The sequence below is a fragment of the Actinomycetospora succinea genome (assembly GCF_004363095.1).
Lineage (GTDB): Bacteria > Actinomycetota > Actinomycetes > Mycobacteriales > Pseudonocardiaceae > Actinomycetospora > Actinomycetospora succinea.
On sequence record NZ_SNYO01000004.1, the window covers coordinates 375905 to 487351 of the forward strand.

Annotated in this window: 120 protein-coding genes and 1 pseudogene (1 of these 121 running past the window's edge); 65 read left to right on the plus strand and 56 right to left on the minus strand. The window is 74.4% G+C overall.

Annotated features, from left to right (window positions below; genetic code table 11):
• Positions 1-1450: pseudogene (locus EV188_RS16890) on the plus strand (HNH endonuclease signature motif containing protein); the annotation flags it as partial.
• A 6-nt stretch (positions 1451-1456) separates the two neighbouring features.
• On the opposite strand, the gene EV188_RS16895 reads toward EV188_RS16890, so the two are convergent.
• Entirely contained in the window at positions 1457-2371 is a 915-nt protein-coding gene (locus EV188_RS16895) for a TIGR03854 family LLM class F420-dependent oxidoreductase (protein ID WP_243741762.1), read from the minus strand.
• Positions 2368-3090 (minus strand): type 1 glutamine amidotransferase, encoded by a 723-nt coding sequence (locus EV188_RS16900; RefSeq protein ID WP_133827433.1) that lies wholly within the window; start codon positions 3088-3090, stop codon positions 2368-2370. The genes EV188_RS16895 and EV188_RS16900 overlap by 4 nt, the downstream gene beginning before the upstream one ends.
• 59 nt (positions 3091-3149) lie before the next feature.
• Between EV188_RS16900 and EV188_RS16905 the strand changes: the two genes are divergently transcribed.
• A complete protein-coding gene (locus tag EV188_RS16905) occupies positions 3150-3584 on the plus strand; it encodes an HIT family protein (RefSeq protein WP_133827434.1) in 435 nt (144 codons plus the stop codon).
• Positions 3585-3820: 236 nt separating this feature from the next.
• Positions 3821-4108: a hypothetical protein gene (locus tag EV188_RS16910; RefSeq protein ID WP_133827435.1), complete on the plus strand. Its 288-nt coding sequence runs from the start codon at positions 3821-3823 to the stop codon at positions 4106-4108.
• Here the strand turns inward: EV188_RS16910 and EV188_RS16915 are convergent.
• A complete protein-coding gene (locus tag EV188_RS16915) occupies positions 4105-5130 on the minus strand; it encodes a tryptophan--tRNA ligase (protein WP_133827436.1) in 1026 nt (341 codons plus the stop codon). The two genes, EV188_RS16910 and EV188_RS16915, sit on opposite strands and share 4 nt — an antisense overlap.
• Before the next feature lie 59 nt (positions 5131-5189).
• Here EV188_RS16915 and EV188_RS16920 point away from each other — a divergent pair, with 59 nt between their 5' ends.
• The 4 genes from EV188_RS16920 to EV188_RS16935 all read left to right on the plus strand — a co-directional run bounded on the left by EV188_RS16920 (position 5190) and on the right by EV188_RS16935 (position 13260).
• Complete coding sequence (locus EV188_RS16920) at positions 5190-7277, plus strand: S9 family peptidase (protein WP_133827437.1); 2088 nt, start codon at positions 5190-5192, stop codon at positions 7275-7277.
• Positions 7278-7561: 284 nt separating this feature from the next.
• A complete protein-coding gene (locus EV188_RS16925) occupies positions 7562-10576 on the plus strand; it encodes a heparin lyase I family protein (protein ID WP_133827438.1) in 3015 nt (1004 codons plus the stop codon).
• A 145-nt stretch (positions 10577-10721) separates the two neighbouring features.
• Positions 10722-12383: an acetolactate synthase large subunit gene (locus EV188_RS16930; RefSeq protein ID WP_133827439.1), complete on the plus strand. Its 1662-nt coding sequence runs from the start codon at positions 10722-10724 to the stop codon at positions 12381-12383.
• A 121-nt stretch (positions 12384-12504) separates the two neighbouring features.
• On the plus strand, positions 12505-13260 hold the full coding sequence (locus EV188_RS16935; RefSeq protein WP_133827440.1) for an ANTAR domain-containing protein: 756 nt from the start codon (positions 12505-12507) through the stop codon (positions 13258-13260).
• Here EV188_RS16935 and EV188_RS16940 read toward each other — a convergent pair.
• A complete protein-coding gene (locus EV188_RS16940; RefSeq protein WP_243741763.1) occupies positions 13257-14504 on the minus strand; it encodes a cytochrome P450 in 1248 nt (415 codons plus the stop codon). The genes EV188_RS16935 and EV188_RS16940 overlap by 4 nt on opposite strands.
• On the minus strand, positions 14501-15079 hold the full coding sequence (locus tag EV188_RS16945; RefSeq protein WP_243741764.1) for a PadR family transcriptional regulator: 579 nt from the start codon (positions 15077-15079) through the stop codon (positions 14501-14503). Before EV188_RS16945 ends, EV188_RS16940 begins: the two co-directional genes overlap by 4 nt.
• Positions 15080-15202: 123 nt before the next feature.
• Here EV188_RS16945 and budC point away from each other — a divergent pair, with 123 nt between their 5' ends.
• Complete coding sequence (gene budC / locus EV188_RS16950) at positions 15203-15976, plus strand: meso-2,3-butanediol dehydrogenase (protein ID WP_133827442.1); 774 nt, start codon at positions 15203-15205, stop codon at positions 15974-15976.
• Between the two features lie 10 nt (positions 15977-15986).
• On the opposite strand, the gene EV188_RS16955 is transcribed toward budC, so the two are convergent.
• The 5 genes from EV188_RS16955 to EV188_RS16975 form a co-directional block, all read right to left on the minus strand.
• Positions 15987-16394, minus strand: coding sequence for a hypothetical protein (locus tag EV188_RS16955; protein ID WP_133827443.1), 408 nt, complete (start codon positions 16392-16394; stop codon positions 15987-15989).
• A gap of 87 nt (positions 16395-16481) precedes the next feature.
• Positions 16482-16925 (minus strand): universal stress protein, encoded by a 444-nt coding sequence (locus EV188_RS16960; protein WP_133827444.1) that lies wholly within the window; start codon positions 16923-16925, stop codon positions 16482-16484.
• A 25-nt stretch (positions 16926-16950) separates the two neighbouring features.
• Positions 16951-17259, minus strand: coding sequence for a Dabb family protein (locus EV188_RS16965; RefSeq protein WP_133827445.1), 309 nt, complete (start codon positions 17257-17259; stop codon positions 16951-16953).
• On the minus strand, positions 17256-18806 hold the full coding sequence (locus tag EV188_RS16970) for an IucA/IucC family protein (RefSeq protein WP_133827446.1): 1551 nt from the start codon (positions 18804-18806) through the stop codon (positions 17256-17258). The genes EV188_RS16965 and EV188_RS16970 overlap by 4 nt, the downstream gene beginning before the upstream one ends.
• Before the next feature lie 64 nt (positions 18807-18870).
• Entirely contained in the window at positions 18871-19959 is a 1089-nt protein-coding gene (locus tag EV188_RS16975; protein ID WP_133827447.1) for a patatin-like phospholipase family protein, read from the minus strand.
• A 56-nt stretch (positions 19960-20015) separates the two neighbouring features.
• Here EV188_RS16975 and EV188_RS16980 point away from each other — a divergent pair, with 56 nt between their 5' ends.
• Positions 20016-20429: a PPOX class F420-dependent oxidoreductase gene (locus EV188_RS16980; RefSeq protein WP_208114234.1), complete on the plus strand. Its 414-nt coding sequence runs from the start codon at positions 20016-20018 to the stop codon at positions 20427-20429.
• Positions 20430-20436: 7 nt separating this feature from the next.
• Here the strand turns inward: EV188_RS16980 and EV188_RS16985 are convergent, their stop codons facing one another.
• A complete protein-coding gene (locus tag EV188_RS16985) occupies positions 20437-20820 on the minus strand; it encodes a MerR family transcriptional regulator (RefSeq protein WP_133827448.1) in 384 nt (127 codons plus the stop codon).
• 120 nt (positions 20821-20940) lie between these two features.
• Entirely contained in the window at positions 20941-21375 is a 435-nt protein-coding gene (locus EV188_RS16990; protein ID WP_133827449.1) for an Hsp20/alpha crystallin family protein, read from the minus strand.
• Positions 21376-21507: 132 nt separating this feature from the next.
• On the opposite strand from EV188_RS16990, the gene dinB reads away from it, so the two are divergent.
• On the plus strand, positions 21508-22707 hold the full coding sequence (gene dinB, locus EV188_RS16995; RefSeq protein ID WP_208114235.1) for a DNA polymerase IV: 1200 nt from the start codon (positions 21508-21510) through the stop codon (positions 22705-22707).
• Between the two features lie 38 nt (positions 22708-22745).
• Positions 22746-23189 carry a VOC family protein gene (locus EV188_RS17000; protein ID WP_133827451.1) on the plus strand — a complete coding sequence of 148 codons (444 nt, stop codon included), beginning with the start codon at positions 22746-22748 and terminating at the stop codon, positions 23187-23189.
• A 64-nt stretch (positions 23190-23253) separates the two neighbouring features.
• Here the strand turns inward: EV188_RS17000 and EV188_RS17005 are convergent, their stop codons facing one another.
• The 3 genes from EV188_RS17005 to EV188_RS17015 form a co-directional block, all read right to left on the minus strand.
• Entirely contained in the window at positions 23254-23682 is a 429-nt protein-coding gene (locus tag EV188_RS17005; RefSeq protein WP_133827452.1) for a hypothetical protein, read from the minus strand.
• A gap of 160 nt (positions 23683-23842) precedes the next feature.
• Positions 23843-25339 (minus strand): glucose-6-phosphate dehydrogenase, encoded by a 1497-nt coding sequence (gene zwf / locus EV188_RS17010; RefSeq protein ID WP_133827453.1) that lies wholly within the window; start codon positions 25337-25339, stop codon positions 23843-23845.
• A gap of 45 nt (positions 25340-25384) precedes the next feature.
• On the minus strand, positions 25385-25795 hold the full coding sequence (locus EV188_RS17015) for an SRPBCC family protein (RefSeq protein WP_133827454.1): 411 nt from the start codon (positions 25793-25795) through the stop codon (positions 25385-25387).
• Between the two features lie 69 nt (positions 25796-25864).
• Between EV188_RS17015 and EV188_RS17020 the strand changes: the two genes are divergently transcribed.
• Entirely contained in the window at positions 25865-27253 is a 1389-nt protein-coding gene (locus EV188_RS17020) for a carboxylesterase/lipase family protein (protein ID WP_133827455.1), read from the plus strand.
• Here EV188_RS17020 and EV188_RS17025 read toward each other — a convergent pair.
• Positions 27226-27696 (minus strand): VOC family protein, encoded by a 471-nt coding sequence (locus EV188_RS17025; RefSeq protein WP_133827456.1) that lies wholly within the window; start codon positions 27694-27696, stop codon positions 27226-27228. The genes EV188_RS17020 and EV188_RS17025 overlap by 28 nt on opposite strands.
• A gap of 103 nt (positions 27697-27799) precedes the next feature.
• On the opposite strand from EV188_RS17025, the gene EV188_RS17030 reads away from it, so the two are divergent.
• On the plus strand, positions 27800-28726 hold the full coding sequence (locus EV188_RS17030) for an endonuclease/exonuclease/phosphatase family protein (protein ID WP_133827457.1): 927 nt from the start codon (positions 27800-27802) through the stop codon (positions 28724-28726).
• Between the two features lie 9 nt (positions 28727-28735).
• Here EV188_RS17030 and EV188_RS17035 read toward each other — a convergent pair whose 3' ends face one another.
• The 4 genes from EV188_RS17035 to EV188_RS17050 are packed head-to-tail and all read right to left on the minus strand — an operon-like array spanning position 28736 to position 31903.
• A complete protein-coding gene (locus EV188_RS17035) occupies positions 28736-29668 on the minus strand; it encodes a DODA-type extradiol aromatic ring-opening family dioxygenase (RefSeq protein WP_133827458.1) in 933 nt (310 codons plus the stop codon).
• Positions 29665-30564 carry an alpha/beta fold hydrolase gene (locus EV188_RS17040; RefSeq protein ID WP_133827459.1) on the minus strand — a complete coding sequence of 300 codons (900 nt, stop codon included), beginning with the start codon at positions 30562-30564 and terminating at the stop codon, positions 29665-29667. Before EV188_RS17040 ends, EV188_RS17035 begins: the two co-directional genes overlap by 4 nt.
• The gene (locus EV188_RS17045; RefSeq protein ID WP_243741765.1) at positions 30561-31052 is read right to left on the minus strand and encodes a cupin domain-containing protein; all 492 of its coding nucleotides are present in this window, start codon (positions 31050-31052) and stop codon (positions 30561-30563) included. The genes EV188_RS17040 and EV188_RS17045 overlap by 4 nt, the downstream gene beginning before the upstream one ends.
• Positions 31049-31903 (minus strand): SDR family oxidoreductase, encoded by an 855-nt coding sequence (locus EV188_RS17050; RefSeq protein WP_243741766.1) that lies wholly within the window; start codon positions 31901-31903, stop codon positions 31049-31051. Before EV188_RS17050 ends, EV188_RS17045 begins: the two co-directional genes overlap by 4 nt.
• On the opposite strand from EV188_RS17050, the gene EV188_RS17055 reads away from it, so the two are divergent.
• The 7 genes from EV188_RS17055 (at position 31890) to EV188_RS17085 (ending at position 37693) form a co-directional block, all read left to right on the plus strand.
• Positions 31890-32672 carry an IclR family transcriptional regulator gene (locus tag EV188_RS17055; RefSeq protein ID WP_133827460.1) on the plus strand — a complete coding sequence of 261 codons (783 nt, stop codon included), beginning with the start codon at positions 31890-31892 and terminating at the stop codon, positions 32670-32672. The two genes, EV188_RS17050 and EV188_RS17055, sit on opposite strands and share 14 nt — an antisense overlap.
• 98 nt (positions 32673-32770) lie before the next feature.
• Positions 32771-33238: a cupin domain-containing protein gene (locus EV188_RS17060; RefSeq protein ID WP_243741767.1), complete on the plus strand. Its 468-nt coding sequence runs from the start codon at positions 32771-32773 to the stop codon at positions 33236-33238.
• Positions 33235-34728 (plus strand): flavin-containing monooxygenase, encoded by a 1494-nt coding sequence (locus tag EV188_RS17065; RefSeq protein WP_133827461.1) that lies wholly within the window; start codon positions 33235-33237, stop codon positions 34726-34728. The genes EV188_RS17060 and EV188_RS17065 overlap by 4 nt, the downstream gene beginning before the upstream one ends.
• Before the next feature lie 114 nt (positions 34729-34842).
• Positions 34843-35757 (plus strand): endonuclease domain-containing protein, encoded by a 915-nt coding sequence (locus EV188_RS17070; RefSeq protein ID WP_133827462.1) that lies wholly within the window; start codon positions 34843-34845, stop codon positions 35755-35757.
• A 188-nt stretch (positions 35758-35945) separates the two neighbouring features.
• Entirely contained in the window at positions 35946-36413 is a 468-nt protein-coding gene (locus EV188_RS17075) for a MarR family winged helix-turn-helix transcriptional regulator (protein ID WP_133827463.1), read from the plus strand.
• Between the two features lie 39 nt (positions 36414-36452).
• Positions 36453-36896 carry a DUF2243 domain-containing protein gene (locus tag EV188_RS17080; RefSeq protein ID WP_133827464.1) on the plus strand — a complete coding sequence of 148 codons (444 nt, stop codon included), beginning with the start codon at positions 36453-36455 and terminating at the stop codon, positions 36894-36896.
• 5 nt (positions 36897-36901) lie between these two features.
• Positions 36902-37693, plus strand: a complete 792-nt coding sequence (locus EV188_RS17085; RefSeq protein ID WP_243741805.1) for a cytochrome c oxidase assembly protein — start codon at positions 36902-36904, stop codon at positions 37691-37693.
• Here EV188_RS17085 and EV188_RS17090 read toward each other — a convergent pair.
• Positions 37668-39347, minus strand: a complete 1680-nt coding sequence (locus EV188_RS17090; RefSeq protein WP_133827466.1) for an alpha-keto acid decarboxylase family protein — start codon at positions 39345-39347, stop codon at positions 37668-37670. The two genes, EV188_RS17085 and EV188_RS17090, sit on opposite strands and share 26 nt — an antisense overlap.
• 16 nt (positions 39348-39363) lie before the next feature.
• Entirely contained in the window at positions 39364-40914 is a 1551-nt protein-coding gene (locus EV188_RS17095) for a class I adenylate-forming enzyme family protein (RefSeq protein ID WP_166659927.1), read from the minus strand.
• A gap of 65 nt (positions 40915-40979) precedes the next feature.
• Between EV188_RS17095 and EV188_RS17100 the strand changes: the two genes are divergently transcribed.
• From EV188_RS17100 to EV188_RS17110, 3 genes are all read left to right on the plus strand, one after another.
• Entirely contained in the window at positions 40980-41885 is a 906-nt protein-coding gene (locus EV188_RS17100; protein ID WP_133827468.1) for a pseudouridine-5'-phosphate glycosidase, read from the plus strand.
• 85 nt (positions 41886-41970) lie between these two features.
• The gene (locus tag EV188_RS17105) at positions 41971-42825 is read left to right on the plus strand and encodes a GAF and ANTAR domain-containing protein (protein WP_133827469.1); all 855 of its coding nucleotides are present in this window, start codon (positions 41971-41973) and stop codon (positions 42823-42825) included.
• A 37-nt stretch (positions 42826-42862) separates the two neighbouring features.
• Positions 42863-43675 carry an adenylate/guanylate cyclase domain-containing protein gene (locus EV188_RS17110; RefSeq protein WP_133827470.1) on the plus strand — a complete coding sequence of 271 codons (813 nt, stop codon included), beginning with the start codon at positions 42863-42865 and terminating at the stop codon, positions 43673-43675.
• 64 nt (positions 43676-43739) lie between these two features.
• Here the strand turns inward: EV188_RS17110 and EV188_RS17115 are convergent, their stop codons facing one another.
• The gene (locus EV188_RS17115) at positions 43740-44081 is read right to left on the minus strand and encodes a hypothetical protein (protein WP_133827471.1); all 342 of its coding nucleotides are present in this window, start codon (positions 44079-44081) and stop codon (positions 43740-43742) included.
• A gap of 130 nt (positions 44082-44211) precedes the next feature.
• A complete protein-coding gene (locus EV188_RS17120) occupies positions 44212-45192 on the minus strand; it encodes a helix-turn-helix transcriptional regulator (protein ID WP_133827472.1) in 981 nt (326 codons plus the stop codon).
• 263 nt (positions 45193-45455) lie between these two features.
• Between EV188_RS17120 and EV188_RS17125 the strand changes: the two genes are divergently transcribed.
• The 5 genes from EV188_RS17125 (at position 45456) to EV188_RS17145 (ending at position 49084) form a co-directional block, all read left to right on the plus strand.
• A complete protein-coding gene (locus EV188_RS17125) occupies positions 45456-45788 on the plus strand; it encodes a DMT family transporter (RefSeq protein WP_133827473.1) in 333 nt (110 codons plus the stop codon).
• Between the two features lie 13 nt (positions 45789-45801).
• Complete coding sequence (locus EV188_RS17130) at positions 45802-46353, plus strand: TetR/AcrR family transcriptional regulator (protein ID WP_208114236.1); 552 nt, start codon at positions 45802-45804, stop codon at positions 46351-46353.
• Positions 46354-46419: 66 nt separating this feature from the next.
• On the plus strand, positions 46420-46626 hold the full coding sequence (locus tag EV188_RS17135) for a hypothetical protein (protein ID WP_133827475.1): 207 nt from the start codon (positions 46420-46422) through the stop codon (positions 46624-46626).
• Between the two features lie 132 nt (positions 46627-46758).
• Positions 46759-47544, plus strand: a complete 786-nt coding sequence (locus EV188_RS17140; protein WP_133827476.1) for a CYTH domain-containing protein — start codon at positions 46759-46761, stop codon at positions 47542-47544.
• Positions 47545-47578: 34 nt separating this feature from the next.
• On the plus strand, positions 47579-49084 hold the full coding sequence (locus tag EV188_RS17145) for a CoA-acylating methylmalonate-semialdehyde dehydrogenase (protein WP_133827477.1): 1506 nt from the start codon (positions 47579-47581) through the stop codon (positions 49082-49084).
• A gap of 7 nt (positions 49085-49091) precedes the next feature.
• Here the strand turns inward: EV188_RS17145 and EV188_RS17150 are convergent, their stop codons facing one another.
• From EV188_RS17150 to EV188_RS17170, 5 genes are read right to left on the minus strand one after another with little or no spacing between them, the layout of a single operon-like run.
• The gene (locus EV188_RS17150; protein ID WP_133827478.1) at positions 49092-49433 is read right to left on the minus strand and encodes a hypothetical protein; all 342 of its coding nucleotides are present in this window, start codon (positions 49431-49433) and stop codon (positions 49092-49094) included.
• 41 nt (positions 49434-49474) lie between these two features.
• Complete coding sequence (locus tag EV188_RS17155; RefSeq protein WP_243741768.1) at positions 49475-50149, minus strand: MBL fold metallo-hydrolase; 675 nt, start codon at positions 50147-50149, stop codon at positions 49475-49477.
• A gap of 12 nt (positions 50150-50161) precedes the next feature.
• A complete protein-coding gene (locus EV188_RS17160) occupies positions 50162-50800 on the minus strand; it encodes a Dph6-related ATP pyrophosphatase (protein ID WP_243741769.1) in 639 nt (212 codons plus the stop codon).
• Complete coding sequence (locus tag EV188_RS17165) at positions 50800-52338, minus strand: class I adenylate-forming enzyme family protein (protein ID WP_133827479.1); 1539 nt, start codon at positions 52336-52338, stop codon at positions 50800-50802. Before EV188_RS17165 ends, EV188_RS17160 begins: the two co-directional genes overlap by 1 nt.
• Before the next feature lie 4 nt (positions 52339-52342).
• Positions 52343-52993 (minus strand): nitroreductase family protein, encoded by a 651-nt coding sequence (locus tag EV188_RS17170; protein WP_133827480.1) that lies wholly within the window; start codon positions 52991-52993, stop codon positions 52343-52345.
• Positions 52994-53130: 137 nt separating this feature from the next.
• On the opposite strand from EV188_RS17170, the gene EV188_RS17175 reads away from it, so the two are divergent.
• Both EV188_RS17175 and EV188_RS17180 read left to right on the plus strand, forming a co-directional pair.
• Entirely contained in the window at positions 53131-55005 is a 1875-nt protein-coding gene (locus EV188_RS17175; RefSeq protein ID WP_133827481.1) for a flavin-containing monooxygenase, read from the plus strand.
• A complete protein-coding gene (locus EV188_RS17180) occupies positions 55002-55625 on the plus strand; it encodes a TetR/AcrR family transcriptional regulator (RefSeq protein ID WP_133827482.1) in 624 nt (207 codons plus the stop codon). Before EV188_RS17175 ends, EV188_RS17180 begins: the two co-directional genes overlap by 4 nt.
• Here EV188_RS17180 and EV188_RS31710 read toward each other — a convergent pair.
• The 9 genes from EV188_RS31710 to EV188_RS17220 form a co-directional block, all read right to left on the minus strand.
• The gene (locus EV188_RS31710) at positions 55595-55762 is read right to left on the minus strand and encodes a hypothetical protein (protein WP_166659928.1); all 168 of its coding nucleotides are present in this window, start codon (positions 55760-55762) and stop codon (positions 55595-55597) included. The genes EV188_RS17180 and EV188_RS31710 overlap by 31 nt on opposite strands.
• Before the next feature lie 31 nt (positions 55763-55793).
• Complete coding sequence (locus EV188_RS17185; protein WP_133827483.1) at positions 55794-56993, minus strand: alpha/beta hydrolase family protein; 1200 nt, start codon at positions 56991-56993, stop codon at positions 55794-55796.
• A gap of 83 nt (positions 56994-57076) precedes the next feature.
• On the minus strand, positions 57077-57520 hold the full coding sequence (locus EV188_RS17190; protein WP_208114237.1) for a hypothetical protein: 444 nt from the start codon (positions 57518-57520) through the stop codon (positions 57077-57079).
• A 100-nt stretch (positions 57521-57620) separates the two neighbouring features.
• Complete coding sequence (locus EV188_RS17195) at positions 57621-58061, minus strand: DUF1707 SHOCT-like domain-containing protein (protein WP_166659929.1); 441 nt, start codon at positions 58059-58061, stop codon at positions 57621-57623.
• A 43-nt stretch (positions 58062-58104) separates the two neighbouring features.
• Positions 58105-58920, minus strand: coding sequence for an MOSC domain-containing protein (locus EV188_RS17200; protein ID WP_133827485.1), 816 nt, complete (start codon positions 58918-58920; stop codon positions 58105-58107).
• A 72-nt stretch (positions 58921-58992) separates the two neighbouring features.
• Positions 58993-59724: a hypothetical protein gene (locus EV188_RS17205; protein WP_133827486.1), complete on the minus strand. Its 732-nt coding sequence runs from the start codon at positions 59722-59724 to the stop codon at positions 58993-58995.
• Between the two features lie 156 nt (positions 59725-59880).
• Positions 59881-60399, minus strand: a complete 519-nt coding sequence (locus EV188_RS17210; protein ID WP_133827487.1) for an SRPBCC domain-containing protein — start codon at positions 60397-60399, stop codon at positions 59881-59883.
• Positions 60374-60718, minus strand: coding sequence for an ArsR/SmtB family transcription factor (locus EV188_RS17215; protein ID WP_133827488.1), 345 nt, complete (start codon positions 60716-60718; stop codon positions 60374-60376). Before EV188_RS17215 ends, EV188_RS17210 begins: the two co-directional genes overlap by 26 nt.
• 53 nt (positions 60719-60771) lie before the next feature.
• A complete protein-coding gene (locus EV188_RS17220; RefSeq protein ID WP_133827489.1) occupies positions 60772-61287 on the minus strand; it encodes an isochorismatase family protein in 516 nt (171 codons plus the stop codon).
• A gap of 62 nt (positions 61288-61349) precedes the next feature.
• On the opposite strand from EV188_RS17220, the gene EV188_RS17225 reads away from it, so the two are divergent.
• The 7 genes from EV188_RS17225 to EV188_RS17255 all read left to right on the plus strand — a co-directional run bounded on the left by EV188_RS17225 (position 61350) and on the right by EV188_RS17255 (position 68987).
• Positions 61350-62603 carry an acyl-CoA dehydrogenase family protein gene (locus EV188_RS17225; protein WP_133827490.1) on the plus strand — a complete coding sequence of 418 codons (1254 nt, stop codon included), beginning with the start codon at positions 61350-61352 and terminating at the stop codon, positions 62601-62603.
• Between the two features lie 11 nt (positions 62604-62614).
• Entirely contained in the window at positions 62615-63127 is a 513-nt protein-coding gene (locus tag EV188_RS17230) for a nucleotidyl transferase family protein (protein ID WP_243741770.1), read from the plus strand.
• A gap of 34 nt (positions 63128-63161) precedes the next feature.
• Positions 63162-64541: a BPG-independent phosphoglycerate mutase family protein gene (locus tag EV188_RS17235; protein WP_133827492.1), complete on the plus strand. Its 1380-nt coding sequence runs from the start codon at positions 63162-63164 to the stop codon at positions 64539-64541.
• A gap of 126 nt (positions 64542-64667) precedes the next feature.
• Positions 64668-66068 carry a glutamate decarboxylase gene (gene gad, locus EV188_RS17240; RefSeq protein WP_133827493.1) on the plus strand — a complete coding sequence of 467 codons (1401 nt, stop codon included), beginning with the start codon at positions 64668-64670 and terminating at the stop codon, positions 66066-66068.
• A gap of 82 nt (positions 66069-66150) precedes the next feature.
• Positions 66151-66591, plus strand: coding sequence for a CBS domain-containing protein (locus tag EV188_RS17245; protein WP_133827494.1), 441 nt, complete (start codon positions 66151-66153; stop codon positions 66589-66591).
• A gap of 39 nt (positions 66592-66630) precedes the next feature.
• The gene (locus EV188_RS17250; RefSeq protein WP_133827495.1) at positions 66631-67797 is read left to right on the plus strand and encodes an acyl-CoA dehydrogenase family protein; all 1167 of its coding nucleotides are present in this window, start codon (positions 66631-66633) and stop codon (positions 67795-67797) included.
• Positions 67797-68987 (plus strand): acetyl-CoA hydrolase/transferase family protein, encoded by a 1191-nt coding sequence (locus EV188_RS17255; protein ID WP_243741771.1) that lies wholly within the window; start codon positions 67797-67799, stop codon positions 68985-68987. The genes EV188_RS17250 and EV188_RS17255 overlap by 1 nt, the downstream gene beginning before the upstream one ends.
• Here EV188_RS17255 and EV188_RS17260 read toward each other — a convergent pair.
• The gene (locus EV188_RS17260; RefSeq protein ID WP_133827497.1) at positions 68984-69799 is read right to left on the minus strand and encodes an enoyl-CoA hydratase-related protein; all 816 of its coding nucleotides are present in this window, start codon (positions 69797-69799) and stop codon (positions 68984-68986) included. The two genes, EV188_RS17255 and EV188_RS17260, sit on opposite strands and share 4 nt — an antisense overlap.
• A 91-nt stretch (positions 69800-69890) precedes the next feature.
• Here EV188_RS17260 and EV188_RS31715 point away from each other — a divergent pair, with 91 nt between their 5' ends.
• Positions 69891-70067 (plus strand): helix-turn-helix domain-containing protein, encoded by a 177-nt coding sequence (locus EV188_RS31715; protein ID WP_243741772.1) that lies wholly within the window; start codon positions 69891-69893, stop codon positions 70065-70067.
• Here EV188_RS31715 and EV188_RS17265 read toward each other — a convergent pair.
• Positions 70024-70566 (minus strand): hypothetical protein, encoded by a 543-nt coding sequence (locus tag EV188_RS17265; protein ID WP_133827498.1) that lies wholly within the window; start codon positions 70564-70566, stop codon positions 70024-70026. The genes EV188_RS31715 and EV188_RS17265 overlap by 44 nt on opposite strands.
• Before the next feature lie 122 nt (positions 70567-70688).
• On the opposite strand from EV188_RS17265, the gene EV188_RS17270 reads away from it, so the two are divergent.
• Genes EV188_RS17270 through EV188_RS31720 form a run of 3 tightly spaced genes read left to right on the plus strand, consistent with a single transcriptional unit; the run spans position 70689 to position 72279 of the window.
• On the plus strand, positions 70689-71090 hold the full coding sequence (locus EV188_RS17270) for a hypothetical protein (RefSeq protein WP_133827499.1): 402 nt from the start codon (positions 70689-70691) through the stop codon (positions 71088-71090).
• 23 nt (positions 71091-71113) lie between these two features.
• Positions 71114-71623 carry a sigma-70 family RNA polymerase sigma factor gene (locus EV188_RS17275; protein WP_208114238.1) on the plus strand — a complete coding sequence of 170 codons (510 nt, stop codon included), beginning with the start codon at positions 71114-71116 and terminating at the stop codon, positions 71621-71623.
• On the plus strand, positions 71620-72279 hold the full coding sequence (locus EV188_RS31720) for an anti-sigma factor family protein (RefSeq protein ID WP_166659931.1): 660 nt from the start codon (positions 71620-71622) through the stop codon (positions 72277-72279). Before EV188_RS17275 ends, EV188_RS31720 begins: the two co-directional genes overlap by 4 nt.
• Here EV188_RS31720 and EV188_RS17285 read toward each other — a convergent pair whose 3' ends face one another.
• From EV188_RS17285 to EV188_RS17300, 4 genes are all read right to left on the minus strand, one after another.
• Positions 72280-74250 (minus strand): SpoIIE family protein phosphatase, encoded by a 1971-nt coding sequence (locus tag EV188_RS17285; RefSeq protein ID WP_133827500.1) that lies wholly within the window; start codon positions 74248-74250, stop codon positions 72280-72282.
• A 75-nt stretch (positions 74251-74325) separates the two neighbouring features.
• Positions 74326-75216 carry an MBL fold metallo-hydrolase gene (locus EV188_RS17290; protein ID WP_133827501.1) on the minus strand — a complete coding sequence of 297 codons (891 nt, stop codon included), beginning with the start codon at positions 75214-75216 and terminating at the stop codon, positions 74326-74328.
• Positions 75213-77432, minus strand: a complete 2220-nt coding sequence (gene helR / locus EV188_RS17295; RefSeq protein ID WP_208114239.1) for an RNA polymerase recycling motor ATPase HelR — start codon at positions 77430-77432, stop codon at positions 75213-75215. Before helR ends, EV188_RS17290 begins: the two co-directional genes overlap by 4 nt.
• 101 nt (positions 77433-77533) lie before the next feature.
• Positions 77534-79240, minus strand: coding sequence for an amidohydrolase family protein (locus EV188_RS17300; protein WP_166659932.1), 1707 nt, complete (start codon positions 79238-79240; stop codon positions 77534-77536).
• Between the two features lie 105 nt (positions 79241-79345).
• On the opposite strand from EV188_RS17300, the gene EV188_RS17305 reads away from it, so the two are divergent.
• Positions 79346-81601, plus strand: coding sequence for a S9 family peptidase (locus tag EV188_RS17305; protein ID WP_166659933.1), 2256 nt, complete (start codon positions 79346-79348; stop codon positions 81599-81601).
• Here the strand turns inward: EV188_RS17305 and EV188_RS17310 are convergent.
• Together EV188_RS17310 and EV188_RS17315 are read right to left on the minus strand one after the other, a co-directional pair.
• On the minus strand, positions 81598-82530 hold the full coding sequence (locus EV188_RS17310; protein ID WP_133827503.1) for an NAD(+)/NADH kinase: 933 nt from the start codon (positions 82528-82530) through the stop codon (positions 81598-81600). The two genes, EV188_RS17305 and EV188_RS17310, sit on opposite strands and share 4 nt — an antisense overlap.
• Positions 82531-82545: 15 nt before the next feature.
• Entirely contained in the window at positions 82546-83001 is a 456-nt protein-coding gene (locus tag EV188_RS17315; protein WP_208114240.1) for a MarR family winged helix-turn-helix transcriptional regulator, read from the minus strand.
• Positions 83002-83050: 49 nt separating this feature from the next.
• On the opposite strand from EV188_RS17315, the gene EV188_RS17320 reads away from it, so the two are divergent.
• Positions 83051-83521 (plus strand): cupin domain-containing protein, encoded by a 471-nt coding sequence (locus EV188_RS17320; protein ID WP_133827505.1) that lies wholly within the window; start codon positions 83051-83053, stop codon positions 83519-83521.
• Between the two features lie 50 nt (positions 83522-83571).
• The gene (locus tag EV188_RS17325; RefSeq protein WP_133827506.1) at positions 83572-83787 is read left to right on the plus strand and encodes a hypothetical protein; all 216 of its coding nucleotides are present in this window, start codon (positions 83572-83574) and stop codon (positions 83785-83787) included.
• Here EV188_RS17325 and EV188_RS17330 read toward each other — a convergent pair whose 3' ends face one another.
• The gene (locus tag EV188_RS17330; RefSeq protein ID WP_133827507.1) at positions 83788-84198 is read right to left on the minus strand and encodes a winged helix-turn-helix transcriptional regulator; all 411 of its coding nucleotides are present in this window, start codon (positions 84196-84198) and stop codon (positions 83788-83790) included. It lies immediately after the preceding gene.
• Positions 84199-84254: 56 nt separating this feature from the next.
• On the opposite strand from EV188_RS17330, the gene EV188_RS17335 reads away from it, so the two are divergent.
• Positions 84255-85055: an alpha/beta fold hydrolase gene (locus tag EV188_RS17335; protein WP_133827508.1), complete on the plus strand. Its 801-nt coding sequence runs from the start codon at positions 84255-84257 to the stop codon at positions 85053-85055.
• A 7-nt stretch (positions 85056-85062) separates the two neighbouring features.
• Here the strand turns inward: EV188_RS17335 and EV188_RS17340 are convergent, their stop codons facing one another.
• Positions 85063-85482 (minus strand): cupin domain-containing protein, encoded by a 420-nt coding sequence (locus EV188_RS17340; RefSeq protein ID WP_133827509.1) that lies wholly within the window; start codon positions 85480-85482, stop codon positions 85063-85065.
• A gap of 95 nt (positions 85483-85577) precedes the next feature.
• Between EV188_RS17340 and EV188_RS17345 the strand changes: the two genes are divergently transcribed.
• The 3 genes from EV188_RS17345 to EV188_RS17355 all read left to right on the plus strand — a co-directional run bounded on the left by EV188_RS17345 (position 85578) and on the right by EV188_RS17355 (position 88450).
• Positions 85578-85931 carry a cupin domain-containing protein gene (locus EV188_RS17345; protein ID WP_133827510.1) on the plus strand — a complete coding sequence of 118 codons (354 nt, stop codon included), beginning with the start codon at positions 85578-85580 and terminating at the stop codon, positions 85929-85931.
• A gap of 93 nt (positions 85932-86024) precedes the next feature.
• Positions 86025-87530, plus strand: a complete 1506-nt coding sequence (locus tag EV188_RS17350; protein ID WP_133827511.1) for a S10 family peptidase — start codon at positions 86025-86027, stop codon at positions 87528-87530.
• 17 nt (positions 87531-87547) lie between these two features.
• Positions 87548-88450 carry a DUF5996 family protein gene (locus EV188_RS17355; protein ID WP_243741773.1) on the plus strand — a complete coding sequence of 301 codons (903 nt, stop codon included), beginning with the start codon at positions 87548-87550 and terminating at the stop codon, positions 88448-88450.
• Between the two features lie 4 nt (positions 88451-88454).
• On the opposite strand, the gene EV188_RS17360 is transcribed toward EV188_RS17355, so the two are convergent.
• Entirely contained in the window at positions 88455-88937 is a 483-nt protein-coding gene (locus EV188_RS17360) for a VOC family protein (RefSeq protein WP_133827512.1), read from the minus strand.
• Positions 88938-88986: 49 nt separating this feature from the next.
• On the opposite strand from EV188_RS17360, the gene EV188_RS17365 reads away from it, so the two are divergent.
• Together EV188_RS17365 and EV188_RS17370 are read left to right on the plus strand one after the other, a co-directional pair.
• Positions 88987-89445, plus strand: coding sequence for a MarR family winged helix-turn-helix transcriptional regulator (locus EV188_RS17365; RefSeq protein WP_133827513.1), 459 nt, complete (start codon positions 88987-88989; stop codon positions 89443-89445).
• Between the two features lie 64 nt (positions 89446-89509).
• On the plus strand, positions 89510-89911 hold the full coding sequence (locus EV188_RS17370) for a YybH family protein (protein WP_133827514.1): 402 nt from the start codon (positions 89510-89512) through the stop codon (positions 89909-89911).
• Here the strand turns inward: EV188_RS17370 and EV188_RS17375 are convergent.
• Entirely contained in the window at positions 89890-90093 is a 204-nt protein-coding gene (locus EV188_RS17375; RefSeq protein ID WP_133827515.1) for a hypothetical protein, read from the minus strand. The genes EV188_RS17370 and EV188_RS17375 overlap by 22 nt on opposite strands.
• A 115-nt stretch (positions 90094-90208) precedes the next feature.
• Here EV188_RS17375 and EV188_RS17380 point away from each other — a divergent pair, with 115 nt between their 5' ends.
• Entirely contained in the window at positions 90209-91582 is a 1374-nt protein-coding gene (locus EV188_RS17380; RefSeq protein WP_133827516.1) for an HNH endonuclease signature motif containing protein, read from the plus strand.
• Between the two features lie 732 nt (positions 91583-92314).
• Here the strand turns inward: EV188_RS17380 and EV188_RS17390 are convergent.
• From EV188_RS17390 to EV188_RS17400, 3 genes are read right to left on the minus strand one after another with little or no spacing between them, the layout of a single operon-like run.
• Positions 92315-93376: an alcohol dehydrogenase catalytic domain-containing protein gene (locus EV188_RS17390; RefSeq protein WP_133827517.1), complete on the minus strand. Its 1062-nt coding sequence runs from the start codon at positions 93374-93376 to the stop codon at positions 92315-92317.
• An 11-nt stretch (positions 93377-93387) separates the two neighbouring features.
• A complete protein-coding gene (locus tag EV188_RS17395) occupies positions 93388-94446 on the minus strand; it encodes an alpha/beta fold hydrolase (RefSeq protein ID WP_133827518.1) in 1059 nt (352 codons plus the stop codon).
• Positions 94446-96128: a flavin-containing monooxygenase gene (locus EV188_RS17400; RefSeq protein WP_133827519.1), complete on the minus strand. Its 1683-nt coding sequence runs from the start codon at positions 96126-96128 to the stop codon at positions 94446-94448. Before EV188_RS17400 ends, EV188_RS17395 begins: the two co-directional genes overlap by 1 nt.
• 273 nt (positions 96129-96401) lie before the next feature.
• On the opposite strand from EV188_RS17400, the gene EV188_RS17405 reads away from it, so the two are divergent.
• Entirely contained in the window at positions 96402-97286 is an 885-nt protein-coding gene (locus tag EV188_RS17405) for a helix-turn-helix transcriptional regulator (RefSeq protein WP_133827520.1), read from the plus strand.
• Positions 97287-97295: 9 nt separating this feature from the next.
• Here EV188_RS17405 and EV188_RS17410 read toward each other — a convergent pair whose 3' ends face one another.
• Together EV188_RS17410 and EV188_RS17415 are read right to left on the minus strand one after the other, a co-directional pair.
• Entirely contained in the window at positions 97296-98288 is a 993-nt protein-coding gene (locus EV188_RS17410) for a substrate-binding domain-containing protein (RefSeq protein ID WP_133827521.1), read from the minus strand.
• A 10-nt stretch (positions 98289-98298) separates the two neighbouring features.
• Entirely contained in the window at positions 98299-99987 is a 1689-nt protein-coding gene (locus EV188_RS17415; protein WP_166659934.1) for a thiamine pyrophosphate-binding protein, read from the minus strand.
• A gap of 66 nt (positions 99988-100053) precedes the next feature.
• Here EV188_RS17415 and EV188_RS17420 point away from each other — a divergent pair, with 66 nt between their 5' ends.
• From EV188_RS17420 to EV188_RS17455, 8 genes are all read left to right on the plus strand, one after another.
• The gene (locus EV188_RS17420; protein WP_133827523.1) at positions 100054-101415 is read left to right on the plus strand and encodes an SLC13 family permease; all 1362 of its coding nucleotides are present in this window, start codon (positions 100054-100056) and stop codon (positions 101413-101415) included.
• Positions 101416-101468: 53 nt separating this feature from the next.
• Positions 101469-102254: an IclR family transcriptional regulator gene (locus EV188_RS17425; protein WP_133827524.1), complete on the plus strand. Its 786-nt coding sequence runs from the start codon at positions 101469-101471 to the stop codon at positions 102252-102254.
• Between the two features lie 89 nt (positions 102255-102343).
• On the plus strand, positions 102344-103711 hold the full coding sequence (locus EV188_RS17430) for a Rieske 2Fe-2S domain-containing protein (RefSeq protein WP_133827525.1): 1368 nt from the start codon (positions 102344-102346) through the stop codon (positions 103709-103711).
• Complete coding sequence (locus EV188_RS17435) at positions 103708-104274, plus strand: 3-phenylpropionate/cinnamic acid dioxygenase subunit beta (RefSeq protein ID WP_243741774.1); 567 nt, start codon at positions 103708-103710, stop codon at positions 104272-104274. The genes EV188_RS17430 and EV188_RS17435 overlap by 4 nt, the downstream gene beginning before the upstream one ends.
• Positions 104271-104495: a hypothetical protein gene (locus EV188_RS17440; protein WP_243741775.1), complete on the plus strand. Its 225-nt coding sequence runs from the start codon at positions 104271-104273 to the stop codon at positions 104493-104495. The genes EV188_RS17435 and EV188_RS17440 overlap by 4 nt, the downstream gene beginning before the upstream one ends.
• Positions 104488-105267: a 3-(cis-5,6-dihydroxycyclohexa-1,3-dien-1-yl)propanoate dehydrogenase gene (hcaB, locus tag EV188_RS17445; protein ID WP_133827526.1), complete on the plus strand. Its 780-nt coding sequence runs from the start codon at positions 104488-104490 to the stop codon at positions 105265-105267. The genes EV188_RS17440 and hcaB overlap by 8 nt, the downstream gene beginning before the upstream one ends.
• Positions 105264-105980 (plus strand): 3,4-dihydroxyphthalate decarboxylase, encoded by a 717-nt coding sequence (phtC, locus tag EV188_RS17450; RefSeq protein WP_133827527.1) that lies wholly within the window; start codon positions 105264-105266, stop codon positions 105978-105980. Before hcaB ends, phtC begins: the two co-directional genes overlap by 4 nt.
• A 130-nt stretch (positions 105981-106110) precedes the next feature.
• Positions 106111-106812: a MerR family transcriptional regulator gene (locus EV188_RS17455; protein ID WP_243741776.1), complete on the plus strand. Its 702-nt coding sequence runs from the start codon at positions 106111-106113 to the stop codon at positions 106810-106812.
• 3 nt (positions 106813-106815) lie between these two features.
• On the opposite strand, the gene EV188_RS17460 is transcribed toward EV188_RS17455, so the two are convergent.
• The gene (locus EV188_RS17460) at positions 106816-107553 is read right to left on the minus strand and encodes a GntR family transcriptional regulator (protein WP_208114242.1); all 738 of its coding nucleotides are present in this window, start codon (positions 107551-107553) and stop codon (positions 106816-106818) included.
• Positions 107554-107656: 103 nt separating this feature from the next.
• Between EV188_RS17460 and EV188_RS17465 the strand changes: the two genes are divergently transcribed.
• The 5 genes in view from EV188_RS17465 to EV188_RS17485 are tightly spaced (at most 12 nt apart) and all read left to right on the plus strand, a layout consistent with a single transcriptional unit that may run on beyond the window.
• Positions 107657-108889, plus strand: coding sequence for an acyl-CoA dehydrogenase family protein (locus EV188_RS17465; RefSeq protein ID WP_243741777.1), 1233 nt, complete (start codon positions 107657-107659; stop codon positions 108887-108889).
• A gap of 12 nt (positions 108890-108901) precedes the next feature.
• Positions 108902-109771 carry a fumarylacetoacetate hydrolase family protein gene (locus EV188_RS17470; protein ID WP_133827529.1) on the plus strand — a complete coding sequence of 290 codons (870 nt, stop codon included), beginning with the start codon at positions 108902-108904 and terminating at the stop codon, positions 109769-109771.
• Entirely contained in the window at positions 109768-110751 is a 984-nt protein-coding gene (locus EV188_RS17475; RefSeq protein ID WP_208114243.1) for an alpha/beta fold hydrolase, read from the plus strand. Before EV188_RS17470 ends, EV188_RS17475 begins: the two co-directional genes overlap by 4 nt.
• On the plus strand, positions 110748-111353 hold the full coding sequence (locus EV188_RS17480; protein ID WP_133827530.1) for a VOC family protein: 606 nt from the start codon (positions 110748-110750) through the stop codon (positions 111351-111353). Before EV188_RS17475 ends, EV188_RS17480 begins: the two co-directional genes overlap by 4 nt.
• Before the next feature lie 4 nt (positions 111354-111357).
• Positions 111358-111447: the 5' end (the start) of an FAD-dependent monooxygenase gene (locus tag EV188_RS17485; protein ID WP_133827531.1), read on the plus strand. The gene runs 1470 nt beyond the window's last position; 90 of the gene's 1560 nt are visible here — the first part of the coding sequence; its start codon is at positions 111358-111360; the stop codon falls past the right edge of the window.

The window sequence follows — 111447 nt, forward strand, 5'->3', positions numbered from 1 at the left end:
GGACGACGGCGGGCCGGACGACGGCGGGCCGGACGACGGCGGGCCGGACGACGGCGGGCCGGACGACGGCGGGCCGGACGACGGCGGGCCGGACGACGGCGGGCCGGACGACGGCGGGCCGGACGACGGCGGGCCGGACGACAGCGGGCCGGACGACAGCGGGCCGGACGACAGCGGGCCGAACGACAGCGGGCCGGACGACAGCGGGCCGAACGACAGCGGGCCGAACGACAGCGGACCGAACGACAGCGGACCGAACGACAGCGGACCGGACGACAGCGGGCCGAACGACAGCGGGCCGAACGACAGCAGGCCGGACGACGAGGAGCCCGACGACGAGGGTCCCGGCGACGGGTCGTGTGCCGGCGAGGTCGGGCCGTCGCTGCCGGCACCTCGGTCGCCGGCCGAGCAGGGCGCCCTCGACCTGCTCGGCCTCCCCAGCCTCCCCAGCCTCTCCGACGTGCCGCTGCCGGCGCTCGAGCCCCAGGCGAGGGACGGGCGGCTACGCCACGGCACCGTCGAGGTCCGGCTCCGGCTGTCGACCGCGCTCGGCCTGGACCAGCATCCCGGCACCGTCCCCGGCTACGGCGCGGTCTCCGCGCTCGTGGCCCGCCAACTGATCGCCGCCCGCCACCACGGCGAGTGGCGCGTCGTGCTCGTCGACCCCGGCGGGCATCTGCACCACGTCCTGCTCGCCCGCCGCCGACCCGACCGACCACCCAGCCCCCGCGGCCGACATCGGGCGCGGGGGCGGGCACCGGGCGCGACCCGGACCGGCGCGATCGTCGAACTCCAGGTTCCGACGACACTGCTCGCCGCCCTCGACCCCACCGACCACCCCGGATGGGCGCCGTTGCTGGTCGAGCTCCAGCAACGCCTCACCCAGCTCACCGCCGACGGGACCCTCGGGCGCCCACCCGACGCCGATCACGGCCCGGACCAGTGGACCCGGCGCCGCGCCGGCGCCGAGACCGAACGCTGGATCCGGGCCCGCGACCGGGCCTGTGTCGCGCCCTGGTGCCGTAGCCGCGCGCACCGCGCCGAGATCGACCACACCCGCGAGCACGCCTACGGCGGGCCCTCGCTGTCGTGGAACCTCGGGACCTGGTGCACCCATGACCACCGCGCCAAACACCTCGCCGGCTGGCGGGTGCGCCAACCCCTGCCCGGCTGGTTCGTCATCCGCACCCGCGCCGGGGTCACCCACACCACCAGCCCGCCGCAGATCCTCCGACCACTGCCCGGACCCCGACCCGCCCCCGGACCCCGACCCCTGCCCCACGACGGCCGACCCGACACCGCACCCGGCGACGACGACCCCGACGAACCCGGCTGGCGCGAGAAGTTCGCCGCCGCGTTCGCCGCCAAGTTCGGCACCCGCCGCACCGCGCCGGCCGTGACACCGGCACCGGCATCGTCTTTCGACCCGGACGACCCGCCGCCCTTCTGAGACCGATCAGCTCTCGAGCGGGACGAGGTGCTCGGCGAACTCGTCGAGGAACCCAGGCCACGACGCCGGCGCCACGGCCGGGCGCACGACGAACTTCGTGATCCCCTCGTCCACGAACCGCCGCACCCGCTCGCGGGCGTCGTCCCAGCCGTCGGCGACGAGGTCGGGGGTGTCGAGGTCGGGGCGCCGGTGGGCCGAGGACGCCCGGGCGCGCTCCTTGTCCTCGTCCGAGGTGCCGGGCGGCAGGACGAGGAGGTTGGTGCCGTAGTGGTCCTCCTCGACCTCGCGGCCGGCCTCGTCGGCCGCGGCGGCGATCGTGGCGCGGGCGGCGCCGGCCTCGGCGGGGGTGACGAACGAGGCGAGCCAGCCGTCGGCGAGCCGCCCCACCCGGCGCAGCGCCGCCGGCACCAGCCCGCCGAGCCAGAGGTCGAGCGGGCGCTGCGGCCGCGGCTCGACGACGGCGTCGTCGAGGGTGAAGAACGCGCCGTGGAAGGTCACCGACTCCTCGGTGAGCAGGCGCCGCACCACCGTCAGGGCCTCCTCGAAGACCTCCGCCCGCGGGCCCGGCACGGGGTAGGCGGTGCGCTCCGCCGCCGTGGCGGGCCGCAGCCCGAACACCGGCAGGATGCGCTTCGGGGCGAGCGCCGCCAGCGAGGCGAGCTGCGCCGCGACGACCGCCGGGTTGCGCCCGGGCAGGACGATCACGCCGCTGCCGACCTTGAGCGACGACGTTCGCCCGACGGCCCAGCCCATCGCCACCAGCGGCTCGACGGCGGGCGCGGCGATGCGGTCGGGGAACCACACCGAGTCGATCCCGCGGGCCTCGCAGCCGTCGACGAGCTCCAGGGTCGCCGCCGCCGGATCGTGTCGCGACGGGCCGGCGCCGATCCCGATGCGGACCTTCATGGGGTCTGCCGTCACCGCACCATGACATCGCGGACGAGGCCGGCGCGCTCGGCGAACGCGTCGAAGAGCACCCAGCTCGCCGCCCGGGACTCCTCGGCGCGCTCGGCGGTCTCGGCGCGCAGCGCGTCCTGGTCGACGCCGACCTCTGGCAGCCGGGCCTCCAGCGGCGTGCCCGTCCAGCGGGCGATCCACGTCTCGAGCTCGGCGGGCGTGATCTCGGGGTGGAACTGCACCCCGAGGTGCGCGCCGAGCCGGAACGCCTGGGTGCAGCGCTCGGAGGTCGCGAGCACCTCGGCCTGCGGCGGCGGCGTGAACGTGTCGAAGTGGAACTCCATCCACGGACCCGGCGAGACGATCTCGGGCGCTGCCGTGGTGATCTCGCGCCAGCCGTTCTCGTGGCGGCCGTCGGCGGCGTGGGCCACCCCGCCGAGCACCCGAGCCAGCAGCTGCCCGCCGAAGCAGAACCCGAGCAGCGGCACGCCCGCGTCGACCGCCCCGTGCAGGTAGGCGATCTCGTCGGCGAGCCACGGCACGTCGTCGTCCCACGCGCCCTGTGCCGAGCCGAGCACGGCGACGGCGTCCAGCGTCTCCGGAGCGGGCAGCCCCTCCCCGGCGACGCCCGGCACGATCTCGACCCCGTGCTCGGCCGCCCAGCCCACCAGCGTCCCGGCCTGCACGAGCGCGGTCTCGAGGGAGACGTCGTGGCCGATCACCAGCATCCTCGGTGCACCCATGTCCGTTCCAACGCACGGCCCTCGCCGATGCGTCCCGCGGGCCGTGACACGCTCCGTGCGTGCCCCCGCGCAAGACCAAGCCCTGCGCCTTCTGCGCGGTGATCGCCGGCGACGGTCCGGCCGACGTCGTGCACGACGGCCCGTCGACGATGGCCTTCCTCGACACGTCCCCGGTGTTCCACGGGCACGTGCTCCTCGTCCCGCGCACCCACGTGACGACACTGGCCGACCTGCCGGCCGACGAGCTGCCCGGGTTCTTCGCGCTCGCCCAGCGCCTCGAGCGGGCGGTCGAGACGGCGATGGAGGCGCCCGGCTCGCTCATCATGATCAACAACGTGATCAGTCAGTCGGTGCCCCACCTGCACCTGCACGTCATCCCGCGGCGACCGAAGGACGGCCTGCGCTTCTTCCTCGGACCCCGCCACCCGTACGGCTCTCCGGACGAGTCGGCTGCGGTCGCCGGGCGTATCGCCGCTGCGCTGGACGCTACCTGAGAAGGCGTTCAGTCGAGCCCCTGGATGTGCGGCGAACGGAGTATGGCTCGCGACGAACGGCGGTTGTGCGCCCGTCGGTGGTCGGTGTGGCGCGCCGAGTGGTCGAACTCGCGACGTCCGATCGAGTGAGAGCGATCCCGCCGCTCCGTCCGAGATGTCATCCTCAGGGCAACGCACGCGGTGGGCTCCCGGGCACGCTCGGTCACCGCGCCCGCTCCCCGACGACGGAGGTGCTCGTGCCGGTCCTCATGTGGGTCGCTGTGCTGGTGGTCGGCTGGTGCGTCGCGTCGGTCGTCACCGCGCTGGCGCTGGGGACCTGGCTGCGGCGCCGCGCGGAGGCCACCGACCCCGAGGGCGCGCTGCGGCCCCTCGACACCGGCCCGCTACGGCTGTGGCTCGGCGACCTGCCCGAGGTCCCGGAGACCCCGGACGAGCTGGGTCGCCGGGCCGGCTGGGACACCGTGGTCGAGGGGCTGCCGGCGCAGCGTCAGCACGCCGGCGACCGGGCGACGAGCTCCCGCTAGACCTCGACGCCCACCGCGCGCCGCACCCCGCGCAGCGTCCGCGCGGCCTGCTCGCGGGCGATCTCCCCGCCGCGGGCGAGGATCGCGTCCAGCTCGCTGCCGGGCGCGACGAGCTCCTCGTAGCGGGCGCGCAGCGGACCCAGCTGGGTCTCGAGCACGTCGGCGAGCTGGTTCTTCAGGTCGCCCCAGCCCACGCCGCCGGCCTCGAGCCGCTTGCGGGTGTCGGCCACGACGTCCGGCTCGGCGAACTGCGCGAGGATCTGGAACACCGCCGACGAGTCCGGGTCCTTCGGGGCCTCGACCGGCGTCGAGTCCGTCGGGATGCGGCGGACCAGCTTCTTGAGCTTCGGCGCGGGCAGGAAGAGCGGGATGTAGTTGTCGTACGACTTGCTCATCTTGCGGCCGTCGAGCCCCGGCAGCGTGTGGCCGGTCGTCTCGGGCGGCACGACGGCCTCGGGGATGCGCAGGCGGTAGCCCTCGCCGTAGCGGTGGTTGAAGCTGCCCGCGACGTCGGCGGCGATCTCGACGTGCTGCAGCTGGTCGCGGCCCACCGGCACGAGGTCGGACTCCATGATCAGGATGTCCGCGGCCATGAGCACCGGGTACTCGTAGAGCCCCATGTTGACGCCGGCGTCCGGGTCCTCACCGGCGGCGACGTTGCGGTCGCGGGCCGCCTTGTAGGCGTGGGCGCGGTTCATGAGGCCCTTGCCGGTGACGCAGGAGAGGATCCACGTCAGCTCGAACGTCTCGGGCACGTCGGACTGCTTGTAGAAGACGGTGCGCTCGGTGTCGAGGCCGGCGGCGATCCACGTCGCGGCGACCGAGCGGGTCCAGGCCGCGATGTCGCCGGCCGCGGGCGTGCCCGTCAGCGCGTGCTGGTCGGCGATGAAGTACCGCGACTCGAACTCCGCCGTCCGCGCGAGCTCGAGCGCGGGCCGGATCGCGCCCACGAAGTTGCCCAGGTGCGGTTCGCCGCTGGGCTTGATCCCGGTCAAGGCGATCTTGCGTCGCTCCGTCTCCACCACATGCCGAGCCTATCCGCCGCGGTCCAGCGTCTTCTCTCGTCCGGCACACTGCCGCCGTGTCGAGTTTCCCCCGCCGCCAGGCCGCCACCCGCCGGTTCACCCTCGGCGCACCGCGGCGACCGACGGTCTCGCCGGACGGCGCCCGGGTCGTCCTGCTGCGCAGCCGCGCGGGCGACGACCCGGTCACCTGCCTGTGGCTGCTCGACGTCGCGAGCGGGGAGGAGCACCTGCTCGTCGACCCCCTCACGCTCGACGTCCCCGGCGAGGAGGACCTGCCGCCCGAGGAGCGCGCCCGCCGCGAGCGGGTGCGCGAGCAGTCCGGCGGGGTCGTCGAGTACGCCCTCGACGCGGCGGCCCGGCTCGCGGTGTTCGTGCTGTCCGGGCGCGCGTTCACCGTCGATCTCGTCCCCGGTGCGCAGCCCGCGCCGCTGCCGGTGGACGGCCCGGTCGTCGACCCGCGGCCCGACCCGACCGGCGCCCGCGTCGCGTTCGTCCGCGACGGCACCCTGCACGTCCACGAGCTGTCGACGGGCACGACGCACGTGCTCGCCGGTCCGGACGACGACGACGGGCCGGGCGTGACCTGGGGGCTCGCCGAGTTCGTCGCCGCCGAGGAGATGAACCGCTACCGCGGGTACTGGTGGTCGCCCGACGGCTCGCAGCTCGCCGTCGCCCGCGTCGACGACGCCCCGGTGACGCGCTGGTGGATCGCCGACCCGGCGCACCCCGACCGCACCCCTGTCGAGACCGCCTACCCGGCCGCCGGCACCGCGAACGCCGACGTGACGCTCTGGCTGGTCGACCTCGACGGCACCCGCGTCCCCGTCGACCTCGGCGAGGGCACCGAGTACCTCACCGCCGTCGCCTGGGACACCCACGACCTGCTGGTCACCGTGTCCTCGCGAGACCAGCGCCGGGTGGACCACCGCCGTACCGACCCGGACACCGGCGGGTCCGAGGTGCTGGTCAGCGACGTCGACGACGTGTGGGTCGACCTCGTCCCCGGCGTGCCCGCCCACCTCGGCGACGGCGCGCTGGTGCGCTGCGCCGACCGCGACGACACGCGCCGGCTGCTGGTCGGCGACGAGGTCGTCACCCCGCTGGGCCTGCAGGTGCGCTCGGTGGCCGACGTCGACGGCGACACCGTGCTGTTCACCGCGTCCGAACGACCCGAGGACGTGACCCTGTGGGCCTGGTCGCGCCACGGGGGAGCCTCGCGCCTCGGCCCGCAGTACGGGGTGTGGGCGGGACGGCGCGCGGGCGGGGTGACGGTGCTCGCCGGCGGCGACCTCGACAACGACGGCGTGCGCACCTGGGTGCTCCGCGGCGACGGTCGGACTGTCGGCGTGACCTCCCACGCGGAGTCCCCGGGGCTGCAGCCCGCGGTCCGACGGGTCGCGACCGACCGGGGCGGACCGTCGGTCGCCGTGGTGCTCCCGACCGGGCACGTGCCGGGCTCGCGCCGGCTCCCGGTCCTGCTCGACCCCTACGGCGGCCCGCACGCGCAGCGGGTCCTCGGGACGCGGGCGATGTTCCTGACCTCGCAGTGGTTCGCCGACCAGGGCTTCGCGGTCGTCGTCGCCGACGGCCGCGGTACGCCGGGCAAGGGGCCGGCGTACGAGCGGGCGGTGTGGGGCGACCTGGCCGGGCCGGTGCTCGACGACCAGGTCGCGGCCCTGCACGCCGCCGCGGAGCAGGTCGGCGACCTGGACCTGGACCGCGTCGGCATCCGCGGCTGGTCGTTCGGCGGCTACCTCGCGGCGCTCGCGGTGCTGCGCCGCCCCGACGTCTTCCACGCCGCGGTGGCGGGCGCGCCGGTGACCGACTGGCGCCTCTACGACACCCACTACACCGAGCGCTACCTCGGCCACCCCGACGCGTACCCGGAGGCGTACGCGCGCTCGTCGATCACCGAGGACCCGGGTGCACAGGCACCGGCCCGGCCGCTGATGCTCGTGCACGGCCTCGCCGACGACAACGTCGTCGCCGCCCACACCCTCCGGCTCTCGTCGTCCCTGCTCGCGGCGGGCCACCCGCACACCGTCCTGCCGCTCTCGGGCGTCACGCACATGACCCCGCAGGAGGTCGTCGCCGAGAACCTCCTGCTCCTGCAGGTGGCCTTCCTGCGCGACGCCCTGGGGTAGCTCGGCGGGGCCCGGGGTGTGCCAGCGATGCGGCTTCGCTGGCACTCAAGGCCAGGATCGCCACATCCTCGATCGCGCGACACGCCGGGCGCGTTTGCGATCGGGAAGAGTTCGACGGGTTCTCGCAAACCGCACCCACGCCGCCCGGCGCTCGCCGAAGCTGGCGCGGCGAGGGCGACCCGCGCCGAGTTCCCGAGACCCGGCCGGGCCCGCCCCGCCCCGGTCACGGCCGGGCCCGGCGGTGGAGGGCGAGGGATGGGTCGGTCGGTGCGGGGCGGGGGCGTGTGAGCGCCACGGAGCGGGTGGTCGACCGGTTCGGTCGGTCGGTGCCCGCGTCGCCCGTGGTGCGCCTGCGGGTCGACCGCACGCCCGGGCGCGTGCCGTTGCACGTCGACGGTGCCGCGGTCGCGATCGGGCGCGGCGTCGACCCCCATCGCGAGGGCCTGGCCTACGCCGCGAGCCGCGCGGCGCGGCTCGGGCGGCCGGTGCGCGTCGAGATGGCGAGCCCCTGGAGCACGTGGCCGCTCGTCGTCCATCCCGACGGCGAGGTCGACGACGGCCGGGCGCCACGCGCGTCCAGCGGCTGGGAGAAGCCGGCACGGCGCCGCTCGCGACGGGCTCCGGTGCTGGCCGGCGTCGCGGAGCGGCCCCGCCGCCGCCCGATCGGGCTCCTCGCCTTCACGGCCGCGGTGGCCGCGACGCTGATGGTCGGCGCCGTGGGCACGGGCGTCGTGACGGTGGCGGCCCCGGACGACACGGCGCCCGCCGAGTGCCGCGACGTCACCCTGTTCTCCGTCAACGGCAGCGGCGCGGGCGGCGGCGAGACCCTCGGCGCGCTCACCGACCCCCTGGTCCAGCGGGTCGGGCAGCGGCTCGCGGTCGTCGCGGTGCCCGGACCCGAGGTCGGTGCCGGCGAGCAGCAGGCCGTCACCGCGCTCACCGAGCAGGTCGGCACGCAGCTCGCCGGGTGCCCCGGCAGCCGGGTCATGCTGTTCGGCTACTCCCAGGGCGCGCAGGTCGCCGGTGACGCCGCCGCCCGCATCGGCGCTGGTCAGGAGGCCGGCGTCCCCGCCGACCGCGTCCTCGCCGTGGGCCTCTTCGGCGACCCCGCCCGCGACCCGGACGTCCGCACGGTCCCCGACGGGGTCACCGGCCGCGGCGTCCTGCCGGTGCGCCAGGGCGGGTTCGGCTCGCTCGCGTCGCGCACCATCCAGGTCTGCGCCCCCGACGACCCCGTGTGCGCCACTGCGCCGGGCGCCACGCCGCCCGCGCTCGAGGAGGCCGTCGCCTCCCCGGCCCACGCGGGGTACGACCAGCTCGAGGTCGCCCCGAACACCCCGGCCACGCGCTGGGCGTCCGAGTCCCTCGGCCGTCTGATCACCTCGCTCCCGGCGGCGTCCACCGGACCCGCCGCGAACCCCGCCGGCGCGCCCGCGACCTCGTCGGCGGCGCCGGAGACGGCGGCGCCGGGCGGGTCGGGGTACGAGACCGCCGCGCCGGACGGCGGCACCACCACCGGCGGCGCTGCCCCGGGGACGACGGCGCCCGGGACTGCCGCGCCGGAGGCGTCGGTGCCGGGTGGGTCGGAGTACGAGACGACGGCGCCGGACGGCGGCACCGCCGGCGGCGCTGCCCCGGCGACGACGACGCCCGGGACCGCCGCGCCGGAGGCATCGGTGCCGGGTGGGTCGGAGTACGAGACGACCGCGCCGGACGCATCCGGGTACGAGACGGCCGCGCCGGGTGGCGCCGCACCGCGCACGACGGCTCCCGAAAGGTCCGCCCCGGGCGGGTCGGAGCTCCCGGGCAGCACTCAGCTACCCGGCTCGGGCACGGGCACCGGCCAGAACCCGCCGGGCGGCGAGTACCCCGACGAGCCCGGCGCCTCGACCGGGACCGGGAGCACCGGCTCGGAGGACGAACCCGGAGCGGCGACACCACCGGGCAGCTCCGGCACCGGCGCGCCGGCGACCACGACCGCGCCCGGCTCCGGCGGCTCGACCGGGACCGGCGGCACCGGCTCCGGGTACGGGACGCGCGCGACGACACCACCGAACGGCGACGCCGACACCGAGTCGGGGTCGCAGCCACGCTCGACGACACCACCTTCCGGTGGGTCCGGAACGGGGTCGCAGCCACGCTCGACGACGCCGCCGGAGACGGGGTCGGGGACAGGGTCGGGTTCGCAGCCACGCTCGACGACGCCGCCGGACACGGGTGCGGGTTCGCAGCCACGCTCGACGACACCGCCGGACGCGAGCTCGGGCACCGGCTCCGGCTCCCGACCCCGCTCCACGACGCCGCCGACCGGCGACTCGGACACCGGCACCACCTGCACGCCCGGTGACACCGGGAGCGCCGGCGGCTCCGGGTCGCGGACGACGACCACAGCCCCGTCCACCGGCGGCAGCACCTACGGCATAGAGAATCCCAGCAGCCCCGCCTGCGCCGACGACACCAGCACCACGGTCCCGCGCACCAGCGCCGACGAGGACACCGGCACGAGCACCGGCACCACCTCCACCGGCCGCGACACCGGCGCCCTCTGGGCGCTGACGTCCGGGCTCACCGGCTTCCAGGACTCCACCGGCGGCAACGTCGAGGGCGGCGGGCGAAACCCCGAGGAGGTCGAGAGCCCGAACGTGCCCGGGCGCCAGGTGGTCAAGCTCGAGGTGCCCGGGGGCGCCAAGCGCTCCGAGGTGCGCCCGGAGGAGGCCCAGAACATCCGCGAGGGCCAGCGCCTGTACTTCGGCTACAGCGCCTTCCTCCCCGAAGACTTCCCGGTCGACACGCGGGACTGGCAGGTCATCTGGCAGCTCCACGACGGCGGCAGCAACACCTCGCCGCCGGTGGCGCTCGAGGTCGTCGAGGGTCGCCTCTGGCTGGCCAACGTCGGCGACCGCGTCCGCGACCTCGGCCCCGTCCGGGCCGGGCAGAACCTGGCGGTGCAGATGGACATCGCGTTCGAGATCGGCGGCGGCTCGGTCAGCGTGTACCGCGACGGCCAGCAGGTCCTGCAGGACTTCCGCCCACCGCGCGGCACGATGATCGACTCGTTCGACTACCTGAAGACCGGCATCTACCGACACACCGACGGCCCCGCCGAGCCGGCGACGCTCTTCCTCAACGACCTCAAGATCGGTGACTCCCTCGAGTCGGTGTCCGACCTGGCCGGCGCCGGGCAGGTCAGCGCCACCGCCGAGAACACGGGAGCGCCGCGTGGTCTGACCGGCGGCGGCACCGACGCCTCCAACACCGGCGGCGGCATCGGGACCAGCACGCGCGTCCGGCAACGCTGACGCAGGACCTGGTCCGACGAGGAACGTGAGCCGCCCGTGATGTCCGAAACCGTCCTCCCGAGCCGTCCGGGGTGTGCCCGACCGCCCTCATGGGCATCAGACCCTGGTCACACGGCGCGCCGATCTCGAGGAGTGGGACCGACACATGAGGGCGAGCGACCTGTTCCTGCGGTGTCTCGAGGCGGAAGGCGTCCAGTACGTCTTCGGGGTCCCGGGTGAGGAGAACGCCGACCTCCTCATGTCGATGCGCGAGTCGTCGGTGCGCTTCGTCCCCACCCACCACGAGGCGGGCGCGGCGTTCATGGCCGACGTCTACGGGCGGCTCACCGGCACGCCGGGCGTGTGCCTGTCGACGCTCGGGCCGGGCGCGGCGAACCTCGTCACCGGCGTCGCCAACGCGAACATGGACAACTCCCCGGTCGTGGCGATCACCGGGCAGGGCGCGACGACGCGCCTGCACAAGGAGTCGCACCAGGCGATGAACGTGGTCAACATGTTCTCGCCGATCACGAAGTGGACGACCTCGCTGCGCGACGAGTCGACGATCCCCGAGGTCCTGCGCAAGGCGTTCAAGCTGGCCGTGGCGGAGAAGCCGGGCGCGACGCACGTCGAGCTGCCCGAGGACATCGCCAAGCACGAGGTCGAGGCCGCGCCGATCGTGCCGCCGGAGAAGGTGCGCCGCCCGGTCCCCGACGAGAAGTCCATCGAGGCGGCCCTCGACCTCATCGCCCGCGCCGAGCGCCCGGTCCTGCTCGTGGGCCAGGGCTGCGTGCGCACGCGCGTCAGCCGCCAGCTGCAGCGCTTCGTCGAGTCCACCGGCATCTACGCCGGCATGACGTTCATGGGCAAGGGCGCGCTGTCCGACCGCCACGAGCGCAGCCTCTACGCCGTGGGCCTGGGCTCGCGCGACTACGTCACCGAGGTCTTCGAGGCCGCCGACCTCGTCATCGCCGTCGGCTACGACATGGTCGAGTGGCCGCCCGCGCGCTGGAACATCGGCCGCACCAAGCGCCTGCTGCACATCGACTTCGACCCGGCCGAGGTCGACGACGCCTACCGGCCCACCGTCGAGATCGTCGGCGACGTCGCGGCCGCCCTCTGGGCGATCAACGAGGGCCTCACCGAGGAGCACCACTACGAGGACGTCCACCTGCACCACCGGGTGCGCGAGTCGCTCACCGAGGAGATCACCGAGGCGGGCGCGTCGGCGGAGTCCGAGACCGGCGACTTCCCGATGAAGCCGCAGCGCATCCTCGCCGAGCTGCGCGCCGAGATGGACGACGAGGACATCCTCATCAGCGACGTCGGGGCCCACAAGATGTGGGTCGCGCGCCACTACCCGACGTACTCGCCGAACTCCTGCATCATCTCCAACGGCTTCTGCTCGATGGGGATCGCCGTCCCCGGCGGCGTCTCCGCCGCGCTGGTGGAGCCCGAGCGCCGCGTCGTGGCGCTCTCCGGCGACGGCGGCTTCATGATGAACATGGCCGAGCTCGCCACCGCCACGCGCCTGGGCGTCGCCCCGGTGAACGTGGTCTGGGAGGACAACGACTACGGCCTCATCTCCTGGAAGCAGGAGGTCGAGTTCGGGCACCACTTCGGCACCGAGTTCACGACGCCCGACCTGGTCGCGGTGTCCCAGGGCCTCGGCTGCCACGCCCGGCGCATCGAGTCGGCCGACGAGTTCCGCCCCGCCCTCAAGGAGGCGTTCGACCGGCGCGACAAGCCCTCGGTCATCGTGGTGCCCGTCGACTACCGCGAGAACGTCAAGCTGACGAAGCGTCTGGGGCAGCTGATCGCCCGATGAGCGCAGCGGGGTGTGACGCACCCCGCGATCCCCTGCTCGACGCGGCCCTGCACGTAACGCACCTCGGCGGGTCACGGATAATCCCTCGCGGGTCCTGTCCCTGACGCGAAGGTGCACCACGATGACCGTCGGCAGCACGTCGGAGAGCGGCGAGATCGACGGCGGGGTCGCCGACGCCTTCGTCGCCCTCGCCGATGCGCTGTTCAGCGTGCCCCAGGAGCGCGGGGTGGTGGGGGTCGTCGAGCGCGTCATCGAGGCCGCCCGCGCGATCGTGCCGGGTGCCGACGTCGTCTCCGTCGTGCTGCGCAACCCCGACGGCCGCCTCGACACGGTGGCCGCGAGCCACCCCGTCGCGCAGAAGGCCGACGCCCTGCAGGACGAGGTGGGCGACGGCCCGAGCCACACCGCCATGCACCGCACCGGCGTCGGGGCGGCCATGGACCGCCTCACCGGCCCGGACACGACGTGGCCGACGTTCGGCGCCCGCGCCGCCGCGGACCTCGAGCTCGGCGCGGTGCTCGCCACCGGCATGTTCCCGGGCGGCGAGCCGCCCCGCTTCGGCGCCCTGAACTTCTACTCGTGGTCGTCCGACGGGCTCGACGCCGTCGACCGCGACCTCGCGCTCGTCCTCGCCGCCCACGCCGCGACGGCGATCAACGCGGTCCAGGCGACCACGGCGTCCGAGCTGCGTGAGTCGCAGCTGCTCGACGCGCTGCGGAGCCGCGACGTCATCGGCCAGGCCAAGGGTGTGCTCATGGAGCGCCGTGGCCTGACCGCCGACGAGGCGTTCGACGTCCTGCGGCGGACCTCGCAGGACCTCAACGTCAAGCTCCGCGACGTGGCCGTGACGCTGGTGACCCGCCGCGAGGAGCTCTAGCCGGACACCCGCACCGGGAGCGTGTCCAGCCCGCCGGTGAGGCGCTCGGTGTGCAGGGTCAGCGAGGCGGGGTCGACCGCGAGCGCCAGGTCCGGCAGCCGCGTGAACAGCGTCGTCAGGCCGATCCGCAGCTCGGTGCGGGCGAGGCTCGCCCCGATGCAGAAGTGCGGCCCGTGGCCGAAGGACAGGTGCGGGTTCGGGGTGCGGTCGGGGTCGAACGCGCCGGCCGCGTCGAAGGCGCCCTCGTCGCGGTTGGCCGCGCTGGTGACGATGACGACGCCGTCGCCGCGGGCGATGGTGACCTCCTCGGCGCCCTCCCCGACGACGACGTCCTCGTGCGCGTACCGCAGCAGGCCCATCCCGCCGGGCTCGGCGAGGCGCAGGACCTCCTCGACGACCGCGTCGACCGAGCCCGCCGGGTCGGCGACGAGCCGGTCGCGCACCTCCGGGTTGACCAGGAGCAGCACGACGCCCAGCGAGAGCCGGTTGACCGTCGTCTCGTGGCCGGCGAACAGCAGGCCGACCGTCAGCTCCGCGAGCCGCGCGTCGGTGAGGCGCGGGTCGTGCTCCTGGGCGGCGACGAGGTCGGAGATGACGTCCTCGCCGGGCTCGGCGCGCTTGGCCTCGGCGAGACCGGCGGTGTAGCGCTCGAACTCCTCGCGCGCGACGGCCGGGTCGTCGCCGGTCAGCGTGGCCATGCGCTCGGAGAGGTCCTTGAAGTAGACGCGGTCCTCCACCGGCACCCCGAGCAGCTCGCAGATCACGAAGATCGGCAGCGGCACGGAGAACCCGGCGTGCAGGTCGACGACACCGTGCTCGTCGGGGGAGAGGCCGTCGACCAGGCCCTCGGCGAGCTCGGCGACCCGGTCGTGCAGGCGGCGCATCCGCTTCGCCGAGAAGGCGGGCGTGAGCAGGCGCCGCATGCTCGAGTGGTCGGCGTCCTCGTGCTCGTGGTCGCCGCTCGGCCCGGCCATCACGCCGGCGTCCGAGACCCGCGCGGCCTCCTCCGGCTTCGGGTGGGAGCGGCCGAGGCGGCGGTCGGCGAAGAGCGCCTTGGCCTCCTCGTAGCGCGTCACCAGCCACACCACGTCACCGGCGGGGGTCCGCACGCGGGTGATCGGCCCGGCCGCGCGCAGGCGGTCGTAGAGCGGGGAGATCGCCAGCACGCCCTCGCGCGGGAACGGCAGCTGCGGCAGGTCCGGGGCGTCGTCGTGCGCGGTCGAGCTCGTGATGGTGGTGGTCACGTCGTCTCCTCGCTCGGGCCTTCGGTGGTGGGGCTGTCGATGGGGCTGTCGGTGGGGTCGTCGGTGCGCGCGGCGAGCCGGTCGAGCCAGCCCTGCTCCTCGCGGATGCGCCGCAGGACCTCGTCGAGGACGAGGGCGGCCCAGGGGTCGTGGGGTGCCTCGGGAGTGCTGGGCGCGGCCGCCTCGGCCAGCCCCGCGAGCCGCGTGCGCCGCTCCGCGAGCACCCGGCCGCGGGCCGCGAGGACGCCGCGGCGCTCGTCGGGCGAGAGCCGCCCGAAACCGGCGAGGCGGGCCAGGAACTCGGCCTCGTCGCCCGCGAGCTCCTCGGGGAGGTCGGCCAGCTGGTCGTGGAGCAGCTCGCGGCCGACGTCGGTGAGCGTGTAGACGTGCCGTGGCGGGCGGCCCTCCTGCGGCTCGAGCGTGCGGGTGACCGCGCCGGCCTCCCCGAAGCGCCGCAGCGCCGGGTAGAGCGAGTTGTTGTGCAGCTTGATGCCCGTGGCCGCCTCGACGCGCCGCCGCAGCTCGTAGCCGTGCGACGGCTGCCGGGCGAGCTGGCTCAGCAGAAGCACGTCCACCCACACATAGGTCAGCGTGACCTAGGTACACGTGTCTCGCCACCCGAGGTGACCTTCTCGACACCACGGGTGACGACGAGGCGCGTGGGTAGCCGGACGTGTCCAGACATCTGAGGAGGTCACGTGGCCGAGGGTCGCTCGCAGGGCAAGGTCGTGATCGTCACCGGCGGCGGGTCGGGCATCGGCGCCGCCACCGCCCACCGGTTCGGCGCCGAGGGCGCCACCGTCGTGATCACGGGACGCACGCAGGAGAAGCTCGACAAGGTCGTCGCCGACGCGCCCGCGGGCGCCACGCTGATCGCCCGCGTCGCCGACACGTCGGACGAGCAGGCGGTGTCACAGCTGGTCACCGAGGTGGTCGACGAGCACGGCCGGCTCGACACGCTGGTCAACAACGCCGCGGTCGCCGAGCCGGGCACCGTCGAGGACCTCGACGCCGACGCGTGGCGCCGCGTCATGGCGACCGACGTCGACGGCGTCTTCTTCGCCTCGCGAGCGGCCATGCCCGCCCTGCGCGAGGCCGGCGGCAGCATCGTCAACGTCGGTTCGGTCTCCGGGCTCGGCGGCGACTGGTCGATGGCGGCCTACAACGCCGCGAAGGGCGCGGTCACCAACCTGACCAACGCCATGGCGCTCGACCACGGCGGCGAGGGTGTGCGCGTCAACGCCGTGCACCCGAGCCTCACCGTCACCGAGATGTCGGAGGGCCCGCGCTCGGACGACGACACCATGGCCTCGTTCCGCCAGCGCATCCCGATGGGGCGGCCGGCCGAGCCCGCCGAGGTCGCCGACGTCATCGCGTTCCTCGCGAGCCACGACGCGCGCTTCGTCAACGGCGCGCACATCCCCGTCGACGGGGGTCTCGGCGCCTCGAACGGTCAGCCGAACATGAGCTGACCAGGGGCGATCAGGCGTCGAGCAGGGTGCGCCAGACGCGTCCGGCGCCGCGGCCCTGGAGCACCGTGTGCACGGTGACCCCGGAGCTGCGCTCGACGCCCGGCTCGGAGCGCGAGGCGTCGAGCAGGCGCGTCGCCGGGAACGCGGCCCCCTTCGGGCGGGTCAGCGTGACCCGGTGGCGGCGCCCGCCGACGGTGATCCGCAGCCCGCTCGCCCCGTGGTACCAGGGGAAGGCCAGGCGCTCGACCGCCCCGAGCGGCGCGTCGAACACGACGCCCGCGCTGGTCGTCAGCCGCAGCCGCCCCGCGTAGAGGCTGAGCACGCCGGGCTCGTTGGTGAGACCCCGCAGCAGCCAGGCCGGCGTCGCGTAGGACGGCGCGAGATGGGTGGGGCTGGCGGGCGTCAAGCGGGTGGTCACGGCGACCTCGGGGGCAGGGCAGGGCTGGTGACCCGATTCACTGTAGGTGAAGCGGCAACCCCTCCGCTGGTACGGATGGGTGATTCGTCACGGAACGACCGTCACCGGCCACTTCCCGGCGCGCACGAGTCGGCCCGCCAGCGATCCGACGATGCGGTGACCGGCGCTGGTCGAGGCGCCGACCACGACGAGGTCGACCCGGCGCTCGTCGGCCAGGCGCACGATCTCGGTGTAGGGGTCGCCCGCGACCCGCACGAGCTCGCCGGTCAGCGCGAGGTCCTCCAGGTACCGCTTGGCCTCGCCCTGCACCTCGGCGGCGAGCTGCTGGGCGGTGTCGCTGAGCACCGCGAGCGCGCCGGGGGCCATCGCCGCGAGCGAGGACGTCGTCGCGACCGTCGCCACCAGCAGGTGGGCGTGCTGGCGGCGTGCGACCCCCGCGGCCCACGCGCCCGCGCGCAGCGACGTGATCGACCCGTCGACCCCGACCAGGATGGTGCCGGGGCCGTCGGTCCCGAGCTCGAAGCCCGTCATGACCCCGATCGTGCGCCTGCGGCGATCAGCCCGCGAACTGCACGGCCGTGCGCTGCCCCACACGGTGCGCGATCTGCTCGTCGATGATCCGCCGGTGCTCGGGGTCGTCGCGGTACACGGCGTAGGCGTCGACGTCGTCGAACACGGCGACGACCGCGAAGTCGGCGTTGTTGCCCGTCAGCCCCGCGTCGCGCCCGCACGACCACGACCGCAGACCCGGCAGGTCGGCGTCGGCGATCCAGCGGCGCAGGCTCTCGGCGATCCCGTCGACGACGGCGGGGTCGTCCGCCGCGTCGCCGGTCCAGGTGAACGTGACGACGTGGGTGAAGGTCATGGGGCCATCCTGATCGGGTTGGGCAGGTCGACGTAGACCGGGTCCTCCCCGCGGCTGGCCGCCCAGCTGCGCAGGTGCGCCTTGGCGGGCAGCGTCGGGCTGGTCAGCAGGTCCCCGGCCCAGGGACCGCCGAGCCCCGCCAGGACGTCCGCGACCGTCGCCCACAACGCCTCCTCGCCGACGGTGTGGCGCCCGAGGACGGCGACGAGCAGGGCGACGTGGTTGACCACGACGTGGTAGCGCAGGCGCTGCCACGCCTCCGCGGGGGAGTAGACCAGCGGCGAGTCCTGGGCGAGGCCCTCGGGGACGCGGTCGCGGCGGACGTGGGCGCCCTCGAGGTCGCGCACCCAGCAGGCCACCGGCCAGCCGTCGGCGTCGGTGGCCACCAGCGTGTTCTGCGGATGGGCCTCGAACCCCAGGCCCGCGGTCTCGTACACCTGCAGCATCGGCACCAGCGACACCGCGAGCCAGCGGCGCAGCCACGCGTGGACGTCGCCGGCGGACCGCACCTCGGCCACCAGCGGCGGCTCCTCGCCATGCGGCCCGTCCTCGAGCAGGGCCGCCAGCACGCGGGGCCCGCCGGGCGGGAACGGCGAGCGGGAGATGACGGTCAGGTCGGCGGCCAGGCGCTCGCCCCCGACCGCCGGGTCGAGCGTCACGAACCCGCGGTCCGCGATCACCCCGAAGCCCGGCGGCAGTGTGCCGATCCCGGCCACGACGGTGGCCGCGTCGATCGCCCGGCGGGCGTGCTCGACCGGCGTCGTGCGCACGAAGTGGGTGAGACGGGCGCGCAGCGGGAGCTTCCCCATCGCGCCGGTGACGGTGTCGACGACCGTGCGCACCGACGACGTCGGCCACACCGGGTCGCCGAGCGGGCCGAGCCACCGGATGCCGCCCTCGGCCTCGAGCAGCGCGAGCGTGGGGTCGCGGGCGAGCACCCCGGCCTGGAACGGGTGCACGGGCAGCGCGGTCCAGCCCTCGGGCAGGCGCGCGGCGACCGCGGGCGGCGGCTCCGGCGGCGCCCCGCCGGCGAGGACCAGGTCGGGCCGCACCGCGAGGTGGTGCAGGACGAAGCTCGCGCCCAGCTCGGGCATCCAGGCGGCGAGGTCGGCGTCGTCGATGCCCTCGGCGCTCTTCGGGGTGGGGTGGAACGGGTGCCCGAGGAGCAGCGACTGCTCGGCGTCGCGGGTCGGGTCGCCGGTGCCGCGCGGCGGCGCGTCCAGGTAGCGGGTCGTGCGGTCGACGCTGTTGGCGACCAGCGCGGCGAGGTGTCCCGGCGGCTCGCCCCCGGAGACGGTCTCGAGCACCGCGGCGACGACCTCGTCGTGCGTCGCGGGCCGCCCGTCGAGGGTGACCTCGCCGGTCAGACGGTGGTGCCCCGTCGGCGACCAGGACGCGACGCCCACGGCGAGCTCACCGGCCGGGAGCGTCAGCACCAGGGTGTCGCCGACGCGGACCGCGGGCGGGTGGAGCTCGCGCAGCAGCGACGCCACGAGCCGTTCCCGCGCCGCGCTCTCGGCGCGGGCCCGTGCGCCGGGGGTGCTCATCGGGGGCCAGTCTGCCTGGTGCACCTCGTCGAGGGCGGCGTCGGCGGCGTCACCGAGCAGCTGCTCACCCTGCCCCGCTGACGGCGTCGCTCGAGTCGCGCCGGAAGCGGCGCTTGTACCGGCGCCAGTCGAAGTGCTCGAGGAACTCGGCGGCCTGCGCGTAGCCGCTGTCGTAGAGCGCGCGGGCGCGCTCCGGGCTGATCCCGAAGTCGAGCAGGCCCACGGCGCCGGCGTCGACGTGGATGGTGCGCGCGGCGACCCACGGCTGGTTCATGACGGCCTGGTCCCGGCCCAGCAGCATCGTGGTGATCAGCTGCTCGAGCAGCCGCAGCGGCGCCGGCTGCGGGATGTCGAACCACCGCGAGTGGAACAGCGCGACGCGGTCGCCGATGCCGGGCTTGGGCGCGGTCGTGATCGTGACCCCGAACGTCGGCCAGCCGGGCTCGCGGCCGTCGGTGCGGTCGAGCGAGTCGATGGGGAAGTTGGACAGCAGCCCGCCGTCGACGAGCGTGGAGGTCAGGCCCGTGCGCGGGTTGGTCAGCGTGGTCGGCTTGAACAGGAACGGGATGGCCATCGACGCGCGGACGGCGTCGGCCACCGGCTGCGTGTCGGGGTCGAGCCCGTACACCGCGCGATAGTCCCAGGGCAGGCGCACGAGCTGGCCGAGCGTGAGGTCCGAGCACGTCACGACCAGCCGGTAGCGCTGGTCGCGCGGCAGGGAGTCGTCGTCGATGCGCAGGTCGCCGAAGGTGTGGACGCCGAGCGCGGCGAGCTCCTCGGCGACCCAGGTGTGCAGCCATTCGCCCTGGTAGAGGCCCTGCCCGCCGAGGAACGCGAGCGCCGGACCGGCCAGCGGCAGGCGCCCGATCCCGCTGCGGTCGGCGACCTCGCGGAAGTTCAGCCGCGCCGTGATGTCCCCGAGCTGCTCGCCGGCGGCGCCCGCGGCGGCCATCGCCCCGACGAGCGCGCCCGCCGAGGTGCCCGAGATGCGGTGCGGCGTCCAGCCCCGGTCGGTCATCGCCGCGACGGCGCCGGCGAGCCCGATGCCCTTGACCCCGCCGCCCTCCAGGACGAGGTCGGCCGGCCGGGTGCGCGGGCGGCGGCCGGGGGTGGTCCGGCCGGAGGCGGCGGTGGCCGTGGTCGTGGTGGCCATGGACGTCATGTTCCCCCCGACGCGCAGCGTCACCGTCACCGTGGTGGGGTGAACGCGTGAGCGCGCCCACGGCCGTGACCGCCCTCGGCGACGCGGACTTCCTGTCCCTGACGACCTACCGCCGCACCGGCGAGCCGGTGCCGACCGCGGTGTGGGCGGCCCGCGACGGCGACTCGCTCGTCGTCATCACGTCCGCGACCAGCGGGAAGGTCAAGCGCATCCGCCGCGACCCGCGCGTCCTCCTGCGTCCGTGCGACCAGCGCGGCACGGTGGCGCCCGACGCGCCGAGCGCGCAGGGCCGCGCGGAGGTCGTCGCGGACCGGGCGGCGCAGGAGGGGCCGCGGCGGGCACTCGCGGCCAAGTACGGGTGGAAGTTCCGGGCGATCGACCTCATGGCGCTCGCCGGCCGCGTCGCGGCGCTGCTCGGACGCGCGCCCGGCGAGCGGATCATCCTGCGGCTGCGGGACTGAGCCGGCGTCAGTCGTCGGCGCGCAGGCGGTCCAGGTCGTCGTGCGCCTGCGCGAGGTCGGCGCGGGCCTCGTCGCGTTCGGAGCGGGCCTCGTCGCGCTCGGCGCGGGCGGTGCGCAGGTCGCGCTGGGCGTCGGCGAGGTCTCCGCGCAGGGTGAGGATCGACGCCGCGCCGGCGATGGTGTTGCCCTCGTCGGAGAGCTCGCGGACGCGCGCGGCGAAGTCGACCTGGCGGCGTGAGTAGCGCCGCTGCCCACCCTCGGAGCGGTGGGGGTGCAGCAGGTCGGCGGCGTCGAGGCTGCGCAGGAAGGCGGGCGCGACGCCGATGAGCTCCGCCGCCTGACCGATGGTCAGCGACGGGTAGTCGTGGTCGTCGAGGCGTTCGACGCCCATGGGTCCTCCTCTCGTGGGTCGGGAAGCTCGTGGTCGGGAAGCACGCGTGAGCACCCGCCGGGGCCGGCCCGGCGGGTGCTCACGTCTCGGTGATGGTCGTGGGGTCGTGCGTGACGGGGGTCAGGACGTCGGCGCCTCCTCGATGCTGGTCGTGCTGGACGCGTGCTCGATCTCGACGCGCCGGGGCTTCGCCTTCTCTGCCACCGGGATCGTCAGGGTCAGCACGCCGTCGGTGTACGACGCGTGCAGGTGATCGGTGTCGAGATCGCGTCCGAGCATGAGCTGGCGGCTGTAGCGACCGCGCGGACGCTCGGCCACCAGGTAGTCGCCGTCGCCGCTGGGTGCGGTGCGCGCCGCGGTGACGGTCAGGGCGTTGCCCTCCACGGACACGTCGATCGAGCCGGGGTCGACGCCGGGGAGGTCGAACGAGGCGACGAAGTGCTCGCCCGCTCGGTACACGTCCATCGGCATGCCGCTCACCGCCTGGTGGCGAGAGGTGCCGGTGAGACGCTCGAGAGCACGGAACGTGTCGAAGGGGTCGTAGTTCAGCAGCACGATCGGTCAGCTCCTTCCGTTCGGCGCACTGCGTTCTTGCTGGCTCCGGTGCACATAGTTATAGCTAGAGCTACAGGTTCCTGCAAGGGGTGGCTCGAGGAATTCCCGGACGTCGGCCAGGCATGCGAACGTGTGTTCGTGTCCGGCGAGCCGACGATCCTGCACGCGGATCTCGACGCCTTCTACGCCTCGGTCGAGCAGCGCGACGACCCGGCGCTGCGCGGGCGACCCGTGATCGTCGGCGGCGGCGTGGTGCTCGCCTGCAGCTACGAGGCCAAGGCCCGCGGGGTGCGCACGGCGATGGGCGGGCGGATGGCCCGCGCCCTGTGCCCGGACGCGATCGTCGTGTCCCCGCGCATGGAGGCCTACAGCGGCGCCAGCCGCGCGGTCTTCTCGGTGTTCGGCTCGGTGACCCCGCTGGTCGAGCCGATCTCGATCGACGAGGCGTTCCTCGACGTCGGGGGCCTGCGGCGCATCGCCGGCCCGCCCGCGGAGATCGCGGCGCGGCTGCGGCGCGAGGTCGCCGACGACGTCGGGCTGCCGATCACCGTCGGGGTGGCGGGCACCAAGTTCCTGGCCAAGGTCGCGAGCCGCGTCGCCAAGCCGGACGGGCTGCTCGTCGTCGAGCCCGGCGGTGAGCTGGAGTTCCTGCACCCGCTGCCGGTCGAGGTGCTGTGGGGCGTCGGCGAGGTGACCTCCCGCAAGCTGCACGCGCAGGGCATCCGGACGGTCGGCGACCTCGCGGCGATGGGCGCGCCCGGCCTCGAGTCGCTGCTCGGGAAGGCCGCCGGGCGCCACCTCGACGCCCTGGCCCACGGGCGCGATCCCCGCCGCGTGCAGGTCGGGCGCCGCCGGCGCTCGATCGGCGCCCAGCGCGCGGTGGGCAACCGGCCGATCCCGCCCGAGCGCGTCGACGCGGTGCTCATGGGCCTGGTCGACCGCGTCGCCCGCCGGATGCGCCGGGCCGGGCGCACCGGGCGGACGGTGACGCTGCGGCTGCGCTTCGGCGACTTCAGCCGGGCCACCCGCTCGCACACGCTCGCCCGGGCGACCGCCGAGACCGACGCGATCATGGCGGCGATCCGGATGCTGGCCGAGGCGGCCGCGCCGCTGATGTACGAGCGCGGGCTGACGATGCTCGGCGTCAACGTCGGCAACCTCGACGACGCGGGCGGCAGCCAGCTCGAGCTGCCGTTCGCCGGCGAGACCCACCCGATCCAGCTCGACACCGCCGTCGACGAGGTCCGCGAGCGCTACGGCCTCTCCGCGGTCACCCGCGCGACGCTGCTGGGGCGCGACCAGGGGCTGGAGATGCCGATGTTGCCGGATTGAGGACCGTTGCTGTCCGCGTCACCGCGCATTCTGGGCGCATGGACGTCCTCTCCGGTACCGACCTCCCGCCCGGCTACGGCTCGGTGAACCCCTTCGTCGCCGTCCGCGGGGCGGAGGGCTTCCTGCGGTTCGTCACCGACGTCCTCGGCGGCCGAGAGACCCGCGCGGGCCACACCGTCGACGCCGACGGCCTGCTCATCCACGCCGAGATCCGCGTCGGGTCGTCGACGATCATGCTGTGCGACGCCAAGCCGCACTGGGCGCCGACGCCGGCCCTGCTCCAGGTCTACGTCGGCGACGTGGAGGCGGTGGTGGCGCGGGCCCGGGCCGCCGGTGCCGAGGTCGTCACGGAGCCGACGCCGTTCCACGGCGGCCAGCGACTCGCGCGCCTGCGCGACCCGTGGGGCGGCCTGTGGTGGCTGTTCGAGTACGGGCCCGCGAGCACGGCCCCGTCGGAGGCGCCCGATGCGTTTCCGTCCTAGCGCCCCGACCCCGACACCCCGCCGAGCTATGTGCACCGCACGATCGACGAGGCCATGACCGCGCCTATTCGTGGATGACCAGGGCGCGAGAATAGGGGAACTGACTCTGCGGGGTGTTCGGTCCGAGTTCCCAGGTGCCGCTGAGCGCCGTGAGCGAGACGACCTCGCGACCGGTGCCGAGTCGTTGGTTGACGGAATTGAGATTGGTCGAGGCGGTGTCCGCGAACCACACCACGCTGGCTTCCTGGGTCTTGTGGTGGTTCCCGTCGTCCAGGGCGAGAACGGCGCGCGAGTACGGGAAGAGGCTGCCCGGGGTGTTGTCCCCGAGCTCGCCCGTCCCGCTCATCGCCGACACCTTCGCCACCGACCATCCGCTGCTCAGGAGGGTGTTGAGGGTGCCGAGGTTCGTGTCGGCGTCCTCGGCGAAATAGAGTACGAACACCTGCTGGGACAACGGGAGCTCCTCGACGTCGTGTTCATCGATCGGATGCATCGGACGCTACTGACGCGAATCGCGCCGAGACAGCGGCATCCGGATGAACGCCGTCGATCACTATTCGGAGCGCCGTTCTCACTGTCCGGCGTCGTCGCTGGTCGGGAGTGAAAGCGCCGAGAAAGCGCCGGGTCCCGACGCGTTCTCGAAAGCCGGTCGGCTACTTCTTCTCCCGCCAGGCCCGCTCGAACGGCAGGCGCCAGGCGTTGGGCGCGATGAGCTGGTGGATCGCGTTCGGGCCCCAGGATCCGACCGGGTAGGGCTTGACCGGCGGCGGGTCGGCCAGCAGCGGGATCGAGCGCTCCCACAGCGACTCGATGCCCTCCGAGGTGGTGAAGAGCGTGTGGTCGCCGCGCATCGCGTCGAGGATCAGGCGCTCGTAGGCCTCGAGGACGTCGGACGCCTCGCCGGTCTCCTGGGTGGAGAACTGCATCGAGAGCTTCTGCAGGCGCATGCCCGGGCCGGGGCGCTTGCCGTAGAACGACAGCGAGACGCGCGACGAGTCGGCGAGGTCGAACGTCAGGTGGTCCGGGCCCTGGGTGCCGACGCCGGAGCCCTGCGGGAACATCGTGCGGGGCGCCTCCTTGAAGGCGATCGAGATGATCCGCTGGCCCTCCGCGAGGCGCTTGCCGGTCCGCAGGTAGAACGGGACGCCCGCCCAGCGCCAGTTGTCGAGCCCGACGCGCAGCGCGATGAACGTCTCGGTGTCCGAATCGCCGGCGACGTCCGGGTGGTCGCGGTAGCCGCCGAACTGTCCCCGCACGACGTCGCCGGGGTGGATCGGCAGCATCGAGCGGAAGACCTTGTTCTTCTCCTCGCTGATCGACCGGGGCTCGAGCGCCGTCGGCGGTTCCATGGCCACGAACGCCATCACCTGCATGAGGTGGGTGACGACCATGTCCTTGTAGGCGCCCGTCGCCTCGTAGAAGGAGGCGCGCGTGTCCAGCCCCAGCTCCTCGGGGATGTCGATCTGGATGTGGTCGATGAAGTTCCGGTTCCAGATCGGCTCGAAGAGGCCGTTCGCGAAGCGGAACGCGAGGATGTTCTGCGCCGCCTCCTTGCCCAGGAAGTGGTCGATGCGGAAGACCTGCGACTCGTCGAAGACCTGGTGGACGAAGTCGTTCAGCTTCACCGCGCTCTCGAAGTCGTGGCCGAACGGCTTCTCCATGATCACCCGGGCGCCCCGGGTGAGGTCGGCGTCCCGCAGCATCTCCACCACCGCCTGCGCGGCCTTCGGCGGCACGGAGAGGTAGTGCAGCAGCCGGGTGCCGTCGCCGAGCTGCGACTGCGCCTCCTTCACCGCCGAGGTCAGGCCCTCGGGGCCGGCGCCCTGCGGCACGTAGGACAGGCGGGCGGCGAAGTCCTGCCAGTCGTCCTCGGCGAGGCGGTGCATCCCGTAGTTCTGGACCGCGTCGTGGGCGATCTCGCGGAAGGCCTCGGTGTCGAGGTCCTCCATCGCGGTGCCGACGATCCGGATCTGCGGGGCGAGCTCCGACTCGGCGAGGTAGGCGAGCCCCGGGAGGAGCTTGCGCTTCGCGAGGTCGCCCGTGCACCCGAAAAGCACGATGACGTGCGGGGCGATCGGGTCGAGGTCGCGCCGGAAGGGGCGCGATCCAGGTCCGGGATAGGCGACGGACTCCACCTCGCGCTCGGTCATGTGAAGGGACCGTAGTCCCCGGAAGTGACGCGCGTGGGTCGGCGATCAGGCGTTCTCGAGGATGCGCCGCAGCGTCTCGAGGTCCTTCGCGACGGCGGCGGCGTCGCCGGCGAAGTCGTCGTCGCTCATGCCGGCGCGGCGCCGCACGTGGAACACCACCTCCGCCCCGTCGCCGAGCGGGACGACGCGCAGCGGGTTGGGGACCTCGGTCCCGTCGGGCATGAGCACCACGTGGTCGAGCACGCCGAACTCGTTGTCCGGCGCGAAGGTCACCTCGGAGCGCCCGAACGGCGCGTCGACGATCCAGACCCCGGGACGGTCGGGGGCGGGCTCGACCTGTGCACTCGCCAGGCCGGCCGCCCAGTCGACGAGGTGGCGGGGATCGGACGCGTACGCGTAGACGTCCTTCCACGGCCGCGCGATCACGGTGCTCAGCAGGCGGGTCTCGGAGGGCATGCCGACGATCCTGACGTGCCGCGCCGAGACGGTCGTGGACGCATCGGACAGCGTTATCGTCACCGGTCCATGGAGCTCCGGACCTCCGCCGGCACCGCGCGCGGCGTCGACCGCGACGGCCTCGGGGTGTTCCTCGGTCTGCCCTACGCGCACGCGCCGGCGGGGGAGCGGCGGTTCGCCCCGCCCGACCCGGTGTCGCGCTGGGAGGGCGTCCGCGACGCGACACGGTTCGGCCCGGCGGTCCCGCAGGGGCCGCCCGCGCCCGGCGCGCCGTCGCCGTGGCGCCCCGAGGACGGGCTCGGCGAGCTGACCCTCAACGTGTTCACCCCGGACCCCGGCGGCGCGGGGCTGCCGGTGATCGTGTGGCTGCACGGCGGCGCCTGGGTGCGCGGGTCGCCCCGCATGCCGCTGCACGACGGGGGCGCGCTCGCCGCGGCGGGCGCGGTCGTCGTCACCGTCGGGTTCCGGATCGGCGCCGAGGGCTTCCTCGCCCTCCCCGGCGCGCCCGACGACCGCGGCCTGCGCGACCAGGTCGCCGCGCTGACCTGGGTGCACGAGCACATCGCCTCGTTCGGCGGCGACCCCGGACGCGTCACCGTCGCCGGGCAGTCCGGCGGCGCGGCGTCGGTCGCGGTGCTGCTGGCGTCGCCGGCCACCGAGGGCCTGCTGCACCGGGCGATCGCCCAGAGCGTCCACGGCGGCTTCCGCTCGCCCGCCGAGGCGGCCGGGGTGACGGCGCGGCTCGCGGCGGCGCTGGGGGTCGCGCCGACGCTCGAGGGGTTCGGCGCGCTGCCGCCGGAGACGATCGTCGAAGCGGTCGGGCGGGACGACGGGCCCACGCCGCTCGGGCCGGTGATCGACGGCGACGTCGTCGTCGGGCAGCCGTGGGAGGGGATCGCGGCGCGCCCGCGGCCCGACGTGCCGCTGCTCGCGACGTGGACGGCGGAGGAGGCGCGGGCGTATCCCTTGCCGCCGGCCGGCACCGACCCCGCCGACGTCGCGGCGGCGTTCGGGCTCGACCGCGCGGCGGGGGCGGCGTACACGGCGCCGGCCGGGGACGACGCCGTCGTGACGCTGATGTCGGACGCGCTGCACCGGCTGCCGACGCGGTGGACGGCGCGGGCGCACGCGGGCGCGACCTGGACCGCCGAGCTCGCCTGGCGCAGCCCGCTCCTCGGTGCTTGCCACGGGCTCGACGTCCCGCTGCTCCTCGGCACGCTCGACACCCGTCCCGCGGCGCGGATGCTCGGCGCGCCGCCGCCCCCGGAGGCGGCGGTGGTGGGCGCCGCGATGCGCCGCGCGTGGGTCGACTTCGCCGCGACCGGCGACCCCGGCTGGCCGCGCTACGACGCCGGCGGCACGACGCGGCGCCTCGACGCCGCCCCGTCCGACGTCGACGACCCGCTCGCGGTGTCGGACGCGATCTGGGCTCAGGCCGGCGAGCGCGGCGTGTCGTAGGTGCCGACGAACGCGCCGTCGCGCATCTCCATGCCGGTGAAGCCGGTCGTCGGACCCGTGTAGTGGTAGAAGCGCAGCACGGTGCCGTCGGGGTCGGGGACGTCGAGGTACGACCCGTCGGGCGTGCCCCGGATCCCCGAGTGACCCACGCCGAGCTCGTCGCACCGGGCGACGAGCTGCTCGAGGGCGGCGAACGACCGTGGGCGCAGGGCCACGACGTCGAAGCCGCGCAGGTCGGGCCCGCTGATGGTCGCCCGGCGGTCGCGCAGGGCGAGGGTGAAGCCGGCCTCGTCGTCGATCAGTCCCGCCCCGCAGAGCTCGCCGTCCTCGACGAACTCCATCCACAGACGCAGGCCGAGCACCGCGCAGTACCAGGGCACGCTGCGCGAGAGATCGGTGACGGGCAGCTTGACCTGCAGGATGCCGTCGACCTGGGCGGACATCGGCGCCTCCTCCGCGTCACCCCGAGGGATGCGACCAGCCTGGTCAGGGGGTGCCGGCGGGTCAATCGGCGGGAGCATGATCGAGGGGGAGCGGGGAGGCGACGTGGCGCGATGGCTGGGGTTCGCGGCGGGGGCGACGGCGGCGGCCGCGCTGCTCGTCCCCGAGATCAGGGGCCGTGAGCGCCGGGCGCCGTGGCCGATCGTGCTCGCCGCCCGGCCGGCGCTCGCGGGCGCGGTGGGTGCCGTGGCCGCGGGGGCCGCGACGGCCCGACCGCTCCGGCCGCTCGCCCTCGGCGCCGCCACCGTCGCCGCGGCCGTGCTCGCCGACCCCCGCCGCCGGTCCCGCGGCACCACCGGCCCGACCCGTCTCACCGTGCTGGTCGCGAACGTGTGGCAGGGCCGCGCCGACGCCGCCGCGCTCGCCGCGATCCTGCGCGCCGAGCGCCCCGACCTCGTCGTGCTCCCCGAGGCCGGCGAGCGGTTCCTGGCGCGGCTCAAGGAGGACGTCACCGATCTCGAGTACCGCGCCTGGTCCGCGCCCCCGCCCCACCCGCACCACCGCGTGCCCGACGACCCCGACGGGCCGTGGACCTCGGTGCTCGCCGCTCCCCGCCTCGGCGACGTCCACGTCGCACCCGCCCGTGCCGGCGGGCTCTACGGCTGGCTCGAGGTCTCCGGCGGCGGGCTCGACGGGGTGCGGGTGCTCGCGGCACACCCGGTGGCCCCGACCCCCGGCCTGGTCCAGCGCTGGTCCGACGAGATCGACGCGCTCGCGGCCTGGCGCGCCGCGGCCGGCGCGCCGACGGTGATCGCGGGCGACCTCAACAGCACCACCGAGCACCGCGCGCTCGCCCCGCTCGGCGACGCGCGGGCACCCGGCCGACCGCCGACCTGGCCGTCGCACTGGCACCGCCGCATCGGCTTCCGGATCGACCACGTGCTGGCCGGCGGCGGGATCGCCGTGCGCTCCACGCGCGTGATCGACCTGCCCGGCAGCGACCACCGCGCGGTGCTCGCGCACCTCGGCTGAGCCACAGCGTCAGGTCACGGGGAAGGTCGCCCCGCTCCCCATCCCCGTGATCCACTCCGGCACCGGCTCGTAGCTCGTCCACCGCAGCGGCGCGGCCACGGCGGCGAGGCCGATGAGCCACGTCCGGATCTCGTGCCCCCCGGTGCCCGCCTCCTTCTCGAGGCCCTCGTGGCCGAGCTCGGTGATCGCGTCGAGGTCGCCGGCGCGCAGGCGCTCGAGGAACCAGCGGTCCCAGGCGTCGTTGACCCGCGCCTCCGGGTCGCCGCCCATCGCCCGCACCTTCGGCTCGCGGGCGGCGGCGAACGCCTGCGCGTCCTGGCGCCCGTGGATGAGCGAGTCGCGCTTCGCGCCGACCACCGACGGGTCGCGCGGGTCGTTCGACGGCAGCCAGTGCGACAGCCCGCCGCTGGCCACGAGCAGGACCCGCCCGGGCGGACCCGCGGCCAGCGCGGCGCCGAGCGCCCGGCCCAGCGCGACGCACCGGGCCAGCGTGGGCAGCGGCGGCGCCGCGGTGTTCACGACCAGCGGGACCAGCGGGAGCGTCGTCCCGCCGGTGACCATCTCGTAGCCCTGCACGATGCCGTGGTCGACGGTCAGCGAGTACGACAGCGCGAGGTCGAAGCCGGCGTGGGTGAGCCCCTCGTGCACCGACCAGGCCAGCTCGCCGGCGACCGGCAGCGGCCCGGACGTGCTGCCGAAGTCGCCGAAGCCGACGGCCTCCTCGACACCGAGGACGAACGGCGGCATGACGTCGTAGAAGTTGCCGTGGAAGTGGTCGGGACCCACGACGACGACGGCGTCGGGCGCCAGGCGCGCCACCGCGTCGCGCACGCGGGCGGCGTCGGCGAGGAAGGGCGCGCCCGGCGCGTCCGGCCCGGCCGGCGGCAGCAGGGTGGCGAAGGGGGAGTGCGACATCCCCACGAAGCCGACGATCTCGCTCACGCGCGCACCGCCGTGACGGGCGTGTGCACCGTCAACAGGAACGTCTCGTGCTGCTCGACGAACTCGCCCGGCTTCTCCCACTGCGGCCAGTGCCCGGCGGCGGTGATCACGTGCAGGCGCGCGTCGGGGAGCCAGTCCAGCAGCATCTGCGCCTCGTCGAGCCCTCCGGTCGGGTCGTGGTCGGTCCAGAGCAGCAGCGTCGGCGCGGCGATCCGCCCGACCCAGGACGGGGCCCAGCTGAAGCGCGCGCGGGTCACCGGGTCCTGCAGGACGAGGATGTTGTCGACCGCGCGCCGGAAGCCCGGGCGGGTGTAGACGGCGCGGCGCAGGTCCACCAGCTCGTCGGTGACCATGTCCTTGTCGTGGAAGAGCCACGCGACGCGGGCGCGCACCGTCGCGTCGGACGGGTCCTCGACCGCGGCCGTCGTGCTCGCGACCAGCCGCGACATGACCTCGGGCTTGTTCGCGATGTTGCCCGGGGTGTTGAGGACGATCCGCTCCACGCGCTCGGGGTGGTGCGCGGCCGTCCACGCGACGACCCAGCCGCCGAGCGACTCGCCCGACAGGTGCGCCGATGCGATGCCGAGCGCGTCCATCAGCCCGAGCAGGTGGTCGGAGAGGACGTCGACGGTGAACGGCACGTCGGGCAGGTCGCTCCAGCCGTGGCCGACCATGTCGTAGGCGGTGACCCGGAAGTTCCGCGCGAGCCCGGCGATGTCCCGGGCGTAGGCCTCGAGGTGCCCGCCGGTCCCGTGCAGGAGGACGAGGTCGGGGCCCGAGCCGGCCCGGAGGACCCGGGTGCGGACGCCGCCCCCATCTCCGAGCGACACTGTGACGTGGCGCAGCTCGTGGTCGACGTCGGCGAGCTCGCCCCAGATGCTGATGTGGTCGCTCATGACTCGTCCCCCTTGAACATGGCTCGCGCCTCGGCGACGGTGACCAGCCCCGCGCTCTGGCGCCGGTTGACGCCCAGCGCGCCGAGCAGTCGCGAGTTCTCGATCGTCAGGAACTCGACCGGGTGCTCGGTCGAGGCGTTGTAGTGGCGGTGCCAGGTCCACGGCGGCGTGTAGACGAAGCTGCCCGTCGCCCACTCGACGGTCTCGTCCTCGATCTCGCTGTAGCCCTCGCCGCTGATGACGAAGTGGACCGTCTCGTGGTGGTGGCGCTGCATGTCCGAGCTCTGCGACGCCGGGATCGTCTGGCGGAAGAGCTCGAACGTCGCGGTCGGGAGGTTCCCGACGACCGAGAGCGAGGTCGGGTTGTGCACCTCGCCCGCGGGCAGCGGCTGCAGCTCCTCGGCGTGCACGACCAGCGGGCGCGCGCCGCTCGGCGGCACCTCGGGGTTGAGTCCGGCCAGGAAGGCCGCCATGTCGAATCCGCTCACCAGGTGGTCTCCGTCCGTCCGCCGTCCACGGTCAGCACCGTGCCGGTCACGTAGCCCGCGCCGGGCGAGGCGAGGAAGGCGATCGCCGCGGCGATCTCGTCGGGGTCGCCGGCCCGGCCCGCCGGCACGACCGCGAGGTCGTCGGCGTCCGCCTGGTCGGCACTGCCCCCCGTCGCCTCGGCGCGGTGCGCGAGGATGCGCGCCCGCCGCTCGGTCGCGATCGGGCCGGGCGCCACGCAGTTGACGGTGACCCCGTCGGCGGCGACCTCGCCCGCGAGCAGCTTCGCCGCCGCCGTCATCGCCGAGCGCAGCACCGTCGAGAGGGCCAGCTCGGGCATCGGCTGGCGGACCGCGGTCGAGGTGACGACCACGACCCGCCCGAAGCCCCGCTCCCGCATGCCGGCGACGACGGTGCGGGCCACGGACATCGGGCCGACGAGCAGGAGGTCGGCGCCGTCGCGCCAGTCGTCGGCGTCCAGGTCGAGGACGCGGGCGGGACGCGGCCCGCCGGTGTTGAGCACCAGCACGGCGACGTCGCCGAAGCGGTCCTCGACGTCGGCGACCAGGTCGTCGGCGCCGTCCGGGTCGCCGAGGTCGGCGACCACGTGGTGCACCGCCCGCCCGGACGACGCCGTCAGGTCCGCCGCCGCCGCGCGCAGGGTCTCCTCGGTGCGCCCGGCCAGGACGACGTCCCACCCGTCGTGGGCGAGCCGCTCGGCGGTCGCGCGCCCGATCCCGCTCGCGCCGCCGCCGACCAGCGCCGTGGTTGCCTTGATGACGCCCTCCCTGGATGCTCCCGACGAGACGCGAGCGTTGCGGCCCGGGGAGGAGACGGCGATGGCCAGTCCCACTGATTGGGACCGCAGGGTGCACGGCAGCACGGAGGTCGCCGGCGGCCTGGACCGGGCGGCGGCGATCCTCGACGCCTTCGACGCGACCCACCGCGAGCTGACGCTGGCCTCGCTCGTGCACCGCTGCGGGCTCCCGCGCTCGACGACCCACCGCACCGCCGACCGGATGCTGCGCCTGGGCTGGCTGGACAAGCCCGGCGAGCGCTACCGCATCGGCCAGCGGCTCTTCGAGCTCTCCGGCCTGGTCCCGATCCGCCACGAGCTGCGCGAGGCCGTGCTGCCGTTCCTCCACGACCTGCACGCCGCCGTGAAGGTCGCCGTGCAGCTCGGCGTGCTGCACGGCACCGAGGTCCTCGTGGTCGAGAAGATCACCGGGCACCGCCCGATGCCGATGCTCTCGCAGGTGGGCGGCACGATCCCCGCGTACTGCTCGGCGCTGGGCCGGGCGATCATGGCCTGGTCGCCGCCCGAGGCGGTCGAGGCCGCGCTCGCGGGGCACCTCCCGGCGCGGACGCCGCGCACGCTGACGGACCCCGACGCCGTGCGCCGCGAGCTCGCCGCGATCCCCGACCGCGGCTGGGCCGTGGAGCGCGAGGAGGGCAACATCGGCGTCTCCTGCGTCGCCGCGCCGATCTTCGGTCCGCTGGGCGAGGTCGTCGCCGCGCTGTCGGTGACGGGCCCGTCGGCGGCGGTCCGCTCGGAGCGCGCGGGGCCGCCGGTGCAGCTCGCGGCCGCCGCGGCGTCACGGGCGTACTCGGCACGGCGCTGACCGGCGATCCCACTCACCGGGACGGGATGTTGGGCCGTCGGCGGTGGATCCGGACTCTGTGACCCCAGGCACACCACTCGGTTCCACTGGAGGCGCAGATGTCACTGGGCGGCGGTTACATGCTCCCGTCCCGGGAGGGTCGGCAGATCCCGGCGATCGGGATCGGCATCACGGCGAAGGCCACCGGCGAGAACACTCGGGACGCCTACTCGCTGTTCGAGTACGCGGTCCCCGGCGGGGTCAACGGGCCGCCGCCGCACGTGCACACCCGCGAGGACGAGTCGTTCATCTGCCTCGCCGGGAAGCTCGACGTGATGCTGGGCGGGGAGGACGTCACGCTCGGCGCGGGCGACTACCTGCTGCTGCCCCGCGACGTCGTGCACACCTTCCGCAACCCGTACGACGACGAGGCGCGCGTGATCTCCGTGGTGTCGCCGGCGGGGCTCGAGGCCTACTACCAGGCGCTCGCCGACCTGCCGCCGGGCAAGAAGGACCTCTCGGTGATGCAGGCGATCATGGCCGACTTCGGCATCGAGCTGCGCCTGCCCGCGGGGAGTCCCTCGTGAGGATCGGCATCGTCGGCGCCGGCGTCGCCGGGCTCGTCACCGCGAAGGTCCTCACCGAGGTCGGCCACGACGTCGTCGTCTACGACCGCACGCCCGACGTCGGCGGCGTCTGGAGCGCGACCCGGCGCTACCCGGGCCTGTGCACGCAGAGCCCGCGCGACACCTACGCGTTCTCCGACTTCCCGATGCCCCGCGACCTGCCCGAATGGCCGTCCGGCGAGCAGGTGCAGGCCTATCTCGAGGCCTACGCCGCGCACACGGGCGTCGACCGCCTGCTGCGCCTGGAGACCGAGGTGACCTCGGCGGTGCCGGGTGACACCGGATGGGTGCTGGAGACCTCGGCGGGGACCGACACCGTCGACCACCTCGTCGTCGCCAACGGCGTGTTCTGCGAGCCGTCGGTGCCGACCTTCCCGGGCGTCGAGGAGTTCACCGCCGCCGGCGGCCAGGTCGTCCCGGCCACCGCGCTGCACAACGCCGAGCAGGTCCGTGACCGGCACGTCGTCGTCCTGGGCTACGGCAAGACCGCGTGCGACGTGGCGGTCGCGGTGGGGCCGACCGCCGCGTCGACGACGGTCGTGGCGCGCCAGCTCGTGTGGAAGGTGCCGCGCTTCGTCGGCGGGTTCCTCAACTTCAAGCACCTGCTGCTCACCCGCCTCGGCGAGTCGCTGTTCCGCTACCGCTACCTGCGCGGGATCGAGAAGTTCCTGCACGGGCCGGCGAACGGGCTCCGCAGCCGGATCCTCGACTCGCTGGGCCCGGTGTCGGCGCGCCAGTTCGGGCTGAAGGACCTCGACCTCGTGCCGCGCGGCTGCTTCGAGGACATCGTCCGCGGCGCCATCGGCCTGACCACCGACGGCTTCTACGAGGCCGTGCGCGCTGGGGAGATCGCGGTGCGCCGCGACCGGACGATCGTGCGGCTCCTCGAGAAGGACGGCGCCCCGCACCTCGAGCTCGACGACGGCACGGTGCTGCGCGCCGACACGCTCGTCTGCGCCACCGGGTTCCGCCAGGGCGTGCCGTTCCTGCCCGACGACGTCGTCGCGCGCCTGCACGACGAGCGCGGCAACTTCCTGCTCTACCGCCAGATCCTGCCGACCGACGTCGCGGACGTGACCTTCGCGGGCTACAACTCCTCGTTCTTCAGTCCGCTCAACGCCGAGATGGCGGCGGCCTGGGTCGCCGCGCACCTCGCCGGGCGGGTCGACCTGCCCTCGCCGGCGGCGATGCGCCTCGCCGTCGACGAGCAGATCGCCTTCATGGACGGCGCGACCGACGGCCACCACGCGCACGGCACCAAGATCATCCCGTTCTCGCTGCACAACGTCGACGAGGTGCTCGGCGACCTCGACCTCGACATCTCCCGCGGCGCCCGGGTCAAGCAGTACCTCAACCCCGTCGACCCGTCGGCCTACGCGGGCGTGGCGCCGCGGCTGAAGGAGCGGCTGGCGGCTCCGGAACCGGCGCAGGAGTCGCTGGCCCAGGCCTGAAGATCGCCGTCTCGGTGACGATCGCCGTCAGATCCGACAGCGATCGTCACCGAATCAGCGATCTTGCGGGAAGACGCGTGGATCCGGGGGGCGCCCGGCTGCGTCGAACCGGGCATGAGCACCCCGTCGTCCGACGCCGCGATCCGGCGTCTCGTCCGCGCCCAGCACGGCGTGGTGAGCCTGGAGCAGGCGCGCACGGCCGGCCTGAGCGACGAGACCGTCCGTCGCCGGGTCGGGACACGCGCGTGGCTGCCGGCCGGGCCGCGCGTGTTCCTGGTGGCCGAACACGAGGAGACGCCCGCGTCGCGCACGGTCGCGGCGATGCTGTCGGTCGGCGAGGGCGCGGTGCTCGTGGGTCTGTCGGCGGCGTGGTGGTGGGACCTGTACGAGCGTCCGCCGGCGCTGATCGACATCGCGGTAGGGCGTCAGGTGCGGCCGCGTGACGGTGTGCGGCTGCGGCGCCGCGACATCCCGCCCGCCGACCGGACGCGGTGTCGCCGGCTGGCGGTGACGTGCCGCCCGGCAACGGTCCTGGACGCCGGGGTGGCCCTGGGGCTGCAGGGTGGCGCGCGGCTGATGGACAACGCCCTGCTCCGCCGTCGCGTCACGTTGCCGGCCCTGCGCGAGGCGCATCACCGCGGTCTGGGACGGCAGGGCGCGACGCTGGCCGGGAAGCTCCTGGTCCTGGCCGGCGACGGTGCCCGATCGGAGGCCGAGCGGCGCGCGCACCGGTTGATGCGCCGTGCCGGGATCGGGGGCTGGAGCGCGAACACCGAGATCGTCCTGCCGGGGTTCGGCCGCGCGCTGGGCGACGTGGTGTTCGCCGAGGAGAAGGTCGTGCTCGAGATCGACGGGTGGGCCTACCACCGGGGCCTGCGCGCCTTCCTGCTCGACGGGCCCCGACAGTCGGCGCTGGCGGCCGCCGGCTGGGTCGTGGTGCGGACCCACTGGCACGAGCTGACCGGTGACCCGGACACCTTCCTCGCGACCCTGCGCCGGACGCTGGCCGCGAGATCGCGGTCTCGGTGACGTTCCCTGTCAGATCCGACGGCGATCGTCACCGAGACGGCGATCATGGAGCAGCGCCCGGGACCAGGTGAGCTCCCGGGACTCGACGGCGAGCGCGGCGGCCACGACGGGTCCTCCTCGAGGAGAACGATGACGCCTTGTCACGGTCTTCCTGGCGACACCGTTCGTCGAGCACTAGCGTTCCCGTCGTGACGCCGAGCGATCCGCCCGTGGGCAGCGCGTTCCTGCTCACCCAGCTGGGCACCCACGCCGCGCAGGCCTTCGCGCGGCGGATCGGCGAGCTCGACCTGACCCCGCCGCAGACCGGTCTCCTGCGGGCGATCGCGGGCGCGCCCGGCAGCAGCCAGCAGGCGCTCGCGGAGCTGCTGGGCACGCCCGCCACCCGGCTCGTCGCGCTCGTCGACGGGCTCGAGCAGCGGGGACTCGTCGAGCGCCGCCGCAACCCGAACGACCGGCGCCTGCACGCCGTGCACCTCACCGACGCGGGCACGGCGCTCATGGCCGACATCGGGCGGGTCGCCCGCGCGCACGACGACGCCGTCCTCGCCGCCCTCGACCCCGACGAGCGGACGCGGCTGCGCGAGCTGCTCGGGAAGGTCGCCGCCGACCAGGGCCTCACGCCCGGCGTGCACCCGGGCTACAAGACCCTGCGCTGAACCGGTGTGCGGCCCGGGCGGCGCCGGGCACCACGCCTCATGTCACCCACCGGGCGCTCCGTCCTCGCCGGCGTCCTCATCGGGGTGGGCGTGGCGGCCTTCCTCGACGAGACCGTGTTCCACCAGCTGCTGCACTGGCACCACTTCTACGACGGCTCGACGCTCGAGGCCGGCCTGGTCTCCGACGGCATCTTCCACGCGGGCGGCTGGATCGCGATCGTCGTCGGGCTGTTCCTGTTCGCCGACCTGCAGCGCCGGCGTCTCACCGTCCCGAAGCGCGTGTGGGCCGGCGGCCTGCTCGGGTGGGGCGTCTTCCAGGTCTACGACGGGCTCTTCCAGCACAAGGTGCTCGGCCTGCACCAGATCCGCTACGAGGTCGACCTCCTGCCCTACGACCTCGCCTGGAACATCAGCGGCGCGCTCGGCATCGTCCTCGGCGTCGTCCTGCTGACCGGCCGGGCGCGCCGGGTGGAGGCGGCGTGACCGGCATGCACCACGGCGGCGGGGGCACCGGCGCGTGGCCCGCCCTCGCGGTGCTCGTGATCGCGCTGCCCTACCTCGCGGCCGGCCGGCGGCTGCACCGGCGCGGCGACCGCTGGCCCGCGGCGCGCTGGGCCGCCGCCGCGGGCGGAGTGGGCGCGCTGGCCACGGCCCTGGCGCTGCCCACCGCCCCGTTCGCCGTGCACGTCGCCGGCCACCTGCTGCTGGCGATGCTCGGGCCGCTGCTCCTCGCGCTCGCCGCGCCGGTGACCCTCGCGCTGCGCGCCCTGCCCCCGACCGGCCGCCGGCGCCTGCTGCGTGTCCTGCACAGCCGGCCCGCACGCGTGATCGTCACCCCGCCCGTGGTGCTCGCCGCAGAGCTCGGCGGGATGGCGGCCTTCTACCTCACCGACCTCTTCACGCTCGCGCACGCGCACCCGCTCGTCATGGCCCTGGTCGACCTCCACATGGTGCTCGCGGGCCTGCTGCTCGCCGTGGTCCTCGTCGGCGCCGACCCGCTCCCGCGGCGGCCCCGCCTCGTCGTCTCCCTGCTCACGCTGCTGGTCGCGGCGGCGGGCCACGACGTGCTCGCCAAGCTGATGTACGCCCTCGTCCTGCCGGCGCACGGCGGCACCCCGGACGAGATCCGGCTCGGCGCGCAGGTCATGTACTACGGCGGCAGCGCGGTGGAGATCGCGATCGCCGTCGTGCTCATGGCCGGCTGGTACGCCCGCGGCGGGCGGGAGCTGCGGCGCGCGGCCGCCCGGCGGACCGCTAGTGCGACCCCAGCACGCGGGTGAGCGCGGCGAGCAGGTCCGGGACGTCGTCGCGCGGGACCACGGCCTGCACGAGGGTCACCCGCTCGGGGTTCGCGGTGGCGCCCGCGAAGGCCTCGCGCAGCTCGCCGACGGTCGTGGCGCGCGTGGCCACCAGGTGGTCGCCGCCGCCGAGGGCGCGGGCGAGCGCCGGCCAGTCCCACGGCGTGATGTCGTTGTACGACTCCGCGGGCCCGTGGATCGCGCGCTCCACGGTGTAGCCGTCGTTGTCGACGACGACGATCACCGCGGGGATGCGCTCGCGCAGCACGGTGGCGAGCTCGGTCGCCGTCATCTGCGCGGCGCCGTCGCCGATGAGCAGCACGCCGCGGTGCCCGGGGTGCGCGGTGCAGGTCCCCAGCAGCGCCGGCATCGTGTAGCCGATCGACGCCCACAGCGGCTGGCCGACGAACGTGACGCCGGCGGGCAGCCGGTGCGGCGCCATCCCGTAGAAGCTCGTGCCCTGGTCGGCGAGCACGATGTCGCCGCTGCGCAGGAAGCCGCTGACCTCCGCCCACAGGGTGTCCTGGCTCAGGGCGTCGCCGTCCGGTGCGGCGCCCGCGGCCGGGGTGGGCTCCGCGATCGGCTCCGAGGGCGCGGGGCCGCTGCGGCGGGCGGCGACCTCGGCGACCAGCGGTTCGAGCGCCGCCAGCGCCGTCGGCAGCTCGACCGGGGAGAACGTGGCCGCGCCGACCGCGGCGGACCGCGGGCCGAGGTCGATGGTGCGGCTGCGCGTGATCTGCTGGGTGAACATGCCGCTGTTGAGGTCGGTGAACACGACCCCCGCGACGACGAGCACCGCGGCGTCCTCGACCGCCGCGCGCGTCACCGGCGGGCTCGTGGCGCCGGTGTAGGTGCCGGCGAAGCGGGGCGCGCTCTCGTCGACCAGGCTCTTCGCCCACGGCGTCACCGCGTGCGGCAGCGGCCCGGCGGCGAGCAGGCGGGCCAGCGTCTCGCCCGCCCCGAGCCGGTGGACGGTCAGGCCGGCGAGCAGCGTGACGTCGTCGGGCGTCGAGGCGGTCTCGAACAGGCGCCGCGCGGCGTCGACGAAGCCCGCGAGCGCCTCCGGGTCGGTGGTGTCGACGGTCGCCGGGAGCGCCGCCCGAGTCCGCTCGGCGGGGCCGGCGGCGACGTCGGCGGGGATGACGAGGTAGCCGGGCAGGCGCCGGTCGCGGACTTCCCGCAGCACCCGGTCGATCTCGTCGACGGCGTTCTCGTGGGTCAGCGACGCCCGCGCGCACGTGATGTCGGCGTGCATCGCGGTGAAGTGGCCGAAGCGCCCGTCGCCGAGGGTGTGGTGCACCGGACGGTGCTGCGCCTGCGCGGTCAGGGCCGGCGCGCCGACGATGTGCACCACCGGCACGTGCTCGGCGAACGCCCCGGCGATCGCGTTGATCGCGGACAGCTCGCCCACCCCGAACGTCGTGCACAGCGCCGCGATCCCGCGCAGGCGCCCGTAGCCGTCGGCGGCGTAGCCGGCGTTGAGCTCGTTGGTGCACCCGGTCCAGCGCACCGTCGGGTGGTGCGTGACGTGGTCGAGCATCGCGAGGCTGTAGTCGCCGGGGACCCCGAAGACGCGGTCCACCCCCAGCTCCGCCAGCCGGTCGACGAGGTGGTCGGCGACGGTGTATCCGCTCACGCGGGGGAGACTCCCATCAGCTCGGGGCGTGGGCCAGGATCGCGGCCCGGTCGGGCTTGCCCTGCTCGGTGAGCGGGACGTCGTCGACCGGCACGACCACGAGGCTCGCGGCCACGGCCTCGCCGTGCTCGCCGGCGACCGCGTCGCGGCAGGTCTGCGGGTCGATCCCGGCGCCGTCCCACGCCTGCACCGCCACGACGCGCCGGTCGCCGTCGACCACGCACACCGCGTACCGCACGGCGTCGGTCCGCATCAGCGTGTCCTCGACGCCGGTCGGCGTCACGAGCCGCCCGTCGACGACCGCGCAGTCGGCGGCGCGCCCGAGGATGTGCAGGTACCCCTCGGCGTCGAGGCGGCCGAGGTCGCCGGTGCGGTACCAGCCGTCGACGAAGTGCTCGGCCTGCTCGCCGGGCCGGTTGCGGTAGCCGTGGGCCATGGCGGGCGAGCGCACCTCGATGGTGCCGAACTCCGGGTCGAGCGCGCCGTCGGTCCCGGATGCCGCGGAGCGGCGGAACCGCACCTCCACGCCGGGCAGGACGCGCCCGGCGCTGGTGGCGCGTCCGGGGTCGTCGGGGTCGTACTCGGCGGGCCGCAGCGCGCTGACGATCCCCATCTCGCTGGCGCCGTAGGTGTGCGCGACGACGGGGCCCAGCCGCGCGCGGGCGCGACGGCGCAGCGTGGGCGGCGCCGACGCCCCGATGTGCGTGAGGGTCCGCAGCGTCGAGAGGTCGCGGCGGGCGAGGTCGGGGTGGTCCATGAGCGCGACCAGCTGGGGCTCGACGAGGAACAGGTCGGTGATGCCCTCGGCCTCGATCTGCTCGAGCAGCGCCGCGGGCTCGGAGTCGTCGCGCAGCACCACCGTGCCGCCGCCGATGATCGTCTGGGCGACGAGGATCTGCGTCAGGTACGCCTCCGCGCCGGAGGCGAGCTGGCGGCGCTCCGGGCGGTGCGGGGTCGCGACCGCCGCGGCCCAGGCGGCGACGTCGCGCACGCTGCTCTTCGGGATGCCGGTGGTCCCGCCCGACGACAGCACGGTGCCGAGGTCCGACAGGTGCGACCGTGACGCGAACGGCTCGGACGACTGCGCGGCGGCGAGCTCGTCGAGACGGCGCGGGACGCCCTCGACCGGGCCGACCGCGACGACCGGGGCCGCCGTCGCCGGCAACCAGTGCGCGGTCTGCGGGAACACGACGACCAGCGCCGGGTCGATCTGCTCGAGCTGGCGGGCCCGCCGGTCCGCCCCCGGCGGCGCCGACAGGTACACCGCGCCGGCGTCGATCAGGTGCGTCGCGTAGCGGACCGCGAGCGCGTCGGGGCGGTTCGGCCCGTACTGGGCGACGATGTCGCCGGGCCCGATGTCGAGGCTCGCCAGCGCCCGGGCGTAGCGGTGGACGAGCGCCAGCAGCTCGCCCCCGGTGGTCTCGCCGTCGGGGTGGCGCAGGACGACGCGGTCACCGGCGTCGCGCAGGGCGCCGACGATCTGCTCGACCGAGGGGTGGACGCCGGGGGCGGTGGGAGAGGCGGTGGGAGAGGCTGTCGTCCGGATCGTCCCCGCCGTGTTCGTCACGTTCCGTACCGTTCCGGGCGGGGTCCTCATGATCCAGCGGCCGAACGGGTGAGGGGGAGTCGCCGATGTCGGTGGTCGTGTCGGACGAGGTGCGCGCCGCGGTCGACGCCGGGCGGCCCGTCGTCGCCCTCGAGACGACGATCGTGACCCACGGCCTGCCGCGGCCCCGGAACCTCGAGGTCGCGCGCGAGGCCGAGGCGCTGCTGCGGGAGGCGGGCGTGGTGCCCGCGACCGTCGGCGTCGTCGCCGGGCGGCCCGTGGTCGGGCTGGGAGACGACCAGATCGCGCACCTCGCCGAGGGCGACGGCGTCGAGAAGCTCAGCGTCCGCGACCTGCCGGTGGCCGTGGCCCGCGGTGTCGACGGGGGCACGACGGTCGCCGCGACGGCGCTGCTCGCCCACCGCGCGGGCGTGCCGGTGTTCGCGACGGGCGGGCTCGGCGGCGTGCACCGCGGGGCGGCGACGACCTTCGACGAGTCCGCCGACCTGGTCGCGCTCGCCGCGGTGCCGATCCTCGTGGTGTCGGCCGGGGTCAAGTCGATCCTCGACGTCCCGGCGACCCTCGAACGGCTCGAGACCCTCAACGTCACCGTGCTCGGCTACCGGACCGACGCGTTCCCGGGCTTCTACACCCACGACGCCGAGGTGCCCGTGCCGGCGCGGGTCGAGGATCCGGGGGAGGCGGCGGCGGTCGTGCGCGCCCGCGACGCGCTCGGCCTGACCGGGGCGGTGCTGCTCGCCAACCCGGTGGCGGCCGAGGCGCAGCTCGACGTCGAGGAGCACCGGGCGGTGCTGGACGCGGCGCTGGCGGAGGCCGCCGCGCGCGGGATCGCCGGCCACGACACCACGCCGTTCCTGCTCGACCACGTCCACCGCGCCACCGAGGGGCGCAGCCTCGACGTCAACGTGGCGGTCTACCGCGGGAACGTGGCGCTCGCGGGCCGCGTCGCGACCGCGCTGCGGGTGGTGTAGGCGACGGGGGACTCGGGTACGCGCCGGGCGCCCGTTGCGGGCACGATGAGGACGACGGCAGCCGATCGGGGCGAGGGGAGATGCTGTGACCAGCCAGAGCAGTGAGGTCGACTGGGACGCCGAGCGGTCGGCGTTCGTGGCCGAGGACGCCACCCTGCGCGCCCAGGGCCACGACGACTACCCCCGCAACGGGACGGTGCCGTCCGGCGGCCCGAGCATCGGGCTGCTCTCCCACGCGGTCGGCGACCTCACGCGCGAGCTGCTCGCGACCCCCGGGACGGTGGCGATGGACGCGCTCCTGGGGCGGGTCGTCGACCTCAGCGCCCGGGTCGTCGCCGGCGCCGACGTGGTCAGCGTGACCCTGCGCCGCGGCGGCAGCGACGGCTACTCGACGCCGGCGTACTCCGACGAGCTCGCGGTCCGGCTGGACGCGCTGCAGTACGAGTACGAGGAGGGGCCCTGCGTCCGCGCGCTCGAGGCCGGCGGGCTCGGCGTCACGGGCAGCGAGGACCTCGCTCACGACGCCGCCTTCCCCCGCTTCGGTCCGGCCGCCGCGGAGATCGGGGCGAACAGCGTGTTCGCGGTCGGGCTCTTCCCGGTCGGCGAGAAGCGGCCGCTGCGGGGCGCGCTGAACTTCTACCGCCGCCGCACCGGGGGCTTCGGGCAGGCCGAGCGGGAGGCCGCGCTGCTGCTCGCCGCGAACGTGTCGACGGCGCTGGCGTACGTGACGGTGACCGAGAGCGCCGAGCTGCACGACATCCAGTTCCAGACCGCGCTCGACTCCCGGGACGTGATCGGGCAGGCCAAGGGCATCCTCATGGAGCGCCGTGGCCTCGACGCCGCGGCGGCGTTTGACGTGCTGCGCCGGGCGTCCCAGGACCTCAACGTCAAGCTGCGCGACGTCGCGGCCACGCTCGCGGAGCGCCGCGCCGACCTCTGAGCGGCGCCCCGATCGGCGCGTGGGTGAGGATCACCGCATGGCCGACGAGGACGAAGCCGGGAGTCGTGTCCAGCGGACCCGCGAGGCGCTGGGCCGGGCGGGACGGCGGATGCGCGAGCTCGACCGCTCCGACGGGCTGCGCACGGCCGTGCAGCGCGTGCGCCGCGCCCTGCCCGGCGACGCGCACTTCGGCGACCCGCTCTCGCTCGGCGGCGCCCGGCACGCGGAGTTCGCGGGACGCGCGGTCGTCGGGCTCACCGGTGACCGGCCGGGCGTGACGCGCGAGGTCGGGCTCGGCGGGCTGCAGCTGTGGCAGGCGGTGCTCGAGCGCTTCGGCGGCGGGGTCGGGGAGCGCGAGGTCGTGCTGGTCTTCACCGACCTCGTCGAGTTCTCGCGCTGGGCGCTGGAGGCCGGCGACGACGAGGTGCAGCGCGTGCTGCGCGCGGTGAGCGAGGCGTGGGAGAAGCCGGTGACCGACCGGGCGGGCGCGGTGGTCAAGCGCCTCGGCGACGGGATGATGGCCGCGCTCGCCGACCCGGCCGCCGCCGTGGAGGCCGTCTTCGAGGCCCGGGACCGGCTCGCCGGGGTGCAGGTCGCCGGCTGGACCCCGCGGATGCGGGCGGGCCTGCACCTCGGGCGCCCGCGCCGGGTGGGCGGGGACTACCTCGGCGTCGCCGTCAACACCGCTGCCCGCCTCGGCGACCGGGCGGGGACGGGCGAGGTGCTCGTCAGCGGCGACCTGCTGTCGCGTCTCGACGAGTCGACGCTGACGGTGCGCCGCAAGCGCTGGCACACCAAGCTCAAGGGCACCCCGGACGACCTGCAGATCTTCGCGATCGACCGGCCCTGAACACGCCGATGTGAGCGGTTTCTGCCCCTATAGGGGCGGAAACCGCTCACGTGGGCCGGAGGGATCAGGCGAAGCCGTCGGGGTCGGTGCGGACGGTCTCGTAGGTGCCGTCGGCGTCGGTGTCGATGGCGGCGCTGTCGAAGTCGCCGTCGTTGTCGGTGTCGACCAGGATCGTCTCGCCGTAGCCGTCGGCGTTGGTGTCCACGACGCCGGTCTCGAAGGTGCCGTTGTGGTCGGTGTCGGCGACGACGGTGTCGACGCGGCCGTCGCCGTCCTCGTCGGTGGAGGTGGACTCGAGGTGGCCGTGCTCGTCGAGCTGGTAGGTGCCGACCACGCTGCCGTCGGCCTCGTAGATGTTGCCGTCGGCGGCGAAGTGGCGGTCTCCGGCGGTGGTGTCGGCGCTCATGATCGGTGCTCGCTCTCTGTCAGTGCTCGGTGCCCTCGTGGTGGGCGTTCGGCACTGTGACGGTGCGAGCGGGCGGGGATGTTCCTGCCGGAGCAGGGAATTCTTTCCGCGAGGCGGCGACTACGCAGCGTCAGTGGCGCAGCGTCGCGCTCGGCGAGCGGCCGTAGGCCTCGCGGTAGATCACCGAGAACCGGCCCGGGTGGCCGAAGCCCCAGCGCGCGGCGATGGCCTCGACGCGGTCGCCGCGCGTGGGGTCACCGGCGAGCAGGTCGCGGTGGGCGCTCTCGAGGCGCACGCGGCGCAGGTACTCGAGCGGCGTGATGTCCCGGTGGCGCCGGAACGCCAGCTGCAGCGACCGGGCCCCGATGCGGGCCGCGTCGGCGATCTCGGTCAGCCCGATGTCGTCGCCGGCGTGCGAGTCCATGAACTCCACCGCGCGGCGCACCGTCGCCGGCTCGGCGTGCCCCGCGGAGCCCGTGGCCGGGTCGATGAGCACCTCGAGGGCGGTGTTCGGGAACGTCGAGATCAGCGTCGTCGCGAGGTGGCGCATCGTGTTCGCCCGGACCAGCGGCGCGCCCATGAGGGCGTCGGCGCTCAGCACGTCGTCGTGCACGTGGGTGCACAGCCGGGACCAGTGGTCGGCGAGGGCGAGCGACACCGGCGCCGCGGAGGTGAACGTGACGGCCTCGGGCTCCAGCCCCGACAGCTCCGCCCCGATCCGGCTGACCTCGTCGTGGTCGAGCACCGCGGTCTGCACGGTGACGTCCTGCCAGCCCGTGTCGTAGTCCGACCAGGTCGGCGTGAGCTTGAGCGTCCCGCCGACGAAGCCCGAGCCGTCGTCGACGTGGTGGGGCCCGCCCGCGAGGTTCTGCACGACCACCAGCGCCGACGGCGGGGCGCAGCGGGCCCGGACCGGCCCGGAGTGACGCAGCCGGCCGATGCCGAACAGGTCGGTCGTCGCGACCTCGGTCCAGAACGTGAACCCGGCGGCGTCGGTCTTCTCCGGCCGGAAGTCGGTGTAGGTGTCCCGGAGGTACTGGTTGGCGGCCTCGGGGTCGGTGCTCGCCCACTGGTACCGCGTGACCGGTTCCGGTCGGCTCCCGCCCGCCATCCTCACGCTCCCTATCCGATCGTGCGCGATCGATTATGTCCGACCGATCTCGTTCGGGCGACAGATCCGTGACCGTCGTCTTCCCACGTCGGCGCGGCGTCAGACGAGGACGTGACGAACGTCGGATACGGGGCGGATCCGCGTGAGATCCGCATGAGGTCCGCGTCAGCTCCGGGCGGTGACGTCGGCGACGCCGGTGGCCACCGGGGGAGCCTCGCACGTAGAATCCTGGGCAGACGACCTAATTGTTGGGAGGGACGGCCGTGGCGTACCTGCTCCTCGCTCTGGCGATCGCGACGGAGGTCGTCGCGACGATCTCGCTGAAGCTGTCCGAGGGCTTCACGCGGCTCGTGCCCTCGATCGTCGTGGTCGTCGGCTACCTCGCGGCGTTCGCGCTGCTCTCCCAGGCGCTGGCCCGCGGCCTCGGCGTCAGCGTCGCCTACGGCATCTGGGCGGCCGCCGGCGTCGCGCTCGTCGCCGTGGCCGGAGCGGTCTTCCTCGGCGAGTCGCTGACCTGGGTCCAGGCCGGCGGCATCGCGCTGGTCATCGGCGGGGTGCTCGCCCTCGAGCTCGGCGCCCACCACCCGGCGGCGTAGCACGATGAGGGCCGTGGTCGACGAGACCGACGGACGGCGACGCAAGGGCGAGGAGCGCCGCCGGCTGCTGCGCGAGGCGACGATGCGCGTCATCGGCCGGGGCGGGGTGGCCGCGGTGACCCAGCGCGCCGTCGCCGCCGAGGCCGGGATGACGCCGAGCCTCGTCAGCTACCACTTCCCGACCGTCGACGGGCTCCTCTCGGCCACCCTCGCCGCGGTCAACGACGACTGGGTCGCGGCGCTCGAGCGGTGCGCGGAGCACGACGACCCGCTGCCCGCGCTCGCGGCCCTCGTCGCGGACGGCGCCGTCGACCCGAACCGGACCGTCGACGCCGAGTACGAGCTCTTCCTGCAGGCGGGCCGGCGTCCCGCCCTGCGCGGCGAGTGGGTCCGCTGGACCCGCGCGCTCGACGCCGTGCTCGTCCCCGTCGTGCCCGACCCGCACCTCCGCGCGGCCGCCGCGGCCGCCGTCGACGGGCTGTTCCTGCGCTGCTGGTGCGACCCCGCCGAGTGGTCCGCCGCCGACGTCGAGGAGGTCCTGCGGGCGCTGGTGCCGGGCCGGTAGATCCCGCTACGGTCAGTGTTCACCGGTGGCCCGTCCGGGCGACCCCCGAACACCGCGGATGCGACGATGAAGAAGCTCGCCGAGCTCCTGGTCTGTTTCCTGCACCCCGTGGCCGTGGTGCTCGTGTGGCTCAACCTCGTGGTGCGCCCGGAGCTCAGCGGTACGGCGAAGATCGTGTGGGCGGTGCTCGCCCTGGTGCCGATCGTGCCGTTCGTCTACGTGCTCACCGGCGGCGAGCTGTGGGAGAGCTCGAAGAAGTCGGCGATCCGGTAGCCACCCCCGGGGTCGCCCGATGGTGTGGCGGGTGTGGGCAGGATCTCCTACGGTCGTGGCGACCGCGGTCGAGAAGCCCGCCGCGACGCCCCTCGACCGCCGACGACGACCTGGTTCGTGGCAGGAGCGCGCATGCTCGAGTGGTCCGACGTGTCGTCGGGCACCGACCTCGCGGCCGCCCTCGGGTTCCCACCCCCGGAGGACGTCGCCTGGGCCCGGGTGGTCGACGGCGACGCCGAGAGCGTCGAGCTGAAGGTCCTGCTCACACCCCGGCCCGGGTCGACGGTGCACCTGGTCGGCCGCCACGGACGCGTCCGGACACGCCGGCTGCACCTGCTCGACACGCCCGACCTCGGGCTCGCGCACCGCGGCGTCCACGTGCGTCTGCGCGACCGGGGACGCGGCCGCTGGGACCTCACGGTCCGCGTGCGCGGCGAGGACCCGGTGCCCGGCGGCGCGCCGCCCGCCGCCTCGCGCATCGAGCTCGACATGCTGCCCGGCCTCGTCCACCGCAGCACCGAGATCCGCGCGGCCCTCGACGTCGAGCGCGCCCTGGACGTCCGCGATGAGCGCGTCCCCGTGCAGAAGGTCCTCACCGACGACCAGGAGGCGCTCCTGCAGGGCGCCGCGGGCGACCTCGGGAGCGAGGAGCTCGGGGTGTTCGGGCCGCTGGTCATCGAGCGGGCCTCGGTGCCGCGCTCGCTCTGCGGGATCGCCCACGCCCGGCACGAGCGCTTCCGCTTCCCCGGCGGCCGTGTGCTGGAGGAGTTCTCCGCGCGCTGCGCGCCCGCCGACGCCTGCCGCACCGCCGAGGACGTGGCGGTCTTCCTCGCCACGCACGGGCTGGTGCCCGCCCCGCCGCACCGGTCGAAGACCACGATGTGGACCGAGCAGCTGCGCCGGGCCCCTCGGCGGTAGGCCGATCCGCGGCAGGGCGCCTAGCCTCGGAGGCGTGAGCACCGTTCTCCAGCACTGGGCCGGCGGCGCGGTCCTCGAGTCCACCGGCGAGCGCGCCGGCGACGTCACCGACCCCGCGACCGGCGAGGTGACCCGGCGGGTCGCGATGGCCACCGAGGCGGACGTCGAGGCCGTCGTCGGGGCGGCCCGCGAGGCGTTCACGGGCTGGCGTGACACGTCGCTGGCGCGGCGTACGCAGATCCTGTTCGCGTTCCGCGAGCTGCTCAATGCCCGCGCCGGCGAGCTCGCGGCGATCATCACCGCCGAGCACGGCAAGGTGCTCTCCGACGCCGCCGGCGAGGTGGCCCGCGGCCAGGAGGTCGTGGAGTTCGCCTGCGGGATCTCGCACCTGCTCAAGGGCTCGGCCACCGAGAACGCCTCGACCGGGATCGACGTGCACTCGATCCGCCAGCCCCTCGGCGTCGTCGGGATCATCAGCCCGTTCAACTTCCCTGCCATGGTGCCGATGTGGTTCTTCCCGATCGCGATCGCCGCGGGCAACACCGTCGTGCTCAAGCCGAGCGAGAAGGTCCCGTCGGCGGCGCAGTGGATGGCCGAGCTGTGGCGCGAGGCGGGGCTCCCGGACGGGGTCTTCAACGTGCTGCACGGCGACGGGACGGCCGTGGACGGGCTGCTGACCCACCCCGACGTCAAGAGCGTCAGCTTCGTCGGGTCGACGCCGATCGCGCGCCACGTCTACGAGACCGGCACCGCCCACGGCAAGCGCGTCCAGGCCCTCGGCGGGGCGAAGAACCACGCCGTCGTGCTGCCCGACGCCGACCTGGACATGGCCGCCGACCAGGCGGTCAACGCCGGGTTCGGGTCGGCGGGCGAGCGCTGCATGGCGATCTCCGCGGTGGTGGCCGTGGGGTCGGCCGGCGACCCGCTGGTGAAGAGGATCGCCGACCGGGCCCGGGGCCTGGTCACCGGCGACGGCCGGCGCGGCGCGGACATGGGCCCGCTCGTCACGCGCGCGGCGCAGGAGCGGGTGTCGTCCTACGTCGACGCCGGCGAGGCGGCCGGGGCGACGCTGGTGGTCGACGGGCGCGAGGTGTCGCCCGACGCCGAGGGCGCGGGGTTCTTCGTCGGCCCGACGCTGTTCGACCACGTCACCACCGACATGTCGATCTACACCGACGAGATCTTCGGGCCGGTGCTGTCGGTGGTCCGCGTCGACACCTACGACGAGGCCGTCGCGCTGATCAACGCCAACCCGTACGGCAACGGCACCGCCATCTTCACCCACGACGGCGGCGCCGCGCGCCGCTTCCAGCGCGAGGTGGAGGTCGGCATGATCGGGATCAACGTGCCGGTCCCGGTGCCGACGGCGTACTACAGCTTCGGCGGCTGGGGGAGCTCGCTGTTCGGGGACACCCACGCCCACGGCACCGAGGGCGTGCACTTCTTCACCCGCGGCAAGGTCGTCACGAGCCGCTGGATCGACCCCGCCCTTCGTGGTGGGCCCGGCGAGCTCGACCTCGGGTTCCCCCGCAACGTCTGAGGACGGCTCACCGCGCCGGGTGCCACCGCCGGATCGCCTCGTAGACGAGCGCGCCGCCCGCGGCGACGGGGAGGTCGACGACGCCGAGGACGAGCAGGGCCGCGCCGCCGAGGTAGACCGGCGTGCGGTGGGGGAGCACGCGGCGCACCACCCCGGCGGCGTCCGACGCGACCTCGACGACGGAGTCGGTGACCCCGCGCGACGGGGCAGGTGCGGCGGGGCGCGCGACGCGCTCCGGCGGACCGGCCGGGGGCACGCTGCCGTTGTCGTTGATCGGCGCGTCCGGGGCCGTCAGCGCGGTCGCCACCGGGTCCTCGGGGGGCTTCTTGTCCTTCTGGTCCTCGGCCATCGATCGACGCTACGCCGCTCGGGACGGGGTGGGCAGCGGTCTCACGCCTCGACCGCCCGGGCCCACCGGTCCGGCGCCGCGACCGGCCGGCCGTGCAGGGCGACGACGAGTGCCGGGCGCAGGGCGGCCAGACGGCGGCGCGACGCAGCGGCCTGCTCCGGGTCGTCGTGCAGGCCCCGGGGCAGGGGCAGCCACCGCGGCGAGCGCGGGTCGCCGGACACGTTCACCGGGCCGTCGCCGACCACCAGCACGCGGTCCTCGGCGCGCCACAGCGCCAGGGTGCCGGGGCTGTGGCCGGGCACGGCGAGCACCGCGAAGCCGGCGACGCGGTCGCCCTCGACGAGCCGGCGGTCCACCGGGCGCCGCTCGCGGGCCAGCGGGGCGAGCACGGCCCGGCCGAGCGCGCCGGAGTGCGTGTCGAGCCGTCCCTCCTCGAACCGGCCCGCGTCGGCCTCGCCCATCGCCAGCGGTGCGCCGGTCTGCCGGCACAGCCAGGCCGAGGAGCCGACGTGGTCGCCGTGCGCGTGGGTCACGGCGTGCTCGGCGACGTGCCGGCCCCGCAGCATCACCGCGAGCCGCCGCGCCGACCAGGGGAACCCCGCGTCGACGACGACGTCGCCGTCGGGCCCCTCGATCAGCACGGTGTTCAGGAGGGCGGCGGGCGCGAGGGCGCCGAGGTGCACGCCGTCGGCGACCTCACGGAGCTGCGGAGCCACGTCGGGAGCCTGTCAGGTCCCGAACGTCGCCACCACGAATCCGTCCCGCTCGGCCGTGCCCGTGACCGGCGCGTCCACCGGGTGCCGGAACCCGGGCCCGTCGGTGACCACCGTGTGGAACTCGCCGTTCTCCCCGCACGGGTCGACGCCCGCGGGGAGGTCGTCCACGAGGTCGTGCCACGCGCGGCCGACCCACGCCGCGGGCACGCGCGCCGGGTCGACGCAGACGACCGTCGCGCGCACACCGCCGTCGATCATCGCCCGGGCCAGCGGCCCGGTCGCCCGCTCCCAGAGCGGGAAGCGCGCGGCGAGCCCGGTGCCGGCGAGGGCCTGCTCGCGGTAGGCGCGGATGTCGGCGAGGAAGAGGTCGCCGTAGAGGATCTCGGTCGCCCCCAACCGGACCCACGACGCGCGCGTCCGCTCCTCGTAGACGTCGTTCGGGCACGGGGAGGGCAGCTCGACGGTCTCGAGGGGCAGGCCGAGCGCCGCGGCCTGGGCGCGCACGAGGGCGAGCGGGACGTGGCTCGCGACGACCAGGCCGTCGGCGCCGACCGTCGTGTGCAGGCCGGCGACCTCGGTGTCCTCCCGCGCCACGGCGAGCGCGTACGCCGAGTCCTTGCCGCCCGACCAGCTCATCCAGGCGGCGGGCATCAGGCCGGCGCCGCGTCCCGCAGCCGCCGCTTGAGGACCTTGCCCTGCGGGTCGACCGGCAGCTCGTCGACGAGGTGCACCGCCTTCGGCACCTTGAAGGTCGCGAGCACGGCCTTGCAGTGCGCCACCAGCTCGTCGCCGGTCAGCTCGTGGCCGGGGCGGACCACGACGAACACCGTGACGGCCTCGGACCAATAGGGGTCGGGCATGCCGACGACCGCCGCGCGCTCGACCGCCGGGTGGCCGTGGACGACGCGCTCGACCTCCTGCGAGGACACGTTCATCCCGCCCGACTTGATCATGTCCTTGACGCGGTCGTGGAAGAACAGGTTGCCCTCGGCGTCGATGCGGACCATGTCACCGGTGCGCACCCACCCGCCGCGGAACGCCTGCTCGGTGCGCTCCGGGTCGTCGAGGTAGCCGAGCATCGCCGACGGCGAGCGGCAGATCAGCTCGCCGACCTCGGCGTCCCGGTCGTCGGCGTCCACCACGCGGATCTCGAGGTGGGTGACCGGCTTGCCGATCCACGTCGGGTCGCCGCCGGGGACGTCGTCGAGCGTGCGGAAGAACCCGACGGTGCCGAGCTGCGAGAGCTCCGACTGGCCCCAGTAGGTGCCCCACAGCACGTCCGGCGCGGCCGCGGACCAGGCGTCGATGACGTGCGGCGGGATCTGCCCGCCGTAGGTCATGCACCGGCGGACCTGCCCGACCGTCGCCGTCCCGAACGCCTCCTGGGCGGCGAGGGCGATGTAGAAGGTGGGGGTCTGGGCGATGACCGTGACCCGCTCGCGCCCGATGACCTGCACGGCGGTGGCCGGGTCGGCCGTCGCCGGCAGGACGAGGGTGGCGCCCATCAGCGTCAGGCTGGTCATCGACCCGAGCCCGGCGATGGTGTGGAACGGCATGACGAACAGCCAGGTGTCCGCCGGCCCGGTCTGCAGGCCCCAGCCCCAGGCGGGGGCGGTGGAGGCGAGGTAGTTGCGGTGCGGGATGAGCACGCCCTTGGGGGCGGCCTCCGTGCCCGAGGTGTAGACGATGAGGGCGACGTCGTTCTCGTCGAGGTCGACGTCCGGCTCGTCGGCGGGCTGCTCGGCCAGCAGCCCGTCGAGCTCGGGGCCGTACTCGAGGCGTGCCACACCGTCGGGCAGCACGGCGGCGAAGGCGCCGTCGACGAGCACGAGCCCGGCGCGGCTGTGCCCGAGCTGGTGGGCGACCTCCGCCTCGCGGTAGAGCGGGTTGATCCCCGTGAACGCGGCCCCGATCTTCAGGGCGCCGTAGTAGGCGGCGACGACGTCCACGCTGTTGCGCGCCATCGACGCGATCCGTCCGCCGCGCCCGATGCCGCGGGCGGTGAAGAGCTGCGCGTACCGGTTGGCGCGCTCGTCGAGCGCCCCGTACGTCGTCTCCGTGCGCGTGCCGTCGGCCGTGTAGGCGATGAACGCGACCTTGTCCGGCTGGGTGCGGGCGTGGCGGCGCAGCTGGTCGCCGATGGTGGCGCGGCCGAGCAGCGTGCGGTGGTGCGGGGCGAGGTCGGGCACGGTGTCAGACCCCGGCCCCGGCGAAGTAGGGCGCGCCGTAGGTCTCGGCGGAGACGATCTCCTCGACCGCGGACCGGGTGAGCTTGCGCGGGAAGCCCTTGGCCGGGTAGCCGATCGCGACGTGCGCCGCGGTGATGACGCCGTCGGGGAGCTCGAGCAGCTCGCGGACCTGCGGCTCGTGGTGGCACAGCAGGGTCGTGACGGCGGAGCCGACGCCCTGGTCGCGCAGCGCGAGGCAGAAGTTCTGGACCGTGGGGTAGATCGACGCCCCGCCGACGACGGAGAACCGGTCGAGCTCGAGGTCCGTCGGGTGCAGCCCGTCGATCTCGGCGCACACGACGACGATGGCCGGCGCCTGCGCCAGGTGCTCGGCGAAGTGGTCGGCGTCCTGGACGGTCTTCGGCAGCGCGCCGACGTTGACCGAGCCGTCGCCGATCGCGCCGAGGTAGGACTTCCACAGCGGCAGGTAGAGGTCGGCGAGGGCCTGCTTGCGGTCCGCGTCGCGCACCACGACCCAGCGCACCGGCTGGCGGTTCCCGCCCTGCGGCCCGAAGCGCGCCGCGTCGAACGCCCGGTAGAGCACGTCGTCGGGGACCGCGTCGCCCGTGAAGTACCGGCAGGTCCCCACGGTGCGCATCGCGTCGGTCAGCTCCATCGCCGCCACCTGCCTATCCGCAGTTAGGTTCGTTGAGCAGAATCGTGCTGTGGGCCACTCAGGCTGTCAAGGATCGCGGCCATGGACGGCGACGGCCGCGGATCGCTAACCTAACCGCCGACAGGGAAGGAGCACGGATGACTGCCGACCCCACCCTCGCCCGCGCGCTCGATCACGCCAACCTGCCCTCGCTGCTGCCGGTGCTCGTCCAGCTCACCGGCGACCGCCGCTGGTTCGAGGAGCCCTACCGGCCCACGCGCAGCCGCGGCATGGAGAACAACGACGGCGGCGGCTTCCCCGACGAGGTCGCCGACGAGATCCGGGCCGCCGTGCTCGACGCCGTCCTCGCCCACGAGGCGGGCGCCCCGGTCGCGATCCCCGCGCCCACCGGCGAGCTGCTGACCGAGCTGCTGACCCTGGCCAACGGCGAGCCCACGCCGCCGGAGTACGCCGACATGCTCGCCGAGGACCTCGGCTTCGTCCCCGAGCCCGCGCCGACCGTGCCCGCCGGCGCCGACATCGACGTCGTGGTCATCGGGGCCGGCGTCTCCGGCGTGCTCGCCGCGATCAAGCTGCGCGAGGCAGGCGTCGAGCACGTCGTCCTGGAGAAGAACACCGAGGTCGGCGGCGGCTGGTGGGAGAACACCTACCCGGGCGCCGGCGTCGACACCCCGAGCCACCTGTACTCGTACTCGTTCGCCCCCCGCGACTGGAGCACCCACTTCGGCAAGCGCGACGAGGTCGAGCAGTACCTGCGCGAGGTCGCCGACGCCCACGACGTGCGCCGCGCGATCCGGTTCGGCACCGAGGTCGTCGGCGCCGCGTACGACGAGGCCACCGCCACCTGGCGCGTGCGCACCGCCGACGGCGAGGTCGTCACCGCGCGCGTGCTCATCAGCGCGACCGGGGCGCTGAACCGCCCGAAGCTCCCCGCGATCCCGGGCCTCGAGACGTTCACCGGGCGCCTCTTCCACACCGCCGAGTGGCCCGACGACCTCGACCTCACCGGGCGGCACGTCGCCGTCGTCGGCGCCGGGGCCAGCGCCATGCAGGTCGTGCCCGCGATCGCCGGCACGCCGGACAAGGTCACCGTCTACCAGCGCTCGCCGCAGTGGGTGGCCCCCAACGACGTCTACTTCACGCCCATCGAGGACGCCGTGCACCACCTCATGGGGCGGGTGCCGTTCTACCGCGCCTGGTACCGGGCGCGGCTGGCGTGGAACTTCAACGACCGCGTCCACCCCACGCTGCAGGTCGACCCCGAGTGGGAGCACCCCGAGCGCTCGGTCAACGCGGTCAACGACGCGCACCGCCGCGTGTTCACCCGCTACCTGGAGGCCGAGCTCGACGGCCGCCCCGACCTGGTCGCCAAGGCGCTGCCCGACTACCCGCCCTTCGGCAAGCGGATGCTGCTCGACAACGGCTGGTACCGGGCGCTGCGCCGCGACGACGTCGAGCTGGTGACCGAGGGCGTCGCCGAGGTCACGCCCACCGGGCTGCGCGGCGACGGCGGCACCGAGACCGCCGCCGACGTGGTCGTCATGGCCACGGGGTTCCACACCCACCGCTACCTGTGGCCGATCGACATCCGGGGACGCGACGGCGTCGGGCTCGCCGACGTATGGGGGCCCGAGGACGCGCGCGCCCACCTCGGGATCACCGTGCCGGGCTTCCCGAACCTGTTCATCACCTGCGGGCCCGGCACCGTGCTCGGCCACGGCGGCAGCTACATCACGATCGCCGAGTGCCAGGTGCGCTACATCGTCGACCTGCTCGCGACGATGGCCCGCGAGGACCTGCGCGCGGTGGAGGTGCGCCCGGAGGTGGAGCGCGAGTACACCCGCCGCCACGACGACGCGCACGCGCGGATGCTCTGGACCCACCCGGGCATGACCAACTGGTACCGCAACGCCGCCGGCCGCGTCGTGTCGACGATGCCCTGGCGGATCGTCGACTACTGGCGCATGACCCACGAGGCGGACCTCGCCGAGTACGCGGTCGAGAAGCGATGACCACCGCCCGCAAACCCACCGGCGAACGGCGGACCGAGATCGTCACCGCCGCGGCCCGGATCTTCGCCGACCACGGGTACGCGGCCGTCGGCATGCGCGACATCGCCGACGCCATCGGTATCCGCGGCGCCAGCCTCTACCACCACTTCTCCGCCAAGGAGGAGATCCTCTACGCGATCTGCCTGACGGTCACCCAGGAGCCCGTCGAGCAGAACCTGCCGCTGCTCGACGCCGCGGGCACGCCGACCGACCGGCTGACCGCGCTGGTCGGCGCCCACATCCGCCACCTGCTGCACCGGCGCGTCGAGTACGTCGTCGGCCGGCACGAGCGGCCCGCCCTCACACCCGAGCACCGCGCCGACATCGAGGGCTACCTGCACTACTACAACCGCCGCGTGCGCGACGTCCTCGTCGCCGGCATGCGCAGCGGCGAGTTCCGCACGCTCGACCCGGGCCTCGCCGCGCTCGGCATCCTCGACATGCTCAACGGCGTCAGCGGCTGGATCCGGGGCAGCGCCGATGCCGACGCGGACGACGTCGTCGCCAGTCACACCGCGCTGCTGCTCGGCGGCCTGCGGAGCCGGGAGGCTCAGGTCGGGGAGGCCTCCTCCTCGTCGTAGGGCTCCGGGTGCTCGTTCCTCCGGGCCACGGCCTCGCCGACGACGCCGGCGGCCTCCTCGACCCTGTCGTCGTCCGTGCCCCCGTCCCTGCCCTCGTCCTCGAGCCGGCCGTGCTGGGGCGTCTGCGGTCCTGTCATGGGGCCGGGCTACCCGCGGCCCCCCGCGACGTCACGCGGGCAGGTGCGCGGCGAGGAAGTCGGTCATCACGGCGCCGACGAGCCCGCGGGCCATCGGCTCGCAATGCCGGTTCGCGCCCTGCTCCGCGGTGAACCGGACGATCTCCTTCGTGCCGGGCAGCGCGTCGTGGAGCTCGCGGGACTGCCCGCCGAAGAAGTCCTCGTCGTCCGGGTCCGTGATCAGCAGCGGCGTGGTGATCCTGTCGGTCAGGCCCTCGAGGGTGAAGCGCTGCGCGGCCGCGAAGACATCGTACGGCGTGTCGCCGCCGTACGGCTTGGCGCGGAACGCGAACGTGCGCGCCCGCACCGGGTCGGCCGGGCCCGAGGCGATCGCCGTGTTGAAGCCGTCCCTGTCGCCGGCGCGGAGCAGGTCGAGGAGCTGCGCCGGGATGGTCCGGTTCCAGCTGCGGGCGACGTCGACGACCCCGCCGTCGACGACGGCCGCGGCGAACCGGTGCTCGAAGGCCAGCGCGCGCGGCAGCCAGTAGCCGCCCTGGCTGATGCCGTAGCCGACCAGGGCGCGCGCATCGACGTCGGGGCGGGCCACCAGGGTGTCGACGACGGGGGTCAGCACGGCCTCCCAGTCGTGCCGGAACGGGATGTCGCGCTCGAACAGCAGCGACTGCTGACCCGGGCCGTCGAACACGACGGCGTTCCACCCGCGGTCGAGCGCGGGACGGATCGCGGTGGCCCACAGCCCGGAGAGCGCGCCGTCGCTGCCGTTGGTGACCACGAGGGTCGCACGCGCGGCGCCGCTCGCGTCGGGACGGAACAGGTAGCCGGGCATCGCCACGCCCTCGGAGGCGAGGTCGATCGGCAGGTGGCGCCCGTCCGAGCACGCGACGAAGGCGTCCCAGGCGGCGCGGTGCGCGCGGAACGCCGGCAGCAGGAGCGAGGTGTCCTCCATGCCGTCGACGAACGCGAACGACTCGTCGTGGAAGGCCGACGACGCCAGGTAGAGGTGCGCCGCGGTGCCGAGGCGCCCGGCCGCGCGGGCCGCGTCGGCGGCGCGGGAGAGCTCGTCGGCGCGGCCGTGCCAGGCGTCGTACCAGGACGTGGCGTCGCCGTCGGTCGTGTCGGCGATGGCCTCGAGGACCATGCCGACGTCGCCGACGCCCATGCCCGCGTGCCCGAGGGCGGTGCGGGCGGAGAAGTCGAAGGCGTGGTCGGTGAAGAGCGGCTTCATGGGCATGGCTCGACCGTGCCGCCGCCGGCCGGTCCGGGACATCCGCCATTCCGCCCCCGTGCGGGGCGCGGTCCGGCGATCACCCAGGGTCAGCGCCGGCGCAGCACCATCGCGGTCGTGATCAGCAGGACGATCGTGCCGACGGTCTCGACGACGAGCGTGGTCGGCGCCAGCTCGTAGTCGAGGCTCGACTCGATCCCGAACAGGCCCACCGTCAGCGCGAGGACCAGCGCGGCGAGCGTGCCGGCGAGGAACAGCAGGCCGAGCACCGTCGAGATCACGAGCAGCTGGCCGCGCGTGATGACCACGGCGATCGCGAGGACCAGCCCGCCGAGGGCGTTGAGGATGAAGAGGTTCCCGAGGAGCCCGCCGGTGCCGCCCCACATCGCCAGGTAGAGGTGGATGCCGCCCATCGCCAGCAGCGCGACGGCGCTGAGCACCTGCCAGAGCATGGTCGAGCGGCGCTCGCCGCGCGCGATCCGGACCGTGGGCGTCTCACCCTGACCGAGGGGTCCGCCCGCCGCGTGTGCCATGCCCGCCACCCCGTCCCTGCCCGACCGTGTTGGAGGGCGATCGTCCTCCGACGGGACCCCCGGGTCGAGAGGGCGACGACACCGGCGACCCGCTACGGCGTCACTTCTCGTCCCGGCCGTCACTCGCGTCACGGCGGGAGCTCGCGAAGAGCGCGCCGCCGAGGGGGATGAGCAGGAAGAAGACCCAGGCGTTCGGGATCGGGACGGTGAAGAACAGGACGAGCGCGATGATCGGTAGCGCCCCGCTGATCACCGGCCCGTAGCGGGCGAGGACCCCGGGCTCGCGGCGGGCCGGGGTGGCGGCCGCCGGGGTGGCGGTGGCGGGGAGCGGCGCCTCGCCGGGCAGCGGCGGGTGGGGCGGGGGGAGGTCGGCGAAGAGCGGCCGGAGGTCCTCGACCGTGCGCGCCTCGGCGGCGCGGGCGCTGCGCTCGCCGTACTCCTCGGGGTCGAGCCGCCCGGCCTCGAGGTGCTGGTCGAGGGCCGCCATCGCCGCGTCACGGTCGGCGGTGCCGATGCGGGGCGAGGGAAGCGGCTCGCTCATGGTCGTCAGCATGCCACCCGGGGCCCGGGGCGGTCGGCCCTCGTCAGTGCACGGTGACCGTGGCGCCGACCCGGAGCTCGCCACCCTGCGTGACCTGCGCGTACGCGCCGGCACAGGGCAGGACCCCGAAGCCGGTGACCTCGACGCGGTTGGCGCGCATCGGCTCGCGGACCGCGTGCGGGGAGCGCGGCAGCGTGCCGTGCTCGAGCGTCGGCACCGAGCACCGCGGCGTCGGGAGCGACACCTCGAGGGTCACGGTCGTCCCGTCGGGCCCGGTGAGGTGCAGCTCGCGCCCGAGCCAGGTGTTCTCGACGTAGGGCGGGGTGCCCTCGGGCGTCGCGATGACGAGGTTCGGCCGGTAGCGCACGTACTCGACGCCGATCTCGTCCAGCGTCGCGGTGGTGATCAGGTGGACCGGGGAGTGGTCGACGAACGACGTCCCCGTCGTGCCCTGCGCGATCTCCAGGGTCGGTGTCTCGACCTCCGCCTCGACGCCCTGGTCCAGCACGTGCTCCGGGTCGGGCCGCTCGACCGCCGCGGCGTCCGGCCGGTCCGCGGCCACCCGCACGCGGCGGCCGAGCTCGTCGGCCAGCGTGTCGGTCACCCACGGGTCGAGGGCGTCGCGCGTCCAGCCCGCCGGCGAGGTGATCCGGACGCGGCCGTCCTCCGCCACCGCGGAGTAGCGCAGCAGGTCACGCCAGCGGCGCGGGTGCTTGGCCGTCGCCACGTTGCCGGTGTCCTCGTCGATCAGCGCGAGGGCGCGGTCGCCCTCGAGCCCGCCGTGGTCCACCCGCGAGCCCTCCAGGGGCTCGCCGAGCATGGACTTCACCGGGTACCGCCACAGCGCCGTGATCTGCATTCGCCGTCCCTGGTCGCTCTCCCACCCCCCGTACCCCGCGACCGTATCCGGCCGCGGGGGTCACCGGTGGCGTCAGCCGCGCTGCGAGATGCCCGTCATGCACCAGCTGCCGTCGGTCACGCCGAGCACGATGTCGGCGGGCAGGGTCTGCGTCTGGCCCTGGGCGCTCAGGGTCAGGTTGACGGGCGCGCGGGCCTGGGTGTCGAGCTCGAGGGTCGGCGGGCCCGCCGGCTGGGCCTGCTGGATCAGGCCGAGCGCGTCCGGCGGGAACGGGTTGGTCGGCGTGCCCTGCTGGTTGCGGCAGGACACGGCGTCGAGCTGTCCCGCGTCCTTCGCGGCGAGGGCGGACGTCGCCTGCTCGGCCACGCCGTCCGGGGAGCCGGGGTTGATCGCCCACCCCGGGAACAGGAACGCCGTCACGGCGAGCGCGACCACCGCGACGACGGCCACGGTGGTGGCGGCGATGAGCGCCCACGGGCGGGCCGGCTCGTCGTCGTCCTCGTCGTCCTCGTCGAGGAAGTCGTCGTCCTCGTCGACGTCGAGGGTGTCGTCGGTGCCGGTGGCCGCGGTGGGCTCGACGTCGACATCGGTGTCGTCCGCGGTCTCGTCGTCGGCCTCGGTCGCCGTGTCCTCGACCTTGTCCTCGACCTTGTCCTCGACCTTGTCCTCGGCCGGGGCCTCGGTGTCGGTCTCGGTCTCGGTCGGCGTCCCGGTCGCGGTGTCCGTGGCGTCGGTGTCGTCCGTACCGTCGAGCGCGTCGGCGCGCTCGTCGGTCAGGGTCTCGCTCCGGCCGGAGTCGGCCATCGTCAGTCCTCTCGCGGTGCTCCGACGGGCTACGACGGGCGCCGGGTGGGGTGCCGTGTCAACCCCGCACCGTGCCTCATCCCGGCCGGGGCGCCCGCACCCGGGGGCACGGGCTCCGGCGATCAGCCCCTGCTCGTCCCCGATGTCCGCCTCGCGTCAGACCGCCTCCGCCGCCGCCGTGAGGCGCCCGAGGATCTCCTCCCAGCCGCGCACGAACGCGCCGCCCAGGTAGCCGCCGGGGCGCGCGCAGTCCTCGCCGAGCTGGGCGTCGGACAGGGCCTCCCAGCCGCGGTGCTCCACGGCGACGCGGGTCAGCGCCGGGCCGAGGACGGTGAACGTCAGCTCCACCTCGGTCGGCACGGGCGTCATGTTCCAGGTCATCACCAGGCGCTCGGGCGGCTCCCAGGCGAGCAGGTGCCCCCAGTCGCACTCGGTGCCGTCGTCCCACTGCTCGTAGACGCGGCCCTGCACACGGGGTTCGACGTGCACCGAGCGCACCCGGTCCTTGCCGGCGGAGTAGGGCTGCAGCGGCCACCACTGCCCGATCGTCGCGACGAAGACCTCGAACGTGTGCTCGCGGCTGCTGCGCACCATCGTCGACTGCCGGATGGGCGGGCGGCGCAGTGTGGTGACCTCTGCGCCGGTGACCTCAGCCCGCGGCGTGGTGCTCGTCATCGGCGATCCCCCTGTCGTGCTCCACCAGCCGGCGGGCCGTGTCCAGCGACGACGCCCACATGTCCTCGAGGAACTCCCGCAGCCCGTCGAGCCCCTCGGGGCGGGCGCGGTAGAGCCGCCGCGTGCCCTCGCGGCGCTCGGTGAGCAGCCCGGCGTCCTTGAGCACCGTGAGGTGCTGGCTGACCGCGGGCCGCGTGACCTCGAACGCCGCGGCGATCTCGCCGGCGGAGAGCTCGTCGTGGGCCACCAGGCGCAGGATCGAGCGGCGCCGGGGCTCGACGAGCGCGCGCAGTGTCACGGTCTCCGGGTCGTCGTCCACGCGCGCCTCCTTCCGTCAGCAACGACGAACGTTAGCGCACGTGGACGGTCGTGTCACTTGACGAGCGTCAGCACCTCGCGGAACGCCGCGTTGTCGCTCGAGCCCAGCCACTCGAACACGACCATCTCGGTGGTGACGACGTCGACGCCGTGCGCGCGCATCCGCTCGAGGGCGCGGTCGCGGTTGGCCTCGCGGCGGCTGCCCACCGCGTCGGCGACCACCGCGACGTCCCGGCCCTGCGCCCGCAGCGCGAGCACGGTCTGCAGCACGCACACGTGGGCCTCGCACCCGACGGCGACGATCGTCCCCGGACCGGGGTCGATCCCCGCGGCGAAGCTCGTCTTCGCGATCGCGGGCTCCGGCAGCAGGGCCGCGGTCGCCGGCACGGTCGGGCCCAGGCCCGCCGGGTTCTGCTCGGTCGCGGTTACCCCGATCCCGAGACGCGTCGCCGCCCGCACGAGGCGCCCGGCGTTCTCGACCACCTCGTCGGCGCCCGCGATCACGGGCATCAGGCGTTCCTGCAGGTCGACGACGAGCAGCGTCGAGTCCGCCGCGGAGATCAGGGGCACGGGACGACCGTAGGCGCTGCCCGCGGTTGACGGGACCGTCCCGGCGCCGTAGGGCATGGCACGTGACCACAGCGTCCTCCTCAGAACCCGGCCGTACCGACCGCGTCACCGACTACACCGAGCGCTTCGCCGCCTTCCTCGACGCGGAGGTCGCGCCGCTGGAGGACGAGCTCGCCGCGCAGGACGTCGGGACGGCGTTCAACCCCCGCCTCGACGACGCCGGCCGCATGCACGCCGCGGTGTGGGAGGCGCGCCGGGAGGTGCAGCGGCGCTCCGCGGCCGCCGGGCTCTACAACCCGCACATCGCCGCCTCGGTCGGTGGCGGCGGGTTCTCGCGCACCGAGATGCAGCACGTCGAGGAGTTCGTCTACCGGCGCTCCGGGCTCGGGCTGGGGCTCGCCGCGCTCGGCTGGACCGAGGGCGCGAACCCGGCGATCGAGCACTGCTCGGACACCGCGCGCAAGGAGTGGCTCGAGCCGCTGATGGCCGGCGAGATCACCGCGGCGTTCGCCAACACCGAGATCCACGTCGGCACCGACGTGCTCGCCATGGAGACCACGGCCCGCCGCGACGGCGGCGACTGGATCCTCGACGGCACCAAGGCCTGGATCACCAACGCGCACTTCGCCGACGTCGTCCAGGTCGTCGCCGTCACCGAGCCCGGTGCGGGCACCCGGTCGCTGTCGATGTTCCTCGTCGACGCGACCAGCCCCGGGTTCACCCGCGGCCGCGACATCCCGACGATGCTGAACGACGGGCTCACCGGCGAGCTGCACCTCGACGGCGTGCGGGTGCCGCCCGAGAACGTGGTGGGGGAGGTCGGCGACGGCTTCGCGCTGGCGATGGCGTGGATCAACTGGCGGCGTCTGTGCCGCGGCGGGATGTGCGCGGGCTGGGGCACCTGGCTGCTCGAGCGGGCGCTGGACCGGGCGCAGCACCGGACCTCGGGCGGCGCGCCGATCGCCGAACTGCAGGCGGTGCAGCACATGCTCGCCGACATGGACGCCGACGTGTACGCGGCGCGCGCGGCGTCCCTGCAGGCCCAGGCGGAGCTCGAGGCGCTGCCCGGCGGCCCCTTCGGCATGCCGCTGCACCCGGACGCGCCGCGGCTCATGAGCCTGGTCAAGGTGATCAACGACGAGGCGTTCTTCCGCGTCGCCGACCGCGCGGTGCAGGTCCACGGCGGCACCGGCCTGCGTCTCGGCTCCCCCGAGGAGAAGCTGTTCCGCCTCGCCCGCAACCTGCGGATCCCCGCCGGCACGGTGGAGATCCAGCGCAACGCGATCGCGCGCGGGCTCCTGCGCGGCCGGCGATGACGCTCGCGGCGGTGACCGGGCGCTTCCAGCCGGTGCACGACCAGCACCTCGAGCTGTTCGCGCTCGCCCTCGCCGCGCACGACCACCTCGTCGTCGCGGTCACCAACCCCGACACGGGCGCCCGCCACGTCGCGTCCACCTCGACCCACCGCCACACCGACGAGGCCAACCCGTTCACCTACTTCGAGCGGACCCGGCTGCTCACGGCCGCGCTCGCCGGCGCCGGGATGGCCGACCGCGCCACCGTCGTCCCCTTCGACCTCACCCGCCCCGCGCTCTGGCCGGAGTACGTGCCGCGCCACGCCGTGCAGTACGTGCGGACGTTCTCGGCGTGGGAGACCGACAAGGCCGGTCGGCTCGCCGACGGCGGCTACGAGGTGGTGGTCGTCGACGGTGATCCCGCGACCAAGCTCGACGCGGCGGCGATCCGGGCGGCGTTCCGCGACGACAGCTGGCCCTCGCTCGTCCCGCCCGCCACGGTCCCGGTGCTGCGCGACCTGCTGGGTGATCGGGTCTCCCGGTGAGGCCAGGGAGACGGAGCGAAGCGGAGCTCGACCCATGAGGCAGCCCGGGTACGGCGAGAACCAGCCGCGGCTCGACGACGACCGGCTGCCCGTGGTGCTCGTCGTCCTCGACGGCCTGGGTGACCGGCCGGTGCCCGAGCTCGGCGACCGCACGCCCGCCGAGGCCGCGCGCACGCCGGTGCTCGACGCCCTCGCCGCGCGCGGGTCGTCGGGCTGGCACCTCCCGTTCGGCTGGGGCCGCGCGCCGTCCTCGGAGCTCGCGCACTGGGCGATGTTCGGGTACGCCGACGTACCGTTCCCCGGGCGCGCGGTGCTCGAGGCGCTGGGCGCGGGGATCGAGGTGCCCGCCGACACCGCCGTCACGCACGCGGCGCTGCGCACGTCGTCGGTGGGTCCCGACGGCCGCGTGTGGATCACGGGCCGCGCCGCGGGGTGGGACGGCGACGACGCGTCCGCGCTGCTCGAGGCCCTCGTGCCGGTGGCGGAGGCGCACGGCGCGCGGATCGAGGTGCTCGGCGGGCGGGGCGAGGCGCTGCTCGTGCTCAGCGGCCACGACACCGGCGCCGTCACCGATTCCGACCCGTTCTTCGAGGACCGCCACCCCTGGCTGCGCGTGCTGGCCTGCGAGGACGCGGCCGCACCGACCGCCGAGGCCCTGACCGCCCTACTGCTCGAGGCGCGCGCGGTCCTCGTCGAGCACCCCGTCAACGCCGCCCGCCGCGACCGCGACCGGCCGCCGCTGGACGTGCTGACGACGAAGTGGTCGGGGGCGCGGGGCGCGGTGCCGCGCTTCGCCGACCACGTCGGCATCCCGGGAGCGGCCGTCACGAGCACCCGGCTCTACCGCGGGCTCGGCGCCCTGCTCGGGATGCGGACCCGCCACCTGCCGCCCTACCTGAACCCCCGCCAGGACCTCGGCACCGAGCTCGAGGACCGCCTCACCGCCGCCCAGGAGCTCCTCGACGAGGGCGCCGCCTTCGTCCACGTGCACACCAAGGCCACCGACGACGCCGGGCACACCAAGGAGCCGCGCGCGAAGCTCGAGGTGCTCGAGGCCGCCGACCCCGGCCTGGCCGGGCTGCACGAGCTCGCCCACCGCGCGATCGTCGCGGTCACCGGCGACCACGCGACGCCCTCGACCGGCGGCGTCCTGCACACCGGCGACCCGACACCGCTGGTCGTCGCGGGCCCGACGGTGCGCACGGACGCGGTCGAGGCGTTCGGCGAGGGCCCGGCGGCGGCCGGCTGGTACGGCGCGCTGCAGGCCCGCGAGCTGCTGCCGCTGCTGCTCGGGCACGCCAACCGCGCGGCGTTCCTGGGCCACCGCGCGACCCCGCACCCCACCGCGGCGCTGCCCGACGCCCCGGAGGCGATGGTGCTCCCGCCGACGCTGCGGGCACGCCGCACGAGCTGAAGCGGAGATCAGGGGCGACGCCACGCACGTCGCGGGCGGTCCGAGGTGCGTCACGACGCTCCTGATCTCCGGACGCGCGGCCGCGACACGCGTGCCGCAGGCCGGCGATGCACCACGATCGGCTCCATGCCGCCCGAGCACAGCCGCACCCCCTTCGCGGGCAGCGGCCTCGACGCCGCCGTCGTCCCCACGTTCACCGCCGAGCCGGGCGTGATGCCGGACCACCGGCTGCCCGAGCACGAGCTCGCGCCGGACGTCGCGCACCAGCTCGTGCGCGACGAGCTGATGCTCGACGGCAACGCGCGGCTCAACCTCGCCACGTTCGTCACGACGTGGATGGAGCCCCACGCGGCGACGCTGCTGGCCGAGTGCGCCGACAAGAACATGATCGACAAGGACGAGTACCCGCGCACCGCCGAGCTCGAGCAGCGGTGCGTGCGGATGCTCGCCGACCTCTGGCACGCGCCGCACCCGCGGACGGCGCCGGGCGCGTCGACGGCGGGGTCGAGCGAGGCGTGCATGCTCGCCGGGCTCGCGCTCAAGCGCCGCTGGGCCGCGCGGGGGAGGACGGGCCGCCCCAACATCGTCATGGGCGGCAACGTGCAGATCTGCTGGGAGAAGTTCGCGAACTACTTCGAGGTCGAGGCCCGCCTCGTACCGATGAGCGGCGAGCGCTTCCACCTCGACGCCGAGCACGCCCTGGCGCAGGTCGACGAGGACACGATCGGCGTCGTGGCCGTGCTCGGCTCGACCTTCGACGGCAGCTACGAGCCGGTCGCCGACATCTGCGCCGCCCTCGACGACCTCGCCGCCCGCGGCGGACCGGACGTGCCCGTGCACGTCGACGGTGCCTCCGGCGCCATGGTCGCCCCGTTCCTCGACCCGGACCTGGTGTGGGACTTCCGCCTGCCGCGGGTCGCCTCGATCAACACGAGCGGCCACAAGTACGGCCTCGTCTACCCGGGGCTGGGCTGGGTGGCCTGGCGCGACGCCGCCGCGCTGCCCGAGGAGCTGGTCTACCGCGTGAACTACCTCGGTTCCGAGATGGCCACGTTCACGCTCAACTTCTCCCGCCCGGGCGCGCCGGTCGCCGCGCAGTACTACCAGTTCCTGCGCCTGGGCCGGGACGGCTACACGCGCGTGCAGCGGCACTGCCGCGAGGTCGCGACGAAACTGGCCCTCGGCCTCGAGCGCCTGGGCCCGTTCCGCCTGCTCACCCGCGGCGACGAGCTGCCCGTGTTCGCGGCGACGCTGCAGCCCGACGTCACGGCGTATTCGGTCTTCGACGTCTCCGCCGGCCTGCGCGAGCACGGCTGGCAGGTCCCGGCCTACACGTTCCCGGCCGACCGCACCGACCTCGCGGTGCTGCGGTTCGTGGTGCGCAACGGCATGACGCACAGCCTCGCCGACCTCCTGCTCGACGACGTCCGCCGCGTGCTCGACCGGCTCGGGCGTCAGGACCGGCCCCAGCGCGACGCCGCCCACGACTCGTCGTTCAGCCACACCGGCGCGCCGGCGCGCCCCTGAATCCGGTCGGTCTCGGACAAGCCGACGAGCCCCACGGGATGAGACAGTCGGGGGAGACCGCGACCGGAGGGGAGGTCTCTCGATGACCGTCCCGTCCGTCACGCCCTGTCGCGGCAGCACGTACGCGCCGGGCACGACCGTCGCCGACGCGATGCTGCGCCGGCCGAAGGTGTGCGAGCCGTCGACCACCGTCGGGCAGGCGCGCGCGATGTTCGCCGACGACCACGTCCACGCCGTGCTCGTCGTCGCCGACGACGTGCTGCTCGCCGTCGTCGAGCGTGCGGACCTCGAGGGCGCGCCGGACCACGCGCCGGCGGGGGAGCGGGGGCGGCTGCTCGGCCGCGTCGTGGGCCCGGACGCCGACCTGCACGAGACCTGGCACGCGATGACCGGCCGGCGCCTCGCCGTGGTCGACACCCAGGGCCGGCTGCTCGGACTGCTCTGCCTCAAGCGCCACGGCCGCGGGTTCTGCTCGCTGGAGGACGTCGCGGCGCGCGAGCGGGAACGGCGCCTGGCCGGCTGAGGCGTGTCGGCCGGGGCCGCGCCCCGTAGCTTGACGCCCGTGGACTTCCGCGAACCCGAGGACCACCGGCTCGTCCGCGAGGCCGTCCGCGACCTCTGCGCGCGCTTCGACGACGACTACTGGGCGGAGTGCGAGCGCACCCACACGTTTCCGTGGGCGTTCTACGACGCCATGGCCGCGGGGGGCTGGGTCGGCATCGCGATCCCCGAGCAGTACGGGGGCGGCGGGCAGGGCATCGCGGTCGCCGCGATCGTGCTCGAGGAGGTCGCCGCGTCGGGCGCGTGCATGAACGGCGCGAGCGCGATCCACATGTCGATCTTCGGGATGCATCCCGTCGTGCTGCACGGCAGCGAGGAGATGCGCGAGCGCTACCTGCCGCGCGTCGCGATCGGCGACCTGCACGTCGCGTTCGGCGTCACCGAGCCCGACGCGGGCCTCGACACCACCGCGATCACGACGCGCGCGGTGCGCGACGGAGACGGCTTCCGCGTCTACGGCCGCAAGGTGTGGACGTCGAAGGCGCTCGAGTCGGAGAAGGTGCTCCTGCTGGTGCGCACGACGGCGCTCGGCGAGGTCGCGAAGCGCACCGACGGCCTGAGCCTGCTGCTCGCCGACCTCCGCGACCCGGCGGTGACGATCACCCCGATCCCCAAGATGGGGCGCAACGCCGTCGCGTCGTGCGAGGTGGCCTACGACGGGCTCGCCGTGTCGGGCGACGACCTCGTCGGCGAGGAGGGCCGCGGGTTCCGCTACCTGCTCGACGGCCTCAACGCCGAGCGCGTGCTCATCGCCGCCGAGGCGCTGGGCACCGGGCGGGCGGCGCTGCGCCGCGCGGTCGCCTACGCGAAGGAGCGCCGCGTCTTCGGGCGCAGCATCGGCGCCAACCAGGCCGTCGCCCACCCGCTGGCCGAGGCGCACGCGCGGCTGCACGCCGCGTCGCTCGTCGTCGCGGAGGCCGCGTGGACCGTCGATCGCGGCGACCCGGCGGGCGAGGCGGCGAACAGCGCCAAGTTCGTCGCCGCCGAGGCCGGGTTCTTCGCCGCCGACACCGCGGTGCAGACGCACGGCGGCTTCGGCTACGCCGAGGAGTTCCACGTGGAGCGCTACTTCCGCGAGGCCCGCCTGCAGCGCCTCGCCCCGCTGCCCCAGGCGATGGCGCTGAACTACCTGGCGCAGTCGGTGCTCGGGCTCGAGCGTTCCTATTGATGGACCTCGGCCGGTACCTGGATCCCGGCGACGGCGTCTGGTGGGGCCAGGCCGGCGCGGAGGCGACGCCGCTGGTGGACGCGCTGCTGGAGACGCTGCCGGATGGGGGTGTGCCGGTGCGCGCGTTCTGCGGGCTGACGGTCAACCCGCGCCTGCGCACGCCGCCCGCCGGGCTCGCGCTCCGCTCGTACGGCGCGCTGGGCGAGCTGCGCGCGTCGCCGGGACTCGACGTCGTCCCGGCGCACTACTCCGCCCTGCCACGCCTGTTCGCCGAGGGCCTGCTGCCCACCGACGTCGGCCTGGTGCAGGTGTCCCCGCCCGCCCCCGACGGCACGTGCTCGCTCGGGATCGGCGCCGACTACGCCGCCGACGCCGTGCCCCACACCCGCGTGCTGCTCGGCGAGGTCAACCACCGGATGCCGCGCACCGCGGGTACGCCCGGCATCCCGCTCGAGCGGTTCGCGGCGACGGTGGAGACCGACCGGCCGCTCGCCCCGGTGCCCGACCGCGCGCCGGACGCCGTCGACGCGGCCATCGCCGGGCACGTCGCGGGCCTCGTCGAGGACGGCGACACCGTGCAGATCGGCGTCGGCGCCCTGCCCACCGCGATCCTCGCCGGCCTCGCCGGGCACTCCGACCTCGGCTTCCACGCCGGCATGCTCACCACGGGCGTGCTCCGCCTCGTCGCGCAGGGCGTCATCACCGGCGCGCGCAAGGAGATCGACCCCGGACTGCTGGTCACCGGCACCGCGATCGGCGGCGAGGAGCTCTACGCGCGAGTCCCGGACCTGCCCGTGCTCTTCCGCCCCGCGAGCTACACCCACGACCCCGGCGTCCTCGCGCGGCTGCGCCGCCTCGTCGCGATCAACTCGGCGCTCGAGGTCGACCTCACCGGACAGGTCGGCGCGGAGTCGGTCGGCGGGCGCCGTCTCGGCGCCATCGGGGGACAGGCCGACTTCTCCGGCGCCGCCGCCCGCACCGGCGCGCGCTCGATCATCGCCGTCCGCGCGGTCGTCGGCGGGCGCTCGACGATCGTGGCGTCCCTGTCGGGCCCGGTGACCACCGCGCGAGGCGACGTCGACGCCGTCGTCACCGAGCACGGCGTCGCCCACCTGCGCGGATGCCCCGAGAGCGAGCGCGCGCGCCGGCTGCGGGCGATCGCCGCGCCGGAGCACCGCGAGGATCTCTAGCGCCCGGGGAACACCGGCGCGCGCTTCGCGAGGAACGCCGACACGCCCTCGACGCGGTCCTCGCTGTCGATCACTTGGGCGACCGCGGCGTCGGTGTCGGCCCACCCCTGCGCGTCGGCGTCGCGCAGCGCGGCGTCGAGGGCGGCGAGGGTGGCCCGCACGGCCACGGGGGATCGGGCGGCGACCCGCTCGGCGAGCTCGAGGGCGCGCTCCTGCGCCTCGCCGGGCTCGACGAGGTCGGTGACGAGCCCCAGCTCGTACGCCCGCTCGGCGGAGATCGGGTCGCCGGTGAGCAGCATCCGGCGCGCCACGGTGGGGGGCAGGGCGCGCGGCCCCCGGAAGAGCGCCCCGCAGTTCGCGACCAGCCCGAGCCCCACCTCCGGGAGCCCGAACCGCGCGGTGCGCGACGCGACGACGACGTCGCACGCGAGCACGATCTCGAACCCGCCGCCGAACGCGATCCCCTCGACGGCGGCGACCAGCGGCGTCGTGCGCTGCCGGGCGACCACCCCGTAGTTGCCGCCCCGCGGCGTCGGCGCGCCGGGACCCACCGCGATGTCGGTGCCCGCGCAGAAGACGTCCGGTCCACCGGTGAGCACGCCGCAGCGCAGCTCGGGGTCGTCGTCGAGGGAGTCCAGCGCGCGGTCGAGGGCGGTCGTCATCGGCAGGTCGATGGCGTTGCGCTTGTCGGCGCGTGTCATGGACACCGCGAGGACGTGCCCCCGGCGCTCGGTCCGGACGCGGGCGGCGATCTCGTCCTCGGTGGGCGCCGGCGGGTCCGGCCACAGACGAACGGGTTGCTGGGCGGTCATGTCTCAATCCTGGACGGTTCACGAAACCGACGTCCGCCCGTGCCTAGTGTTCGGCGCGAACCGACGGAGGGAGTTGCCAGTGTCGACAGCGGTGGCGAACGATCGGGCGGCGCTCGCGCGCTACGTCGTCGAGCGGTACGCGGCGGGCGCGAGCCTCATGCGTCTGGCCGAGGACACCGGCCGCAGCTTCGGCCACGTCCGTCGTCTGCTGCTCGACGCGGGCGTCACCCTGCGGCCCCGCGGCGGGAGCCGTCCCCGGACGACCTGAGCACCACCAGCGAGCGCAGCACGATCACGACCGCGCCGACGAGCACCGCGGCCATCGGCAGCTCGAGCAGCACCGCCGACAGCGCGCTGACCACCACGTCGGAGCGCTGCGCGGTCGTCGTGTCGAACCACGCGTCGCACACCAGCAGGGTCGCCGTGACCAGCGCGGGGAACACCAGGGCCGGGCGGGCGCGCCACGCCATCCAGGCGGTGGCGGCCAGCCCGACCACGAGCGCGACGTCGAACCCGACCCACGCGAGCGTCCAGTGCCGCGCCTCGTAGCGGTGGGGCAGCGTCGCGGCGAGGATCCCGATCCACGGTACGAGCACCAGCGACCCGACCGCCGCGACGAGCAGGAAGCGGCGACGTCGTCGCCCGGCCGGGAGCACCGGCGGCGAGATGCCGGTCGCGACGAGGCGCCGGACGAGGTCCTCGCGCTCCTCGGGCGACAGGCGTGCGAGCTCGTCGTCGGTCCAGCGCGGCACCGTGCCCCCGTCCATCGCGGCAGTCTGCCGCGTGGTGGGTCACCGCGGCCATGGCCGAGGGAGTCGGCCGAGAAGGACTGAACCGATCGATTCCCCGGTCCGTGTCAGGGGGTGACGCCGACCGGGAGGACGCCACCATGACCTCGTATGCCGCCCACGCCACAACCCCGACCGCCACCACCGGCCCGCGGCGCGCGGTGCAGGTTACCGGGGTGCTCGCGGTGCTCGTCCTGCTCTGGCAGTTCGTGACCGCCGGGATGCTGCTGCCGCGCGGCGGCCCGCTCGACCTGCACGCCGCCGGGGCGATCGCGCTGCACGTCGCGTCCGGTCTGCTCGCGATCGCCGCGGTCTTCTACGCCCGCGCCGCGCGGGGCCCGTGGTGGCCGGCGGTCGTCGCGGCGGTCGTGTTCGTGCTGGGCTTCGTGCAGGCGTACGCCGGCGAGGTCGGCAACCTGGCCCTGCACGTGCCGTGCGCCGTCGTCCTCACGATCGGCACGGTGTGGGTGGCAGCCTGGTCGTTCACCGTCGGTCGTTCCTGACGGCTCGGCGCGGGGGAGGCGGGGTGACGTCGGACGCGGACCTCATCCGCCTGCTGCACGAGCGCCACGGCGCCTTGCTCTGGGCCGTCGCGATGCGGACGACGGCCGACCCGGGGCGGGCGCAGGACGCCGTGCAGGAGACGCTGGTGCGCGCGTGGCGGCATGTCGACGCGCTCGACGAGAGCCGCGGCGACCCGCGCCCCTGGCTGTTGCGGACCCTGCGCAACGTGCTGATCGACGAGTGGCGGGCGCGCTCGGTGCGCCCGGAGGTGCTCGTCGACGACGTCGGCGAGCCCGACCTCGCCGTCGCCGACCACGCCGACGCCGCCGCCCAGGCCTGGGTCGTCGACGCCGCGCTCGCGCGCCTGTCCCCGGAGCACCGCGCGGTCCTGGCGGAGTGCTACTACCGGGGTCGGTCGGTGCGCGAGGCCGCGGCGGTGCTGGGGGTGCCGCCGGGCACGGTCAAGTCGCGCACCCACTACGCGCTGCGGGCGCTGCGCCTGGTGCTGGAGGAGATGGGGATCGGGGTATGAGCTGCCCGCACCGCTTCGACGTCGGCGTCTACGTCCTCGGCGCGCTCGAGCCGGCCGAGCGCGAGGCCTTCGAGGCCCACCTGGCCGGTTGCGACGCCTGCGCGCGCTCCCTCAACGAGGTCGCGGGCCTGCCCGGGCTGCTGGCACGGGCGCCGGAGCCGTCGCTCGAGACGGCGGAACCCTCGGCGCCACCGCCGGACCTGCTCGACGGCGGTCTGCGCCGCGTCCGCCGGCGCCGCTGGGCCGGACGCGCGGTCGCGGCGGTCGCCGTGGTGCTGGCGCTGCTCGGCGGGCTCGGGATCGCGGCGTGGTCGGGGGCGTCCGCGCCCTCGACGTCACGCGAGCTGGCCCTGCCGCCGGTCGCCGACTCCGAGTCCTCGGGCCTCGCCGGCCTCACCGCCCGGCCGTGGGGCACCCAGATCGCGCTGACCTGCCGTTACGTGGGCGAGCCGCACCCCGCGCCGCCGCCCGACACCCCGCGTACCACCTACGTCCTCGTCGTCCGCTCGCCCGACGGCGGCGAGCAGGAGATCGCGCGCTGGAGCCCCCCGCCGGGCCAGGACGTCACGGTCACCGCGGCCACCGACCTCCCGCCGGACCGCGTGCGCGGGCTGGAGGTGCGCACGGCGACCGGCCAGGCGGTCATGCGCTCCTGATCACGGCGACGGCAGGACCGCGCCGTCGAGCAGGTCGTCGAGGCCCGTGAGCGCGAGTACGCGGCCCGAGACGCTCGCGCCCGCCGCGTGCAGGCGCAGGCCGGGGAGGTCGCGGCGCAGCTCGTGCACGGTCTGCACTGCGGCGCTGGAGAACACCGAGACGCCGTGGAGGTCGACGGTCAGCTCCCGCGCCCCGCCGCGGGCGACCTCGAGCACGCGGTGGCGGAAGCGCTCGACCGTGCCGGTGTCGAGCGGGCCGCTCACCGCGAGCACGTCGGGCCCGCGCTGCTCGGTCGCCAGGTCCTCGGCGACGCCGTGACCGGGCCCGGTCACGGCGTCGTCGTACGAGCCGACGAGGACGTCGCGGCGCACCGGCGCCGCCAGCGTCACCGTGGTGCCGGCGGGCCCGGTGACGACGTCGACCCGGTCGACCAGGCCGCGCATCATCATCAGCCCCCGGCCGCGCGGGCCCGGGTCGTCGGCGGCGGGGCGCCAGGTCCCGGAGTCGGCGACGGTGACGGTCACGCGGCCGTCGTCGTCGAGCGCCGCGGCGACACGGGCGCCGACGCCGTCCGCGGGCGGCTCGGGGTGAGCGTGCTCGAGCGCGTTGGTCGCGGCCTCGCCGGCCGCGTGCGTCAGCGCCAGCGCGTCGTCCTCCCCGACCCCGGTCGCGTCGAGCCACGCGTCGAGCGCTCGGCGCAGCGTGCGCAGACCGCGCGGGTCGGCCGGGATCTCGAGCGCGAAGGGTTCCGGGGGCTCGGCGGTGCGCTTGACGGCGAGCAGGGTCGCGTCGTCGGCGTGGCCGCCGCCCGTCCAGCCCATGCGCTCCACGGTGAGCGCGGCGATCCGGTCGACCTGCGCGGTCGGGACCGTCGCGTCGTCCTCGACGTGCTCGTGGCCGGCGGCGACGGCGGTGCGCGCGAGTGCCTCGAGGCCCTCGTCGAGCGGGTGCCCGGGCCGTTCGACGAGGCCGTCGGTGTAGAGCACGAGCACGTCGCCGGGGTCGAGCCGGTCGACGGTCGGCGTGGGGGTGGCGGGCGCCCCGGTGCCCAGGGGCGGGCCGGCGGCGACGTCGATCCACCGCGCCGTGCCGTCGGCGGTGACCACGAACGGCGGCGGGTGCGCGGCGGCCGCCACCTCCAGCTCCCCGGTGCGCGGGTCGAGGACGGCGACGCACACGGTCGCGGCGCGGGTCGCCCGCTCGCGCGCGGCGAAGCGGTCGAGCTCGGCGAGGGTCCCCGCGACGCCCCGGTCGGCCTCGAGCGCGTTCCCGCCGATCGCCCGCAGCCGCCCCATCGCCGCGGACGCGGACGCGCCGTGGCCGACGACGTCGCCGACCGCGACCGCCACCCGGCCGTCGGCGAGCGGCACCGCGTCGAACCAGTCGCCGCCGGCGGCCAGCTCCTGCCCGGCCACGACGTAGCGCGCGGCGAGACGCGCTCGTGGCAGCACCGGCAGCCCGGTCGGCAGCATCGAGCGCTGCAGCGTGAGCACGACGTCCTGCGCGGCCTGCCGGCGCCGTTCCGACTCGGCGGCCGAGGTCTCGGCCTCGCGCCGGCGCAGCACGTCCTCGGTGACCCGGCCAATGTGCACCGTCATGCCGCGCATCGAGCCGTCGGCGTGGTGGGTGGGGACGAAGGTGTAGGAGTACCAGTCCTCCTCGAGGCGGCCGTCGCCGTCGCGGTCGACGAGGATGCGCCGCTCGTCGCCGATCACCGGCTCGCCGCGGGTCCAGACCTCGTCGAGCGTCTCGAACACCTGCTGGCCCTCGAGCTCCGGCGCGACCTCCCGGATGGGACGCCCGACGATGCCGGGCCGGAAGCCCATGCTCGCCCGGGCGGCGCGGTTGGCGGCGACGACGCGGTGCTCGGGGCCCTCGAACGCCCAGAGCACCGCGGGGATGTCCTCGAAGGCGGCGACGACGTCCGTGGGGATTCCCGCCGGCGCCTCGTCGGCAGCGTCTGCGGCCATGGCCCCAGCGTGTCCCGGGCGGACGGATCCCACACGTGCGGAGCGGCGGGCGGGCCGATGAGGACCGTGGCCGGGTTACCGGAACAGCGCGTAGCCCGACGCGTAGCCCAGGTCGACGAGCGCCGTGCCCGGCGCCGCGCGGTCGATCGCGGCGCGGACCGGCGCCGTGTCGATCGCCCGCGAGAAGCCGGGCAGCCAGTCGTCGTGGTGGCACGGCACGACCGTCCGCGCGCCGAGCGCCGCGGTCTGCTCGGTGACGAAGTCCGCGGTGGTGCCCTGCACGGGCTCGCCGTCGCGGTTGCCGCGTCCCGCGACGGCGAGGATGGCGACGTCCGGCGCCTGCTGACCGAGCACCCCGCTCCAGCTGCCGATGCTGTCCTGGAACAGCAGGCTGCCCTCCGAGGTCTCGACGACGAACACGAGCGCGCCGCCGTCACCGCGTTCGCCCTGGTCGGCGGCCTTCATGTGGGCGCGCACGTCCTCGCCCATCGCGCCGAACCCCGCCCACAGCGCCCGCATCCGCTCGGTCCGGTCCTGCAGCGTCAGCCCCGTCTCGCCGAGGCAGACCTCGTCGGCGGGCGGCATCGGCTGCGACGACCACACGCACGAGTGCAGGCTCGGCAGCACCCGCACCGACGTGCTCGCGTCCAGGGCGACCCGCTCGCCGCCGGCGACCGCGAGCAGCTGCTCCTCGGGCACGCCGGCGGCGGCGAGGACGCGCACCGACTCGTAGGAGCCGACGACCGTCGCGCCCGTGCGGACCGCGATCCGCTCGGCGCCCCACAGGTGGTCGAAGTGGCTGTGCCCGACGAGGATCCAGTCGGCGGCGGTGACGTCGTCGACGCCGACCCCGCTCTGCTCGGCGTCCGGGACGCGGTCCAGGTACGCGTCGAGCCACACCGTGAGGCCTTCCGCGGTGCGCAGGCGGAACGTCGCGCAGCCGTACCAGTCGAGGGTGGCGGTCACGAGCCCACTCTGGCAGCGGGCGCCACCTCCGTCAGCCCGGTCAGCACCGCCGGCAGCGGCTCGCGGTGCAGGACGCCCAGGCGCTGGGTGGCGCGGGTGAGAGCGACGTAGAGGTCGGCGGCGCCCTGCGGCCCCTCGGCGAGGATCCGCTCGGGCTCGACGACCAGCACCGCGTCGAACTCGAGGCCCTTGGTCTCCGACGGGGGCACGACGCCCGGGACCCCGGCCGGCCCGATCACCACGCTCGTCCCCTCCCGCGGCGCCTCGGCGAGCACGAACTCCTCGATCGCCGCGGGCAGCTCGTCGGCCGTGACCTCCCGCGACCACGGCGCCACGCCGCTCGCGCGCACCGACTCCGGCGGCTCGACGTCCGGCGCGAACTCCGCGAGCAGCGCCGCCGCGACGGCCATGATCTCCGCGGGCGTGCGGTAGTTGACCGTCAGCGACCGGTACACCCACCGGTCGGCGACGTAGCGGTCGAGCATCGCGCCCCACGACGTCGCGCCGGCGGGCGAGCGGCGCTGGGCGAGGTCGCCGACGACCGTGAACGCGCGGGCCGGGCAGCGGCGCATGAGCACCCGCCAGTCCATCGCCGAGAGCTCCTGGGCCTCGTCGACCACGACGTGCCGGTAGGTCCAGTCCCGGTCCGCGGCGGCCCGCTCGGCGAGCTCCCGGGTGTCCTCCTCGACGAAGCGGTCGGCGAGGACCCCGGCGTGCGTGAGGTCCTCGACCGTGAACCCGAGGTCCTCGTCCAGCTCCTCGCGGTCCAGCGTCAGGATCTCCATGACCCCGGCCGCGTACTCCGCCTGGGCTGCCTGCTCGGCGACCTCGGCGCGGTCCTCGGCGCGCGCGGCCGCCGGGTCGCGGCCGAGCATGTCGACGAGCTCGTCGAGCAGCGGCACGTCCGACACCGTCCAGGCGGTGCCGTCGGCCCGCCACCACGCGGGGTCCGCGCCCGCCGCGCGCAGCCGCTCCGGGGACTCGTACAGCGGCGCGAGCAGGTCCTCGGGCGTCAGGACCGGCCAGAGCAGCTCGAGCGCGGCGGCGAACCCCTCGAGCTCGGCGAGCTCGTCGACGAGCTCGGTGCGCATCTGCTCCCACGCCGCCGTGTCGTCGCGGGTCAGCCAGCCCTTCCCGATCCGGCCGATCGCGCGCTCGGTGAGCACGTAGACGACGATCTCCCGGAACGTCGCCCGGGCTTCGTTGTGCGGCAGGCCGGTCGCCCGCGCCTCGTCGCGGGCCCACTCGGCGGTCGCGGCGTCGATCCGCACGGTGAGGTCCTGGAGCTCGATCGCGACGGGCTCCTCGGGCAGGCGCTGGCGGTCGGCGATCGCCGCGGCGAGCACGTCGAGCACCGCGAGCGATCCCTTGGACCGCGCCGCCTGCGGGCCGTCCTCGACGGTGACGTGCCGGCCCGGGACGAGGTCGCCGGGCGTCATGAACACGACGTCCGACTCGCCCAGCGACGGCAGCACCTGGCCGATGTGGTCGAGGAACGCCGGGTTCGGGCCGACCACCAGCACGCCGTGGCGCTCGATGCGCTCGCGCTGGGTGTAGAGCAGGTACGCGACGCGGTGCAGTGCGACCACGGTCTTCCCGGTGCCCGGGCCGCCCTCGATGACGGTCACGCCCGGGTGCTCGAGGCGGATGATCTCGTCCTGCTCGGCCTGGATCGTGGCGACGATGTCGCGCATGCCCTCGCCGCGCGGCGCGTTCACCGCGGCCAGGAGAGCGGCGTCCGCGTCGTTGCCGTCGTCGTGGCCGCCGTCCTTCCCCGGACGCCCCAGCACCTCGTCGGTGAAATCGACGATCCGGCGCCCCCGGGTGTGGAACTGGCGGCGCCGGCGCATGTTCTCCGGATTCGCGCCGGTCGCGGTGTAGAACGGTCGCGCGGCCGGCGCGCGCCAATCCATCAGCAACGGCTCGAAGTCGTTCTCCTCGTCGAGGATCCCGATCCGGCCGATGTAGGAACGGTCGCCGTCCAGGTCGTCGAGCCGGCCGAAGCACAGCCCGTTGTCGGCGACGTCCAGCCTCCTGACCTGCGCCGCGGTGGCCCGGACCCGCACGTCCCGGTCCATCGGCGACTCGCCGTCGCCCCGCAGCGCCCTGCGGTGGTCCCGACGCGCCTGCGCCCGCGCGGCGTCGAGACGGTCGTACAGCCCGGCCACGTGGCGCCGTTCGTCCCGCAATTCCTCGTCGTGCTCGTGCTCCGACACAGGCCTCCTCGCGATGTCGACCGGGGAAGTGTGCGGAACGACCCGGGTCTTGCGGCAAGTCCCCCGGCCCGCTATACGTTGGATACGGCGGAAGTGGCGCGTCAGGCGTCCAGGCCGAACATCGTGCGCGCGGTGCGGTGCGCGACGGCCTCCCGGTCCTCCGGGCCGAGCTCGCCGAGGAAGCTCTCGATCTCCGCCGCCGTGGGCTGCTGGAACGGGTAGTCGGTGGAGAACACCAGCCGGTCGGCGGTCGTCACCGACAGCGCGTGGCGCAGCAGCGCCGGGGTGAACATGCCCGAGCTGGTGACGACGACGTTGCTCCGGACGTAGTCCGAGATCGACCGCTCGAGGCCGCGGACCCGCGCGAGGCCGTCGGCGCGGTCGAGCCAGAACAGCAGCAGCTCGCCCCAGTGACCGAGCACGATCTGCAGGTCGGGGTGCCGGTCGAACGTCCCGCGCAGGATCAGCCGCAGCGCCGCGGTGGCGGCCTCCACGTGCCAGCCCCAGCCGAACGTCGCGAGCCCGAGGTCGGTGACCGGGTCGAAGCCGCGGTAGACGGCGTCGCGCACGCCGTCGGCCGGGATCTGGGGGTGGATGAAGATCGGCAGGTTCCGCGCAGAGGCCACGGTGAACACGTGGTCGAAGACGGGGTCGTCGAGCAGGAGGTCGCGGGCGCGGCCGTGCACCATCGCGCCGACGTGCCCGAGGCCGGCGGCGCGCTCCAGCTCCGCGGCGGCCGCGTCCGGCGCCGTGAGGGGCAGCGTCGCCATGGCCCGCAGCCGCGTCGGGTGCCGGTCGACGGCCTCGGCGACGGCGTCGTTCGCGTCGCGGGCGAGCGGGACGGCGTCGCCCGCGGGCAGCGCCTGGGTGCCCGGCGGGGCGTGGGACACGATCGCGAGGTCGATGCCCTGCGCGTCCATCGCCCGCAGGCGCAGCTCACCGAGGTCAGCCAGGCGCTCGAGGGTGTCGCCGCGGTCGTTGAGGGCGAGGCTCTCGTCGGCCTCACCCGGCGGGAGGGCCTCGAGCGCAGCGATGACGCCCGGCGAGGTCCAGTGCTCTTCGACGGCGATCAGCGGCACGGCGAGCAGTGTTCCCGCCGGCGCGCGGCGGGGTCCATCGCCGGGGCGAGCGGGATGGCGCGACGGCCCGGGGCCCGGCGAGGCGCAGGAACGACACGCGGGCCACCGGCCTCCGCGCGCCGGGCCGCGAGCGACCACAGGGTGCCCATCCGCAGCCCCGGGAGCCGGGCCTCGACGTGGCCGGCGACGGCCCGGAACGCGTCGCGGTGCCGGTGCTGCTCGCGGACCCCGAACGTCGTCGCGATGCCGCCGTCGGCCGCGAGCAGGGCGAGCACGGGCGTCCTCGGTGCGCAGGTCCCGGCCGCCGAGCACGGCGCCGCGCACCCGATCCCGCAGCGCCGCCGCCGGCGCCGGGTCGGCGAGGTAGGCGCGGCGGACGGGGAACAGGTTCCACGTCCGTGAGCGGGAGGTGCGCAGCGTCTCGGCCGCCGCGAGCGCGTCGAGCACCGCGTCCTCGGCCCCGTCGTGGTCCTCGTCCACCACGTCGAACCAGGCCCGCGGCCGGTGGGGCGGGACGGCGCGCAGGACGGTGGCGAGGAAGGGGTCGGCGGGCGTGGCGCCGGCGGCCCGCTCGACCCGCCCGTCGACCGGGCGGAGGTGACCGCGCAGGGCCAGCTCGGCGACGGCCGCCGCGCGCAGGAGCGGTCCGCGGACCAGGGCGCTCGTGACGTCGAGCCGGTCGCGGGCGGGGTCGTGGGAGAGCAGGAGCAGCTGCTGGGGCAGGTCCACGGGAAGGAGCCGACACCGTGCCGCGGCGGCAGGGTCAAGCGTGCTCCGGATCACTTCGCCGCGGGTCTTGAGTGTGCCGCGACGGCCGGGTGTTCCGTCGATCCCATGACCGCGCCGATGGAGCTGACCGACGCCGACTACGCCCGCGCCGAGGCGATGCTGGGCCCGTACCGCGCGCGCCGCGTGCCCGGCGCCGCCGTGACCCCGCAGTGGTTCGCGGACGGCACGCGCTTCTGGTACCGGATCGGCTCGCGCTTCCTCGTCGTCGACCCCGGAGAGGGCACGCGCCGCGACGCGTTCGACCACGACCGGCTCGCCGCCGCGCTGTCGGTGGCGGCCGGGACGGCCGTGGCCGCCGACGACCTCCCGTTCACCGCGATCGACCCCGAGGTCCCCGGGTCCGAGCCGGACGTCGTCCGGTTCTCTGCGCTCGACGCGACCTGGGAGTGGTCGGACCGCGCCGGGACCTGTGTCCGCGTCGACGAGCCCCAGCCCGGGATCTCCGAGGTCCCCTCGCCGGACCGGGCGTGGATCGCGTTCCGCCGCGACGGCGACATCTGGGTCCGCTCGCGCGACGGCGAGCAGGAGTTCGCGCTGACCGACGACGCCGCGCCGCACCACGGCTACGGCTTCCTCCCGGAGCCGCTGAACTCCGGGATGATGATGCGCGCGCTCGGCGTGGACCCGCTGATCGTGCACTGGTCGCCGGACTCCACCCGGCTGCTCGTGCCGAAGATCGATCAGCGCGACCTGCCCGAGCAGGTGCTCGTCGAGTCCGCGCCCGCCGGCGGCGGCCGCCCGGTGGCGCACCACATCCGCTACCCGATGCCCGGCGACGAGGCCCAGTCGACGCTGACCTGGGTCGTGCTGGACGTGGCCGCCCGCAGCGTCGTCACCCAGCAGGACGACCCCGAGCCCCTCCTGCACCCCGGCGCCCTCATGACCGCCTGGTGGTTCGGCGAGAAGGGCGACGCAGTCCACCTGGTGCACCGCTCGCGCGACGTCCGCACCCTCGAGCTGCGTCGCCTCGACCCGTCCACCGGCGAGATCACGACGCTGATCAGCGAGACGGGGGAGACCCGCGTCGACCCGACCCCGGAGCTCGGCGAGACGCCGATGGTGCACGTCCTCGAGACCGGCGAGGTGCTCTGGTGGTCGCAGCGCGACGGCTGGGGCCACCTCTACCTGTACTCGCCGGACGGGGTCGCCGAGCAGGTCACGCGCGGCCAGTGGCTGGTCCGCCGGGTCCTCTGGGTCGACGAGGAGCGCCGGCAGGTCTGGTTCCTCGCGAACGGGCTCGTCGACGACGACCCGTACGTGCGCCAGATCTGCCGGGTCGGCCTCGACGGCAGCGGGTTCACGCGCCTCACCGACGACGCGCTCGACCACGACGCGGTCAGCCCGCCCGAGGGCGGCTACCTCGTCGACCGCGCCTCCGACGTCGCCACGCCGCCGCAGTCGGTGGTGCGCGGTGGCGACGGCCAGGTCGTCGTGGAGCTCGAGGCGCCCGACACGGGCGCGCTGGAGGCGCTGGGGTGGGCGCCGCCCGAGCGCTTCCGCACCACGGCCGCCGACGGGCGGACGCCGATCTACGGGCTGCTCTGGAAGCCGCACGGGTTCGACCCCGCCCGCCGCTACCCGGTGATCGACTGCATCTACCCCGGCCCGCAGATCCACCGCTCCTCGCCGGCGTTCGACACCGTCATCCCCGGCGAGGCCGAGGCGTTCGCCGCGCTCGGTTTCGCCGTCGTCACCGTCGACGGCCGCGGGACGCCGGGGCGCAGCAAGGCCTTCCACGACGCGTCGTGGGGCGCGCTCGACGACGCCGGGGCGCTGGTCGACCACGTCGCGGCGATCCGGGAGCTGGGCCTGCGCCACCCGTGGCTCGACACCGAGCGGGTCGGGATCACCGGGCACTCCGGGGGCGGGTTCGCCACCGGGCGGGCGATGGTCGCGCACCCGGAGACCTACAAGGTCGGAGTCGCGTCGGCCGGCAACCACGACATCGGCTGGTACGTCCCGATGTGGATCGAGTGGTACCACGGCACGGTCGACGACGAGGCCCGCAGAGCTCTGTCGACGCCGGCGCTGGCGGCGAACCTGCAGGGCAAGCTGCTCCTCATCCAGGGCGAGCTCGACGACAACGTGCTCCCGTTCCACGCGCTGCGCCTGGTCGACGCGCTGATCGAGGCGGACAAGGACGTCGACCTGCTGATCATCCCCGGCGTCGAGCACGCGCTGCTGGGGCGGCGGCACTACGCGACGCGCCGGACCTGGGACTACTTCGTGCGCCACCTGCACGGCAGCGAGCCGCCGTCGCACCGGCTCGCGCCGTTCCCGCCGCCGAGCCTGGGCGGCTAGAACACCTTGCGCCCGCGCAGGTGCGCCAGGTCCTCGCGGACGTCGGAGGGCAGCAGCTCGGCGAGCTGCTCGCGGCGCAGCGGGAGGTCGAGCAGGCTGAGCTTGATGCGGCTGCGCTGGGCGTGGCGGTCCGGGTCGATGCGCACGACCTGGGCCGCCTCCGGGCGCAGCCGCGCCGTCGCGACCGCCCCCGGCGGGAACGGGGTCGTCGCGACGCCGTCGACCCGCACCAGCGCCTGGTCCTGCGCGCGGGCCTGGCGCAGCCGGACGGTGTCGCCCGCCGGCAGGACGATCGAGTGGCTGACGCCGGACATCGGCGCCACCGGGGTGAGCGCCAGGACGTCGGCCGCGGGGGAGATCACCGGCCCGCCGGCGGCGTAGTTGTAGGCGGTCGAGCCGGTCGGGGTCGCGAGCACCAGGGCGTCGCAGCGGTAGTAGCCGAACTGCGTGCCCTCGACCTCGAGGTCCAGCTCGACCGAGCCGCCGGGCACGTCGGCGCCGACCACCACGTCGTTGAACGCCGTCACCGTGCCGGCGTCGTGCTCGAACTCGATGGCGGCGTGGGGCTCGACGACGAAGCGGTGCTCGGCGAGCCGGTCCAGGGCGCCCTCGAGGTCGGGCGGGCTGACCTCCACGAGGAAGCCGACGTTGCCGTGGTTGACGCCGAGCACCGGCACCGGGCGCCCGATCGTCAAGCGCATCGCGCCGAGCATCGTGCCGTCGCCCCCCAGGCTCACGACGGCGTCGACGCGGGCCAGGAAGTCGGGTTCGGCGAGCACCGTGACGCCGGCGGGCACCCGCGCGGCCTCGGCCTCGCGGGCGACGACCTCGACGCCGTGCCCCGCGGCCCAGTCGCGCAGCGTCGTGAGCGAGGCGTCGACGTCCTTCGTGGGGTGGACGACGACACCGACACACGCGACCTCTCCCATGCCGTCGATCGTGCCCTACTCCTGGGGCGGGACCGTCGCGCCGAGCCTGCCGATCGCCGCGAGGTCCGCCCGGAGCGCGCGTGATCGCTCGGGCCCGACCAGGGCGACGATCTCCGCCTCGATCTCGGGCACGAGCCGCTGGGCGATGCCGACCACCTCGCGGCCGGCGGGCGTGAGCAGCACGCGCTTGGCGCGCCGGTCGTCGGGGTCCGGTTCGCGGGTGACGTAGCCGTGGACCTCGAGGTGGCGCACCAGCTCGGCCATGCCCTGCTTGGTCATCTGGGCGCGCTCGGCGAGCGTGCTCACGGTGGTGCCGGTGTCGTCGAGGAACTCGAACACCGCGCTGTGCGCCGGCCGCACCGCCCCGTGCCCCTCCTCGGCGAGCCGGACGAGGACCCGGTTGTTGAGGACCGTGAACCCGTCGCGCATGAGCACGGCGAGGTTGACGGGGCGGTCGCGCCCGTCGGTCACGGGACGCGGTGGCCTTGACATTCGACAAGCCTCCTGTCTAACTCGGTACATGGACAAGCTACCTGTCGACATTGCCACCTGCGAGTGCCTGCGTCTGGGCACCGACGAAATCGTCGTCCTCATGGGCGCCGAGCAGAGCGGCGGCGCGCTGCTCGCCGTGCAGCTCCGGATGCCGCCGGGAGGTGGACCGCCCGTGATGCACCGGCACGCGCCGAGCGAGATCTACTCGGTGATCTCGGGGGAACTCGTGTTCTACGTGGGCGACGATCCGGTCGAGCGCGTCGTGGCCGGGCCCGGGGACGTCGTCCCGCTCGCCGGGTGGACGCCCCACACCATCCGCAACGAGTCCGACGTCGACGCCGTCGCATTCGGCGTCCACGCCCCGGCCGGGCCGATGGAGGCCTTCACCCGCGAGGCGCACGCGCTCGCCGCCGGGGGCGAGCCGCGGATGGAGGACGTCCTCGCGATCGCCGTGAAGCACGGCATCGAGATGCTCGGTCCGGTGCCCACGACGGTGTGAGGGGTCGGGCGGGTTCACCTGCCGTTCGCCCGGGTGCGCCATCGTCAGGTATGACCGACGAGCCCTTCCACGTCCCCGGCCACGTGCACCCCGACGAGATCGCCGCCGCCGACCCGGGCCTGGGCGCGCCCGGCGAGGCTCCCGGCTTCGGGGAGCACCACGAGCCCGACGTCTTCCCGGACGCCGACCCCGAGGGCGACACCCTCGACGACGAGCTGCGCGGGCGCCCGGCGCCGCCGTTCCGCACGCCGCACCCCGAGCACTGATCACGCGCCGGCGGCCGCCCGGTGGTCCCGGATCGCCGGCATGTGCTCCTCGGCCCACTCCCGCAGTGCGGCGAGCGGTTCCTCGAGGGAGAGGCCGAGCTCGGTGAGCCGGTAGTGCACGCGCGGCGGCACCGTGTCCTCCACGCGGCGTGCGGCGAGGCCGTCGAGGACGAGGCTCTGCAGCGTCGCGGACAGCATCTTCTGGGACACCCCCGGCGTCCGCCGGCGCAGCTCGGTGAAGCGCAGCTCGCCGTCGCGGGCGAGCACCTTGACGACCATCGACGTCCACTTCGTGCCGAGGCGGTCGAGCAGCAGGCGGGTCGGGCAGTCGGGGGAGAAGAGGTCACCGCGCGCCCCGGTGGTCACCCCCACGTCACCACCGGCGCTGCGGGTGCCGTCTTCCGTCTCCATGGTCGGAGAGCTTAGGTGAGCTGGTCACCGATGGATACCGGCGTGGAGGTGCAGGGATGGCGACGGTCGCGGTCAACGGCGTCGAGCTCGCGGTCCGGACGGCGGGCAGCGGGCCGACCCTCGTCCTCGTGCACGGGTTCCCGCACACGGGCGCGATCTGGTCCGACGTCGCCGCGGCGATGAGCGTCGACCACCGCGTCGTCGTGCCCGACCTGCGCGGCTTCGGCGCCAGCACCCGCACCGCCGACGGGCTCGACGCCGACACCGTGTCCCGCGACCTGGAGGAGCTGATCGGGGCCGGCCCCGCGACCCTCGTCGCGATCGATGCCGGCGTGCCGCCGGCGTTCCTGCTCGGGCTGCGCCGCCCGGACCTCCTGACCCGACTGGTCCTCGTCGAGGCGACGCTGGGGTCCCTGCCGGGCGCCGAGGAGTTCGTCGCCGGCGGGGCACCGTGGTGGTTCGGCTTCCACCGCGTGCCGGGGCTGGCCGAGCGGGTGCTGCGCGGGAACGAGGCCGAGTACGTCGGCTGGTTCTACGACCAGGGCACCCGTGGTCGCGGGGTCCGGCCCGAGCTGCGTGCGGAGCTCGGGGAGGCGTTCGCGCAGCGCGGCGCGCTCGCCTGCGCCCTCGCGTACTACCGCGCGCTGCCGACCTCGGACCGGCAGATCCACGACGCCGTCGCCCGCGGACGCCTCACCGTCCCGACCACCGCCGTCGGCGCCGCGCCGGTCGGCCGGGCGCTCGAGAAGCAGCTCAGCGGTGTCGCCGACGACCTGACCGGCCACGTCATCGAGGAATGCGGGCACATCGTTCCCGTCGACCGTCCCGACGAGCTGGTCAGGCTGCTGCGGGAGTGACCTCGGTTCAGGGGTGGGCCGCCGCCTCCGCCGCCCGGCCCGAGCCGTACGGGCTCCAGTCGAACCCCGCGCCCGGCGCGCCCCAGACGACGACGAACTCGGCGGGCTCGGTGCCGTCGTTGCGCACGCCGTGGTCGACGCCCGCCGGCGCCAGCAGCGCGTCGCCGGCCACCATCTCGATGCGCTCCTCGCCGAGGGTCATCGTCGCCCGGCCCGTGACGAGCAGGTAGAGCTCGTCGAGAGGGTGGTCGTGCCCGTGGACGTGGTTGCCCTCGGTCGCGCCGGGCGGGAACACCCAGCGGTGCACGGCGACCGGCAGCCGCGTCTGCTCGCGGAAGTACCACTGCATCCGCACGGGCGCCTCGCCCTCGTGCAGGAGGTACGGGAAGGCGCCCTCGTCGGCGCGCTCGATGCTCGTCTCGCTCATCGCCCCAGCGTGCGACGTACGTAGTTGCCGCCTCTACCCCACGACGTCGGGATCGCCCTGCACTGTCGGGAACCGTACGAGGAAGGGGCCCGGAGATGCAGGCGATCGATCACTCGGCACTGCCGGTCGCGCTGGAGGGCGAGGGGGTGGAGGTGCGCGCCGCGGAGACCGGGGAACTGACGGCCGGCTGGTTCACGTTCGCCGCCGGGACCGACCTTCGCCCGGCCCTCGCGGGCCTCCCCGACGATCTCTGTCAGTGCCCGCACTGGGGCTACATGATCAAGGGCCACCTGCGGATGCACACCCCCGACGGCCCGCGCGACTACACCGCCGGCCAGGCGTTCTACTGGTCGCCCGGCCACGCCCCCGAGGCCGTCACGGACTGCGAGTACGTCGACTTCTCGCCGTCGGCCGAGCTGGCGAAGGTGGTCGCGCACATCCAGGGCTGACCGTGGGGCCCGCGTCCGTGGGTCCTTGACCGTGCCGCGACGGCATGCCCTTCGATGTCGGGAGTTGCCACCGACCCGACAGAGGAGTGACGCATGAGCGGCGGCGAGGCCACCGAGAAGCCGGCCCCCACCAGCGGCGGAGCGACCCACGAGCCGCCGGAGGGCGCCTCGACGACCGTCACCTGGAACGGCGTCGAGTACGCGGCGACCGCGCGGTGGCTGGTGCTGCGCAAGGAGGAGAAGCCCACCGCGGAGATCTTCTCCGTCGCCTACGTCGGGGGCTCCGACCGCGATCGTCCGGTCACCTTCGTCTTCAACGGCGGCCCGGGGGCGTCGTCGGCGTACCTGCACGTCGGCGCCGTCGGTCCGCAGCGCATCGACGTCCCGGGCGACGGGACGATGCCGGCCCCGCCGCCGCGGCTGGTCGAGAACGAGGACTCGTGGCTGGCGTTCACCGACCTCGTGTTCGTCGACCCCGTGGGCACCGGGTTCAGCCGGATGATCGAGAAGGAGGGCACCGAGGGCGAGGCGTCGAAGGACGCCGACCCGAACGCCTACTTCGGCACCGACCGGGACCTCGCCGCCATGTCCGAGTTCATCGGGCGGTGGCTGTCCGAGAACGGGCGCTGGAGCTCGCCGGTGTTCCTCGCCGGCGAGAGCTACGGCGGCTACCGCGTCGGGCGCCTGACCCGCGTGCTGCAGGAGAGCTCGGGGATCGGGATCGCCGGGTCGATCCTCATCTCGCCGGCCCTCGAGTTCGCCGGGCTCGCCGTCGGCGCACTCGGCGGTGGCGACTACGACGTCGTGCCGTGGGTCGACGTGCTGCCGACCATGGTGCTCGCCGCCCACCACCACGGGCGCTCGCGGGCGTTCGCGCCCGGGACCCCGCTGGCCGAGGTCCGCCGCGCCGCGGAGGAGTTCGCGACCGGGGACTACGCGGTGTTCCTCACCCGCGGCGCGTCGATGGACGTCGAGGAGCGCGAGCGCGTGATGGTGCGCCTCGCGGACCTGCTCGGCCTCGCTCTGTCCTTCGTCACCCGCATGGCCGGCCGGGTGCGCGTCGCCCCGTTCACCCGCGAGCTCCTCCGCGACGAGGGCAAGGTGATCGGCCGCTACGACGCGACCGTGACGACCACCGACCCGTTCCCGGACCGCGACGTGTTCACCGGCGGCGACCCGACCCTGACCGGCATCGGCCCGGTGTTCACCGCCGGCGTGAACCGCATCCTGCGCTCGGAGATCGGCGTCGACACCGACCGCGAGTACAAGCTGCTCAACACCGACGTGGTCATGAACTGGAAGAACGACGCCGCGAGCATCTACCTGCAGCCGATCCCGGGCGCGACCGACGACTTCCGCTACGGGATGGCGCTGAACCCGCACACCCGCGCGTTCATCACCCACGGCCGCCACGACCTGCAGACGCCGTACTTCGCGACCGACCGCCTCTGCAACCTCATGCGCCTCGACCCCGGCACCGCCGAGCGCCTCACCGTGCACCACTTCGAGGGCGGCCACATGTTCTACGCCTGGACCGAGAGCCGCCGGGAGTTCACCGCCGCGATCGCCCGGTTCGTCACGGAGGCGATCTCGCGGTGACGGGTACTTTCGATCCGGTGACCACCGACGGATCCTGGCCCTCGCTGCGCGTCGCCGACTGGGAGGACACGCGCGACACGCTCCACATGTGGACGCAGGTGATCGGCAAGATCCGCCTCGCCGCCGCACCCATGGTCAACCACTGGTGGCAGGTGCCGCTCTACGTCTCGCCGCGCGGCCTGACGACGTCGTCGGTGCCGTGGGGCCGGCGCGTGTTCGACGCCGAGTTCGACTTCGTCGAGCACCGCCTGCGCCTGCGCGTGAGCAGCGGCGAGGAGCGCACCGTCGCGCTGGAGCCGAAGCCGGTGTCCGCGTTCTGGGAGGAGACCCGGCGGGCCCTCGACGACCTCGGCCTCGACATCCCGATCTCCACGCGACCGGTCGAGGTCGTGCGGGCGATCCCGTTCGAGTCCGACTCCGAGCACGCGAGCTACGACGCCGACGCCGTGCACCGTTTCTGGGGCCAGCTCGTGGCCACCGACCGCGTGCTCTCGACGTTCCGGTCGCGCTTCGTCGGCAAGGTCAGCCCCGTCCACTTCTTCTGGGGCAGCTTCGACATGGCCGTCACGCGCTTCTCGGGCCGGACGGCCCCGGAGCATCCCGGCGGCGCCCCGAACTGCGGGGACTGGGTGATGGTCGAGGGCTACTCGCACGAGCTGTCCAGCGCCGGGTTCTGGCCGGGTGGCGGCGAGGAGGGCGCGTTCTACGCGTACGCCTACCCGGAGCCGACGGGGTTCAAGGAGCACCCCGTCCGCCCCTCGAACGCGTACTACTACGAGGCCGGCGGCCAGTTCCTGCTGCCCTACGAGGCCGTGCGCACCAGCGCCGACCCGGAGGGCACGCTGCTCGACTTCCTCCAGGACACCTACGAGGCGGCCGCCGACCGCGGCTCCTGGGACCGGGCGGCGCTGGAGCGGTAGGCGCTCAGAGCACCTGGTGGCCGTACATCTCGCCGAGCGGGTCGGCGATGAGCTCGATGCGCGCACCGTCGGGGTCGCGGAAGTAGACCGAGACCCCGCTGTGCACCTCGTGCTCGACGCCGGCCGCGTCCAGGCGCTCGACGAGCTCCTGCCAGCGGGCGGGCTCGACGCTGATCGCCAGGTGGTGCAGCCCGCCCAGGACCTCGGCGTACGGGCCGACGTCGAGGCCGGGGAAGTCGAAGAAGGCGATGAGGTTGCCGTTGCCGATGTCGAAGAAGAAGTGCGACGAACCCTCGTAGTCGCGGTTCTCGATCAGCTCGGTCAGCGGGAAGCCGAGCACCCCCTGGTAGAAGCGCACGGTCGTCTCGACGTCGCTCGACACGAGCGCCGTGTGGTGCAGCCCGCGGGCGGTCGACGCCGGGCGCTCGCCGAGGGGCTTCAGGTAGGTGTCGCGGATGCGGTCACGGGTCGCGGAGGTCGTTGACATGTCACCTATCTTACTCGCACTTCGGTGACGCGTCAACTATGCTGGTGCCGTGGCTGAACCCCGGTGGCTCGACGAGCGCCAGCAGCGTGCGTGGCGCGGTCATCTCGCCCTGCAGGCGCGGCTGCACGCGCAGCTCAACCGCCGGCTCCAGGCCGACTCGGGGCTGTCCCTGGCCGACTTCGACGTGCTCGTCGCGCTGAGCGAGAGCGACGGACCGATGCGTGTGCAGGAGCTCGCCGACCACCTCCAGTGGGAGAAGAGTCGGCTGTCCCACCAGCTCTCGCGGATGGAGCGCCGCGCTCTCCTCGAGCGCCAGGACTGCCCCGACGACGCCCGTGGGGCCTTCGTGGTGCTCAGCGCGGCGGGGCGTAGGGCCATCGAGGCGGCCGCGCCGGCGCACGTCGAGGCGGTGCAGTCGCTGGTGTTCGACGGTCTCGACGACGCGCAGGTCGAGACCTGGGCGGAGATCGCCGACGCGGTGCTGGCGCGCGTGGACGCCCGCGGCTGAGCCTTCCGCCGGTCCGTGCCGGGGTCGACACTCGGTGGCCCGCCCCGGACGAAGGTGGTCCGCCATGACCGATCGCGACGTGGTCCTCGCCGAGATCCTCGACCGGCACCTCGTCGCGATGGACGCCTTCCACTCCGGCGACCCCGACCCGTCGCGCGCCCTGTGGTCGGACGACGAACCGGTGACGCTCTTCGCGCCGGGGCGGCCGATGGCGATCGGGCGGGGCGAGGTCGTCCGGACCTTCGAGCGCGCGGCGGCGAGGCTCTCCGACGGTCGGGACGGGCGGTTCGAGGTGCACCACGTCGAGGTGGCCGGTGACCTCGGCGTGCTCGCCGGCGTGGAGCACTCGGTGTTCTCGGTGGAGGGCGGTCCGCCGCAGGCGCAGTCGTTGCGCGTCACGCTCGTCTACCGCCGCGAGGACGGCGCGTGGCGGCTGGCGCACCGTCACGCCGGCGTCGAGCCGTAGGGGTCGATCGCGGAGCCGAAGGTCTGTGCTCCCGCGACCCGGACGTCGGCGAGGCGGTGCGGCCGCCAGGCCTCCGGAGTGAGGGCGTGGTGCACCTCGCCGGGCGGGACGAGCGCCAGCTCGCCGTGCACGATCCGCACCCCGAACTGCGGGTAGCGGTCGGCGATCGTGGCGGCGTCCACCTCGCGATTTCGGTGGTCGCGAGGTCCTCGGCGTCCAGAATCTCGCGGCAATTCTCCGAGGCGGTCCCCGCGAACTGGCCCGGCGTTGTCGGGGGTGCGCTCTAGTATCGAACACATGAGCGAACGGGTGCTCGGGTCGGTGGAGCGGGACGCGATCGAGCGCGCCCGCCTCGGCGAGATCGCCCGCCGCCGGGCGGACTACCAGCGTCTCGAGCAGGTCGCCGCGTTGGAGGAGCTGCAGGTCGCGGAGGTGACCGGGGACCGTTCGACTGGGCGGTTGCTCGAGGAGCTGTGGCGGATCGGTGCGGTCGAGGCGAAGCGGCTGGTGGCCGAGGCCGCGGACCTGTGCCCGCGTCGCTCGCTGATCGGGGAGGCGCTGCCGGCGCGGTTGCCGGCCACCGCCGCGGCGGCGAAGGGCGGGCAGCTCGGCCCGGCGCACATCGCGATCATCCGCACGACCATGCGCCGCCTCGACCGCGTCGAGGGCCTGCCGCTCGAGGAATGGATCGAGGCCGAGCGCCGCCTGGCCGACGACGCGACCCGGCTCGGACCCAAGGGGTTGCAGGCCGTCGCCGACCGGTTGTTGGCCCATCTCGACCCGGACGGTGAGGAGCCGCCCGAAGAGAACGCGGGCTGCGACGACGAGTTGTTGTTCACCCGCCGCAGGAACGGGGTGCTGCACTTCCGCGGCCGGATGTCGGACCCGGTCGACGCCGAGGCGTTCCAAACCGTCATCGACGACCTCGCCGCCCCGTGCGGTCCCGACGACACCCGCGAGCTCGCCCTGCGCCGCATCGAGGGCCTCAAGGACCTCGTCGGTGCGGCACGCCGCCCCGGCGGTGTCGCCGCCGACACCGACCGACCCGCCGACACCGACCGACCCGCCGACGAGCACGGCGCGGCGGACGAGTCCGACGAGGCGGACGGGTCGGAGGCGCTGATCCCTGCTCCGCGTCAGTCCGAGCCCACCTCGACGGGCCGGCGGGTCGAGCGCCCGGGGCGGGCGTTGCTGACCATCACCATCGATCACCGCTGGCTGCGTGGGGCGCTCACCGAGAGGGGCGGCTACGGGGTGCTGGAGTCCGGGGTGCGGGTGCATCCGGGCACGGTGCGCCGGTGGGCGTGCGACGCCGAGATCGTGCCGGTGGTGCTCGGGTCGAAGTCCGAGCCCCTGGACGTCGGTCGGTTGCAGCGCACCGCGCCGGACGCGATCCGCCGGGCGCTCAATCTGCGCGACGGGGGCTGCGCGTTCCCCGGCTGCACCCGCCCACCGCGGCGCTGCCAGGCCCACCACGTGCAGGAATGGCTCGACCACGGCGACACGGCCCTCGAGAACATGTGCCTGCTGTGCCGATATCACCACCAGGTGATCCACCACGGGCACTGGACCATCCAGATGATCAATGGGCTGCCCTGGTTCACCCCACCGTGGATCATCGACCCCGAACGACAACCCCGACCCGGCGGACGACCACGGGTCCCGACCTGACCGCAGAACGCTTCGACAATCGAAGCGTTCTCCTCGCAGAGCTCGCCAGCGCGGCAGGACGTCGGCGGCGATGTCGCCGACGACGTGCTGCGACCCGGCGACCGGGCCCTGCTCGCGCGGCGACGGTGCGACGACGTCGGTGAAGCCGAGATCCGGCCCGGCCCGGCCGAAGTCCCCGAAGCAATCCGCGGAGGCGATGCTCGAGGTCGGCGCGCCGTCGGTCCGCAGGAACCGGCGGAACTCCGCTCGCGTGCCGGCAGAAGCGAGCACCTCCGACATCCGCGCGCTCGCGTCACGGACCGCCGCCCACCACGCCTCCACGGTGTCGGCGGCCGCGCCCGTCGTGACCCACCCGTCGCCCACGGTGTCGGCGAGGCGCATAGCCCGCGGACCGTTCGCGGCGACGAGGTACGGCGTCCGGCCGTTGGCCACAGCCCCGGACGGTGCGCGCGTCGACCGCCGAAGTACGTCCGCTCGACCGTCATGTGGTCCTTGCGCAACAGGCGGTCGAGCAGCGTCGTGGACTCCTCGAACCGCCCGGCCCGGCTCGCGGGCGCCGCGGCGCCCAGCACCGCCGTGGTCGACGAGCGAGCGCCAGCCGAGGTGGTCAAACGTCCATCCGTGATCGAACCCGAGCTCCTCCAGCGCGGCCCAGCGCCGCCGGGTCTCGGCGACGGGGTGCTCCGGCAGGATCGTCAGCCCGATAGGGGGACGATCCTGCCGGCGACCCGCTCAGAAGGTGATCAGCGGCTTCACGATCCCGTCGCGCTTCTCGCTCATCATCGCGAAGCCCTCCTCGACCTGGTCGATGCCCATCCGGTGCGTGGTCATCGGGGTGGGGTCGACCTTGCCGTTGGCCAGCAGCCGCATGAGCCGTTCCATGCGCAGCCGGCCGCCGGGGCAGAGGTCGGTGACGATCTTCTTGCTCGCCATGCCGAGGCCCCAGGCGTCGAGCGGCATCGTCACCGTCGGGCCCGACTCCCCGTGGTAGCCGACGTTGGACAGCGTCCCGCCGGGCCGGGTGGCGTAGAGCGCGCCCTCGAAGGTCACCTGGTTGCCCAGCGCCTCCACCGTGGAGTCCGCGCCGCCGTCGGTGAGCTCGACGATCTGCTCGGCGACGTTGCCGGACGCCGGGTCGATGACGACGTCCGCCCCGAAGCGCCGCGAGAGCTCCTGCCGGCCCGGGATGCCCTCGACGGCGATGACGAGCCCGGCGCCGCGGAGCTTCGCGCCGATCGTGGCCGAGAGGCCGACCGCGCCCTGGGCGAAGATCGCGACCGTGCCGCCGATCGGGATGTTCGCGTTCTCCGAGCCGATGATGCCGGTCGAGAGCATGTCGCAGGCGTAGACCGCGACCTCGTCGGCGAGCCCCTCCGGGATCGGGGCGAGGTTGTAGTCGGCGTCGTTGACGTGGAAGTACTCGGCCATGTTGCCGTCCTTCTGGACGGTGAACCGGTAGCCGCCGAGCGGACCGCCGCACTGCGAGCTGTAGCCCGCCTGGCAGTTGTCGCAGGTCCCGTCGGGGGTGACGGCGTTGACCGCGACGCGGTCGCCGACCTTCATCGACGTGACGCCCTCGCCGACCTCGTGCACGACGCCGACGCTCTCGTGCCCGAGGAGCCTGCCCTCGGGCACCGGCAGCAGGCCGGCGACGGTGTGGACGTCGGACGTGCAGATCAGCGAGGCGGTGGTCTTCACGATCGCGTCGCCGGGGCCGGCGTGCGGGATCTCCCGCTCGACGAGCCCGACCTTGCCGGCCCCCAGGAACGCCAGGGCCTTCATGGTGTCGCTCATGGTCGTTCCTCTCAGACGGGGGTCTCCAGGAGCTCCCGGAGGTGGCTGTCGATCTGGGGCATGAACTCGGGGTTCACGGCGAAGAGCCCGAGGTGACCGAGGACGTCGTCGACGACCCGCAGCTCCGAGCCCTTGACCAGCGACTGCTCGGCGACGCAGTCGCGCACCGGGAAGAACATGTCCTCGCTGATCGGCATGACGAACGTCATCGCGGTGATCCGCCCGAGCGCCGCGGCGAGGTCGCCGCCGGTGTGCCGGGCGACGTCGCCTCGCTGCCACTTCCACGCCATCGCGAGCAGGTCGTTCGGGTCCATGGCCGTGAAGTAGGGCTGCAGGAACCCGGCGAGGAACGCGTCCATGTCCTCGAAGCCCAGCGCGGTGTAGACGCGCTGCTTCCAGAACTCCGTCGAGAACCCCATCACGCCCCACATCCGGGCGTGGCGCTCGAGTCCCGCGGCCACCTCGGCGTTCGACGCGTACTCGCCCCCGGCGAACCCGGGGTCCGAGGTGATGGCGTCGGTCAGCGTGCGCGTGAACAGGAAGTCGTGGTCGGTGTTCTGCGCCGTGCCGGCGATCGGCGCGGCCCGCTTCACCTTGTCCGGGAACCGCACCGCCCACTCGTAGGTCTGCTGGGCGCCCATCGACCCGCCGACGACCAGCTCGAGGGCCTTGATCCCGAAGTGCTCGCGCAGCAGCCGCTCCTGGGCGACCACGTCGTCGCCGATGCGCACCTTCGGGAACGCCGACATCGCGATGCCCTCGTTGGCGCCGGACGCGTTGTGCGGTGAGGTCGACAGCCCGTTGCCGATCTGGTCGATCACGACGATGAAGTACCGGGACGGGTCGAGCGCACGGCCCTCGCCGATGTACTGCTCGCGGAAGATCTGGTGCGTGCCCGAGTACCAGGTGGTCACGAGGATCGCCGGGTCGCCCGGCGTCCCGAACGTCGCCACGGCGAGGTGGCAGTCGGGGATCGTGCCGCCGTCCTCGAGGTCGAGCCGGCCGATGCCGACCACCTCGTACTCGCCGTGGAACTCGGGGGAGTAGTAGGGATTCGTGATCGGACCCATCAAGCCACCGCCCAGGTGTAGACGTGTTCGCCGGCAGGAACGGCCTCACCGTCGACGGCGAAGCCCTCCCACCCGTTCTCGGCGATCTGGTCGCACTTCGCCCTATACGGACCGACGAAGTCGAGGTTCGGCAGGAACTGCCGCGGTTTGCCGGGGATGTTGGCGCCCATGTACCAGGTGTCCGCGGTCGGGAAGAGCGTCGCGTTCGCGATCTCCTGGTTGTAGGCGCACCACCCGTCCTCGGCGTCCTTCGTCGGTTCGATCCGCGCGGCCCCTCGGGCGCGCAGGTCGTCGATGATCCGGCCGATGTAGTCGACGTGCTGCTCGATCGAGACCGGCATGTTCGAGAGCACCGACGGGCTCTGCGGGCCGGTGACGGTGAACAGGTTCGGGAAGCCGTGGCTCATCAGGCCGAGGTAGGTCCGCGGGCCCTCCGCCCACTTCTCGCGCAGCAGCTGCCCGTGACGCCCGCGGAAGTCGATGCGGTTGAGCGGGCCGGTCATGGCGTCGAAGCCGGTCGCGAACACGAGGGTGTCGAACGCGTGCTCGGTGCCGTCGGCGAGGCGCAGCCCGGTCTCGGTGATCGCCGAGATGGGGTTGGACTTCACGTCGACGAGGTGGACGTGGGGCTCGTTGAAGGTCTCGAAGTACCCGGAGTCCAGCGGGTTGCGCTTGCAGCCGAAGGGATAGCCCTTCGGGACGAGCAGTTCCGCGGTCTCGGGGTCGTCGACCTTCTCGCGGATTTTGCGGTCGAGGAACTTCCGGACCAGGTCGTTGGCCTCGGTGGAGAAGAACATGTCGGCGTAGCCGCCGAGCCAGATGTGGAAGCCGCCACGGTTCCAGAAGTCCTCGAGCAGCGCCTCGCGCTCGTCGTCGGAGACCTCGGCGGCGCCCTTGTCCTGGAGGTAGAGCTCGAAGCCGAAGTTCGAGTTCTGGATCCGCTCGCGGATCCCCGCCCAGTCCTTCAGCCGCTCCGCCTTGACCGCCGGGTCCACCGGTCCGTTGTTGGCCGGGACGATGTAGTTCGCGGTCCGCTGGAACACCGTCAGCTCGGCGGCCTGCGCCGCGATCAGCGGGGTCGCCTGCACCGCGCTGGCGCCGGAGCCGATCATCCCGACCCGCTGGCCGCGGAAGTCCACGCCCTCGTGGGGCCAGTGCCCGGTGTGGAAGGTCGGGCCACGGAACGTGTCGGCGCCCTCGAACGGCGGGGTGTTCGACGCCGAGAGCGCGCCCACCGCCGAGATCACGTAGGTGGCGACGACCGTCTCACCGCCGTCGGTGGTCACCGTCCAGTGCGCCCGCTCGTCGTCCCAGGTCGCCGACACCACCCGCGTGCCGAACGTGATGTCCTTGGCCAGGTCGAAGCGGTCGGCCACGTGCTCGAGATAGCTGCGGATCTCGTGGGACTCCGGGTAGCGCTCGCTCCACTCCCACTCCTCCCAGAGGCCGCGGTCGAACGTGTAGCCGTAGATGTACGAGTCGGAGTCCGAGCGCGCGCCGGGGTAGCGGTTCCAGTACCAGGTGCCGCCGACGCCGTGGCCGGTCTCGAACACCCGGGCGTGCAGCCCCATCTCGTCGCGCAGCTTGTGCAGCATGTAGAGCCCCGAGAAGCCGGCCCCGATGATCACGGCGTCGACGGTGTCGACGCCGGTCCCGGGTGGGCTCTCCGCTGTGGTGGACATCGTGTGCGCTCCTCGTCCCGCGGGGGTGTCGGGAGCACGGTGGGGCCGGGGGAGGGGCCCGGGCTTGGACGATCGGCCCCGGCCGTGGGACGGGCTTGCGGCCTCGATCGCGGAGGACCGGCGTCGTCGCAGCTCAGCGGGGCTGTGCACCCACCGGGAGGGACGTTGGACGTCCGTGTCGGTGCGTTGGACGGGCTTGCTGCACGTCTGGCCAAGTGAGGCAGGTCACGCCTACCGTGGTCGCACAGGCACGAACGGTGAGGGGGTCGACCCATGGGCGAGGAGCTCATCGTTCCCGACCAGCTCCCGGTCTGGGTGCCGGGCGACCTCACGGTCAGCAGCCCGGACGACAGCTGGCGCGGCGTCTCGGTGCGGGGGTACCGCTACGAGGACTCGGACGTCGAGGTCCCGGCGATGCGCGACTTCATGATCGTCGCCTACCGGCGCGGCGTCACCGACATGCGCCGCAGGATCGACAGCACCTGGCACCGCGAGCAGCTGCGCCCCGGGGACGTGTCGCTGCTGACGCGCGCCGCGGAGTCGCACTGGACCTGGGACGCGCCGATCGAGGTCGTGCACGTCTACCTCACCCACGAGCAGCTCGCCGCCACGTGCCGCGCGATGTACGACCGCGAGGTCGAGGACGTCGAGCTGCACGACACGATCAAGGCCGACGATCCCGCCATCCACCGGACCGCGATGATGATCGCCCAGGAGGCGGCGCAGGGCGGGGTCGGCAGCGAGCTGCTGGTCGACTCGCTGACCACCCAGCTGTCGGTGACGATCCTGCGCAGGCACGCGAACATCCTCTTCCGCAGCCCCGACACCCCCGAGTGCCTGACCTTCCGCCAGGAGCACCTCGTCCGCGACTACATCCAGACCCACCTCCACGAGCGCCTCACGCTCGACGATCTCGCGTCCTCGGTGGGCCTGTCGAAGTTCCACTTCGCGCGCCAGTTCCGCGGCTCGACCGGGACCACGCCGCACGAGTTCGTCCTGCGCCGCCGCCTCGACCGCGCGCGCCTGATGCTGCAGCGCACGAACACCCCGCTGCCCGAGGTCGCCCAGACCTGCGGCTTCGCCGACCAGAGCCACATGAACCGGGTCGTCAAGAAGCGCCTCGGGTCGACGCCGGGGACGATCCGCAACCAGCGTTAGACGACACCGCTAGACCACGTGCTCCTCGCGCGTCGAGGCCGGGAACAGCTCGTCGGGCGACAGGGGCCGTGACGTCAGGCCCTGCTCGTGGGCGTAGCGCAGGAACGTGGTCAGCACGTGCCGGTTGGCCTCGAGGCCGTAGGGCCAGAAGTCGTGCCCGAGCAGGCCGCGCACGCGCGCGACGTCGTCGTAGAGCCAGGGCATCATCGTCGGGTTCGCCGCGACCTCGTCGAGCCGCTCCTCGGTGACGGCCTTGGCGCGGGTGAACGCGTCCGTCAGCGAGCGCGCGAGCCACGGCAGGCGCGCGTGGACGTCGGCACGCAGCACGACGACGTGCATGACCGGGAAGATCCCGGTCGCCGCGGCGTAGCGCTCCTCGGCGGCGCGGGGGTCGGCGAAGAGGCGGGCGACGGCCGGGTTCCCCTCGCGCAGCGGGCGCGGGGTGCGCGGCGCGTAGAGCGCGTCGATCTCCCCGGTGACGAGCATGTCCGCGAGCGTGCGGTCGGCCGGGATCGGCGCGACCTCGATGCCCGGCGGGAGGGCGAGCGCCTGCTTCTCGACGCGGCCGGGAGCGTGCATCCCGCCCGTGCGGTACCGGACCGAGGCGACCGGCACCTCGTGGTGGTCGGCGAGGATCCCGCGGATCCAGACGCACGCCGTCAGCTGGTACTCGGGCACGCCGACGACGCGTCCGGCCAGGTCGGCGGGCTCGCGGATGCCGGCGCCGGTGTGGACGTAGATCCCGTGGTGGCGGAAGGCGCGGGACGGGAAGACGGGGATCGCGACGAACGGGCACTCACCCGCGGCAAGCTTCGTCACGTACGACGCCAGCGACATCTCCGCCGCGTCGAACTCGCCGTGGCGCAGCATCCGGAAGAACGTCTCCTCGACCGGGAGGCGCAGGTAGGTGAGGTCGACGCCGTCGACGGTGACCGTGCCGTCCTCGAGCGCGCGGGTGCGGTCGTAGTCCCAGCAGGCGAGCGTGATCGGGACGCGGCTCATCGCCCGCCCCTCATCGCGCTGCCGGCGGGACGAGGCCGGGCGGCAGCCCGTACATCGGGTCCTGGATGACGTCGACGACCGCGGGCAGGTCCTGGGCGAGCGCGGCGCCGAGGGCCGGGGCGAGCTCCTCGTCGCGCTCGACGCGCACCCCGAACCCGCCGAGCGACCGCGCGAACGCGGCGAGGTCGGCGTTGCCGTAGAACACCCCGAGGTAGCGCTCCCCGTGCGCGAGCCGCTGGCGGTCGCGGGTGTTGCCGTAGGCGTTGTTGTTCATGACGACGTTGATCACCGGCAGGCCCTCGCGCACGCAGGTCTCGAGGTCCTGGGCGACCATCCAGAAGCTGCCGTCGCCGCTGACGCACACCGCGCGGCGCGCGGGGTCGGCGAGCGTCAGGCCCATCGCGGCCGGCAGGCCCCAGGCCATCGCGCCGCCGGCGGAGCCGTGGAACCGCCCGGGCTCGGGGAGCCGCAGGTAGCGGTGGGTCCAGGGTCCGAAGCTCGGCGCGTCCTGGACGAGACGGACGTCGTCGCGCGTCGTCAACGGCTGCAGGGCTGCCACCGCGGCGCGGCTGCTCACCCCGCCGCGCGGGTCGTCGGCGTCGAGCACCGGCGAGTCCGGGGACGACGCCTGCTCGTACTCGACCCGCAGGCGTTTCCGCCGGTCGAGGCGCCCGGACGGCGGGGGCGGGAGCGCGGCCGTCAGGGCCCGGGCGGTGGTCGCGGCGTCGGCGACGAGCCCGACCTCGGGCACGTAGACGCGGCCCAGCTCGACGGGGTCGACGTCGACGTGGACGAGCCGGACGTCGTCGGCGAGCAGCGTCCAGCGCCGGGTGCTGAACTCGGAGAACCGGCAGCCGAGCGCCACGACGACGTCGGCCTCGGACGCGGCCTGCCAGGTGACGTCGTGGACGCCGTAGCCGAGCGACCCGAGGAAGCCGGGGTGGTCGTGGGACACGGCGCCCTGCCGCAGCCAGGTGGTGACGATCGGCGCGCCGACCCGGTCGGCGAGCGCGGTCATGGCCCCCGGCGCGCCCGCGGCCCCGCCGCCGACGACGACGACGGGTCGCTCGGCGTCCGCGATCACGGCGGCCGCCGCCGCGACGCCGTCCGGGTCGGGCGCGGGCGGGTGCGCGCGCCACCGGCGGGCGGGCGCGACGCCCTCGACCGTGTCCTGCAGGACGTCGAGGGGGAGCGAGACCACCACCGGCCCGGGCCGCCCGGTGACCGCCGTGCGGACCGCGCGCTGGAGCAGCTCGGGGATCCGGTCGGCGCGCCGGACCTCGACCGCCCACTTGCTCATCGGCCGGAAGGTGGCGACGACGTCGGCCTCCTCGAACGCCCGGCGCTCGACGATCCGGTCCGCGACCTGGCCGACGAGCAGCAGCATCGGCACCGACTCGTCGTAGGCGTTCTGCACGGCGATCGCCGCGTTCGCCGCGCCGGGCCCGCGGGACACGAGGCAGGCGCCCAGCCCGCCGCCGCGCGAGAGCCCGTCGGCGAGGAAGCCCGCGACCTGCTCGTGGCGCGTGGCCAGGTAGCGGACGGTGTCGTGGCGGGCGATCGCGTCGATCACCTCCATCACCGTCGTGCCGGGGACGCCGGCCACGACGTCGACGCCCTCGGCGGCGAGACAGGCGACGACGAGGTCGGCGCCCGAGCACCGGGTGGTCGGAGCGCTGCGCCCTGTGACGGTTGACACGGCGCGAGCCTGCCAGACACTCTTCTTCACCGCAGAGAGTCCTTCTGCTGAACGGGAGTGATCACCGTGTCCGTCCACGTCATCGGGATCCTCGGACTCGTCCTGGTCTTCGTGATCGGCACGCTGCGGCCGGTCAACATCGGCGTCCTCGCCCTCATCGCCACGTTCCTCGTCGGGACGCTGGTGGCGCACGAGGGCGTCGACGACCTGCTGTCCGGCTTCCCGCCCGACCTGTTCGTGCTGCTGGTCGGCGTGACCTACCTGTTCGGGCTGGTCACGGTGAACGGGACGCTCGGCTGGCTGCTCGACCGCGCCTGCGGGCTGCTGGGCGACCGGCCCGCGCTCGTGCCCTGGCTGATCTTCCTGTTCGCGGCGATCCCGACGATGGCCGGCGCGCTGGGACCCGCCGGCGTGGCCATGCTCGCCCCGCTGTGCATGGGCCTGGGCGAGCGCTACGGCATCGACCGCCGGCTCTCCGCGCTCATGGTCATCCACGGCTCCTCGGCCGGGAACTTCTCGCCGCTCAACGGGCTCGCGGTGATCGTCAACCGGGCCGCCGGGGCGGCCGGGCTCGACGTCGCCCCGGCCCAGCTGTTCTTCGGCAACCTCGTCACCAACCTGGTGCTCGGCGCCGTCGCGTACGCGCTGTTCGGCGGCGTGCGCCTGTGGCGCGAACGCCGCACGGTGGTGCCGGAGGGCTCCGTGGAGGACACCGTCGCCGCGGCGGGATCGGGGCCCGGTGCCGCGCCGGCGCCGCCGCGTCCGGACGGGTCGGTCGCCACGGCGACGGCCGGCTCCACCGCCACGGGCACCACCACGGAGGACCGCACCGCCCTGCGGGTCGACCAGTGGATCTCGCTGGCCGTGGTCGTCGCCGTCGCGGTCGGCGCGCTGGTGTTCGGCGCGGAGATCGGGTTCCTCGCGCTGCTCGGTGCCGCGCTGCTGCACCTCGCCTTTCCGGAGCGGGTGAAGGGCGCCGACAAGCGCATCGTGTGGAGCGTCGTGCTCCTGATCTGCGGCGTCGTGACCTACATGGAGGCCCTCGAGCGCTACGGCACCATCGACGCGGTCGGGCGCGGCATCTCGGGGCTCGGCGTGCCGCTGCTCATCGCGTTCCTGCTCTGCCTGGTCGGCGCGGCCACCTCGGCGTTCGCGTCCAGCGCCGGCCTGCTCGGCGTGCTCATCCCGCTCGCGGCGCCGTTCCTGCTCAGCGGGCAGATCGGGGCGGCCGGCGTGATCGTCGCGCTCGCGATCTCGGCGACCGTCGTCGACTCGACGCCCTTCAGCTCGGTCGGCGCGCTGACGCTCGCGAACGCGCCGGAGGAGGGCAGGCCACAGGTGTTCCGGACGCTCCTGGCGTGGGGGCTGACGCTCATCGTGGTGGCGCCGGTGGTGTGCTGGGTGGCGTTCATCCTGCCCGCGGCCTGACACCACCCGGCCGGATCGTCTTCTGCACAGCAGACAGTCCGTAGGCTCGCCGCATGGACCGCGCCGCGCCGGCACCCGAGTTCGGGTCGACGCCGCAGTACCCGATCGACTCGGTGGACAACGCCCTCAAGGTGCTGCTGCTGATGGGGAACCAGCCCCGGTTGCGGCTGACCGACGTCAGCCAGTACCTCGGGGTCGCCACCTCGACCGCCCATCGGCTGCTCGCGATGCTGCAGTACCGCGGGTTCGTGCGGCAGGACGCGGCCACGCGCAGCTACGTGCCCGGCCCGTCGCTCGACGACGTCGCGCTCGGCATCCTGCGCCGCCTCGACGTGCGCACCCAGGCGCGCCCGGTCCTCGAGAAGCTCAACGCCACCCTCGAGGAGACCGTGCACCTCGGGCGCCTCGAGGGCGACCACGTGCACTTCATCGACTCGCTGGAGAGCAGCCGGGCGCTGCGGGTCGGCGGGCGTCTGGGCCGGTCGGTGCCGGCGCACTGCACGTCGAACGGCAAGGCGATGCTGGCGACGCTCACCGACGACGAGGTGCGCGCGCTCTACCCGTCCGAGGAGCTCGAGCGCATGACTGAGCACTCCATCGGCACGCGCACCGAGCTGCTCGAGCACCTCGAGGCGATCCGCCGCGCCGGCTACGCCACCAGCCAGGAGGAGAGCGAGGACGGGGTCGGCTCGATCGCCGTCGCGCTCGCCGCCGCCCGGACCCCGCGGCACGCCGTGAACGCCTCGGGGCCGGTCAGCCGCCTCGGCGAGCCGCGCTGGTCGGCGATGCTCGAGGCCGTCCGCGACGCGGCCCGGGAGATCGACGCGCTGCTGGTCTGAGCCCGGCCCGTGCCTTGACGCGTCCACCTCCGGTCCCTCAACCTCTACTCAGAGGAGAGGCTATCTGCTGAGCAGAAACGGAGCTCCGGATGCGGGACCAGGCGAGCGTCCTCGAGGACGTCCGGCAGGGGATGATCCCCGCGCACATCTACAACGACGACGAGATCTTCGCTCTCGAGAAGGAGCGGGTCTTCGGGCGCGCCTGGATGTTCCTGGCGCACGAGTCGGAGATCCCGCACGCGGGCGACTACGTCGTGCGCCGCGTCGTCGACGACTCGTTCATCGTCAGCAGGGACGAGTCCGGCGCGGTGCGCGCGATGTTCAACATGTGCCTGCACCGCGGCATGCAGGTGTGCCGGGCCGAGATGGGCAACGCGTCGCACTTCCGCTGCCCGTACCACGGCTGGTCGTACAAGAACGACGGCCGCCTCGTCGGGCTGCCGTTCCACGGCGAGGCCTACGGCGGCGAGGAGGGGTTCCGCAAGAAGGGCCAGACCCTGCTGCCCGCCCCGTCGCTCGACACGTACAACGGGCTGATCTTCGTCAGCCTCGACCCGGCGGCGCCGCCGTTGCGGGAGTACCTCGGCGACTTCGCGTTCTACCTGGACTTCTACACCCAGCAGAGCGCCGAGGGCATCGAGCTCGTCGGCCCGCAGCGCTGGCGGGTGAAGGCGAACTGGAAGATCGGCGCGGAGAACTTCGCCGGCGACAGCTACCACACGCCGCACACGCACTCGAGCGTCGTGGAGATCGGGCTGTTCCGGGAGCCGAAGGCGTCGAAGCGCAAGGAGGGCGCGCTCTACTGGGCGGGTCGTGGCGGCGGGACCACGTACAAGCTGCCGCCCGGCACCCTCGACGAGCGCCTGCGCTACGTCGGCTACCCCGACGAGATGATCGCCCGGATGCGCGCGACGTGGAGCGACGCGCACCTGGCGATGGTCGGCGACGACGGCTTCATGGTCTCGGCGGCGTCGGCGTTCCCGAACCTGTCGCTGGTGCACAACTGGCCCAAGGTCGAGGACACGGAGTCCGACGACGTCACGCCGTTCATCTCGCTGCGCCAGTGGCAGCCGGTGTCGGCCGACGAGACCGAGGTGCTCTCCTGGTTCGCGGTCGACCGCAACGCCCCGCAGCGCTTCAAGGAGCTCTCGTACAAGGCGTACCTGATGTGCTTCGGGTCGACCGGGATGTTCGAGCAGGACGACGTCGAGAACTGGGTGTCGATCACGTCGACGGCCGCGGGCTCGATGGCGCGGCGCCTGCGCCTCAACAGCCGGATGGGCCTGCTCGCCGACGACAAGCCCGTGTCGCCGCCGCTCGCGCACTTCTCCGGGCCGGGCGTCGCGTACGTCGGGTTCGGCGAGTACAACCAGCGCGCCATGCTGCGGCACTGGGCCGACGCGCTCGAGGCGCCCCCTCCGGAGGAGGGCACCGTGGACCTCGGGGGGACGTCGTGACCGCCCCGGCTTCCCGGACGATCGCCCGCTGCCTCCCGTTCGGCGACCCCCGCCACCTCGAGGCGCACCAGTTCCTCGTCGACGAGGCCGCCCTGCTCGACACCCAGGACTACGACACCTGGATGTCCCTGCTCACCGCCGACATCCGCTACGTCATGCCGGTGCGGGTCTCGACGGCGCGCGGCGCGGGGTTCGACACCGCGCCGGGCATGGCGCACTTCGACGAGGACCACTACTCGCTCTCGCGGCGCGTGGCCCGCTTCGCCACCGAGCACGCGTGGACCGAGGACCCGCCCTCGCGCCTGCGCCACCACGTGTCGAACGTGCGGACGTTCCCGCTCGACCACACCGACGACGAGGTGGTCGTCGAGTCCGCGGTGCTGCTCTTCCGCAGCCGCGGCGACGTGCGCGAGCCCTCGCTGATCTCGGCCGGCCGCGAGGACGTGCTGCGCCGCGACCCCACGCGCGGCGCGCCGTCGGCGGGGCACTGGATGCTCGCCCGCCGCACGGTGTCCGTCGACGAGTCCGTGCTGCGGACCCAGAACCTGGCGATCTTCCTGTGAGCGCCGACGACATCGTCCTGGGCAACGAGTTCGCCGAGGTCCGCGTGCGCAAGGTGGAGACGCGCAACGGGGCGCGGCTGCTCATCGAGTCGCCGCGGTCGGGACAGTGGGTGTCGCTGTGCCCGCTGGAGCTCGAGGCGCTGACCTGGCAGTCCGACGACGTGTTCTCGGCGATGATCGGCCACCCGTACGGGCCCTTGTTCACCGACGACGATGACTGACTGGCTCGCCGGGCGCCGCGCGCTGGTGGTCGGCGCGGGGTCGGGCATCGGGCGCGCCGTGGTCGACGCGTTCCATGCCGAGGGCGCCCGGGTCGCGGCGCTGGAGAAGGACGCCGCCAAGGCGGAGGCGCTGCGGGGCACCGGTGTCCCCGTCGTCACCGGCGACGCCACGACCCGCGCCGACAACGAGCGCGCCGTCGCCGCGACCGTCGCCGCGTTCGGTGGGCTGGACCTCTTCGTCAGCTGCGTCGGGATCTTCGACTTCTACCGGGGCCTCGCCGAGATCGAGCCGGACGTCCTCGACGCGGCGTTCGACGAAGTCTTCGCGGTCAACGTCAAGAGCCACCTGCACGGGGTCCGCGCGGCGCTCGACCAGCTGCGCACCCACCGCGGCGCCGTCGTGCTGACGGCCTCGACGTCGTCGTTCTACCCGGGCCGCGGCGGCGTGCTCTACGTCGGCTCGAAGTTCGCGGTCCGCGGGCTGGTCACCGCGCTCGCGCACGAGCTCGCGCCCGAGGTGCGGGTCAACGCCGTCGCGCCGGGCGGCACGGTGCACACCGACCTGCGCGGCGCCGCCAGCCTCGGCCAGGCCGACCGGCGCCTCGCCGACACCCCGGACCGCGCCGCCGAGCTCGCCGCCCGCGTGCCGCTCGGGGTGGCGCTGACCGCCGAGGACCACGCCTGGAGCTACGTCGCGCTCGCCTCGGAGCGCTCGCGGGGGATCACCGGCGACGTCGTGCACCCCGACGGGGGGATCGGGGTGAAGGGGTGAGCAGCCTCGACGACCGGCGCGCGCTGATCGCCACCGCCTGCCGCGTGCTGGCCCACCGCGGGCTCGCGCCGGGCGTGCTCGGGCACGTCAGCCTGCGCATCGACGAGGAGCACTGCCTCGTGCGCTGCCGCGGCCCGCGGGAGCGCGGGCTGGCGTTCACCGAGCCCGCCGACGTGCGGCTGGTGACCCTCGACGGGGAGATCGTCGACGGCGCGGACGGGTACGCCGTGCCGAACGAGCTGCCGCTGCACACCGAGGTGCTGCGCGCCCGGCCCGACGTCGCCGCCGTCGTCCACGCCCACCCGCCCGACACCGTCGCCGCCGACCTCGCCGGGCTCGCCGTGCGCCCGATCGTCGGCGCCTTCGACATCCCCGGCGCGCACCTGGCCGCCGGCGGGGTCCCGGTGTACCCGCGCGCGGTGCTCGTGCGGAACCGGGCGCTCGCGGGCGAGATGGTCGCCGCGCTCGGCGACCGGCCCGTCGTGATCCTGCGCGGCCACGGCCTCACGGCCACCGGGGCCTCGGTCGCCGAGGCCGTGCTGCGCGCCCGCAGCGTCGACACCCTCGCGGCGATGACGCTCGCCGTCGCCCGCGCCGGCGGCATCCCGCGCGACCTGCCGCCCGAGGACCTCGCCGAGCTGCCCGACCTCGGCGGCGGCTTCACCCACGACACCGCCTGGCGCCACGAGGTCGCGAGCCTGCCGTCCCCGTGACGTGGCCGGGCGATGATCGGCGTCTCGGTGACGAACCCCCGCAGATCCGCGGGGGTTCGTCACCGAGACCGCGATCAGTGCTGCGCAGCGCTTGACCTGGGAGCCGACTTCCGGGTCTAGCGTCGCGGGCGTGGACGGGTTGACGGTGTCGCAGCTGGCCGGGCGGACCGGTGTGCCGGCCTCGACGGTGCGCTTCTACGAGCAGGAGGGTCTGCTGCCCGCGCGGCGCTCATTGGCGGGTTACCGCCTCTACGACGACGTCGCGGTCGAGCGGCTCGCGTTCATCGGCACCGCGAAGGGCCTGGGACTGCCGCTGCCGGAGATCCGCGACCTGCTCGAGCCGTGGCAGCACGCGCAGTGCGCCGACGTGCAGGAGGAGCTGATCCCCCGTCTCGCAGGGCGACTCGCCGAGACCCGGGAGCGGATGGGCTCGCTGGCGGCCCTGCAGGAGCGGCTGACCCGCGCCCGCGCGCAGCTCGACGCGCTCGACGGTGACGGGCCGTGCGACCCGTCGTGCGCGCTGCTGGGTCTGCCGGAGGAGGACGCGGCCATCGCCTGCACCCTCGATGCCGCCGACCGCGACACCCGTCTCGCGCAGTGGCGCGACCTCCTGGCGAGCATCACCGCGCGGGCCGCCGTCCCCGGCGGGGTGCGACTCACCTTCGGCCCCGAGGTGCGCCCGGGCCCGCTCGCCGAGCTGGCCGCCGCGGAGGTCGACTGCTGCCGGTTCTTCGCGCTCACCCTGCACCTCGGCCCGCCCCTGGTCCTCGAGGCGACGGCGCCGGAGGACGCCCTGGGTCTGGTGCACGAGCTGTTCGGCGCGCCGGCGTAGACCTCAGGCGCCGGTCCCGCTCCACCGCTGCCGGCGCACGGCATCGAGGGTGCGCATCTCGTGCAGCATCGTCGCGAGGTTGTCCTCGAGGTGCTCGCGCACCGCGTCGCCCACGCGCCGCGGGTCGCGCGAGCGGGCGGCGTCGACGATCGCGTCGTGGGCGTGCGCCCGGTGCTCCGCGAACGACTCGGGAGCCTCGACGGGGTCGAAGACGAGGCGGGTGTAGCGCTCGGAGGCGTCCCAGAGCGGGGCGAGCATCCGCCGGTCCCAGTCGCTCGCGGCCGGCTCGATCATCGCGGCGTGGAAGCTGCGGTGCGGTGCCCAGAACGCCTCCTGGAGCACCTCGCCGAACGTCTCGCGCACCAGGGCGTCGAGGCCGGCGATCTCGTCGTCGGTGCGGTCCTTCGCCGAGAGCGCGGCCAGTTCGGGCTCGACGGTGATGCGCAGCCGGTAGATCGCGCGCAGGTCGTCGGGGTCGAGCGGGGTGACCATCGCGCTGCGCGACGGGCTCAGCGTGATCAGACCCTGGGCCTCGAGCTGCCGGAGCGCCTCGCGCACCGGCACGTGGCTCACCCCGAGCTGCTCCGTCAGTGCCGGGACCGTGAACGGGCGCCCCGGCGGGAGCTCCCCGGACAGGATCGAGCGGCGGATCTCGTGCAGCACGAGGTCCACCGCCGACGCCTTGCGGGACGCGACCGAGCGCACGCCACCGTCCACCGCCACCCCCTCCAGGTCCGGCACGCGACGCATCGTAGCGTGCGTTGACATCTTATAACTTAGCGCTCTAGCGTCCAGTCGTGGGCCAGGTCACGTCGAGGTGGCCGGCGATGCGGAGGTGCAGCCCATGACCAGTTCGGCGATGTCCGACTACTCGCTCGACCGCCCCGGCACGTCCGACGCCGCCCGCGCCCTGCGGGCCGACCTCGTCGGACGGGCCCGCGAGATCGTCCCGGTGCTCGCGCGCCACGCCGCCCGCACCGAGGAGGACCGCCGGGTCGCGGACGAGAACATCGCGCTGATCGACGAGGCCGGCCTCTTCTCGATCATGAAGCCGCGGCGCCTCGGCGGCCTCGAGACCGACATGCGCACCAAGCTCGAGGTGTCCCGCGAGCTCGCCCGGGGCTGTGGGTCGACGTCCTGGGTCACGACCCTGATGAACGTCTGCTCGTTCTTCGCCGGCCTCTTCCCCGACCAGGCCCAGCGCGACGTCTGGGAGAGCACGCCCGAGGCGCGCATCGCCGGCGTGCTCGCCCCGTCGGCGGAGGCGACGAAGGTCGACGGCGGCTACCGGGTGACCGGGAAGTGGGGCTGGGCGTCGGGCTGCCTGCACTCCCGGTGGGCCGTGGTCGGCTTCCCGGTGCCCGACGAGCGCGGCGAGGTCGTCGACCAGGGGCTCGCGCTGGTGCCCATGAGCGACCTGACGATCGAGGACACCTGGTTCGTCGCCGGCATGCGCGGCACCGGGTCGAACACGCTGGTCGCGCGCGACGTCCTGATCCCCTCCCACCGGGTGCTGTCGATCCCCGCCGCGATCGGCGGGCGCTACGGCACCGAGCACGACGACGAGGCGCTCTACCGCTCGGCGTTCGTCCCGGTCGCCGCGCTCGTGCTCGCCGGCCCGCAGCTGGGCCTCGCCCAGGCCGCGGTGGACCTCGTCATCGAGAAGGCGCCGAAGCGCTCGGTCTCCTACACGTTCTACGACGTCCAGACCGACGCGCCGACCTTCCAGCTCGCCGTGGCGAAGGCCGCCTCGCTGGTCGACGCCGCGCACCTGTTCGCCTACCGCGCCGCCGCCGACATCGACCAGGCGGCCGCCGACGGCGTCTACCCCGACTACGCCGCCCGGGCCCGCGTCCGGATGGACACCGGCGCCGCGATCGAGAACGCGCGCGAGGCCATCCGCACGCTGGTCTCGGCCCACGGCGCCGGCTCGTTCGCCGAGACGAGCCCCCTGCAGCGGATCTGGCGCGACTCCGAGGTCGCCTCGCGCCACGCGGTCATCAGCCCGGCGATCTCCACCGAGGTGTACGGGCGGGCCCTGCTGGGCCTGACCGACGGCGTCACCGCTCTCGTCTGAGGAAGGACACACGTGCGCATCGCCAATCACGCGGGACGGCTCGCCCTGGTCGAGCCCGACCCGGAGTCGGCCGGCGGGCTCCGCGGCCTGGACGTGGAGCGCGCCAGCGACGGCCGCTTCGCCGCCGACCCGCAGGCCGTCTACGACCGGTGGGACGAGTTCCGCGACTGGGCCGCGTCGGCGGACCTCGCCGCGGCCGTCCCGCTGGGCGCGGGTGCCCTCGGCCCCGTCGCTGCCCGGCCGCCGCAGGTCTTCGCGGTGGGCCTGAACTACCGCGACCACGCCGCCGAGTCGGGCATGGAGCTGCCGACGACGCCGCTGGTGTTCACCAAGTACGCGTCGAGCTTCGCGGGCCCGGCGGGCGACATCCGGCTCTCGCCCGGGAACGTCGACTGGGAGGTCGAGCTCGTCGCCGTGATCGGCACCGGGGGTCACCGGATCCCGGCGGCGCAGGGGTGGGACCACGTCGCCGGCCTGACCGTCGGCCAGGACCTCTCCGACCGCGTCACCCAGTTCGCCGCCCCGCCCCCGCAGTTCGGGATGGGCAAGTCCTACCCCGGCTTCTCGCCGATGGGCCCGGCCCTCGTCAGCGTCGACGAGCTCCGGGCGGCGGGCCTCGACCCCGACGACCTCGAACTGGGCTGCCTCGTCAACGGCGAGAGCGTCCAGAAGGGCCGCACCGGGGCGATGATCTTCTCGGTGCCGGACCTGGTCGCCGAGCTCTCGGCGATCGTGACGCTGCTGCCCGGCGACGTGGTCTTCACCGGGACCCCGGCCGGCATCGGCGCGGGCCGCACCCCGCCGCGCTTCCTCGGCGAGGGCGACGAGCTGGTCACCTGGTGCGCCGGGATCGGCCAGATGCAGCACAGGTTCGTCTCGTGACCGCGCCCCTCGAGGCCGCCGACCGCGGCGACACCTTCGTCTCCCACGCGTTCGACGAGCACCTCGTCGACCTCGGCGAGATCCGCATGAACTACGCGACGGCCGGCGACCCGTCCTCGCCCCCGCTGCTGCTGATCCCCGGCCAGTCCGAGTCGTGGTGGGGCTACGCGGGCGCGATGCCGCTGCTCGCCGAGCACTTCCACGTCCACGCCGTCGACCTGCGCGGGCAGGGACGCTCCACGTGGACGCCGGGCCGGTACACGATCGACATCTTCGGCCACGACCTCGAGCGGTTCATCGACCTGGTGATCGGGCGCCCGACGCTGGTCAGCGGCATGTCGTCGGGCGGGGTGCTCTCGGCGTGGCTCTCGGCGTTCGCCAAGCCCGGGCAGATCCGGGCGGCGGTGTGGGAGGACCCGCCGGTGTTCGCGTGCCAGACCGCGCCGGCGGTCGGGCCGGGCATCCGCCAGGCCATCGGGCCCGTCTTCGAGGCGTGGAACACGTGGCTCGGCGACCAGTGGAAGGTGGGCGACTGGGACGGGCTGATGCGCGCGATGCCCACCGCGCTGCCCCCGGAGATCCTGGGGGCGATGGCGTCGATGATCCCGCCGCCGGCCCCCGACGCCTACCCGCCCGCCGGGCAGAACCTGCGGGAGTACGACCCCGAGTGGGGCCGCGCGTTCACCAGCGGCGCCGCGACGGCGTCCTGCGACCACGTGACGATGCTCCGCGCGGTCCGCGTGCCGGTGCTGTTCACGCACCACTTCCGCACCGTCGACGAGCAGACCGGGCGCCTCGTCGGGGCGTCCACCGACCAGCAGGCCCGCCGCGCCTGCGAGCTCGTGGCCGAGGCCGGGCAGCGGATCGACTACCGCTCGTTCCCGGAGATGCCGCACTCGATGCACGAGCACGCCCCGAAGCAGTACGTCGAGACCGTCCTGGACTGGGTCGCGACGCTCGAGGAAGAGGAGTCCCGATGAACGAGCACAAGCAGGCCCCGATCATCCCGCCGAAGCTGCACCACGCGACCTTCCTGACCCTGAAGCTGGACGAGATGGTCCGCTGGTACGGGCTCGTGTGCGGGCTCTACCCGGTGCACTACGCCGAGAGCGCGGCGTGGCTGACGAACGACGAGGCCAACCACCGGATCGCGCTGATCAAGCATCCCGCCGTGCACGCGCCCGTGAACAAGCCGACGAGCGCGGGCCTGCACCACACGGCGTTCGAGTACGACGGCTTCGGCCAGTGGCTCGACAACTACGAGCGCCTGCGCGACCACGGCATCACCCCGTTCATGTGCCTCGACCACGGCATCACGATGTCGATGTACTACGCCGACCCCGAGGGCAACGGCGTCGAGATCCAGTTCGACGCGTTCGGCGACTGGGCCGTGTCCAAGGAGTGGATCTGGGCGTCCCGCGAGTTCGCCGAGAACCCGATCGGCGAGTGGTTCGACCCCGACCAGCTCGTCGAGGCCCGCGCGCAGGGCGTCTCGCCGGAGGAGATCCACGAGGGCGCCCGGGCCGGCAAGTACAAGCCGGAGAACCCGCCTGCCGACCTGCTGCTGCCCGAGGTCTACTGACCCCGTGCTTCCCGAGCGCACACAGGTCCTCGTCGCCGGTGGCGGGCCGGTCGGGCTCGCCACCGCCGTCGAGCTCGGCCGGCGCGGCGTCGAG

What these genes read in the sequence shown, in the direction of transcription:
- EV188_RS31710 (WP_166659928.1), bottom strand. Translation starts at nt 55,762, where the DNA reads ATGACAGGACCGCAGACGCCCCAGCACGGCCGGCTCGAGGACGAGGGC.
- EV188_RS17100 (WP_133827468.1), top strand. Translation starts at nt 40,980, where the DNA reads ATGTCGGTGGTCGTGTCGGACGAGGTGCGCGCCGCGGTCGACGCCGGG.
- EV188_RS17000 (WP_133827451.1), top strand. Translation starts at nt 22,746, where the DNA reads ATGGACGTCCTCTCCGGTACCGACCTCCCGCCCGGCTACGGCTCGGTG.
- EV188_RS17120 (WP_133827472.1), bottom strand. Translation starts at nt 45,192, where the DNA reads ATGGCGGGCGGGAGCCGACCGGAACCGGTCACGCGGTACCAGTGGGCG.
- EV188_RS17210 (WP_133827487.1), bottom strand. Translation starts at nt 60,399, where the DNA reads ATGACGAGCACCACGCCGCGGGCTGAGGTCACCGGCGCAGAGGTCACC.
- EV188_RS17370 (WP_133827514.1), top strand. Translation starts at nt 89,510, where the DNA reads ATGACCGATCGCGACGTGGTCCTCGCCGAGATCCTCGACCGGCACCTC.
- EV188_RS16930 (WP_133827439.1), top strand. Translation starts at nt 10,722, where the DNA reads ATGAGGGCGAGCGACCTGTTCCTGCGGTGTCTCGAGGCGGAAGGCGTC.
- EV188_RS31720 (WP_166659931.1), top strand. Translation starts at nt 71,620, where the DNA reads ATGAGCTGCCCGCACCGCTTCGACGTCGGCGTCTACGTCCTCGGCGCG.
- EV188_RS17400 (WP_133827519.1), bottom strand. Translation starts at nt 96,128, where the DNA reads ATGTCCACCACAGCGGAGAGCCCACCCGGGACCGGCGTCGACACCGTC.
- EV188_RS17465 (WP_243741777.1), top strand. Translation starts at nt 107,657, where the DNA reads ATGACCAGTTCGGCGATGTCCGACTACTCGCTCGACCGCCCCGGCACG.
- EV188_RS17110 (WP_133827470.1), top strand. Translation starts at nt 42,863, where the DNA reads ATGGCCGACGAGGACGAAGCCGGGAGTCGTGTCCAGCGGACCCGCGAG.
- EV188_RS17190 (WP_208114237.1), bottom strand. Translation starts at nt 57,520, where the DNA reads ATGGCACACGCGGCGGGCGGACCCCTCGGTCAGGGTGAGACGCCCACG.
- EV188_RS16900 (WP_133827433.1), bottom strand. Translation starts at nt 3,090, where the DNA reads ATGGGTGCACCGAGGATGCTGGTGATCGGCCACGACGTCTCCCTCGAG.
- EV188_RS17235 (WP_133827492.1), top strand. Translation starts at nt 63,162, where the DNA reads ATGAGGCAGCCCGGGTACGGCGAGAACCAGCCGCGGCTCGACGACGAC.
- zwf (WP_133827453.1), bottom strand. Translation starts at nt 25,339, where the DNA reads ATGACCGAGCGCGAGGTGGAGTCCGTCGCCTATCCCGGACCTGGATCG.
- EV188_RS17260 (WP_133827497.1), bottom strand. Translation starts at nt 69,799, where the DNA reads ATGACCGCCCAGCAACCCGTTCGTCTGTGGCCGGACCCGCCGGCGCCC.
- EV188_RS17040 (WP_133827459.1), bottom strand. Translation starts at nt 30,564, where the DNA reads ATGAGCGACCACATCAGCATCTGGGGCGAGCTCGCCGACGTCGACCAC.
- EV188_RS17175 (WP_133827481.1), top strand. Translation starts at nt 53,131, where the DNA reads ATGACTGCCGACCCCACCCTCGCCCGCGCGCTCGATCACGCCAACCTG.
- EV188_RS17360 (WP_133827512.1), bottom strand. Translation starts at nt 88,937, where the DNA reads ATGTCAACGACCTCCGCGACCCGTGACCGCATCCGCGACACCTACCTG.
- EV188_RS17345 (WP_133827510.1), top strand. Translation starts at nt 85,578, where the DNA reads ATGCAGGCGATCGATCACTCGGCACTGCCGGTCGCGCTGGAGGGCGAG.
- EV188_RS17080 (WP_133827464.1), top strand. Translation starts at nt 36,453, where the DNA reads ATGTCACCCACCGGGCGCTCCGTCCTCGCCGGCGTCCTCATCGGGGTG.
- EV188_RS17390 (WP_133827517.1), bottom strand. Translation starts at nt 93,376, where the DNA reads ATGAGCGACACCATGAAGGCCCTGGCGTTCCTGGGGGCCGGCAAGGTC.
- EV188_RS17285 (WP_133827500.1), bottom strand. Translation starts at nt 74,250, where the DNA reads ATGGCCGCAGACGCTGCCGACGAGGCGCCGGCGGGAATCCCCACGGAC.
- EV188_RS17180 (WP_133827482.1), top strand. Translation starts at nt 55,002, where the DNA reads ATGACCACCGCCCGCAAACCCACCGGCGAACGGCGGACCGAGATCGTC.
- hcaB (WP_133827526.1), top strand. Translation starts at nt 104,488, where the DNA reads ATGACTGACTGGCTCGCCGGGCGCCGCGCGCTGGTGGTCGGCGCGGGG.
- EV188_RS17170 (WP_133827480.1), bottom strand. Translation starts at nt 52,993, where the DNA reads ATGGAGCTGACCGACGCGATGCGCACCGTGGGGACCTGCCGGTACTTC.
- EV188_RS17160 (WP_243741769.1), bottom strand. Translation starts at nt 50,800, where the DNA reads ATGCCCGCCGCCTGGATGAGCTGGTCGGGCGGCAAGGACTCGGCGTAC.
- EV188_RS17085 (WP_243741805.1), top strand. Translation starts at nt 36,902, where the DNA reads ATGCACCACGGCGGCGGGGGCACCGGCGCGTGGCCCGCCCTCGCGGTG.
- EV188_RS17265 (WP_133827498.1), bottom strand. Translation starts at nt 70,566, where the DNA reads ATGGACGGGGGCACGGTGCCGCGCTGGACCGACGACGAGCTCGCACGC.
- EV188_RS17060 (WP_243741767.1), top strand. Translation starts at nt 32,771, where the DNA reads ATGTCACTGGGCGGCGGTTACATGCTCCCGTCCCGGGAGGGTCGGCAG.
- EV188_RS17005 (WP_133827452.1), bottom strand. Translation starts at nt 23,682, where the DNA reads ATGCATCCGATCGATGAACACGACGTCGAGGAGCTCCCGTTGTCCCAG.
- EV188_RS17025 (WP_133827456.1), bottom strand. Translation starts at nt 27,696, where the DNA reads ATGTCCGCCCAGGTCGACGGCATCCTGCAGGTCAAGCTGCCCGTCACC.
- EV188_RS17480 (WP_133827530.1), top strand. Translation starts at nt 110,748, where the DNA reads ATGAACGAGCACAAGCAGGCCCCGATCATCCCGCCGAAGCTGCACCAC.
- EV188_RS17330 (WP_133827507.1), bottom strand. Translation starts at nt 84,198, where the DNA reads ATGGAGACGGAAGACGGCACCCGCAGCGCCGGTGGTGACGTGGGGGTG.
- EV188_RS17055 (WP_133827460.1), top strand. Translation starts at nt 31,890, where the DNA reads ATGGCCAGTCCCACTGATTGGGACCGCAGGGTGCACGGCAGCACGGAG.
- EV188_RS17310 (WP_133827503.1), bottom strand. Translation starts at nt 82,530, where the DNA reads ATGGGAGAGGTCGCGTGTGTCGGTGTCGTCGTCCACCCCACGAAGGAC.
- EV188_RS17270 (WP_133827499.1), top strand. Translation starts at nt 70,689, where the DNA reads ATGACCTCGTATGCCGCCCACGCCACAACCCCGACCGCCACCACCGGC.
- EV188_RS17205 (WP_133827486.1), bottom strand. Translation starts at nt 59,724, where the DNA reads ATGGCCGACTCCGGCCGGAGCGAGACCCTGACCGACGAGCGCGCCGAC.
- EV188_RS17255 (WP_243741771.1), top strand. Translation starts at nt 67,797, where the DNA reads ATGGACCTCGGCCGGTACCTGGATCCCGGCGACGGCGTCTGGTGGGGC.
- EV188_RS17015 (WP_133827454.1), bottom strand. Translation starts at nt 25,795, where the DNA reads ATGCCCTCCGAGACCCGCCTGCTGAGCACCGTGATCGCGCGGCCGTGG.
- EV188_RS17135 (WP_133827475.1), top strand. Translation starts at nt 46,420, where the DNA reads ATGAAGAAGCTCGCCGAGCTCCTGGTCTGTTTCCTGCACCCCGTGGCC.
- EV188_RS17430 (WP_133827525.1), top strand. Translation starts at nt 102,344, where the DNA reads ATGCGGGACCAGGCGAGCGTCCTCGAGGACGTCCGGCAGGGGATGATC.
- EV188_RS17070 (WP_133827462.1), top strand. Translation starts at nt 34,843, where the DNA reads ATGAGCACCCCGTCGTCCGACGCCGCGATCCGGCGTCTCGTCCGCGCC.
- EV188_RS17150 (WP_133827478.1), bottom strand. Translation starts at nt 49,433, where the DNA reads ATGGCCGAGGACCAGAAGGACAAGAAGCCCCCCGAGGACCCGGTGGCG.
- EV188_RS17380 (WP_133827516.1), top strand. Translation starts at nt 90,209, where the DNA reads ATGAGCGAACGGGTGCTCGGGTCGGTGGAGCGGGACGCGATCGAGCGC.
- EV188_RS17200 (WP_133827485.1), bottom strand. Translation starts at nt 58,920, where the DNA reads ATGCAGATCACGGCGCTGTGGCGGTACCCGGTGAAGTCCATGCTCGGC.
- EV188_RS17140 (WP_133827476.1), top strand. Translation starts at nt 46,759, where the DNA reads ATGCTCGAGTGGTCCGACGTGTCGTCGGGCACCGACCTCGCGGCCGCC.
- EV188_RS17195 (WP_166659929.1), bottom strand. Translation starts at nt 58,061, where the DNA reads ATGAGCGAGCCGCTTCCCTCGCCCCGCATCGGCACCGCCGACCGTGAC.
- EV188_RS17405 (WP_133827520.1), top strand. Translation starts at nt 96,402, where the DNA reads ATGGGCGAGGAGCTCATCGTTCCCGACCAGCTCCCGGTCTGGGTGCCG.
- EV188_RS16970 (WP_133827446.1), bottom strand. Translation starts at nt 18,806, where the DNA reads ATGAGCACCCCCGGCGCACGGGCCCGCGCCGAGAGCGCGGCGCGGGAA.
- EV188_RS17340 (WP_133827509.1), bottom strand. Translation starts at nt 85,482, where the DNA reads ATGAGCGAGACGAGCATCGAGCGCGCCGACGAGGGCGCCTTCCCGTAC.
- EV188_RS16965 (WP_133827445.1), bottom strand. Translation starts at nt 17,259, where the DNA reads ATGACCTTCACCCACGTCGTCACGTTCACCTGGACCGGCGACGCGGCG.
- EV188_RS17410 (WP_133827521.1), bottom strand. Translation starts at nt 98,288, where the DNA reads ATGAGCCGCGTCCCGATCACGCTCGCCTGCTGGGACTACGACCGCACC.
- EV188_RS17115 (WP_133827471.1), bottom strand. Translation starts at nt 44,081, where the DNA reads ATGAGCGCCGACACCACCGCCGGAGACCGCCACTTCGCCGCCGACGGC.
- EV188_RS16960 (WP_133827444.1), bottom strand. Translation starts at nt 16,925, where the DNA reads ATGACGGGCTTCGAGCTCGGGACCGACGGCCCCGGCACCATCCTGGTC.
- EV188_RS17395 (WP_133827518.1), bottom strand. Translation starts at nt 94,446, where the DNA reads ATGGGTCCGATCACGAATCCCTACTACTCCCCCGAGTTCCACGGCGAG.
- gad (WP_133827493.1), top strand. Translation starts at nt 64,668, where the DNA reads ATGCCGCCCGAGCACAGCCGCACCCCCTTCGCGGGCAGCGGCCTCGAC.
- EV188_RS16935 (WP_133827440.1), top strand. Translation starts at nt 12,505, where the DNA reads ATGACCGTCGGCAGCACGTCGGAGAGCGGCGAGATCGACGGCGGGGTC.
- EV188_RS17320 (WP_133827505.1), top strand. Translation starts at nt 83,051, where the DNA reads ATGGACAAGCTACCTGTCGACATTGCCACCTGCGAGTGCCTGCGTCTG.
- EV188_RS17020 (WP_133827455.1), top strand. Translation starts at nt 25,865, where the DNA reads ATGGAGCTCCGGACCTCCGCCGGCACCGCGCGCGGCGTCGACCGCGAC.
- EV188_RS17185 (WP_133827483.1), bottom strand. Translation starts at nt 56,993, where the DNA reads ATGCCCATGAAGCCGCTCTTCACCGACCACGCCTTCGACTTCTCCGCC.
- EV188_RS16975 (WP_133827447.1), bottom strand. Translation starts at nt 19,959, where the DNA reads ATGGCCACCACGACCACGGCCACCGCCGCCTCCGGCCGGACCACCCCC.
- EV188_RS17350 (WP_133827511.1), top strand. Translation starts at nt 86,025, where the DNA reads ATGAGCGGCGGCGAGGCCACCGAGAAGCCGGCCCCCACCAGCGGCGGA.
- EV188_RS17335 (WP_133827508.1), top strand. Translation starts at nt 84,255, where the DNA reads ATGGCGACGGTCGCGGTCAACGGCGTCGAGCTCGCGGTCCGGACGGCG.
- EV188_RS17305 (WP_166659933.1), top strand. Translation starts at nt 79,346, where the DNA reads ATGACCGCGCCGATGGAGCTGACCGACGCCGACTACGCCCGCGCCGAG.
- EV188_RS16985 (WP_133827448.1), bottom strand. Translation starts at nt 20,820, where the DNA reads ATGGGCGTCGAACGCCTCGACGACCACGACTACCCGTCGCTGACCATC.
- EV188_RS17325 (WP_133827506.1), top strand. Translation starts at nt 83,572, where the DNA reads ATGACCGACGAGCCCTTCCACGTCCCCGGCCACGTGCACCCCGACGAG.
- EV188_RS17245 (WP_133827494.1), top strand. Translation starts at nt 66,151, where the DNA reads ATGACCGTCCCGTCCGTCACGCCCTGTCGCGGCAGCACGTACGCGCCG.
- EV188_RS17425 (WP_133827524.1), top strand. Translation starts at nt 101,469, where the DNA reads ATGGACCGCGCCGCGCCGGCACCCGAGTTCGGGTCGACGCCGCAGTAC.